The following is a 113163-nucleotide window of genomic DNA, read 5'->3' on the forward strand; positions in this document are numbered from 1 at the left end:
CCATCCATGCGATCGGCAAGGCATCGAATGGCCGTGGCATCAAGGACGGCCCGGGCATTTCCATCAAATTATCGGCCTTGCACCCGCGCTACAGCCGCGCCCAGCATGCGCGCGTGATGGCCGAACTGCTGCCGCGCGTGCACAGCCTGGTCTTGCTGGCGAAACAGTACAACATCGGCATCAATATCGATGCGGAAGAAGCGGACCGCCTGGAAATTTCCCTCGATTTATTGGAGGCGTTGGCCTTCGATCCATCGCTGGACGGATTCGAAGGGATCGGCCTGGTGGTGCAGGCCTACCAGAAACGCTGCCCGTTCGTCATCGACTACGTGGTCGACCTGGCCGCGCGCAGCAACCGTAAATTCATGGTGCGCCTGGTCAAGGGCGCCTATTGGGACGCCGAAATCAAGCGCGCCCAGGTGGACGGCATGCCCGGCTTCCCGGTCTATACCCGCAAGGTTTATACGGACGTGTCCTATCTCACGTGCGCGCGCAAATTGTTGAACGCCGCCGGGAATATCTATCCACAATTCGCCACGCACAATGCGCACACCCTGGCCGTCATTTACAGCTGGGCCAAGCAGGACGGCATCGACAACTACGAGTTCCAGTGCCTGCACGGCATGGGCGAGACGCTGTATGACCAGGTGGTCGGCGCCGATAAACTGAACAAGCCGTGCCGCATTTACGCGCCGGTCGGCTCGCACGAAACGCTGCTGGCGTATCTGGTGCGACGCTTGCTGGAAAACGGCGCCAATTCGTCGTTCGTCAACCAGATCGTCGACGAAGCAGTCCCGATCGCGCAACTGGTGGCCGATCCGTTCGACGCCGCGCGCGCCCTGGGCGGCCAGCCGCACGCCGGCATTGCACTGCCGCTGGACTTGTTTGGTGCCGAGCGAAAAAATTCGGCCGGCATTGATCTGAGCAATGAAGATGTGCTGCGCGCCACCAGCGCCGCACTCAGCGTGCCGCGCCATTACAGCGCCGCGCCGCTGATCGAAGGCCCTCTGATGGCAGTCGAAACCATCGCCATCCGCAATCCTGCCATGCACGCGGATATCGTCGGCCAGGTTTGCGAAGCGGTCGCCGCCGATGTGCAGACGGCCCTGCTGGCGGCCGAACAAGGATTTGCCGGTTGGGAAGCGACCCCGGCCACCGTGCGCGCTGCCATGCTGGACCGGGTGGCCGATCTGTATGAAGAACACCGTGCCGAACTGATGGCGCTGGCCGTGCGTGAAGCGGGTAAATCCTTGCCGAATGCCATCGCCGAGATCCGCGAAGCCGTCGATTTCCTGCGCTATTACGCCGCGCAGGTGCAGGGCAGCAGCGGTATCAAAGCCCTTGGTCCGGTGGCCTGCATCAGCCCGTGGAATTTTCCGCTGGCGATTTTTACGGGACAAGTTGCCGCGGCGCTGGCTGCCGGCAATGTGGTGTTGGCGAAACCGGCCGAACAGACGCCCTTGATTGCGCACCGTGCGGTCGAGCTGTTTTATGCCGCGGGCATTCCCCGTTCGGCTCTGCAATTGTTGCCTGGGCGCGGCGAAGTGGTCGGCGCCGCGCTGACTGCAGATGTGCGCGTAAAAGGGGTGATCTTTACGGGCTCGACCGAAGTGGCGCAATTGATCAACCGTACCCTGGCGGCGCGCGCGCTGCGCGAAGGCGTCGATATTGCCCTGATCGCCGAAACCGGTGGCCAGAACGCGCTGATCGTCGATTCGTCCGCCTTGCCCGAGCAAGTGGTGCAAGACGTGCTCAGTTCGGCATTCGACTCGGCCGGCCAGCGCTGCTCGGCACTCCGCGTGCTGTTCCTGCAACAAGATATTGCGGACAAAACCATTCGGATGCTCAAGGGTGCACTGCAGGAGTTGCGCGTCGGTAGCCCGGACCGACTGGCGATCGATATCGGTCCTGTCATCGATGCCGAAGCACAGCGCAATTTGCAGGCGCATATCGACCGCATGAAGCCGCTGGCCAAACAACATTTCGATCTGGCCCTGTCGCCCGAGCTGATGCAGCAGGGCACCTTCATCGCACCGACCGTGCTGGAAATTGGCTCGCTCGACGAATTGACCCACGAAGTGTTCGGCCCCGTGCTGCACATCGTGCGCTATGCCCGCGCCGATTTGGGTGCGCTGGTCCATTCCATCAATGCCAGCGGCTACGGTTTGACCCTGGGCATCCACTCGCGCATCGATGAAACCATCGATTTCATCACGGCCCGTGCCCACGTCGGCAATATCTACGTGAACCGCAATATCGTCGGCGCGGTCGTCGGCGTGCAACCGTTCGGCGGCGAGGGCAAATCGGGTACCGGACCGAAAGCCGGTGGTCCCTTGTACGTCAAACGCCTGCAACAGGCAGCACCGGCACTGGTGCCACATCAACGCAAGCCCTTGCCCAACCTGGACGAGCTGCTGGTCTGGGCCCGCACCCACGGCCACACGCAACTGGTGGCGCTGGGCGAAGGCTATATGTGCAGCACCTTGACCGGTGTCAGCATGGCATTGCCCGGCCCAACGGGCGAGCGCAATACGCTGGCGTTTGTACCGCGCGGCGCCGTTCTGTGTGCCGCCACCAGCATCGATGCCTTGCTCAATCAACTGGCAGCGACACTGGCCACCGGTAATATCGCGCTGTTGCCGACTTCGTCGATAAGCCTGTTGCCAGCCGACTACCCGGCCGGCCTGCGTGACCAGATCCAGCCGGTGGCGGACGACATGGCGCAATGCCAGTTCCAGCTGGCCCTGGTCGACCGTGGCGCCGCTGCCTTGTTGCAAACCAACCTGGCAGCACGCCCGGGCGCAATCGTCGGCATGCTCGACACCGATGCCCACACGGCCATTCCCTTGTGGCGCCTGGTGGCCGAACGCGCGCTATGCGTGAATACGACCGCTGCAGGCGGTAACGCCAGCCTGATGACCCTCGCACTGTAAAACCCGTTTGAGGCGCTCCAGGGCGCCTCAGCGGCTCTCCATGCCCCCCTCGCAGTAGCGCCGTACAATGTAAAACGCATACTTTGAGGCGACCGCACTGACAAACGCCAGGAAATCGGTCGCCGCTTCTTCATTGGCATTGTCCGAAATTGTGCGTATCACCGCGCATGGAATGCCCAACTCGTAACACACCTGCGCCACTGCGGCGCCTTCCATCTCCACCGCGACCAGGCCGGGCAAGGCCGCATTCAGTGCGTCGATCGCATTTATTTCATTCATGAACTGATCTCCGCTGGCAATCAAGCCACGGTGCACGCGTGGCTGCTGCAATCCGAATGTCGCCCGTTGCTCTGCGTCGATCACATCTGCCAAATCGTGTTCCAGGAAACCGTGCGCCGCTGCCAGCAGCTGCATCGACATCGTGTGGTCGCTCGGAAAGTGCGCTAGGCCAGTGAGAGGCACTTGAAAGCGCGGAAACAAAGGACTGGCGTCCATGTCGTGCTGAACCAGGGCATCGGCCACCACGATGTCGCCCACGGCGATGCTGCGGTCGCCAGCGCCAGCCACGCCCGTGAACAGGATGTGGGTAACTCCGAACTTCTCCACAAGCAAGGTTGCTGTCACTGCGCCAGCAACCTTGCCTATACGCGACAGAACGCACACAGCGTCGATTCCCCATAGTTTCCCAAGGGTGTAGACCCTGCCGCCATGCAACGCCGTGGCGGCCCCTTGCATGGCTTCCACGAGTCCATGCTGTTCTTCGTGCAAAGCACTGATGATCCCAAGCCGCATGTTTTTCCCCGTTCTTCTCTGTTTACTGTTTTAAGTTAACTTGTATATATATATTTTGATAGTAGTAGTAAACGTCGATTTTTTTGTGGATAAGCCCGATTTTATCCACAAGATCAAGCACTTGACGACGTTAAAAGTCACTGCAAAAAGGCGGTATTCCGGCAGGAGGATTATGGGACAAGTCAGAGCGGTTTTGTAAAACAGCCTGTTTTGCACATCTCGTGCTGTGGATATCCAAGTGCTTGTCCACAGTTGGACTGCCGACAGGCATTTACGTCGGGCACTTGCCGTTGGCGTTTGCGGGCAAATTTTTTTTGAAAACCGCTGTCATTGGTTTACAACCACAAGGATATATACAAGGATAGTAGTAGTAGTTAACGCAAGGCATTTTCTGTGGATAAGCCTCTTTTTTTGAGCAAAATCATGGTCTTGGCCGCTTTATAAAGCGGTTAACGACTCTGTACTGGCATGTTGCCAATTCTGGACAAATTTTGCGGCTGTGTACAAAGATGACTTTGTGCACAATCGGTACCTGTGGATATGCAGAACGTTATCCACAGGTCGCCGTTTTTACTGCCAAAACCGGTCTTGCAGGAACTTGGCTGTTGCCTGACGCCTACTTTTGACCGCTTCCTTTTTTTTGATTTTGCAGGCAGGACCTTGCCCTTGCTTTTTTGCGTGAACAGCGTGAACAGGTTTACAGTCAAAAGGATATATACAAGGATAGTAGTAGTAGTTAACACAGGGCATTTTCTGTGGATAAGTCACTTTTTAACCATATAAACAGAGGTTTACGCGTTTTATAAAGCGGTTAACGATCCTGTACCCTGCCACTGTAAAAGTTGGATAAGATTTTGGCTTGTGCGCTGGACCCGCTTTGTTCACAATCGACACCTGTGGATATGCAGAGCGTTATCCACAGCCCTGGGGCCCAGCGTTGGCATGCCAGGATGACCATCAAGGAGGACGATATGCCCGATCTCGCAGCGTTATTGACTTACCCGATCATTCAGGGACCCATGGCTGGTGGTGCTTCCACGCCGGAATTGGCCGCTGCCGTCTCGAATGCCGGCGCGCTCGGCTCGCTGGCAGTGTCTTTGTTAGCGCCGGAGACCATCGTTGAACAGGCGGCGCGCATCCGCTCTCTCACCGACCGGCCGTTTTGCCTGAATCTGTTCGTGCAACAGACGCCGGCGCCCTCGGATGCGGACATCGACCAGGCCGCCGAGTTGTTGCGCCCGGCCTGGTCGGCGCTGGGTTGGGACAGCCTGCCGCGGCCAGCGAGCTGGTGCCAGGATTTCAACGCCCAGTTCGACGCTTTTCTCGACATCAAACCTGCCGTCGCCAGTTTTACGTTCGGGATTTTGAGCAAGGAACAAGTCGCGCGCCTGCATGAAGCGGGCATCCTGGTCATCGGCACAGTGACCACGGTGGAAGAGGGCATGGCCTGGCAGGAAGCGGGCGCCGACGCCGTGGTGGCATCCGGCATCGAGTCAGGCGGTCACCGCGGCACGTTTATCGGGCGCCAGGAAGATGCGACATTGACGGGCGAGTCGCTGTGGCCCGCCGTCGCCCACGCCCTGGCGATTCCCGTCATCGCTGCCGGCGGCATCATGGATGGTGCCGACATTCGCGCTGCGCTGGCGCTGGGCGCCGTGGCCGTGCAAATGGGCACCGCCTTCCTCGTTACGGATGAAGCGGGCATTCACTCTGCCTATCGGGCGCGCTTGCTGGACCATCAGCCCAAGCCCACGCGCTTGACGCGCGCCATTTCCGGCCGCTACGCACGCGGCATCGAGAACCGGTTTATCCGCGAGATGGCAGCCGTCGAAAGCCAGGTGCCGCCGTACCCCGTCCAAAATGCCCTGACCGGCTCGATCCGGGCCGCGGCCGGGACCAATCACGATCCGGAATGGATGTCGCTGTGGGCCGGTACCGGCGTGGATCGCGCGCGCGCCATGCCGGCGGCCACGCTGGTATACACTTTAGTTAGCGAGATGCAGGACAATTAACACCGAGGAGCACGCATTGGAATCTGCAGGTCAATACGATTACATCATCATCGGGGCCGGCAGTGCCGGCTGTGTACTGGCCAACCGTCTCTCCAACGACCGGGACATGAACGTTTTATTGCTCGAAGCAGGCGGGCGCGACAATTATGTGTGGATCCATATCCCGGTTGGCTATTTGCACTGCATCGGCAATCCCCGCACCGACTGGTTATACAAGACTGAACCGGAACCAGGCCTGGGTGGCAGGGCGCTGATGTACCCGCGTGGCAAAGTACTGGGCGGCTGTTCCTCGATCAACGGCATGATTTATATGCGCGGCCAGGCGGGCGACTACGACAACTGGGCCGATGTGACGGGCGACGTCGCGTGGCGCTGGGACCAGGTCTTGCCACTGTTTCGCAAAAGCGAACATCATCACAAAGGCGACGCTGCACACCATGGCCATGGCGGTGAATGGCGCGTCGAAAAGCAGCGCTTGTCCTGGCCCATCCTCGATGCCTTTCGCGACGCGGCCAGCGAAGTTGGTATTCCGAAAATCGACGATTTCAATCGCGGCGACAACGCTGGCAGCGCGTATTTTGAAGTCAACCAGAAACGCGGCATCCGCTGGAATACGGCGAAAGCATTCTTGAAACCGGCCACGCGGCGACCGAATTTGACGGTCATGACCGGCTGCCATGTCGAACAGCTGATCCTGGAAAAAACCGACCGGGGCGTGGTGTGCCGCGGCGTGCAATTCACGGGCGGCGGCAAGGCCTACACCGCGATGGCGGACCTGGAAACGCTGCTGTGCGCCGGTGCCATCGGTTCGCCCCAGATTTTGCAATTGTCCGGCATCGGGCCGGCCGCACTGCTGGCCGAACACGGCATTGCGCCACTGGTCGACGCGCCCGGCGTGGGCGAGAATTTGCAGGACCATTTGCAGCTGCGCATGGTCTATAAAATCAAGGGCGCCAAAACGCTCAATACCAGCGCGGCCAACTGGTACGGCAAGATGATGATAGGCCTCGAATATGCGTTGCGCCAAAGCGGGCCGATGTCGATGGCGCCGTCGCAATTGGGGGCCTTTGCCAAATCCGATCCGGGGCAAAGCACGCCAAATTTGCAGTATCACGTGCAGCCGCTGTCGCTGGAAAAATTCGGCGACCCCTTGCACGCTTTTCCCGCATTTACGGCCAGTGTGTGCAACCTGCGTCCGACCTCGCGCGGCCACGTGCGCATTGCCTCGAACGACAGTTATGCGGCGCCAAAAATCACGCCAAATTATCTGAGTACAGCCCTCGATCGCCACACAGCAGCCGATGCAATCCGAATCACGCGCGCCATCGTGGCGGCACCAGCCCTGGCCAGATATCAGCCGGAAGAATTCAAGCCAGGTGCAAGTTACCAGACCGAGGAAGAATTGACGCAGGCGGCAGGCACGATCGGCACGACGATTTTCCACCCGGTGGGCACCTGCAAAATGGGGGCCTTGCACGACCCGATGGCAGTCGTCGACAGCCAATTGAAGGTGCGCGGCGTGGCGGGATTGCGCGTGGTGGATGCGTCGATCATGCCAAATATTACGTCGGGAAATACCAATTCGCCGACCGTCATGATTGCGGAAAAAGCCGCACAGATGATCATTGCGGCGCACCGCAACACCCCGCAAACCATCGCCGTGCCGGCCTGATTTTCTAGGTAGTTATACTGTGTTGTCGCTCTGACGCCGACTCTGTATTATTAATTAAAAATTATCACGACAGCATAAAAACGACAATGGAGACACCATGTCAGACGTCATACTCGAAACGAGGAACTTGACCAAAGAGTTCAAGGGCTTCACTGCTGTCAGTGCCGTCAACCTGCAAGTCGAGCGTGGTCATATCCACGCCCTGATTGGCCCGAACGGCGCCGGCAAAACCACCTGCTTCAATTTACTTACCAAGTTCCTGGTGCCCACCAGCGGCCAGATCCTGTTCAATGGCCGCGATATAACCCGGGCTCAGCCAGCCCAGATTGCCCGCATGGGCATCATCCGCTCCTTCCAGATTTCCGCTGTTTTCCCCCATTTGACCGTCCTGCAAAATGTGCGCATCGGCCTGCAACGCGCCTTGGGGTCGAGTTTTCATTTCTGGCAAAGCGAACGCAGCTTGTCTCGCCTGGATGAACGTGCCATGCAATTGCTGGCGGAAGTCGACCTGGAAACATTTGCCGACACCGTCACCGCCGATTTGCCTTACGGTCGCAAGCGCGCGCTGGAAATTGCGACGACGCTGGCCATGGAGCCGGAATTGATGCTGCTCGATGAACCCACCCAGGGCATGGGCCACGAAGACGTGCACCGCGTCACCGCCTTGATTAAAAAAGTATCAGTGGGACGCACGATTTTGATGGTCGAACACAATATGAATGTCGTCTCCGGCATTTGCGACCGGATCTCGGTATTGCAGCGCGGCGCCATGCTGGCGGAAGGAAATTATGCGGAAGTATCAAAAAATCCGCAGGTGATGGAGGCCTACATGGGCACCGTGGAAGCCATGCTGGAAGGAGCCCATTGATGGCGGCGGCACTCGAGATTTCGAATCTGCAAGCGTGGTATGGCGAGTCGCACATCCTGCACAACGTCCATTTTTCGGTCGACCAAGGCGAAGTCATCACGCTGCTGGGCCGAAACGGCGCTGGCCGCACCACGACCTTGCGCGCCATCATGGGCCTGACCGGCACCCGCACCGGTTCCATCAAGATCAATGGCGTCGAATCGATTAACTTGCCGACCCATAAAATCGCGCATCTGGGCGTTGGTTATTGCCCGGAAGAGCGGGCGATTTTCTCCTCGCTGTCGACCGAAGAAAACCTGATGTTGCCACCCGTGCTGAAAGGGGAAGTGGGCATGGCGCTCGACGAGATCTACGCCATGTTTCCCAACTTGCTGGAACGCAGGAATAGCCAGGGCACGCGCCTGTCCGGCGGCGAACAGCAAATGCTGGCGGTTGCGCGCATCCTGCGCACGGGTGCACGCTTGCTGTTACTCGATGAAATTTCCGAAGGTCTCGCCCCGGTCATCGTGCAAAGTCTCGCGCGCATGATCACGACCCTCAAAGCGAAGGGTTACACCATCGTCATGGTGGAACAGAATTTCCGCTTCGCCGCACCCCTGGCGGACCGGTTTTACGTGGTGGAACACGGCCAGATCGTGGAAACCATTGCTTCAGCCGAATTGAACGCCAAGATGCCACTCCTGACCGAGTTGCTGGGCGTGTAGTCAGCCCCACCCCAAAACTAGAGTTGTAGATTCAACCACCATTTGGAGACAATATGAAACGTCACGCCCTCGCTCTCGCCGCCGCTGCCAGCTGCACCTTGATCACACCAGCCCACGCCCAGATATCGGGCGACATCATCAAAATCGGCATGCTCACCGATTTGTCTGGCGTGTATTCCGACGTCGACGGCAATGGCGGCGCCGAAGCCGTCAAGATGGCGATTGCCGACCTGGGTGGCCAGGTAAATGGCAAAAAAGTCCAGTTCATCGTGGCCGACCACCAGAACAAGGCGGATATTGCGTCGTCGAAAGCACGCGAGTGGTTCGACCAGCAGGGCGTCGACATGCTCATCGGGGGCACCAATTCCGGCGCCAACCTGGCCATGGCCAAGGTCGCACTGGAAAAGAAAAAAGTATTTATTTCGATCGGCGCCGGCTCGGCGCAGTTGACCAATGAACAGTGCTCGCCGTACACCGTGCATTACGCCTACGACACCGTCGCGCTGGCGCGCGGCACTGGCACGGCGATGGTCAAGCAGGGCGGTAAATCCTGGTATTTCCTGACTGCCGATTATGCATTCGGCCAGTCGCTGGAAAAAGACACGACCGATGTCGTGAAAGCCAATGGCGGCACGGTGGTGGGCAGCGTCAAGCACCCGCTGTCGGCCTCTGACTTTTCGTCCTTCCTGTTGCAGGCGCAAACCTCGAAAGCGCAGGTGCTGGGCCTGGCTAATGCCGGCGCCGATTTCATCAATGCCACCAAGGCAGCCAATGAATTCGGGATCACCAAGAACATGAAACTGGCCGGCTTGCTCGTATTCATCAACGATATCCACACGCTCGGACTGAATGCCACGCAGGGCTTGTTCCTGACCGACGGCTGGTATTGGGACGCGAATGCGGAAACGCGCGCCTGGTCGAAACGGTATTTCGCCAAGATGAAAAAAGAGCCGTCGATGCTGCAGGCGGCGGATTACTCGGCGGCGACGAATTATCTGAATGCCGTCAAGGCGGTGGGCGGTGACGATGCCGACAAGGTCATGGCGCACCTCAAAAAGACCAAGATCAATGACATGTTCGCCAAGAATGGCGAGATTCGTCCCGATGGCCGCATGGTGCACGATATGTACTTGATGCAGGTAAAAAAGCCGTCCGAATCGAAATATCCATGGGATTACTACAAGCTGGTGGCCACCATTCCCGGCAACGAGGCTTATCTGACCAAGGCTGAAACCAAGTGCGCCAGCTGGAAGTGATGGTGTAGAAAATACGGCGCCGGCGCATTCGCCGGCGTTTTTTTATTGACCTCTATTGTCTGGCGCCCATGGAAATCTTCGGCAAACCTCTCCAGGTCATGCTGCCCCAGCTGCTGCTGGGGCTGGTCAACGGTTCGTTCTATGCGATGTTGTCGCTGGGACTGGCGGTGATCTTTGGCCTGCTCAATGTCATCAACTTTTCGCACGGCGCGCTGTACATGATGGGCGCGTTTTTCGCCTACATCGGCGTGACGACGTTCGGCATGAACTACTGGGTGATGTTGCTGGTCGCCCCGCTGGCGGTCGGCATCGTCGGCATCGTCATCGAAAAAACCATGCTGCGCTGGCTTTATAAACTCGACCATTTATATGGCTTGTTGCTGACTTTCGGCATCACGCTCTTGCTCGAAGGCGTGTTCCGCTCCTTCTTCGGCGTTTCAGGCCAGACCATGGAAGTGCCCGCTGCTCTGTCGGGCGTGACCGACCTCGGCTTCATGATGCTGCCGAATTACCGCGCGTGGGTGGTGCTGGCCTCGCTTGGCGTCTGCCTGTCAACCTGGTTCGTCATCGAAAAGACGCGACTGGGCGCCTACCTGCGCGCCGGCACGGAGAACCCGAAGATGGTGGAAGCATTCGGCATCAACGTGCCGCTGATGGTGACCTTGACCTACGGCTTCGGGGTCGCGTTGGCGGGCTTTGCCGGGGTGCTGGCGGCGCCCGTGATCAATGTGACGCCACTGATGGGGTCGAACCTGATCATCGTCGTGTTCGCCGTGGTGGTGATCGGCGGCATGGGTTCGATCATGGGCTCGATCCTCACCGGCCTGGGGCTGGGCATTATCGAAGGCTTGACGCGCGTGTATTACCCGGAAGGTTCCGAGGTGGTGGTGTTCGTCGTGATGGTCATCGTGCTGCTGTTGCGTCCCGCCGGCTTGTTTGGCAAAGAAAAATAGGCCCGTCCATGAACAAGAAAATCGCTATCGCTATCGCCCTGGCCGTTGCCCTGGCAGCCCCTTTCATTGGCTATCCCGTGTTCCTGATGAAGTTGCTGTGCTTCGGGCTGTTTGCCTGTGCCTTCAATTTGCTGATTGGCTACACAGGTTTGCTGTCGTTCGGACATGCCGCTTTTTTTGGCAGCGCCGGTTATGTTGCCGGTCACGCCTTGACGGTATGGGGCTTGCCGCCCGAGCTGGCGCTGGTGCTTGGCACCGCTGCTGGCGCCCTGATCGGCCTGGTCATGGGCATGCTGGCCATTCGGCGCCAGGGTATTTATTTTTCGATGATCACGCTGGCGCTGGCGCAGATGGTGTATTTCGTCGCCTTGCGTTCTCCGGCGACGCACGGCGAAGACGGTCTACAAGGTGTTCCACGTGGCAAATTGTTTGGCGCCCTCGATTTGGCCAACGATCTGACCATGTACTTTGTCGTGCTGGCCATCGCCATTGCCGGCTTTGCATTGATCGTGCGCATTGTTCACTCGCCGTTTGGGCAAGTGCTCAGCGCCATCAAGGAAAATGAGCCGCGCGCCATTTCGCTTGGTTACGACGTCGACCGTTATAAATTGCTGGCGTTCGTGTTGTCCGCTGCGCTTGCCGGTTTGGCGGGCGCGACCAAGACACTGGTGCTGGGTTTTGAAACGCTGACCGATGTGCACTGGACGATGTCGGGCCTGGTCATCCTGATGACACTGGTTGGCGGCATGGGCACGCTGGTCGGCCCGATCATCGGCGCGTTCATCATCATTGCGCTGGAAAACAAGCTGGGCGATGTCGGGACCTTTCTCGTGAATACCACCGGGATCGAATGGTTTTCGACGCTGGGCGAATCGGTGGGCATGGTCACCGGCCTGATTTTTATCGCCTGCGTCTTGCTGTTCCGGCGTGGCATCGTCGGGGAGATTGGCGCTCTTATCGCGGCCGGCGGCAAAAAACGCAAGCTGGCATGAGCGGTGATATTACAAGGCTGCACGATAAATCGCGTGCGCATCTACGCGCGTCACCGTACGCGGGTTGTTGCCGAGTAACCGTGTCTGCAGCATGGCGTCGTCGGCCAGGCGGTCCAGGTCGTTCTCCGTGATACCCACCTGGCGCAGCGTGGTCGCGATCCCCGTCATCTTGGCGATGTGTTCCATCGCCAAGATGAGCGCCGCTGTTTTCGCTTCATCCGATCCGCTTGCATCCGGCGCCACGATACCCGCCAGCTCCGCGTACTGCGTGGCGGCGTGGGACGCGTTGAAGCGCAGGACGTGGGGCAACACCAGCGCGTTGGATAAACCATGTGGGACGTGGAACACGCCGCCGATCGGATAGGCGAGGGCATGCACGGCTGCGACTGGCGCATTCGAGAAGGCCTGGCCGGCGTAGCATGCGCCGAGCAGCATGGCCTGGCGAGCGGCGAGGTTTTGCCCGTCTGTGCATGCCGTCAGCAGATTCTTGTGCAGGAGCGTTAAGGCCTGGCGGGCCAGCATGTCCGACATGGGGTTCTTCTTATGCTTGCTCGTAAAGGCTTCGATGGCGTGGACCATGGCGTCGATGCCGGTTGCTGCTGTCACCAAGGGCGGCAAGCCGAGTGTCAAGGTGGCGTCGAGGATCGCGATGTCGGCATACAGTTGTGGCGCAACGACGCCGGACTTGGTGCTCGCACCGGTTGTCACGATCGCGATGTTGGTGACCTCAGAGCCGGTACCTGCGGTGGTGGGGACTTGCACCAGTGGCAGGCGTTGTCCTTTGACGTTGCCGATGCCATAGATCTGCGTGATCGCTTGGGCGTTGCCGGCCAGCACCGCCACCAATTTCGCGACATCCATGGAGCTGCCACCACCGAGGCCGATGACCAGGTCAATGTTGTGGGTCTTGGCGAAGTCGACAGCTTGCAGTACGACCGCTTCCGGCGGATCGGCGACGACCTTCGAATACACGTGCACAGTGATGCCATTTTCCACAAGGCTGTGCTCTGGCCGGGCGACCAGTCCGGTCCCTAAAAATCCGGCGTCGGTGATCAGCATTGCGCTGCGTACTTGTGGAAAGTGATCCGTACAGATACTGCCGAGTCGGGTGCTGCCCCCGATTTCCGAGATGATGTGGGGCACCGTGCTAAACGTGAAGTTCGTCATGGAGAGGCCTTGTCCGTGAGGTGAAGGGACAGGTTACACGAGATTGTTTCACGTGGAACGTCGAAAATGAGGGCAATGTACTGTGTTCCACGTGGAACAAAACGGCGGCGTAAACTGCGGAGAAGAAGTTACGGGAACGAAAAGACTCTATAATCGCTGCTTACACTCCTCGCTTGACACTTCCCAAAATGCTATTTTCCACTGAATTTGACGTCATTGTCGTCGGCGGCGGCCATGCCGGCACCGAAGCGGCGCTGGCTTCCGCGCGCATGGGTCAGAAGACTTTACTGCTGACGCACAATATTGAAACGCTGGGACAGATGTCCTGCAACCCCTCCATCGGCGGCATCGGCAAGGGCCATCTGGTCAAGGAAGTCGACGCCATGGGCGGCGCCATGGCCATCGCCACCGACGAATCTGGCATCCAGTTCCGCATCCTGAACTCGTCCAAGGGACCGGCTGTGCGCGCCACCCGCGCCCAGGCCGACCGCATCCTGTACAAGCAGGCGATCCGTTCGCGCCTGGAAAACCAGCCGAACCTGTGGCTGTTCCAGCAAGCGGTCGATGACTTGCTGGTGGAAGGCGAGCGCGTCGTCGGCGCCGTCACCCAGATGGGCGTGACCTTCCGTGCCAAGGCCGTCGTGCTGACAGCGGGCACCTTCCTGGACGGCAAAATCCACGTCGGCCTGCAGAATTACTCGGCAGGCCGCGCCGGCGATCCACCGGCACTGTCCTTGTCTGCGCGCCTGAAAGAATTGAAATTGCCGCAGGGCCGCCTGAAAACCGGCACGCCGCCACGCATCGATGGGCGCAGCATCGACTTTTCGCAGCTGGCCGAGCAGGGTGGCGACCTCGATCCGGTACCGGTGTTTTCGGTCATGGGCAATGCCGCCATGCACCCGAGACAGGTGCCATGCTGGGTCACGCACACGAATTCGCAAACGCACGACATCATCCGCGCCGGGCTCGATCGCAGTCCGATGTACACGGGTGTGATTGAAGGTGTGGGTCCGCGTTACTGCCCGTCGATCGAAGACAAGATTCACCGTTTTGCGTCGAAAGATTCGCACCAGATTTTCCTCGAGCCGGAAGGTCTCACCACCAATGAATACTATCCAAACGGCATCTCGACCAGCCTGCCGTTCGACGTGCAAATCGCCTTGGTGCGTTCGATGAAGGGCATGGAGAACGCCTTTATTTTGCGTCCCGGCTATGCCATCGAATACGATTATTTCGACCCGCGCGGTTTAAAGGCGTCGCTGGAAACGCGCGCGATTGCCGGCCTGTATTTCGCCGGCCAGATCAACGGCACCACCGGCTATGAAGAAGCGGCCGCGCAAGGGATGCTGGCCGGTATCAATGCGGCACTGCAAACCCAGGGCAAGGATGCCTGGACGCCGGGCCGCGCCGAAGCATATCTCGGCGTGATGGTCGATGACCTGACCACGCAAGGTGTGATGGAACCGTACCGCATGTTCACCAGCCGCGCCGAGTATCGCCTCAGCCTGCGCGAAGACAATGCCGACATGCGCCTGACCGAAATTGGCCGCAAGCTCGGCTGCGTTGGCGAGGCCCAGTGGGCCGCCTTCGAGACCAAGCGCGAAGCGGTCGCGCGCGAGTTGGAGCGCCTGCGTTCGACGTGGGTCAATCCACGCATCCTGGCCGCCGCCGAGTCGGAACGCGTGGTCGGTCAGCCGATCGAGCGTGAGTATTCGCTGGCCGATTTGCTGCGCCGTCCGGGCGTTGCCTATGACACCTTGATGAGCATGCAGGGAATCGAAGGCGCGGCATTGGCCGGCCCCGGTGTCGAGGATGCCGCGGTCAAAGAGCAGGTCGAAATCCAGCTGAAATACGCGGGTTATATCGACCGCCAGGCCAAGGAAGTCGAGCGCCACGACCATTTTGAAAATCTCAAATTGCCGGACGCGTTTAACTACCTGGACATTGCGGCCCTCTCCGTGGAAGTGCGCCAGAAGCTGGATAAACAGCGGCCCGAAACGCTGGGCCAGGCCTCGCGCATTTCCGGTGTCACGCCGGCCGCGATCTCGCTGCTGCTGGTGCACCTGAAAAAACGGGGCGCCAAGGGTTTTACGACACTCAATGAGGAACTGGCGCAATGAAGCATTTTGACCGCGCCGTACTGGCGCAAGTGCTGGTCGACGGCATCGAAGAGATGCAACTCGACCTGAGCGGCGACAAGATCGCCAAGCTGATGGATTACCTGGGGCTGCTGTTCAAGTGGAATGCCGTCTACAACCTGACCTCCCTGCGCGACCCGATGCAGATGGTCACGCACCATTTGCTCGATTCGCTGGCCGCTGTGCCAGCCTTCGCAGACGCCAAAAACGTGCTCGACGTCGGCGCCGGCGGCGGCTTGCCCGGCATGGTGCTGGCAATCTGCCGGCCCGACAGGAAAGTGGCCATGATCGACACGGTCCACAAGAAAACCGCGTTTTTGACGCAGGTGAAAGCGGAACTGGGGCTGACCAACGTGACGGTCTACACGAAACGGGTCGAGCAGCTGGAAGTGAAGGAACCGTTCGACGTGATCACCTCGCGCGCTTTCGCCGACCTGTCCGATTTCGTCAACTGGTCCGGGCATCTGCTGGCCGAGGGCGGGCAATTTATCGCCCTGAAAGGGGTGGCGGCAACCGACGAGCAGCAGCGGGTGCCAGCTCCATGGTACATCACAGAATTGAGACCATTAAAAGTGCCGAAACTCGACGCCGAGCGTCACCTGGTATTGATCGCCAAATCAAACTAAATGGTATAAATCAAATAAACCATACATATAGTTTATTCGATTAAAACAGTAGTGTTGATATTTATGAAATAAACGGTATGATCCGTTGTCGTTGAATTTTTAAACAGAGCATACATGGCGAAAATATTTTGCGTAGCAAACCAGAAGGGTGGCGTAGGCAAGACCACGACCAGCGTCAACCTGTCGGCAGGGTTGGCCAAACTGAACCAGCGGGTGCTGCTGGTCGACCTGGATCCGCAGGGCAATGCGACGATGGGCGCGGGTATCGACAAGGCGGCACTGAAGGGATCGACCTACGAAGTGCTGCTTGGTGAATCCGATGTTGCCAGTGCACGCATGCGCTCGGAAGCAGGGCGCTTCGATGTGCTGCCATCGAACCGCGAACTGGCCGGTGCGGAAGTGGAGATGGTCGAACTCGACAAGCGCGAACGCCGCCTCAAGGATGCATTGGAACTGGTCGCAGGAGATTACGATTTCATTCTGATCGATTGCCCGCCCGCGCTGTCGATGCTCACGCTTAATGGCCTGTGTGCCGCGAACGGCGTGATTATTCCGATGCAGTGCGAGTACTACGCACTCGAAGGTTTGTCGGACCTGGTCAACACGATCAAGAAGGTGCATGCCAATCTGAACACGGACCTGAAAATCATTGGCCTGTTGCGCGTGATGTTCGATCCGCGCATGACGCTGTCGCAGCAGGTGTCCGGCCAGCTCGAGCAGCACTTCGGCGACAAGGTTTTCAAGACCATCATCCCGCGCAACGTGCGGCTGGCCGAAGCGCCGTCGTACGGCATTCCGGGCGTGGTGTTCGATCCGACGTCGAAAGGTGCGCAGGCCTACATCGCCTTTGGCGCCGAGATGGTTGAACGTATCAAGACAATGTAATCAAGAGAACGCACAATCATGGCAACCAAAAAACTCAAGGGACTGGGCCGCGGCCTCGATGCACTCCTAGGCGGCAGCGACATGGAGCCGGCCGTGCCAGACTTGCCGACCTCGCTGGCATTAACTCAGCTGCAGGCCGGTAAATACCAGCCACGCACGCGCATGGACGAAGGCGCACTGAACGAACTGGCCGCGTCGATCAAAACCCAGGGCATCATGCAGCCGGTGCTGGTGCGGCCGATCGACACCGACGGAAAAACCCAACGCTACGAGATCATCGCCGGCGAACGCCGTTTCCGCGCGGCGCAGATCGCCGGCCTGGAAGTGATCCCGGTGCTGGTGCGCGAAGTGGACGACCAGTCGGCCGCCGCGATGGCCCTGATCGAAAACATCCAGCGCGAAGACTTGAATCCGCTGGAAGAGGCGCAGGGCATCGCGCGCTTGATCTCGGACTTCAGTTTTACGCATGAGCAGGCGGCCAACGCCGTCGGCCGATCGCGCAGCGCGGTGTCGAACCTGTTGCGCCTGATTAACCTGGCAGCGCCGGTGCAAACCATGCTGATGGCCGGCGACATCGACATGGGCCACGCGCGCGCGCTGCTGGCCGTCGACAGCGCCAGCCAGATCAATCTGGCCAACCAGGTTGTCGCGAAACGCTTGTCGGTGCGCGATACCGAAAAGCTGGTCACGCGTTCGCAGGAAGAAGACCAGCAGACGCCAGGCTCGCGCCTAAAAGAAAAGGCCGGCGATATCGTACGACTGGAAGAGGAGTTGTCTGACAAGTTGGCCACGCCGGTCGCTTTTAAAATGGGCGCGAAGGGCAGGGGCCAAATGATTATCGACTTTGCCGATTTGGACATTCTCGATGGGGTACTGGCCAGGTTACGCGCGTAATTTGGCCGCCGGCACTATCCAAGTGCGTGGCGGGCACCTGCCACGCACTATGAAGAAGCAAGCGCGGCACCACCACAGCCCACCCCCCGCGCGCCAGATATGCATAAAACTTTCTGTCAAGCCAACATTGGTAACGTATCATTCATGCCGCATCAGGCCGATACACGCAGCCGAAGCGTTTGACTCGCGTCAGTGATAACACTTATAATCCCGCTGATTCATGTAATTACCACACCGTAAACCTGTACCAATCTGGCTGGCGCGAAGAAGAAAAAATGTTGCGCATAGTCTCCCTGCAATTGATCGCGACAGCAGTCGCCGGCGTGATCGCCGCACTGTTGGGGGGCTTGCCTGCGGCGCTGTCGGCGGTGCTGGGCGGTTTATGTTGTGTCGTCCCGAACAGTCTGTTTGCCTTGCGCCTGTTTGCCAGCGCGCGGCGCGGCCAGGCCAATCCGGGCACGTTCTTCATCGGTGAATTTATAAAGATTGCAATGACCGTGGCGCTGCTTGGCGCCGTGGCCTGGCTGTACCACGATCTGAACTGGCTCGCGCTGCTGTGCGGCTTCATCGTGGCACTCAAAAGTTACATCATCTTATTGTTTAGGCACTGACCATGGCAACTGAAACCGTCGCACATGTGGCACCTGAGGCTGGCGAGCACGTCGTCACCTCGAGCAGCTATATTACTCACCACCTGGGGCACTGGCGCTCGAGTCCGCAGACGTCGATCGTCGACTTCCACGTAATTAACTATGACACGATTTTCTGGTCGGTGCTGTTGGCGCTGGTGACGTTCTTGCTGTTGCGTGCCGCCGCCAAAGGCGCGACCGCAGGTGTGCCGGGCCGTTTCCAGAACGCGTTCGAGTCGCTCGTCGAGCTGGTCGAAGACCAATCCAAATCGATCGTGCACGGCAACCGTACGTTTATTGCGCCACTGGCACTGACCGTGCTGGTCTGGGTCGTGCTGATGAACTCGATGGACTTTTTGCCAGTCGACCTGTTCGCTACCGCTTTCCGCTGGGCTGGCTTGCACACGGCTGAAGGCCATGAACCGTTCTTCCGCGTCGTGCCTACGGCCGACCTGAACGGCACCTTCGGCATGGGTCTGGTGGTGTTCTTCTTCATGATTTACTACGGCATCAAGATCCACAGCTTCGGCGGCTTCATCAAGGGTTTGTTCACCGCGCCGTTTGGTCACCATCCTGCCCTGTGGCTGCCGAATCTGTTCATCAACATCATTGAATACGCTGCACGCACTGTTTCGTTGTCCATGCGACTTTTCGGCAATATGTTTGCCGGCGAATTGCTGTTCCTGTTGATCGCTCTGCTGGGCGCTACCTGGGTTGGTTTTACCACCCAAAGCGTCGCGCTGGCCGGTTTGCAGGTATTGCTGGGAACTGGATGGGCATTGTTCCACCTTTTGATCGTCCCTCTGCAAGCCTTCATTTTCATGATGCTGACGCTGGTGTACATCGGCCAGGCTCACGAAGGTCACTAAGTTTTGCAGGTAGTTGATCGCCGTTTTATCTTTTAATGTTTTAACCTTTTTTTAATTTTTAGGAGTTTTTGATGACTAACGTCGCTTTCATTGCGCTGGCTTGCGGTTTGATTATTGGTTTGGGTGCGGTTGGTGCATGTATCGGTATCGGCATCATGGGCGGTAAATTCATCGAAGCGTCGGCGCGTCAGCCTGAACTGATGAACACCCTGCAAACCAAAATGTTCCTGCTGGCTGGTCTGATCGACGCTGCATTCCTGATCGGTGTTGGTATCGCGATGATGTTCGCTTTCGCCGCGCCACCGTTCTAAACGCTGATTTCTCATAAGCCGGGCTCGCGATTCTGCCGGCCCGGCGTACGTCTATCTGAGAAGGAAAAAGCTGTGAATTTAAATTCGACAATGTTCGTGCAAGCGATCGTGTTCCTGATCCTCGCGATGGCCATCGCAAAATATGTGTGGCCACCGATTATCGGTTCGCTCGACGCGCGCGCAAAAAAAATTGCTGAAGGTCTGGCCGCGGCCGACCAGGGCAAGCAAGCCATGGCTGCTGCCCAAAAAACCGTGCAAGCCGAACTGGCAACTGCACGTGACGAAGGCCAGAAACGCATCGCCGACGCTGAGAAGCGCGCGACGATGGTGGCTGACGAAATCAAGGCCAACGCAACGGCTGAAGCTGCCCGCATCATGGCGCAAGCCCGTGCCGACGCTGACCAGCAAGTGAACAAAGCACGCGAAGAACTGCGCGCCCAGGTCGCCGGTCTGGCTGTCAAAGGCGCCGAGCAGATCCTCAAGCGTGAAGTCAACGCATCGGCTCACGCTGATCTGCTGGCCCAACTGTCGACCGAGCTGTAATCATGGCTGAAATCGCAACCGTCGCCCGTCCGTATGCCGAAGCGCTGTTCCGCGTTGCCCAGTCCGGCGACATGGCAGTCTGGTCCGAAGTGGTTTCCGAGCTGACCCAGCTCGGCGAACACCCGGATCTCCAGGCGTTTGCCAGCAACCCGAGCGTGACGCAAGCCCAGCTGGCGGACACGATTGCGGCGCTGGTCAAGACACCTTTGAGCGCTGAAGCGAAAAACTTCATCGCGATGCTGATCGAAAATCGCCGCATGACCTTGCTGCCAGAAATTGGCGCCCAGTTCATGGTGCTGAAAAACGCCCAGGAAGGCGCCGCGGATGCTGACATCCAGAGTGCTTTCGAGATGTCGCAGGCGCAAGTCGCCGAGCTGCTCGCCTCGCTGGAAAAGAAATTTGGCCGCAAGCTGAACCCATCGGTCACCGTGGATCCATCCCTGATCGGTGGTGTGCGCGTGGTCGTTGGCGACGAAGTGCTCGATACCTCGGTACGCGCCCGCCTGCAACAGATGCATGTTGCGCTGGCGTCGTAAAGAACATTCGCACAGTCGCCAGGGTCCAACGCCCTTGCCCTACGCATCAAGAAACTATTAGGAGTTAGCATGCAACTTAATTCATCAGAAATCAGCGAACTGATCAAAAGCCGCATCCAGGGCATTGAAGGTTCCGCTGAAGTGCGCAATCAAGGCACGGTTATCTCCGTAGCCGACGGTATCTGCCGTATTCACGGTCTGTCGGACGTGATGCAGGGCGAGATGCTGGAATTCCCAGGCAACACGTTTGGCCTGGCAATGAACCTCGAGCGTGACTCGGTCGGTTCCGTCATTCTGGGTGCTTACGAGCACATCTCGGAAGGCGACATCGTCAAAACCACCGGCCGCATCCTGGAAGTGCCGATCGGTCCTGAACTGCGTGGCCGTGTGGTCAACGCACTGGGCCTGCCGATCGACGGGAAGGGTCCAATCAACACCACGCTGACCGCCGCGATCGAAAAGATTGCCCCAGGCGTGATCGCCCGTGAATCCGTGTCGCAGCCTATGCAGACCGGTATCAAGGCTATCGACGCGATGGTGCCAATTGGCCGTGGCCAGCGCGAGCTGATCATTGGTGACCGCCAGACGGGTAAATCGGCTGTCGCGATCGACGCCATCATCAACCAGAAGGGTCAGAACGTGACCTGCGTGTATGTCGCGATCGGTCAGAAAGCATCGACCATCAAGAACATCGTGCGCGCGCTGGAAACCCACGGCGCGATGGAATACACCATCGTCGTGGCCGCATCGGCTTCCGAGTCCGCTGCAATGCAGTACATCTCCCCGTACTCCGGTTGCGCCATGGGCGAATACTTCCGTGACCGCGGCGAAGATGCACTGATCGTCTACGATGACCTGTCCAAGCAAGCTGTCGCTTATCGCCAGATTTCGCTGCTGCTGCGCCGTCCACCAGGTCGCGAAGCGTACCCTGGCGACGTGTTCTACCTCCACAGCCGCCTGCTCGAGCGCGCAGCCCGCGTGAACGCCGACTACGTGTCGAAATTCACCAACGGCGCCGTGACCGGCAAAACCGGTTCGCTGACGGCACTGCCGATCATCGAAACCCAAGCGGGTGACGTGTCGGCCTTCGTGCCAACCAACGTGATTTCGATTACCGACGGCCAGATCTTCCTGGAAACGTCGCTGTTCAACGCCGGTGTGCGTCCAGCGATTAACGCCGGTATCTCGGTGTCGCGCGTTGGTGGTGCAGCCCAGACCAAGGTCATCAAAAACCTGTCCGGCGGCATTCGTAATGACTTGGCCCAGTACCGTGAACTGGCTGCGTTCGCGCAGTTCGCTTCCGACCTGGATGAGTCGACCCGCAAACAGCTCGACCGCGGCGCCCGTGTGACGGAACTGCTCAAGCAGCCGCAATACGCGCCACTGTCGATCTCGCTGATGGCGGCGTCGCTGTTCGCTGTGAACAAGGGCTTCTTCGATGACCTGCCAGTGAAACAAGTGCTGCCATTCGAAGCCGGCCTGCACGCGTACCTGAAGACCAAGCAAGCGGACCTGCTGGCCAAGATCGAATCGACCAAGCAACTGGACAAAGACGGCGAAGCCGCCATGTCCGCAGCTGTCGCAGACTTCAAGAAATCGTTCGTCTAAATAGTCAGGCGGACGGCGCGGGCCTTGGGTCAGCGCTGTCCGCCCCAAACTAGTACGAATTGAAATATTGAAGTCAACAAGGAGTAAGGACTCATGGCATCAGGCAAAGAGATACGTGGCAAGATCAAGAGCGTAGAAAATACGAAGAAGATCACGAAGGCGATGGAAATGGTCGCCGCGTCCAAAATGCGCAAGGCGCAGGACCGGATGCGGGCCGCTCGTCCCTACAGTGACAAGATTCGGAATATCACCTCCAATCTGGCTACAGCGAATCCAGAGTACACGCACCCGTTCATGGCGAAAGCCAAGGGCACGGCAGCGAAGCGGATTGGTTTCATCGTCGTCACGACCGATAAAGGTCTGTGCGGCGGTATGAACACCAACATCCTGCGCCTGGTGACGCAACAGTCGCGCGAGCTGGAAGCAGCTGGCAACAAGATTCAAGCAGTCGCCATTGGCAACAAGGGCCTGGGTTTCCTGAACCGGGTCGGCGTCAAGGTGGTATCGAGCGTGACGCAAATCGGCGATACGCCGCACCTGGACAAACTGATCGGACCCGTCAAGGTCATGTTGGATGAATTCCAGGACGGCAAGCTGGACGCGGTTTACCTGTGCTACACCAAGTTCATCAACACGATGAAGCAGGAACCGATGGTCGAGCAGTTGCTGCCGCTGCCTGCCAACAAGCTCGAAGCCGACCGTGGTAGCCACGGCTGGGATTACATCTACGAGCCGGATGCGCAGACCGTGATCGATGAGCTGCTGGTGCGTTACGTGGAAGCGCTGGTGTACCAGGCTGTCGCAGAAAACCTGGCGTCCGAGCAATCGGCGCGCATGGTGGCGATGAAGTCGGCCAGCGACAACGCAGGGAACGTCATCGGTGAGCTGAAGCTGGTCTATAACAAGGCCCGCCAGGCAGCGATCACCAAGGAACTGTCCGAGATCGTGGCTGGCGCAGCTGCTGTCTAATTTTGTTGCAGAGGGCGCCGCCCTCGCGATTGATCAAGAATTTAAACATATCTGAAGGAACGAACATGGCTGATGGCAAAATCGTTCAGTGTATCGGCGCAGTGGTTGACGTGGAATTTCCACGTAATGCAATGCCGAAGGTTTTCGACGCACTGAAAATGGCAGGCTCCGAGCTGACCCTGGAAGTACAACAACAGCTGGGCGACGGCGTGGTGCGTACCATTGCGCTGGGTAGCTCCGAAGGCCTGCGTCGCGGCATGATGATTCAAAACACCGGCGGCCCGATCATGGTGCCAGTTGGCGTCGCGACCCTGGGTCGTATCATGGACGTGCTGGGTAACCCGATCGACGAATGCGGTCCGGTCAGCCACGAGCGCATGGCCTCGATCCACCGCACGGCCCCTGCGTACGACGAATTGTCGCCATCGCAAGACCTGCTGGAAACCGGCATCAAGGTGATCGACCTGGTTTGCCCGTTCGCAAAAGGCGGTAAAGTCGGCCTGTTCGGCGGCGCTGGTGTTGGTAAAACCGTCAACATGATGGAACTGATCAACAACATCGCAAAAGCACACTCGGGCGTGTCCGTGTTTGCCGGCGTCGGTGAGCGTACCCGTGAAGGTAACGACTTCTACCACGAGATGGCTGATGCCAAAGTGGTCGACCTGGAAAACCCTGAGAACTCCAAGGTTGCCATGGTCTACGGTCAGATGAATGAGCCGCCTGGTAACCGTCTGCGCGTGGCGCTGACCGGCCTGACCATGGCTGAAGCGTTCCGTGATGAAGGCAAGGACGTTCTGTTCTTCGTCGACAACATCTACCGCTTCACGCTGGCCGGTACCGAAGTGTCCGCACTGCTGGGCCGTATGCCATCGGCTGTGGGTTACCAGCCAACGCTGGCCGAAGAGATGGGCCGTCTGCAAGAGCGCATCACCTCGACCAAGACCGGTTCGATCACCTCGATCCAGGCCGTGTACGTGCCTGCCGATGATTACACCGATCCATCGCCAGCAACCACGTTTGCTCACTTGGACTCGACCGTCGCACTGTCGCGTGACATCGCATCGCAGGGTATCTACCCAGCGGTCGATCCACTCGATTCGACCTCGCGCCAGCTCGATCCATTGATCGTTGGCCAGGAACACTACGACACCGCGCGCGCTGTCCAGGGTACCTTGCAGCGCTACAAAGAATTGCGCGACATTATCGCGATTCTGGGCATGGACGAATTGGCTCCGGACGACAAACTGCTGGTCGCGCGCGCACGTAAAATGCAGCGTTTCCTGTCGCAGCCGTTCCACGTCGCTGAAGTGTTTACCGGCGCACCAGGTAAATACGTTTCTCTGAAAGACACGATCAAGGGTTTTAAAATGATCGCATCGGGCGAACTGGATCACCTGCCGGAACAAGCGTTCTACATGGTTGGCACGATCGACGAAGCCATCGAAAAAGCCAAGAAACTGGCCTAAGAAGCTTTCACTTAAGACGGGACACGCATGGCACATACTATTCACGTAGACGTGGTATCGGCAGAACACCTGATTTTTTCAGGCGAAGCCGAATTCGTCGCGTTGCCAGGTGAAGCGGGTGAGCTGGGGATTTATCCTCGCCATACCCCGCTGATCACGCGCATCAAGGCGGGTGCGGTACGCATCAAGGTTGTCGGCAAAGCCGAAGAAGAGTTTGTCTTCGTCGCTGGCGGTATCCTGGAAGTGCAGCCGAACACCGTGACGGTCCTGGCCGACACCGCAATCCGCGGCGCCGACCTGGACGAAGCAAAAGCAACTGCGGCCAAAAAAGCGGCCGAAGAGCTGATGCTCAACAACGATTCGAAAATCGACTACGCCCAGGCGCAAGCCGAGCTGGCAACGGCGATTGCCCAACTGGCAGCCATTGCCCGTTTGCGCAAGACACGTTAAGTTCAGCGGTAATCGACAGGAAAGGCAGCTTCGGCTGCCTTTTTTTTCGTTTGCGCAGCGGTTCGATGTCCAGCAGACTGAATCGACCGCCTGTGTGCCCGTTTTGCCTGTTCGTCGCAGAACGCGAGTCAATGTGCCAACCCTGCAATATAGTCAACACTCGACCCACACCGAGGAGTGCATCGCCATGCCGCACATGTTGAAGATCTGTCTTGTTCTTGCCGTCGCCATCCATGCCTTCTCCGCCAGCGCACAGACAGCGTCGGCACCAGTCACCGTACCGGCCTTGAGCAGCGCGCAGATCGATGCGGCCATCGGCCAGTACTACAAGCCGAACGAGCCGGGCGCGGTGGTGCTGGTGGCCAAAGACGGCAAGACTATCTTCCGCAAAGCCTACGGCCTGGCTGACGCTGCCAAGGGGACGCCCATGACGCCGGACATGCAGCTGCGCCTCGGGTCGATCACCAAGCAGTTCACGTCGACTGCCATCCTGCTGCTGGTCGATGAAGGAAAAATCAAGCTCGATGACGACATCACACGCTTCCTGCCCGACTATCCGGCCAGGGGAAAACGCATCACGGTAGAAAATCTGCTGAACCATACCTCGGGCATCGCCAGCTATACGTCGCAGCCCGATTTTGAGGCGCGCATGACGGAAGATGTCAGCGTCGCGGCGATGATCGACCGCTTCAAGAACCTCCCGCTCGATTTTGATCCCGGGTCGGCTTACCGCTACAGTAATTCGGGTTATTTTCTGCTCGGTGCGATCATTGAAAAAGTCTCGGGTCAGTCGTATGCCGACTTCCTCGAACAGCGCATCTTCAAGCCGCTTGGCATGAACGACACGGCCTATGAAGGCAAGCAGCATGGCAAGGCGACGTTCGCGGCCGGCCATACCAAGGCCGACAAGGGCTTCGAGCCGAGCGCACCGCTGAGCATGACGCAGCCGTATGCGGCCGGCGCACTGGTCTCGACGGTGGACGATCTGGCGCGCTGGGATGTTGCCGTCGCGTCGGGCAAACTGCTCAAGCCGGCCACCTGGCAGCGCGCCTTTGCCAAGACGACGCTCACGGACGGCAAGGTGTCCGGCTATGCCTACGGCTGGGGCAACGGCACCGTACGCGGCGTGCCCACCATCGGACACGACGGCGGCATCAACGGCTTTAGCACCTCGGCAATCCGGGTACCGTCGGCGCACGTGTACGTCGTCGTGCTGCACAATACCGACAGCGGCATAGCCAAGCCGGACACCGTCGCCAAAAAGCTGGTGGCGCTGGCGGTGGGCAAGCCCTATGCGGAACATGCCCCGGTCACGCTCGACGCCAAAGCGCTCGATGCCTATGTCGGGACCTACAAAATAGACGACAAGACCCAGCGCATCGTGCGCCGCGAGGGCGCCACGCTGAGCATGCAGCGCACCGGGCGGCCGCCGGTCCTGTTGTCCGCGTTTTCCCCGACGGGTTTTTCCATACCTGGCCAGCTTGACTGGTTTGAATATTCCCGCAACAGCGAGGGCGCCGTCGTGTCGATGACCTTGCTGAGCGACGGCGAGCCGCAAGTCAGTCCGCGCGTGGGTGGCTTGCCGCCCGAGCGCGCCGTTGTCAAGCTGGCGCCGGCCACCTTCGACAAGCTGGTGGGGCGCTACCAGATGCACCCGACCATGGTGCTGGAACTGACGCGCGAAGGCGACCGTTATTTCGCGACGCCGACGCGCGAGCCGAAACTCGAAATTTTCCCGGCCAGCGAGACGGTATTCTTTGCTAAAGTCGTGGCGGCGGAACTGCATGCCGAGAATGATGCCGCGACCGGCGCACCGGTGCTGGTCCTGCATCAGGATGGCGTCCAGCTGCGCGGCACCAGGCTGCCGTAACCGCGCCGTCTTTCAATCATTTTATCGGAGAATCCATGTCCTTGTTGCGCCGCTTGATCGTCACCGCTTTTGCTGCGGCCCCTTTGCTCTCGACCGCTGCGGCGCTGGATCCGGCGACCGCGCCGCTGCTCGAACGTATCTCCGCCAGCTCCATGCGCGGCAACCTGTCCTTCCTCGCGTCCGATGCGCTGGAAGGACGCGGCACGCCGTCGCGTGGCCTCGACATCGCCGCCGAGTACATCGCCGCCCAGTTTCGCCGCGCCGGCCTCGAGCCGCTCGGCGACGACGGCTACTTTCAGACCGCCGACTGGACCCAGATCGACCCGCGCCGTTCCAAGACCGCGCCAGCCGTGGCGCCTGATCCAGTCAAGGTGCGCAATGTGGTGGGCATCCTGCGCGGTTCCGACCCGGTTCTGAAGGACAGCTACATCCTCGTCACCGCCCATTACGACCATCTCGGCAAGAAGGACGGCGCGGGCGACCAGATTTACAACGGCGCCAATGACGACGGCAGCGGCACCGTGTCGGTCATCGAACTGGCGAATGCGTTCGCAGCCCATGGGGTGCGGCCGAAGCGCTCGATCGTCTTCATGACGGTCTTTGGCGAAGAGCACGGCCTGGTCGGCTCGCGCTACTACGGCGCGCATCCGCTGGTGCCGATCGCAAAAACCGTCGCCGGCATCAACCTGGAACAGGTCGGACGGACCGACGACAGCGAAGGTCCGCAAAAAATGGCGTTCGCCGTCACTGGCTTCGACTTTTCCGATGTCGGCGCCACGCTGCGCCAGGCGGGGGAGGCCACCGGCGTCGCCGTCACCAAGCACGCGGTCAACAGCGACAAATACTTTGCCTACAGCGACAACCAGGCGCTGGCCGACCAGGGCATCCCTGCGCACACCGTCAGCGTGGCGTACGCCTTCCCCGATTATCACAAGGCCACCGACAGCTGGGACAAGATCGACTACGAGAACATGGCAGCGGTCGACCGCACCGTCGCGCTGGCGCTCTGGCAGATCGCCAACAATCCGCAGACACCGAAGTGGAACGCGGTCAATCCGAAGGCGGCGGCGTACCTGAAAACCTTCACCGAGCGCGGCATGCAGTAAACATCTGCTACGCTGGCGCGATCTCTTTCCATGTTGGAGCACCATGAAAACGATCGCGCAGATTGTGCAGCACGCTAAAACCATCGCCGTGGTCGGCCTGTCCGACAAGCCGGACCGCGCCAGCCACGAGGTGGCCGCCTATTTGCAGGACCACGGTTACCGGATTTTGCCGGTCAACCCAGCCTGCGCCGGCCAGCAGATCCTGGGCGAACCCGTCTTCGCCACGCTGCAGGATGCGGCCGCGTCGCTGGATGCCGGCGTCACCATCGACATCGTCGACTGCTTCCGCAAACCGGACGCGATCGTCCCCATCGCAGGCGATGCGATCGCCGTCGGCGCGCGCTGCCTGTGGATGCAGCTGGCGATCGAAAACGACGAAGCGGCCCGGCTGGCGCGCGATGCCGGCCTGGATGTGATTATGAACCGCTGCCTGAAAATCGAGCATCGGATGCTGGGCGCGTAAGCCCAAACCCTGGGCTACAATGACGGCAAAACAACCCTACCGGATCGAGACCATCATGAAACTGCCTGCCCTGCTGCTGTCCCTGTTTGCCGTCGCTGCGTCGCTGCCCGCTTACGCTGCAGGCCAGGCCGCCGCGCCCGCCGCGCCGGCCGCGATGCCGACGTCCTGTCCCGCCGTGCTGCACCAGAGTTTCAAGCGCCTGCAGGACGATGTACCGCAGGACCTGTGCCAGTACGCCGGCAAGGTTGTGTTGGTGGTGAACACGGCCAGCTACTGCGGCTTCACGACCCAGTACCAGGGCCTGGAAGCGCTGTACGCCAAGTATGGCAAGCGCGGCCTGGTGGTACTCGGGTTCCCGTCGAACGACTTCGGCAAGCAGGAGCCGGGCAGCGCGAAAGAAATCGCCGACTTCTGCTTCAACACCTACGGCGTCAAGTTCCCGATGTTCGCCAAGAGCTCAGTCAAAGGTCCACAGGCCAATCCGCTGCACGCAAGCCTGATCAAGGCCACTGGTGAAGAGCCGAAATGGAATTTCACGAAGTACCTGATCGACCGCAATGGCAAGGTGCTGGAATACTTCCCGAGCAAAGTCACGCCGGATGACAAGGTACTGGTGGCGAAGATCGAAAAAGCGCTGGCAATGTAATGTAAATTAGTGCGGCCAGGCGGCCAGCGCGGCCGCCGCGATGCGCAGCAGCTTTTCGCGCGGCGCGCCATCGCGCGCCGCCGTGGACATGCCCTGGACGACGGCCATCGTCATCCCCGCGAGGGCGTCGGCGTCGGCCTGCGCCGGCAGTTCCTCACGTTCTATCCCCAACACGATCCGGTCGCGCAGCTGCGCTTCCATTCCCTGGCGAATTGCGCCCAGCGTTTGGCGGACGTCGGCCGCACTCTCCGAGCAGCTCAGGGCGGCGCTGGCCAGCAGGCAGCCCGATGGCGTGGTCTCGCCCGTAAAGCCGATCGCGGCGCCCTCGAGTATGGTCTGCACCGCCGCGCGTGCGCTGGGCGCCTGCGCCAGCATGCTCTCCAGCGTGACGGGCCCGGACAGGTATAAACCCACCGCATCGAAGAACAGTCCCTTCTTGTCGCCGAACGCGGAATAAATGCTCGACGGGGTGACGCCCAGCGCCGACGTCAGGTCGTTCAGCGATGTCGCTTCGTAGCCGTGTTCCCAGAACAGCAGCATGGCTTTGTGCAGGGCCGCGTCGCGGTCGAACGAGAGCGGACGGCCCTTCTTGCGTGGCGCGATGACCTGTATATTTGGAGCGTTCACTAGGAAATGTCTTGTGCAGCTTGATGGATCGGGCTATGATTTTCCTATCAATCACTCGGAAAGTAAAGCCATGTCCCTGTACAACTACCGCACTCTGGGCCGTTCCGGCCTCGCCGTCAGCCCATTTGGCCTGGGCACCATGACCTTTGGCATGGCGCGCTGGGGTTCCGACGACGCCGGTTCGCGCGCGGTGTTCAACGCATACGTCGAGGCGGGCGGCAATTTTATCGACACCGCCGATGTCTATTCCAGCGGCCGCAGCGAGGAAATGATTGGTGCCTTTGTGGCCGAGGGCAAACTGCGCGAGCAGCTTGTGCTGGCCACCAAGTCGGGCTTTGCGGCCGGGACCGGGCCGCATGCGGGCGGGAATGGCGCCAAGCACGTGCACGCCGCGCTGGAAGGCTCGCTGCGACGCCTGCGCACCGATTACATCGACCTGTACTGGATCCACGTCTGGGATGGCGTGACGCCGGCCGAGGAGCTGCTCGAGACCATGTCTGCGCTGGTCCGCGCCGGCAAGATGCGCTACTGGGGCATGTCGAATGCGCCGGCCTGGTATATCGCCAGGCTGGCCACGCTGGCGCAGGTGCGCGCTCTGCCCGGCCCCATCGCGCTGCAGTATTTTTATGCGCTGGCCAACCGCGGCATCGAGGACGAATATGTGCCGCTGGCGGCCGAATTCGGGATGGGCATCGTGCCATGGAGCCCGCTCGCGTTTGGCCTGTTGACTGGCAAATACGATCGCGCCACGGTGGAAGCGGCGGGACCACGTGCCGGCGGCTTGCCGCGCGAGGCTGCCGCAGCGGGCGAGCAGCGGCCCGCCGGCGACAAGCGCCTCGACGGCGCCAATCCGTTCGGCGATACGCTGTTCACGGAGCGCAACTGGCAACTGGTCGATGCACTCAAGGCGGTGGCGCGCGAAGCGGGACACAGCCCGGCCAGCATCGCCTACGCGTGGCTGAACGGGCGTCCGGGCGTGGCGTCGATGCTGCTGGGTGTGAGCCGGGTCGAACAGTTGCATGAAAATGTGGCAGCGCTTGATATCGTGCTGTCGCCCGCCCAGCGTGCCGCTCTGGACGACGCCAGCGCGCCTGAGCAGCAGGCCTTGTATAGCCTGTTCAAGCCGGGGATGCGCCAGCACGCCGTGTTCGGTGGCAGTACGGTGCGCGGGTGGGGCGAATAATTAGAGGAACGCGCGCAGCGGTCCGCGCAGCGCATTGCAGACGACGATGTCCTCGACCTCATCAAACATCTCCAGCGTGATGACTTTTTCGCGCGCGCGCCACGCGGGGGCGTCCAGCAGCACGGCGCGCATCACGCCGGGCAACACGCCGCACGCCAGCGGCGGCGTGTACCAGTTCTCCTCCACGCGCACGAACACATTGCTGCGCCCACCCTCCGTCAACTCGCCGCGCTCGTTGAAGAACAGCGCGTCGAACGCGCCCTGCGCCTCGGCGTCGCGCCAGGCGGTGTCGTACACGCTGCGCACACTGGTTTTATGTCGCAAGAACAGGTCGCTGGAATCGGTGGTTTCACGCGCGAGCACCACGCGCACCGGTTCGTGCAGGGGCTTGATGGGCGCCGACTGCACCGTCCAGGCGCCGTGCGCACCAAGCGCCAGACGCACGCGGTGGCGCTGGCCCGGGGCGAGGCCCAGGCGTGTTTGTTCGAGCAAGGCGCGCGCCTGGTCGATATCGCAGGGGAAGCCGAAATAATCGCTGGATGCGGTCAGGCGCGCCAGGTGCAGGGCAAGGTGGCGGTAGCCATCCTCGCTGTCGGCGCGCAGGGTTTCAAAAATCTCGAAGGTGTTGGGCAGGCTGGTTAAAAAGCGCGCCTTCAGTTTGCACTCTTCAAATTCGGACGCCGCTGCGCTGTCGTAGACGATGCCGGCGCCCACGCCGAGTTCACCGCGGCGCACGCCATGTTCGAGCGGCCGCAGCGCCAGCGTGCGAATTGGCACGGACAAACAAAAGTCGCCGATTGCCTGGTCGGGTCGGGCTGGATCGAACCAGCCGATGGCGCCCGTATAAATGCCGCGCGGCGCCGATTCGAGCGCGCTGATGATTTCCATCGTACGCTGCTTGGGCGCGCCGGTGATCGAGCCGCACGGGTACAGGGCGCCGAACAGTGCCGTCAGCGTGACGTCGGGGCGCAATTGCGCCTGCACCGTCGTCGTCATCTGCAGCACGGCGCCGAAGCGCTGCACGTCGAACAGCTTCGGGACCGTGACGCTGCCGGTTTGCGCGATGCGTCCCAGGTCATTGCGCAGCAGGTCGACGATCATCAGGTTTTCGGCGCGGTTTTTGGGATCGGTCGCGAGTGCTGCGGCACGGCGCGCATCTTCAGTCGCGTCGTCGCTGGCAGGCGCCGTGCCCTTCATCGGCCGCGCCGTCAGCGTGGCGCCATCGAGGCGCACGAACAGCTCGGGCGAAAAGGACAGGACCGCGCCGCCGTCGGGCAGGCCGATCAGCGCGCCATACGGCACCGGCTGGCGCGCACGCAGGCGGGAATACAATGCGAAGACCGAGCCGAAGGCGTCAAAACGTATACGGTATGTATAGTTTACCTGGTACGTATCGCCGGCAGCGATCAGGCTGCGGATGCGGTCGATGGCCGCCGTGAATTCGGCTTCATCGACGCTGGCGCGCAGGGCGGCGATGCCCGCTGGCGAGGTATCGGTGGTGCGCGCACTCAGCCAGGTTTGTACGGCATCGGTATCGAGCCGGTCACAGCTGGAGAACAACAGCACCTGGGCCAGTGGCGCTTGCGGTGCTTGTGCCGGAATGCCGAGTAACTGTGCCCCGAGTTCGTAGGTCAGCACCGGCACCGCGTACAGGCCGCGCTGCAGCGCCGTCTGCATGTTGGCCAGCAGCGCTGGCCAGCCATTGGCATCGTCGCAGCGCAGCGTGCCGGCGTGGCCGGTGTACAGGCGCGAGCGGGCCGAGCCAGATTCCTCCAGCAGGGCGAATACCGTGTCCATCACGCCAGCAGCAGCGCCAGTTGCAGGGCGCTGCCTTCGACCGGGTGTTGTTTGAAGCCGCTCTTGGCGTAGCGGTGCCAGCGGCCGGTAATATAACTGGCCATCAGGTTGGCGCGTTCGGCCACTTCAAGCTCGATGCCATCGCCCTGGGTCACGGCCAGCCGCAGCGATTGTTTCAACGCCAGCTCGATGCGCTCATAAAACGTGTTCATGCGCGCTTGCAGGCGTTCGTCTTCGCCGACCAGCGCATCGCCGATCAGCACGCGCGTCATGCCGGGGTTGGCGGCGGCAAAGGCGAGCAGCATCTGCAAGGTGGCGTGGGCCTGTTTTACGCCATTCTCCTCGCGTTCGGCGATCTGGTTGATCAGGCCGAACACGCTGGCCTCAATAAAATCGATGAGGCCCTCGAACATCTGCGCCTTGCTGGCGAAGTGGCGATACAGCGCCGCTTCGGACACATCGAGCCGCTTGGCCAGGGCGGCGGTGGTGATTTTTTCGCCACGTGGCTGCTCCAGCATGGCAGCTAATGCTTCGAGGATTTGCAGCTTGCGCTGGCCCGGCTTGGTGCTTGCCATGGAGTGGACTGGGTAGGTTGAGTAACAGGTTAGCGTTCGGCGCCGAGGGCACGCAGGCGCGCCCCGAGCTGGCGCACCGATTTTACTTTGACATCGACGTAGCCGGGGCGTTTTAAGGATGGCTCGCGCAGATACTGGGTCACCCAGACGGTGCGCAGGCCCAGGCGTCTGGCGCCGCGCAGGTTGTCCAGCGTGTCTTCGACCAGGATGCAGCGCGATGGCGCGGCGCGATGTTTGCGCAACAGGCGGCGCAGCATCAGCGTCGACGGCTTGGGACGCAGCTGGCGGTGCACGTGCATGTCTTCGATGGCGATGTGGTGGTCGAACCGGCGCGCCAGGCGCAGGTGCTGCAGCACATCGGTCGAATAGCGCGTCGGGGCATTGGTGAGCAAAATTTTGCGTCCCGGGAGGCTGCGCAGCAGGCGGCCCAGGCCACGCTCGGCGCGCATCATGCCGCGCAGGTCCGCCAGGCTGTGCGTCTCGTGCAGGAAGTGGGCCGGTAGCACCGCGTGGTGGCGCATCATGCCGAGCAGGGTGGCGCCGTAGCGTTTCCAGTAATCGAGCCGCGCCGCGTTGACGGCCTCGATGGTGGCCGGCACGCCGTCCTGGCCCAGCACGCGCGCGATGTAGACGTTCATGTTCGCGCTAATGGCGGGAAAAATCGCGTGCGACGCGTCGTGCAAGGTGTTGTCGAGATCGAACAGCCAGAGGGGAGGGGAGGACTTGGACACGGTAGCACCAAAGTAGGGAACGGCAGATTATAGGTGCTTTGGCACGGCACCGGTATCATGCCCTCACTACCTGCAAATGGAACCGTGATGCGCCAAAAAATCGTCTGGATGACCTGCCTGCTGTGGCTGATCGCTGTTCCCTCCTGGGCCGTCGAGCGCGGCGCGCTGTTCAAGGTCACTGGCCAGGGTCACACGCAGTACCTGTTCGGCACCATGCACGTCGGCCTGCCTGAATTTTATCCGCTCGAAGCGCGCATCGTCGATGCGGTCAAGGGCGCCTCGACGCTGGCGCTGGAAATCGATCCGGCCCAGCCGCCCGAACAGATGGCGCAGGCGATGGTGCGCCAGGGGATGATCGTGCCGGGCGGCGCCGGTTACGAGCGCATGGCGCCGGCGCGGCGCGCACAGCTGGACGTGGCCTTGAAGGCGGCCGGCGTCGAAGCAGAGGCGGCGAATGTGCTCAATCCGGCCATGGTGGCGGCGCTGATCTCGCTGTCGCAATACCAGAAGCTGGGCTACCGCCCGGAGTTCTCCGCCGATGCCTGGCTGGCGCAGCTGGCCCGGCGCGGCAAAACGCGCGTCGTGGCGCTCGAGACGGTCGACGGGCAGCTGGGCCAGTTCAACAAACTCACCAGCGCCGAGCAGTGGCATTTTCTCGATGAGAGCCTGGATAACCTGGCCTCCGGTGAAGAGCTGGCAGAAGCGCGCGGCCTGGTCGAGGCCTGGGCCCATGCCGACCGCGTCGCGCTCGATGCGCTGGTCAAGCAGGTCGAGGAAGACACCAGCGTGTCCGGCAAGTTCATGCGCGAGACGCTGCTGGACGGACGCAACGGCGCGCTGGCCGACAAGCTGGCGGCGCTGCTGCAGCGCGAAGAGAAGACGGTCGGGGCGATTGGCATGCTGCACCTGCTGGGCAAACGGGGCGTGCCGGCGTTATTGCAGGCGAAGGGATACCGGGTCGAGCGGGTGTACTGAACGGGGAGGGTGCTGCAGAAATGGTGCCCTTTACGTGGATTGAACACGTGGCCTCTCCCTTACCAAGGGAGTGCTCTACCACTGAGCTAAAAGGGCATGTGGTGGGGTTATCGCAAACCTGCTGCGCGTTGCACAGGCGGTCTGCGATGCTCGCTGTACGATTGTACAGCTGTGCTTCTCGACCGCCTGTGCTGCCGCTCGCGACGGTTTTCGATAACCCTGATACGTTTACTGCGTTAAAACTTTAGTGCGAGCGGATCATAGTGCCAAATGCTTGTTCGGTCAAGACTTCGAGCAGCAATGAGTGCTCGATGCGCCCGTCGATGATGTGCACGGTGTTCACGCCCGACTTGGCCGCGTCCAGCGCGGACGAGATCTTTGGCAGCATGCCGCCGGAGATCGTGCCGTCGGCGAACATCTCGTCGATTTCGCGGGCCGACAGGTCGGTCACCAGGTTGCCCGATTTATCCTGCACGCCGGCGATGTTGGTCATCATGATCAGCTTTTCGGCTTTCAGGATTTCCGCGATTTTACCGGCGACCACATCTGCGTTGATGTTGTAGGCCTGGCCATCCTGGCCAAAACCGATCGGCGAGATGATCGGAATGAAGGCGTCGTCCTGCAGCGCTTTCACGACTGCAGGATTGATCGCTTCGATTTCGCCCACAAAACCGATATCGACGAATTCGCCTGGTTTTTCTTTGTCCGGCATGGCCATCTTGCGGGCCCGGATCAAGCCGCCATCCTTGCCGGTCAGGCCGACTGCCTGGCCGCCGTAGTGGTTGATCAGCATGACGATGTCCTGTTGCACTTCACCGCCCAGCACCCACTCGACCACTTCCATGGTTTCTTCGTCGGTGATACGCATGCCTTGTACGAAGGAACCTTGCTTGCCGATTTTTTTCAGGGCGTTGTCGATTTGTGGACCGCCGCCGTGCACCACGACCGGGTTCATGCCGACCAGTTTCAGCAGGATCACGTCGCGTGCGAAGCCATGCTTGAGGCGTTCGTCGGTCATGGCGTTGCCACCGTATTTGATGACGATGGTTTTGCCGTGGAAGTTACGAATGTACGGCAGCGCCTCGGCCAGGATTTGCGCTTTGATCTGCGGCGACACGTTAGCCAGGTCGTCGATCTGGTCGGTTGCGCGGTTCACAGGAGAAGTCATGAATTATCCGGAAAAGAATTTTGCGAGATTTTACAGGCAACTTGGCGTAGCCTGTGCGCATTATATGGCGGTGTTGTTGAATTTTACGGTTTGTTACGTTATGGTTAGCCGATATGACCATTCCGCGTGCCTTCCCACCGCTGGCGCACCCACGCGCACAGCCCGAATTCCCGTGAGTACATGCACCCTCTGCGGCGCCGTGTTCTCCTGCGCAATGGCCGACAACACACCCGGTGCCTGCTGGTGTACGACGCTTCCCGCGGCCGTCCCGCTACCCGAGGAAGCGGGCGGCTGCTGGTGCCGCCCCTGCCTCGAATCCCGCATCGCCCAACTGTCGCGCGCGACCCCGCCCACCGAGCTTGCCAAAAATCCAGAACCCAACAATGAGGGTCAGTGTCTGACCCTCATTGTTGGGTAAGAGCTTGCGAGCATCAGATGGCCGGGTCGGGGCGGTCGCTTTGGGTGCGGAAGAAGCGCATCATTTCGCGGCTGGCGTCAGGGCCCTTGCCGTCGGTGTAGCTGCCGCGGGCGTTGCCGCCGGACCAGGCGTGGCCGGCGCCGTGGATCAGCCACTGTTCGGCATGCGGCGAACCGTCCGCGCGCTGGTGCATGGTGCGGGTGTAGGCGTGGCCTTCCGGCACGCGGCCCGGCTCGACCACGATGTCGTTGGCGCCATGCGGCACGCCGCGGGCTATCAAGGCGTCACCGTTGGCGGGATGAACTGTCGTGTCCTTGTCGCCGTGGAAGACGATGATCGGGATCGTGCGGCTTTTTTCGTTGCTGCGGCCGATGTTGCCTTTCATTGCCGCCAGCGCGGACGGTAAATCGTGCGCCGATCCATACGGCAGCCCGGAGTGAACGCCCACCGCCGCATACAGCTCGGGATACAGCGTGCCCATAATCGTGGCCATGGCGCCGCCAGCCGACAGCCCTGCCACATACACCTGGGCAGGATCGATCTGATATTGCTCCATGATTTCGCGGGTCATGCCGGCGATGATCGATGGCTCGCCCCGGTCGCGTGTCTGGTCGCTGGCGCTGAACCAGTTCCAGCAGCGCGAGGAATTGGCCTGCTGCGACTGGGCTGGATACAGCACCAGGCACTGCATCTCTTCGGCCAGCACATTCATCTGCGTGCCGCGCGCAAAATCGTCCGGGTCCTGCGTGCAGCCGTGCAGCATGACCACCAGCGGTACTGCTTCACCGGTGTAGCCGCTTGGTACGTACAGCTTGTAGTGGCGCGCGCCGGCTTCGTTGCTGAAGGTGCCGTCGCTGAATTTCCCGGGCAAGGCGTCGGCCGGCGCGGTCTGGGCTGCGCCGCCGGGCATCTGGAAATTCGGCATCGTGAAGGCACTGCGGCCCGCTTCGTTCATGCGGTCGAGATTGGCCAGCATGTCGGGCACGAAGTTGTCGAACATTTTGGTGTGATCAAACATTGGTGCTGAGGTCTTTGCTTCCAGTGGTTCAGGGGCAGGCGGTGCTGCAGGTCCGGCATGCGTCGGTGGGGGATTGATGTCGCGCATCGCTGGCGCGGCGGCAGGGGTGTTTGCGGCCGCTGTGGCAACGCTTTTGAGTACTTCCTGCAAGGCCGTGGTAGCGGCGATTGGACCTTTGCCCATCAGCGTCCGGGTGGCGGCACGCATTTGCGCGAACATTCGAGGTTGCAGTTTCATGGTGGTTCCTTTGCTTCTTGTTGGGTCAAGCGCAATGACACCGGGCTAAACAATCCTGCCCGCCAGTGCGGTCTTGACGGCGGCGCTGGCATGCAAGGCACCCAGCACGAGTATTGATTCAATGGTCGCCAGCGCCAGTTCGACGCTGACATCGGCGGCAATGCTTGCCATGCCCAATACCTGGATTTGCAAGCGCACGCCGGCGGCCTGCGCCGCTTCGAGGTCTTTGCGCGAATAATGGTGCAGGCCCAGTACCAGGCTCTTGCGGGCAACGGTCTGGCGCACCACGTCGGCATGCGTATTTAACTGATTGCGGATCGCCGTGCGGATCAGGTCAGTCCGGTTGGCATAAAAACCTTCGCTGACCAATAAATCGATTTGTCCCAGGTCGATCATGCCCAGGTTGATGGTGATTTTTTCCGAATCGGCCAGCTTCGGTTTCAGTTCTGTTGTTTCCATTTTGCCCACAATTGTCTCCTCAGTTTCGCTTACACCATCCTTACACCATCCAGGTGGATGGTTTACTGTACCCCATTTTGGTTTGGGGGCAAGCACGATTCGATTGCATCGGCTAACCTTGCGCCCATGAACTCATCTTTCCAGGCAGGCTTGCGCTTCGATTGGCGCTATACCGTACCGGCGCGCGCGACCGTGCCGCAGCTCTACCACGACACCTCGTTTTGTCACGACATGCCCGACGTGCTTGCCACCGGCTACCTGGTCGGCATGATGGAACTGGCTTGCCTGAATGGCATGCGCGACTATCTCGACTGGCCGCGCGAACAGAGCCTTGGCACCATGGTCAATTTTCAACATCTGGCGCCGACGCCGCCCGGCATGGCGCTGCACATTCAGGTGGAAGTACTGGAAGTTGATGGCCGGCGCGTGCGCTTCCAGGTCGACGCCTGGGATGCGTTGGAGAAGGTCTGCACCGGCACGCATGAGCGCCACGTGATCGATGCCGCCCGCTTCAACGACAGGCTGGCGCAAAAAATCGCCAGGGCGGCCACATGAGCCCGCATGAGGAAACCCGGCCCACGCCGGTGCCGTCGCCCTGCATCAGCCTGTGCGAGATGGCGCCCGACACGGGCCTGTGCCGCGGCTGCCTGCGCACCATCGATGAAATCGTCGCCTGGGGCAGCGCCGACGACGATTACAAACGCGCCGTCTGGCAGGAAATCCGCCGCCGCGAAGAAACGCTCGGCTTCGACTGATGGCCATGACCGTGTTCGAGCGCGGTTGGCTCTCGTCGAACAACATCCTGTTCGACGGCCCCGACGGCTCGGCCCTGGTCGATAGCGGCTATGTGTCCCACGCCCCGCAAACGCTGGCGCTGGTGCGCCACGCGCTGGGCGAGCAGCCACTCGCGCGCCTGTTCAATACGCACCTGCATTCCGACCACTGCGGCGGCAACGCCCTCCTGCAAGCGCACTACGCCTGCCACACGGCGATCCCCGCCGCCGAGGCCGACAAGGTGCGCGCCTGGGACCAGGCTGCGCTGAGCTACCGGGCCACCGGCCAGCGCTGCGACCGTTTTACGTTCGACGCCGTCCTGCATGCCGGCGACGCGCTCACGCTGGGCGGAGACACCTGGCAGGTGCTGGCCGCTCCCGGCCACGACAACCACGCCTTGTTGCTGTTTTGCCCGCACCAGCGCACCCTGATCGCCGCCGACGCGCTGTGGGAAAACGGCTTCGGGGTGATTTTCCCGGAACTGGCCGGTGAGCCGGGGTTCGACGAGCAGCCCGCCACGCTGGACCTGATTGATCAGCTGGCCCCGCGCCGCGTCATTCCCGGCCACGGCGCGCCGTTCATGGACGCCGTCGGCGCCCTGGCGCGCGCGCGCTCGCGCCTGGCCTGGTTGGCGGCCGACCCGCAGCGCAATGCCGAATATGCCGTCAAGGTGATGCTGAAATTCCTGCTGCTCGAACGGCAAACGATACCCATCGCCGCCATCCCCGCTTTGCTGGAAGCCATCCCCGTTGTGAACGATGCCTGCGTACGGCTGCTGCGCACCGGCCCGGCGGAACTGGCGCCCTGGGCGCTTGCGGCGCTGGTGCGCGCCGGTGCTGCGCACAGCGTCGACGGCTGGCTGGTCAACGCCGATTAGAATCTAAAATCTAGCACGGTCGTACTTTTTTTCACGCTATAATCGACTCGCCCGATCAATCCGTCCGAAAGTCCACCATGGCGCTGCCCCTTGCATTGCAAAACCTGTCCTTACCCGTCATCGCGTCGCCGATGTTCATTGCCAGCGGTCCCGCGCTGGTCGCGGCGCAATGCAAGGCCGGCATCGTCGGCTCCTTCCCGGCACTGAACGCCCGTCCGGCCGAACTGCTCGACACCTGGCTGGGTGATTTGAAGGCGGAGCTCGATGCCTACCGCGTCGCCAACCCGGACGCGAAAGTCGGCCCGATCGCCGTCAACCAGATCGTGCACCAGTCGAACGACCGCCTCGCGCACGACGTCGAGATGTGCGTCAAGCACCAGATCCCGATCATCATCTCGTCGCTGCGCGCGCCGCCGAAGGAGATGATGGACGCGATCCACAGCTACGGCGGCATCGTGCTGCATGACGTGATTTCGATCCGCCACGCCCATAAAGCGCTGGAAGCGGGCGTGGATGGCTTGATTCTCGTCGCCGCCGGCGCCGGCGGCCATGCGGGCGGCTTGTCGCCGTTCGCGCTGGTCGGCGAAGTGCGCAAATTTTTTAACGGTCCGGTCGCCTTGTCCGGTTCAATCGCCACCGGCGACGCGATTCTGGCCGCGCAAGCGATGGGCGCCGACTTCGCCTACATCGGCTCGCGCTGGCTGGCCACGCGCGAATCGAATATCAGCGACGCTTACCGCGACGCAATCGTCGAATCGACCGCTGCCGACGTCGTCTACACCAATCTGTTCACTGGCGTGCACGGCAACTACCTGAAAAAATCCATCGTCAATGCCGGCCTCGATCCGGATGCCCTGCCGGAGTCCGACAAGAGCAAGATGAGTTTCGGTTCGGGCAGTGCGAAAGCATGGCGCGATATCTGGGGCGCCGGCCAGGGCGTCGGCTTGATGGACGACGTGCCGACGGTCGCCGAGATGGTGGCGCGCCTGACAGCGGAATACAACGCGGCGCGCGCCCGTCTGGCGCTTTAACTAAGGCGTAGCGCGCTTCTGCGATTCCTGGTGCTGCGCCACCAGGACCTGCGCGCTGTCCACGTTCACGCTGCCGTGTCCGCGCCGCGCCAGCGTCCATAGCCCGCCGGCCTGGCGGTACTCGAGCGTTTCAACAAAGTGGGCGAAGCCGCCATGTTCGACTGCCAGCACCAGCACATCGGGCTGGCGCGCGCCGAGCACGAAGCGGCTCTGCGGCACATCCTTCTGCACCACGCAGCCGGCATTGAATGGCCCGCCGCGGTCCGACAAGCCCGTCGCCGCCGCCAGGCTGGCGCGCACCGCGGCGGGTAAATCATCTAATGAGTTCAGTTGTACCCACGACGCGGCAGGCGCGGCCTGCACCGCCAGCATGAGCAGCGGCAGCGCGAAGGCGAGGACGGTCTTCAAAGGTGACATGGCGCATCTCCAGGTTGGATACGCCGATTATGCACCCGCAGCAGTTGGCTCGTTGGCCTCCGTGATCTCGCGCTGCAGCTTGCGCGTCAGCTTCGCAAACACGAGTTCATAGGAACGGCGCAGCAGCACCGTGGCTTCGGCATCGCTCAGTTTAGCCGCCGGCTGCACCTGCACCCATTTTGCGCGCGCGAGATAAGGTGCCGGGACAATGCCGGGGCGGTCGGTCAATTCGAGGAAGCGTTCGTCCTCGACCTTGAAACTGATGGCGTCGGCCGCGGCATCCACCTGTGTGACGGCGAACATTTTGGCACCGACGCAGAACACCAGGTTCTCGTCCCATTTGACGTCTTCCACGCAGCCGGGAAAGCTGCGGCACAGCTGTTTTGCTGCTTCGATATCCATGTCACGTCTCCGATGAAAGTCGTATCATAAGCGCTGTTTCCACATACGCAATTCTCATGTCCCCACTTGATTCCCACGCCAGCCGCGCCCGGCGCCTGACTGATTTGCGCGCCGCCATGGCGCAAGCGCAGGTCGACGCCGTGATCGTGCCCTCGGCCGACCCGCACCTGTCCGAATACCTGCCCGGCCACTGGCAGGGTCGCGAATGGCTGTCCGGCTTCACCGGCTCAGTTGGCACGCTGGTCGTGACGCCTGATTTCGCCGGCGTCTGGACCGACGGCCGCTACACGACGCAGGCCGAAACCGAACTGGCCGGCACCGAGATTGCCCTGATGAAAATCCCGGGCGCCGCCAGCGTACTGCACATCGACTGGCTCGCCGCGAATCTGCAGCCTGGCCAAACGGTGGCGGTCGACGCGCGCGTGCTGGGACTGGCCACCGCGCGCCTGCTGGCCGATGCGTTGAAAGCACGCGGCATCAATCTGATGACCGAGATCGACCTGCTCGACGCCGTCTGGCTCGAGCGTCCCGCCTTGCCCGCCGCGCCCGTGTTCGAACACGCTGCGCCGCACGCCACCGCGGCGCGCAACGCGCGCCTGCTTGACACGCGCACCGCGATGGCCAAAGCCGGCGCCGACGCGCATTTCATCTCGACGCTGGACGATATTGCGTGGCTGTTCAACCTGCGCGGCGCCGACGTCAATTTCAATCCCGTGTTTTTGGCGCATGCGCTGATCGATGCCGAGCGGGCCACCCTGTTCGTTGGCGCAAACAAGGTTTCCGACGCGCTGCGCGCGATCCTGCTGGCCGATGGCGTGCACCTGGCACCCTACCTTGACGCCGCCGCCAGCCTGCAAGCGCTGGCACCCGGCAGCACCGTGCTGCTCGATCCGCGCCGCGTTACCGCCGGCATGCGCGCCGCCGTGGCCGAAGGCGTGCGCGTGGTCGAAGCCATCAACCCGAGCACGTTTGCCAAGTCGCGCAAAAGCGCCGCGGAAGCGGCGCACGTGCGCGCTGCAATGGAGCAGGATGGCGCCGCCCTGTGCGCGTTTTTTGCGGACCTGGAAGCGACTTTGAACGACGCCGCCCGCGCGCCGCTGGACGAAGTGGAAATCGACCGCCGCATCACCGCCGCACGTGCCAGCCGGCCCGGCTTTGTCAGCGCCAGCTTCGGCACCATCGCCGGGTTCAATGCCAACGGCGCCATCATGCATTACCGCGCCGCCGAGGGGACTTGCGCGACCATCGCAGGCGATGGCTTGCTGCTGATCGACTCGGGCGGCCAGTACCTGGGTGGCACCACCGACATCACCCGCGTGATCCCGGTCGGCACGCCGTCCGCGGAACAACGCCGCGACTTCACCCTGGTGCTCAAGGGCTTGATCGCGTTGTCGCACACCCAGTTCCCGCGCGGCACCCGGTCGCCGCTGCTGGACGCCATCGCGCGCGCCCCGATCTGGGCTGGTGGTGTCGATTACGGCCACGGCACCGGTCACGGCGTCGGCTACTTTTTGAATGTACATGAGGGCCCGCAATCGATCTCGCCGACCACCATGCCAGAGCCGCACACGGCCATGGAGCCGGGCATGATCACGTCGATCGAGCCAGGCATCTACAAGCCGGGCCGCCACGGCATCCGCATCGAAAACCTGGTCTACAACGTGCTTGCGGACGTCACCGAATTCGGCGAATTCCTGCAATTCGAAACACTGACCTTGTGCCCGATCGACACGCGCGTGATCGATCCGGCTCTGTTCGACCAGCGCGAGATCGACTGGCTCAACGACTACCACGCCACCGTGCGCGCGCGCCTGTCTCCTCTGGTGACGGGCGCCGCGCGCGACTGGCTCCTGTTACGTACGGAGGCAATCTAAGATGGCCAGTGCCCGCTCCACCCGCGCCAGTGCCGCGGTCGACCGCCTGAAACGCCGCACCGGCAACGCCGGCTGGTCGATGTCGATCACCGGCGAAGGCTACTTCTTCCTCAGCGAAAAACCGGGCGAACCGCCCTTATCGAGCCCGCTGGAGCTCGATGATTTTGTCGCGTTCGTCAACAAGCTCGGGCCGCAGGAAACGCGGCGCATGACCAAGAGCGACATCGCGTTCGAAAAACAGCTGGTCAAAAAAACGCCATGACAGCGCAAGAAGTCCTCGATTTCTGGTTCAGCCAGCCGCCCGCGAACTGGTTCCGCAAGAATGCCGCCTTCGATGCAGAGGTGCGTGAACGCTTCGGCGCCACCATCGACGCGGCGCTGTGCGGTGGTCTGCGCGAGTGGGACGAACAGGGCGCAGCCGGCACGCTGGCGCGCATTCTCGTGCTCGACCAGTTCACCCGCAACGCCTGGCGCGCTACGCCGGCGTCGTTTGCCGGTGACGCGCTGGCGCTGGCGGCCGCCGTCCTGCTGGTCGACAGCGGCGCCGACCTGGCGCTGACACCGGACCAGCGCGCGTTTGCGTACATGCCCTTCGAGCACGCGGAAGACCCGGCCATGCAGGCGAAGGCGATCGCGCTGTTCACCCGGCTGACGGCGCAGCACGAGCGCTTTGCCGACTCGCTCGACTTCGCGCACCGCCACAGCAAAGTGATTGCCCGCTTTGGCCGCTTCCCGCATCGCAATGCCATTCTGGGACGCGCGTCGACACCGGAAGAAGCGGCGTTCCTGACCGAGCCGGGTTCCGGGTTTTGATGGCGACCTTGAACATCGTCGGCGCCGGCCATGTCGGCCGCGTGCTGGGTCGCCTGTTGGCGGTAAGCGGCAGCTATCAGGTGCAGGACGTGTTGACCCGCTCCCACGCCAGCGCGCTGGACGCGCTCGCCTTCATCGGCGCCGGCACGGCACTGGCCGATATGGCGTCGTTGCGCCGCGCCGACGTGTGGATGCTCGCCGTCGGCGACGACCAGATCGCACCGGTGTGTGCGCAGCTTGCCGCCACCGGCCTGCTGCACGGCGCGCTGGTATTTCACTGTAGCGGCGCCAAATCGTCGGCGGAACTGCAAGCCGCGTCGCAGTTCGGCGCGCACGTCGCCAGCGTCCATCCGGTGCGCAGCTTCGCCGACCCGTCTGCAGTGGCGCAGGATTTTACCGGGACCTTTTGCGGTGTTGAGGGCGACGCTGCCGCGCTGGCACTGCTGGCGCCAGCCTTGACGGCGATCGGCGCGCGCATGGTCGTCATCGATGCCGCTGCCAAGACGGTCTACCACGCAGCGGCGGTGTTTGCGTCGAACTACCTGGTGACGGTGGTCGACGCCGCCCTGCGCGCTTATCAGGCGGCCGGCATTCCGGCGGACGTCGCGCTGGCGCTCGCGCGCCCGCTCGCGACGGAAACCCTGAACAATGTATTCCGGCTGGGACCCGAGGCGGCGCTGAGCGGGCCGATCGCGCGCGGCGACTTCCTGACAGTGGCGCGCCAGCAGCAGGCCATCGATGGCTGGCACCAACCCACCGGCACCCTGTATGCTGCGCTGGCCGACGCGACGACCGCGCTGGCCGTACGCAAGCACGCGTAATTTTATGGAGTTCCAATGCACCTGACTGCCTGGGCCACGCTGGCCATTCTCGCCGTGTACTTCTGGACCGCTTTCATGGCCGGCCGCGCGCGCAATACCTATCAGGTGAGCGCACCGTCGATGGAAGGGCCGGCGCCTTTTCTGGCGGCGCAGCGGGTGCAGGCGAATACGCTGGAACAGCTGCCGCTGGCGCTGGCGCCACTATGGTTGTGCGCGATGTTTTTGGGCGACCCGTGGGCTGCGGCCGGTGGTGCAGTGTGGTGCGTGGGAAGAGTGCTGTACGCGCTCGGGTATTACGAGGCGCCGCCGAAACGCGAGGCGGGGTTCATGATCGGGCTGCTGGCTTCCTTGTTCCTGATCGGCGGGACGGTGTGGGGGCTGGTGCTGCGTTAAAACGCTTCCAGCGCGGCCACGATGGCCACGCCGGGCGCTTTGCCGTTACTTCAGCGCGATGGCGATGTCCATCAACCCAACCGTCGCGCCGCCCACCGCCGACGTCGCCGCCGTACCGGTCAGCAGGGCCGCCGCACCGGTCGTCAAATCGATGCGATACAGCGAGCTCGGACCCGTGACCGTGGTGCGCAGCGCAGCGATCGCCAGGCCATTGGCGCCACCAGCAATATCGAACCCGACATCACCCGCCACCGCGACACCCAACGCGCCTATATTGACCAGGGTGCCGTCGTTCGGCGGATTCTGCAGCGCCAGGCTGGCGCCGTCCAGATCGATGTCATACAACATGGTGGCCGTGGTGCCGGCATAGCTGTTGGTGTACGCCGCCCCCGTTACGACCGGCAATGCGCCGGCGCGGTTGATGGCGCCATCGGTCGTGGTCGCGCCGGTGTCGACGTTGATACGCAGGCTCTGGCCCGTGTTGCCGATCACGCGCAGGCGGTCAGCCACCGGATTGAAGTCGACCGCGAAGGTCGCGCCAGCAACCGCGCTGTACGGCGCCGTGGTATCGGCGGCATCCGCAGTCAGGGTCGACTTGACGGTGGCCACACCGGTGGCCGGTACGATCGTCACGATGCGGCCATTCGACGAAATCCCGTACAACAAACCATCCTTTGGCCGCACGTCGAAGCCGAGCAGGCGCTCGCCCGCCGCCAGGCCGGTCACGGCGACATTCGTGTCGAGCGTATTCGGATTCGCGATCTTGAAGGAGACGATGCGGGCGTCGTCGGTCAGGCCGTATGCCACTGGCGCGGCCGGGGTGCGCAGCGCGAAGCCGCGTGCCTCTTCGTCCAGGCCAACCGAACCGATCAGTGTAGCGGGCGCCGTCGTCGCAGCCAGGTTCAGCGAATACAGGCCGCGCACGCCGCCGACCGTCATCACGGCATAGCCGGTATTGGTTTTCGCATCGATATCGAAGCCGCCGATACTGCTTGCGGCCACGCCCAATGCAACCGGCACCGTCAGAGTGCCGTTGTTCGGCGGGTTTTGCGTGTACACCGTGTTGTTGGCCGCATCGATCACGAACAGGGTCGTCGTGGCGGTGCCGGCAAAGCTGTTGGTGTAGGCAGCGGCGTTGATGGCAGTGTTGACGGCGCCGCCGTTGATGGCACCATCGGTCGTGGTGGCGCCCGTATCGACGTTGATGCGCAGGCTCTGGCCGGTGTTGCTGACGATGCGCAGGCGGTCGGCCACCGGGTTGAAATCGACGCCAAAGCTGGTGCCGGCCAGCGCGGTGAATGGCAGTGTCGTGTCGGTGGCGTCGGCCGCCAGCGTCGACTTCAGCGTGGCCGCGCCGGTGCTGCCGTTGAGTGTGTACACGCGACCAAGGCTGCTGACCGCATACAGCAGGCCGTCGGCCGGGCGGAAATCGATGCCGAGCAGGTTCTCGCCCCCCGCCAGGCCGCTCACTGCCAGGTTGGTGCGCGCCGTGCCCGGTGCGGCGATGTCGTACGAGACCAGGCGATTACTGGCGGTAAGGACGAACACGTCCCCAGGCAGGACGACGGGGGGCGGCGGCATGACCACCACCGCGGTATTGTCGTTATTGCCGCCGCCGCAGGCCGCGAGGGTCAGGGCAATCGTGGAAACAAGCAGGCGTGGCGTGAAATGGATGGCTGACATGTGGAACTCCTTGCATAACGTGGATGGGCGCGCCGCTCGGCATAAAAGCCGCGCATGCTGTCACTACCCGCCGCGTTTCAGATTGGATGCATGCGTTTGAAAATAAAGTGACAATTTAGTGAGAGTGTTGCGACCTAGAACTAAATTATCTGGTAGTGGTCGACAAATCAGCGGTTTATCCCTAAGCTTGACCGACGAAATGATGATAAAGCGGGAGGTAGGATGTTGTTCCTGAAATCGACCAGCGTCAGCAAGGCGCCCGGCGTCTACGAAGTGGATATCGCCGCCAAGCCACCCGGCAAGACTTTCGGCGTGTATATCGCCACCAACCCGGACAAGTCACCTGCTGCCTTGCTCGCTGCCTTGCGCACGCTTGGCTTCGAAGAGGTGCACCAGAAAGGCTATACTCACCGCGACCGCGGCCAGGTGCTCGACGTGCATTTTGAAAAGAAGGGCACCGACCTGTTCCATGGCTGGACCACGGCCGAGTCGGCCGTGAACCTGGCCGCCATCGTCGCCCTGTTCGGCGAGCACGGTGTCACGGTCACGCCCCGCGTGATGAGTTTGTCCGAGGCCTACGCCTGATGTTCGCGCGCCAGGCCGCACTGCGAGCCTGCCAATGGACCTGTTTTCTGCCCGTTCCGAACTGACCCCGATTCCCGTCGATGACGGTGAACTGGCAATGCTGCTGCAACTGCCATTGGCGGCCAGCACTGCCGCCGTGATGGCGCAATTGATTGCCGACACGCCATGGCGCTCGGAAATCGTCACCGTCTACGGCAAGCAGCACCTGCAGCCGCGCCTGACTGCCGCGTACGGCGCCGCGCCCTACACCTATTCCGGACTGACCATTCACCCTTTGCCGTGGACGCCTATGCTGCTGTCCATTAAGGAAGCGGTGGAAACCGCCAGCAGTCACCGCTTCAACAGTGTGTTGCTGAATTACTACCGCGACCAACGCGACAGCATGGGCATGCACAGCGACGACGAGCGCGAACTGGGGCGTAATCCGGTAGTGGCATCGCTCAGCTTCGGCGCCACCCGCACCTTCGTCCTGCGCCACAAGCTCACCAAACAGACCATCAAACTCGATTTGCCCGACGGCTGCCTGCTATTGATGCAAGGCGCGCTGCAGCACCATTGGCAGCACGGGATCAACAAACTGACCAAAACCGTTGGCGCGCGCCTGAATCTGACTTTCCGGTCAATTAATTTGCAGGATGGAAACGGAATGCAAAAATAACTGGCTTTTCGGTCAGTTACGTTACATTCGCTTACAGTTCTTACGAAGTGTGCACCGTTATGTCGTTTGTCGTTTGCTATCTTGGACTTTGACGCGATTCAGTGTGAACCGCGCAACAGATGAACGACAAAAGGATGTTGATATGAAAAAGCTCATTTTTGCAGTGATCGCTGGTGTAGCAATTGCAGGCGCAGCCCAGGCGCAAGAGACCTATCCAAAGACCTACGTCGGTGTCGGCGTCGCTTCGGCGGACCACGATTTCTCGGCCGCAGGTGCCACGAATACGAATGCAGACGGCTGGAAAGCTTCCGGCAAAGTCTTTGCTGGTTACGAAATCAACCAGAACTGGGGTGCTGAAGTGGGTTACACCGACTTCCGCAAATCCGATGCCAGCTACACCTTGAATGGCGTGAATGGCCGTGCCGAAGCCGATGGCCACTCGGTCTACCTGGCAGCGAAGTACGCGGTACCAATTAATGAACAGTTCTCGGCGTACGGCAAACTGGGCGCGTCTTACAACAAGGCCAGCCTGTCGAGCACCACCCCGGGCCTGAGCTATGACGACCACCGCACCACCGCGTATGGCGCGCTGGGCGTGCAGTACAAGCTGAACCAGAACGTTGCGCTGGTTGCTGAATACGAGCGTTATGGCGAGAAGCGCGATTTCGGCGCCAAACCGGATGTTGTCACAATTGGCGCCCGCTACAGCTTCTAAGCTTAACGGCGCAATAAGTTTTAACTGAAAGGCCCGGTCGATCCTGTCGACCGGGCCTTTTTCCATGCTGGGGCGCGGTATTCATCGGCCCGGATTACCGTCGCAGGGCGGTGGGATTTTGTTATAGTTGGCCGACTAATCGTTTATCACGGAGGGTGTCATGCAAGGTGCAGGCGGAACCAGCGGCGGCAGTGGCCAATTTTTACTGGGCCTGGTCATGATGTGCGGCGGCTTTTATTTACTGCTCAATAATGTGATCGTCAGTTCGACCTTCGGGCTCGGCTCGCGCCTGTTTGGCATTGGCGGCTTTGGCGTCACGGGCGGCATTATCCTGGTGCCACTGGTGATCGGCATCGGCATGATTTTCTATAACGCCCGCAGTTACCTGGGCTGGCTGATCGCCATCGCGTCCTTCTTTGCGATGGTGTTCGGCGTGATCGCATCGGTCAGCCTGGATTTGCGCACAATGTCGGCGTTTTATCTGATCACGGTGCTGGTGCTGGCGTTTGGCGGACTGGGCCTGTTTCTCGGCTCGCTGCGCAGCGCGGCCCGTTCAGAGCACGCGCGGCCTCAGTGAAGGCCAGCTTCGTCCTGCCCGCGCAGGCGTGCGCGCCAGGCGCCCAGCGCCGACAGGGCCGCGTGGAATTCGCGCTCGATCAGGTCGGCCTCGACGGCGGTGACGACGCCGTCGCGCAGGGCGTCGGACACGGCTTCGGCCACGGCGCCCACTTCGCTCATGACGCGGCACACGGTTTGCGACAGGTCGTCCTGTTGCGCCAGGTTCGGCTGCGGTACCACGAACGCCGCCATGCCGTGGCGCACCAGCAGCGCGTGCAGCGGCAAATGGGCGTCAGGCAGGCCGGCGTTGTGGCAGCATTCGACAATGCGCGAGACTTCCTCGAACGACGGGTAGTGCGAGAAAATCGTCGGTGCCAGTTTATTGCGCAGCACGTTCGGTGAAATATCCAGTTCCTTTGCCAGCGCATCGACGCCGCCAGGGTACTTGCGCGCCACCGTGTAGAGCGCATCGTGCTGGTTCATGTCGAGATATCGACGGGTCATGGTAATCCTCTGATTTTTTTACCGGTGCGTGACAAACCATCAATTGCTATCCTGATTTTACTTACTAACGGCGACCCTGACCATGAAGACCTTGATCCACGCCATCCATGCGCTGCTGGTGCTGTCACTGCTGAGCATGAACCCGCTGGCCAGCGCCGAACCGCGCCAGTCGTCGTCCTCGTCGAAATCGTTCAAGGGCGGGTTTTCGTCGCAGCGTTCATCGACCCCGCCGGCGCGCGCGCCACGCCAGGATTCGGCATCATCGCGCGGCGGCTTTGGTTCGTTCAACAGCGCCCCATCGCGCGACACGCAAAAGAGCGATTCGGCCCTGTCGCGCCGGCTCGACAAGAACGCGTCGCAAGACAATGCACTGCGCACGCTCGACGCGCGCCGTGCCCAGAAGGAGCAGGCCGAGCGCGATACGCGGCCGGTGCCCGGTTACGAAAACCGGCAGGCTAGTGGGCAGTACGGCAACCAGCCAGGCGCGCCTATGCCGGCTCCGGCACAGGCGCAACCGCAGGGTAGCGGCTGGGGCGGCGTGGCGACGGGCATGGTGCTGGGGCAGATCGCCAGTGGCGCAAACGCCCGCAACAACAATGGCTATCCGGGCCAAGCGAACGTGGGCACCAGCAGCGCCAGCGTCAACCAGGCGTCAGGTGGCAGTTCGTTTTTTGGCGGCGTGATGCGCATGTTCATGTGGTTGATCGTGCTCTCGGCAATCGGCTGGCTGGTGTATTTCGTGGTGCAAAGGAAGCGCCGCAAAACAGAAGAAAACAAGCCAAATTACACATTCGAGGGGCAATAAATGGGCTGGAAAGACGTATTTAGTTATACCAAAGCAATGGCCGCCAACAAGGGTGTGGGCGACACCGCGCGCGCCGACGACAAGCTGCCGCTGGGTGCGCGCATCGGCAGCCTGGTGCAGATGCAGGTGTCGTCGATCATCCGGGCTCAGGCAAACGGCTCGCTGATCACCATGCCGGCCGCGGGCGACACGCGCATTCTGGCTGCGTCACAAATCAAGATTGCGCCGGCGACCGGGCTGTATCGGCTGTACCTCGTCACTGGCGACACCAATGCCGACGAAAAGTTTTTGCAGGTGTTCAGCAATGACGACGGCAGCGTGGCCGAAATTTTATATTGCACCCAGCTGGCCCGGGTGATTCCCGAAACGGAAGAAGACCAGGACGCCTATACCGGCGTGGCCGGCTACGGCCTGGGCGACGCCAGTTACACGCTGTGGCGCGAGCAGCTGGCCGATACGCTCACGCCCAGCGACCTGGCTAACGCGTTTGGGGAGGATGACCAGATTACGTATTCTCGCGATGCCGGCGCAGCCGATGCGGCATTCATTCAGCCCTTCACGGGCAAGGAAATCCGCATCGACGACGCGCAAGGGATGAAGGGATTGAAGCAGCAGTTGTATTTCATGCCGTATGTGCGCGAACTGCAAGGTGGCGGGCGCGAATATTTATTGATTACCACCGAAATTATCGACAGCGTCGATGGTGACACCTCGCGCCGTGGCATCCACGTCGACTTCGTGATTGCCATCCCGATGGAGCAGGAACGAATCACCGTGCAGTAATTTTCTACAATTGAGAGGACTAAGAACATGAGCAACGCAAGTGGATGGGGACTGACCGCACGACTGGTGTCGAAGCATTTCGGCGTATTGGGCAACAAGATTTCGGAAGCCATCGCCAATTTCGATCCTGAAACCGCGACCGAAGCCGACCGCGACCGCCTGGCCGAAACGCTGCGCGAAACCGCGCAGCTGCTGGCCTCTAGCCGCGCCGCCTTCGACAAGGAACGCAACGACGTTATCAGCCTGCAAAACCTGATCGCCAACGATGAGAAGGCCACCGAGACGCTGGCCCAGCGCCTCGCTGCCGGCACCATTGCCGAAGCGACCGTGACGATGTTCTGCGACGAACTCGAGGCGAACAAAGGGCGCTTGCCGCAGGAAATCCAGGAAGAGGCCGATGCCAAGTCGTACATGGACGAGCTGCAAAAGATCGTCGATGCGCTCAGCAAGCAATTGTCCGAGTTCGACGCGCAGGCGAAAAAGGCAATGCAGGCGCTGGCCAGTGCCAAGGCGCAGAAGGAATTGCAGGAACTGCGCATGGATCGCCAGTCGCAGCTGGCCGGTTTGTCTGGCATGCAGGGTAATTCGACCGCCTTGAGCGCCTTGACCAGGCGCGCGCAGGTGGTGTCGAACGAAGCGGCCGGCATGCGCATCGTGGCCGATATCGGGCAAAAGCCGCTCGACCAGCAAGCCGAGATCGATGCCATTCGCAAGTCGGTCAGCCAGCCAGCCAGCGGCGCCGAAAGTGCACTCGATCGCCTGAAGCGCTTGTCGGGCAAGCCGACGCCGCCGCAGTTGCCGCAGTAAGCAAAATAAAAGAGGACCCGCGGGTCCTCTTTTATTTTCTACACCGTCAGCGGCTTGTAACGAATCCGCTTCGGTTTCGCACCTTCTTCACCAAGGCGCTTCTTCTTGTCGGCTTCGTATTCCTGATAGTTACCATCGAAGAACGTCACCTGCGAATTGCCTTCGAAGGCCAGGATATGGGTGGCGATCCGGTCCAGGAACCAGCGATCGTGGGAAATGACCATCACGCTGCCGGCGAACTCAAGTAAAGCGTCTTCCAGCGCGCGCAGGGTTTCCACGTCGAGGTCGTTCGACGGTTCATCGAGCAGCAGCACGTTGCCGCCTTGCAGCAGCGTTTTCGCCAGGTGCAAACGGCCGCGTTCACCGCCGGACAGGTTGCCGACGATTTTCTGCTGATCCGACCCTTTGAAATTGAAGCGGCCGAGATAGGCGCGCGACGGCATGTCGAAGCGGCCCACGGTGAGCATGTCGGCGCCGCCGGCAACGTCGTCGAACACGGTTTTGGTGTTGGCGAGGTCGTCGCGGTTCTGGTCGACGATCGAAATGCGCGCGGTCTGGCCGATGGCCACTTCACCGCTGTCCGGCTGCTCTTTGCCGGTGATCATCTTGAACAGGGTCGATTTACCGGCTCCGTTCGGGCCGATGATGCCGACGATGGCGCCCGGCGGCACGGTGAACGACAGGTTGTCGATCAGCAGGCGGTCGCCGAAAGCTTTCGAGACATTCTTGAATTCGATGACCTCATTGCCCAGGCGCTCAGCCACGGGAATGAAGATCTCGGAGGTCTCGTTACGCTTCTGGTATTCGTGCTCGGACAGCTCGTTGAAGCGGGCCAGGCGCGCTTTACTTTTGGCCTGGCGGCCCTTTGGATTCTGGCGCACCCATTCCAGTTCCTTGGCGATGGTTTTCTGGCGCGACGATTCGGTGGCTTCTTCCTGCTTGAGGCGGTTCGACTTTTGCTCCAGCCACGAGCTGTAGTTACCCTTCCACGGAATGCCGTGACCGCGGTCCAGTTCCAGGATCCATTCGGCAGCGTTGTCGAGGAAGTAGCGATCGTGGGTGATGCCGACCACGGTGCCCGGGAAGCGCAGCAAAAACTGCTCGAGCCAGTCGACCGATTCTGCATCCAGGTGGTTGGTTGGTTCGTCGAGCAGCAGCATGTCTGGCTTCGACAGCAGCAGGCGGCACAGCGCCACGCGGCGCTTTTCACCACCGGACAGCACGCCGATTTTCTGGTCCCACGGCGGCAGGCGCAATGCATCGGCTGCCATTTCCAGCTGCAGGTTCAAATTGCCACCGTCGGAGGTGGAAATGATGGCTTCCAGGCGCGCCTGCTCGGTGGCGAGCGCATCGAAATCGGCGTCTTCATCGGCATAGGCAGCGTAGACGGCTTCGAGCTTGGCTTGCGCTTCGAACACTTCGCCCAGGCCCGATTCGACGATCTGGCGCACGGTTTGTTCAGGGTCGAGCACCGGCTCCTGCGGCAGGTAGCCGATATTCAGGCCCGGCATCGGCACGGCGTCGCCCTGGATGTCGGTATCGATGCCTGCCATAATTTTCAGCAGGGTCGATTTGCCCGAGCCGTTCAGGCCCAGCACGCCGATTTTCGCGCCCGGGAAGAAGGAGAGCGAGATATCTTTCAAAATCTGGCGCTTCGGCGGGACGATCTTGCCGACGCGGTTCATGGTGTAGACGTAATTTGCCATCTGGTGTGCTTAGTGAGGTACGAAAGGTGAACAGAATACGATACTACGCCGGGTAGGGCGAGAGTTCAGTTCAATTGTTAGCCCGTCGCCCCGGCGAACGCCGGGGTCAATGCTGAGTTGAGAGCATGGCCCTGCTCATTCAGTATGGGTCCCGGCCTGCGCCGGGATGACGGTTTGGATGCGGCCGCGTTTCGTGTTGATAAGTCCTTCCGCCACGTACAGCGCCAGCGCCGTCCAGATGACCACGAAGCCGATCAGCCGTTCTTTTGAGAACGCTTCGTAAAACACCCACACGCCCAGTAAAAACTGCAAGGTCGGCGCCAGGTATTGCAGTAGCCCCAGCACCGACAAGGGAATCTTGCGCGCCCCTGATGCGAACAGCAACAGCGGAATCGCCGTCAGCGGCCCCGCGGCGATCAGCAATAAACGCGTATTGTCGGACGCTGTCGTGACAAAGTGATTCTGCCCGTGCCACGTCAGCCAGCCGACATACACGGCCGCCATCGGAAACAGCACCATGGTCTCGAGCGTTAAACCTTCCAGCGCGCCCAGGGCCGCTGTCTTGCGCATCAGGCCATACGCGCCGAAGGTGGCGGCCAGCGTCAGCGCGATCCAGGGCACCGTGCCCGCCTGCCAGGTCAGCCAGGCCACGCCGAGCGCGGCCAGGGCGATGGCGCCCCATTGCGCCGGGCGCAGGCGTTCTTTGAACAGGACGAAGCCGAACATGATATTTACCAGCGGCGTGATGAAGTAGCCGAGGCTCGCTTCAATCACGTGGCCGTTGTTAACCGACCAGATGTAGACTAGCCAGTTGGCGCTTAGTAAGAATGCACTAGCGACAAAGCTGGCAATCACGCGTGGCTTGCGTACAATCGCCAGCCAGTCCCACTGGCGCCGCACGGCCAGCACGATCAGCAAGAACAGCAGTGACCAGAGGATGCGGTGCGCCAGGATTTGCAGCGGCGGCACGGCGTGCAAGGCGTGGAAATACAGTGGAAACAGGCCCCAGAGAAAAAATGCCAGGGCGGCGGACAGGATGCCGGTACGCATGAGAACGATCGTGTGGAAGGAGACCGGTCATTATCCTTGAAAGTCGGTCTCGTTGCCGGAAGGCATTCCGTCCGAATCCGCTTGCTATTTTGTTTTTGATAACCTATGGTGCAATGCACTATAACAACATCATGGTGCAATATTGACCTCGACGCATAAGAAGAGCAGCCTGGCGGCCTTGACCCTGGCTGCCGTGGGCATCGTGTATGGCGACATCGGTACCAGCCCGCTGTACACACTGAAGACCATTTTTGATCCCGAACACGGCCTCGCGCTGAACACCCCCAACCTGCTTGGCATCGTTTCCCTGATTTTCTGGGGGCTGACGATGATCGTTTCCCTCAAATACGTCACGCTGGTGCTACGCGCCGACAACCGCGGCGAAGGCGGCATCATGGCGCTGATGGCGCTGGCCCTGAACTCGGTTACGCGCGCGTCGCGCTGGCATTATGTGCTGATGGTGATCGGCGTCTTCGGCGCCACCATGTTCTACGGCGACAGCGTGATTACCCCCGCCATCTCCGTGCTGGGCGCCATCGAAGGCCTAGAAGTGGCTGCGCCAGGCATGGAAAGCTACGTGGTGCCGCTGACCATCATCGTTCTGGTGGCCCTGTACAGCGTGCAAAAGCGCGGTACCGCCGGCATCGGTAAATGGTTTGGCCCGATCATGCTCGTCTGGTTCGCTGCGTTGGCGATCATGGGTGTCATCAATATCGTCAAGGCGCCGGTCATCCTGCAAGCCTTGAATCCGTGGCACGCGTTCCAGTTCATGTACGACAACCAGTTCATCGCTTTCGTCGCGCTGGGCGCGGTGGTGCTTTCGCTCACTGGCGCCGAGGCGCTGTACGCCGACATGGGCCACTTCGGCAAAAAGCCAATCCGCGCGGCCTGGTTCCTGATCGTGTTCCCGGCACTGGCACTTAACTACCTGGGCCAGGGCGGCTTGTTGATCACGCATCCGGAAGCCGTGTCGAATCCGTTCTTCCAGCAACTGGGTAGCTGGAGCGTGTACCCGCTGGTGGTGCTGTCGACCCTGGCTGCCGTGATCGCGTCGCAAGCCACCATTTCCGGCACCTTCTCGATGACCAAGCAGGCCATCGCGCTGGGGATGCTGCCGCGCATGCGCATTCTGCACACGTCGGAAAGCGAAATCGGCCAGATCTATATTCCGGCCGTGAATTGGCTGCAATTGATCGTGGTCTTGATCGCCGTGATCGGCTTCGGTTCATCCGACAAGCTTGCTGGGGCGTATGGCATTGCGGTCACGGCGACGATGCTGGCCACGACGATCCTCACCTTTTTCGTTATCCGCTACCGCTGGAAATTGCCGCTGGTGCTGTGCATCGGCGCAACCAGCTTTTTCATCATCATGGACATCGCGCTGTTCTCGGCGAGTACCTTGAAACTGTTCCATGGCGGCTGGTTCCCGCTGCTGCTGGGCGCGGTCCTGTTCACGGTGATGATGACGTGGAAGCGCGGCCGCGAGCTGGTCTTCGAAAACCTGCAGAAGCACGCTATTCCCCTCGACGATTTCCTGCAGTCGCTGTTCGTGGCGCCGCCGGTGCGGGTCGACGGCACGGCGATTTTCCTGCGCGGCGAGAGCGACGGCGTACCACATGCGCTGCTGCATAACCTGTCGCATAACAAGGTGCTGCACGAGCGCGTGGTGTTCCTGACGGTGCATATCCTGGAAGAGCCCTATGTGCAACGAGGCGAGCAGGCCAAGGTCACGGCGCTGGGCCACAACTGCTACCAGGTCAATGTCAGCTACGGCTTCAAGGATGAACCGAACATTCCTGCCATCCTGGAGCAGTGCAGCGAGCTGGGCCTCACGTTCGAGATGATGGAAACGTCGTTTTTCATTGCGCGCCAGACCATTATTTCGACCCCGGGCGCCGGCATGATGCCGTGGCGCGAGCACCTGTATGTGGCCATGTCGCGCAACGCGCGCGGCGCCGCCGACTACTACCAGGTGCCGCCAAACCGCGTCATCGAGCTGGGCACCCAGGTCGAGATCTGACAATGCATGACAAATAAATACATAAGATTTACAGCAATTTACATGTACCTGCGGTAAGGTCTACGGTCCATCCGGCAACATTTGCCGGATGACTCACTTAATCCTTGCCGAGGTATTCATGAAATTGTCCGCTCCCCTGATCGCCGTTTTTGTTGCCGCCTTGTCCCTGTCCGCATGCGGCGGCGGCTCCTCCGACAGCGGCTCCGTGACGGTCAGCAGCCCTGCCACCCTGACCACCACCGACAGCGTCGTCGGTAGCGGCGCCACGGCAGTCACGGGCAACAATGCCACGGTCACCTACACGGGCTGGCTCTACAGCGCCACGACCGCCGGCTTCAAGGGCAAGCAGTTCGACACCGGCAGCTTCTCGTTCAAGCTCGGCGCCGGCACCGTGATTCCCGGTTTCGACCAGGGTGTGATCGGCATGAAAGTGGGCGGCACGCGTACCATCCTGATCCCGTCGGCCCAGGGCTACGGTAGCAGCGGCACCACCGGCATTCCGGCCAACTCGGGCCTGGTGTTCGAAGTGAAGCTGACCGCCCTGCTGTAAGTGACGCAACGCGCACGCCTGATCTGGCGCAGGTACCAGGCGGGCGGCGTGGCACATCCTTGAGGTCCTGTTAACGCCTCCGGGGTGTGCCATGTTCGTGCGATTGCTGCTGTGCGCGCTGTTCTTGCTGGCAAGTGTGGCGGGCGCGGCGCCAACATTTTCAACCACTTTCCTGCCCACCAATACCTTCGCCTACAGCATCAACCAGTCGGGGCACTTTGCCGGCGAGTCCGACTTTCCCTCCGGCGTGCGCCATGCCGCGCTGTGGAACAGGCAGGGCGGGCCATTCGACCTCGGCTCGCTGGGTGAATTCAGCACCGCCCAGGCGATCAGCAATAACGGCCTGGTCGCGGGCTACTCGGTCCTGGCTGACGGCTTCACGCATGGCTTCCTCTACAGCGGCGCGGGCCTGCGCGATATCGGCACCCTGGCCGGCGGCGGCAACAGTTTTGCGTATGGCGTCAATAGCGCCGGGACGGTGGTGGGCGAGGCCGACGACGCCAGCGGCGAATTCCGCCCGGTCGCGTTCAGCAACGGCGTGTTGCGCGATTTGAGTCCTGGCGGCGTGGCATTCGGTCAGGCGCGCGCCATCAACGATGCCGGCCTGATCGCCGGTGGTGGCCGCCTCGTCGGCGCCGACTACGCGCATGCCCTGCTGTTTGACGGCGACACCGTGCGCGACCTGGGCACGCTGGGCGGGCCGGCCAGCTTCGGCTTTGCCATCAACGACCTGGGCCAGGTGGCCGGCACCAGCTTCATCAACGACGATATCGAGCACATGTTTCTGTACAGCGAAGGCGTGATGCAGGACATCGGCTCGCTGGGCGGGCCGTCCACCGGCACCCGTGCGCTGAACAACCTGGGCAATGTGGTGGGTTACTCGACCTACCCTGACGACCAGCCTGGCGTGTCCTTTTCCAAAGCCACGCTGTACCAGGATGGTGTCGTGTATGACCTGAACACGCTGGCCGACACCGACAACGGCTTTTGGATCCTGACCGATGCGGTGGCCATCAACGACGCGCAGCAGATCCTGGTGAATGCCTGCACCGAGTTTGGCGACTGCCGCACTGCGTTGCTCACAGCCGTGCCGGAACCGGGCTCGCTGGTGCTACTGCTGGCGGGTTTGCTGGCGCTGGGCGCGGGCCGCTGGGCGGTGCCACGCTCAGTGTTGTTCAGGTAGCCGCGCGCAGCATGTCGACGTGCATGATGCCGTCCTCGTCGTACGGCGCGGTGATGGTCACGTAGCCGAACTGTTGATAAAACTTTTCCAGGTAGAGTTGGGCGCCGATGCGGTTGGCGTGACCCGGATACAGGCGATCCGCACCGCGGGTCCCTTCGGTGAGCAGGGCGCGGCCGGCGCCACTGCCGCGCGCGACCGGGGTGGTCAGCACGCGGCCGATGGATGCCTCGGTATATTTGACGCCCGGCGCCAGCAGGCGCAGGTAGGCCGCCAGCTGGCGCTGGCCGTCGACCGTGCGCCAGCCGAGCAAATGCCGGGCGTCGGCATCGAGCCCGTCGATGTCGGGAAAAATACAGGTTTGCTCGACGATGAACACTTGCTGGCGCGCGCCCAGCACCGCGTACAATTCGGCGTTTGTCAGGTCGGCGAACGCGCGCCATTGCCACTCGATCATCTTCTAATTTCCATTAATAGTGCCTTAATTCGCAGTCTCAAAACCTTCGAGCACATTCACCACATTGGTTCCCAGTTCCGCCACCACGCTGCCGCCTTCGAGTACGAACACGACCGGTAAATCGAGGTGGGCGATGCGCTCGCCGATGCGCAGGAAATCTGCGCTGGCCAGGCCAAAGCGCGAGGCCGGATCGCCCGAAAACGTGTCCACGCCCAGCGACACCACGATGGCCTCAGCGCCGTACATGGCGATTTTCAGACAGGCCGTCTCCAGCGCCGCAAACCACTGCGCGCCATTTGACCCCGGCGCCAGTGGCACGTTCAAATTCAAACCGAGGCCATCGGCAATGCCGGTTTCGTCCGCGTGGCCTGCATAAAACGGGTAACTGGTGCGTGGATCAACGTGGATCGACGTGACCAGCACATCTTTGCGCGCATAAAAAATGTCCTGGGTACCGTTGCCGTGGTGGTAGCCGATATCGAGGATGGCGACGCGTTTGACACCGTCGTCGAGCAGATGCTGGGCCGCCAGCGCGGCATTGTTCAAAAAACAGGCACCGCCATAATAATCCGCACCGGCATGCTGGCCCGGTGGCCGGGTCAACGCGAAGCTGCCGCGCTCGCCCAGGCGCAGCGCGTGGGCGGCGTTGATGGCGCAGTCGGCACCTGCCTTGGCAGCCATCCAGGTGCCGGCCATGAGCGGGGTGGTGGCGTCGGTCGAAAACAGGCCGAGGCGACCCAGGATGCCTTCGGGCTCGAGGTCGACGCGCATGGCGCGCACCGGCCAGCTCGCTGCAAACGCATCGCGCCCGGCGTTGGTGGCGTCCAGCGCAAGCCACGCCTGCCAGGCGTGGCGCAGGAAATGCAGGTAGCGCGCCGTGTGAACCCGCTCCAGCGACGCCAGCGAGACGCCGTGGGGAATCACGATCTGACCGAGGCCCCGGCGCTTCAGTTCGCTGACCACCAGGTCTGCGCGCTGCGGCACCTCACGATACGCACTCTGGTTCGCGCCAACGACGCCAGAGCGCCCGTGATGCTGGGCGTGGTGTTCGTTGTAGAACGTCAGCACAGTGCAATTACGGGTTGCCGCACAGCGTGCTGCTGTTGTAAGCCGCGACGAAATCGTCGAAGTTGCCGGTGTCCTGCGCTTCGATTGCGGCCTGGTCGGCCAGCGAGGTGGCCGCCATCTCGTTGAACAGTGCTTCTTCGGCCGGCATCAGCGGTTCGGCGCGGAAAAAGGCCGCGTGCAGTTCGCTCTGGCGCAGGCCGAACGCGGCCGATGAGCCGAGTGCACGCACTTCGTCGAGCACGCGTGCCGACGGCGTCAGCGCCGGGTTGGCGATTTTCGCTTTCTGCAGGCTCAGCGACGACGCGTAGACGCCCTCTTCATTGTGCTGCGCGTCGAGCAGGACGGCGACCGGGCGGATCCGCTCGATCAGCTCGTCGGCCCAGGCTTGCAGGCCGATTTCAATGCCATCGCGCGTCAGGGTCAGGTCCGGGCGGCGGCCTTCCTTGACCGTGCGGGCAAAGTTGCGAGCGTGGATCTGGCCTTCGGCAACGGAAATGTGCGGACTTTCTTCCAGCGCGCAGAAGAGCAAAAAGGCGTCGAGGAAGCGTCCCGTGTCCAGGCTGATGCCGACTGGCTCGAACGGGTCGACGTCCAGGCAGCGCACTTCGATGTACTGCACGCCGCGGTTGCACAGCGCCTGCACCGGGCGCTCGCCGGTACGAATCACGCGCTTCGGCCGGATGGTCGAGTAGTACTCGTTCTCAATTTGCAGCACATTGGTCGACAGCTGGATCCACTCGCCGTCTTTCTTGGTGCCCAGTTGCTGGTACGGCGCGTATGGGCGATTGACCGCATCCATCAAGGTGACGACGTAACTTTCCAGGCTGTTCTCGTGCGGGCGCAGGCCGGACTGGGCATCGTTCTGGTAACCCAGGTCACTCATGCGCAGGCTGGTGGCATACGGCAGGAACAAGGTGTCGTCGGACAGTGTTTCCAGGTCGTGCGCGCGGCCGCGCAAAAAGCCGGTCGACAGGGCCGGCGATGCGCCGAACAGATACATCAGCAGCCAGCTGTAGCGGCGGAAATTGCGGATGGTGGCGATGTAGCTTTCGGACTGAAAGTCGCGCAGCGCGTGGCGGCGTTCTTCCGGGATGCCTTCGCTGGTCAACAACACCTTCCACAGTTTTTCCGGCAGCGAGTAGTTATAGTGGATCCCGGCAATGCATTGCATGGCTTTGCCGTAGCGCAGCGCCAGGCCGCGCCGGTACACATGTTTCAGCATGCCGATATGCGAGGTGCCGTACCACGCGATGGCGATGTCTGCTTCGTCCGGCAATTCGCACGGCATCGATTCGCTCCACAGCATCTCGTCGCCCAGCCTGGCGTAGGCAAAGCGGTGGATCGCGTCCAGGCGCGCCAGCGTAGTGCCGATGTCGTTGTCGGTCGGCGTGATGAATTCGAGCAGCGCCTCGGCGTAGTCGGTGGTGATTTGCGGATTGGTCAGTGCCGAACCCAGTGCCACTGGATGCGGGGTGCGCGCCAGCCGGCCCTGTGGGTCGATGCGCAGCGTTTCACGTTCGATGCCGCGCAATCCCTGGTTCAGCAGGCCGCGGTGCGCATCGTCGTCCAGCAGTGCCAGGCGGCGGGTCAGTTGGTTCGACACTGGTGTTTCCTTTTCTATACTGCTTATGTTGGTGTGGAGCAGAGATTAACCGAAAAACGCCGCGAGCGTCGGCGCTTGAAGATTCCGTAGAGCAGGAATAGCAAACGCGGGCATTGCCCGCGTTTGGTGGAATTCAGAGACATGCAAGCCGCAGGCGCCGTGCCCGCGACTTTAGCGCATTATTTCGCCAGCTTGAACTGCGACAGCTCAGCCGTCAGGTAGCCAACAGCAGCACCGAACTTGTCCTTGTAGTTCGACTTGATCAGCGGGTCGAGCGCGTCTCGCAGCTTCGTGCTGTGGAGGGTGGTCCAGTCGCCAGGGTGCTGGAAGTTGCTCATGATGTAGGTGAAGCCGTTGATGTCATCGACGGCGTGCAGCCCGGTCGACTCGGCGCCCGCCGGCGTCGACAGCACGCGCGCCAGCACCTTGGTGTCGATATTGTAGGCCCACAGGAAGTTGTTGACGTGGTTGCCGCTGTCTTCGCCGATGAACAGGGTGCGCATTTTTTCCGAGAACTTGATGTTGTCCGGGCTGGCGATCTTGTTCGGGTTGGCGGTGTTGCCAAGGGTATCGGCGGCGATGTCTTCACCCACCAGCAGCGCCTTGGTGTCCACAGGCATCCACTCGCTGTTGATCGCAGCGCCAGCCGTGTCCTTCTGGCCACCCTTCATGTTCAGCATCATGATCGCGCCGGCCGTCAGGGCTTTCGGGATCGAGATGCCGTTGCCCGGCACGTTGTACGTGTTGCCGGCGACCATGGAGGTATTGCAATTGGCCAGCGCCGAGTAAGCGATCTTGTCTGCCAGGTTGACGGTGGTGCCTTCCATTTTGCTGAAGCCCATCGAAGCGCCGACCAGTGCGGCATAGCGGTGGGTTTCCAGGAAGGCCGCAGCCTTTTCCATGCCTGTTACCAACTTGATCCACTCGATGCGACCGTTGGCGGCAACTTTGGTGTAGGTCGCGTCCGATGGATCAGCCGATTTGACGGACATGATGTCGGTGGCCTTGAGCGAGCTGGCCAAGGCGCGGATTTCGGCGCTGGTGGCCGAACCCAGCTTGATCCAGGTCAGCGGCGCGGCGGCAGCGGTTGGATCCAGCGAGAAGCCGGCGCCGACCTTGGCGACGTACAAGGTGCCGGCGGACAGGTCTTTTTCCTTGTCGGCGACGAACACGAAATAGCCGCTATTGGTGGCATCGTCGCCCATCAGCACGGTGCGGTTGTCGCCCATCACCTGCACCAGCTCGTGCGAGATGCGGCCCATGCAGTAGTGTTTCTTGATCGAGGCGGTGCCGTCGACGTTGACGGTCACTTCCGGCATGTGGCCGTAGTTGTAGGGATTGGCCGTGGTTTCATTGCCGTACACGTTCTTGCTGAAGGCCTTGAACTGGGCGTCGGTGGCGGCGGTGAACGCATTCGGCTCGTATTCTTCGCTCGACAAGTGGGTGCCCCATGGCGACAGGCTGGCGCCGCAGGTGATCCACAGGCAGTTTACGCCGGCGGTATCAACGTTGTGGTATTTCACCAGGCTCAATTTACCAGTGGTCTGGTCCTGGTCCAGCGTCAGCACGGCGATCGGCGACGGCAGTTGGCCGTAGACGCTGTCGCCCTTCTGGTTCAGGCTGGTGTATTCGAACTGCACCACCGCGAACACAGGTTTGCCCTTGACGCCTGGCACGCTGGCATTGGCGACCGTCAGCAGCGAGGTGCCGTCTGGCGAATCCGAGAAAAACTGGCGTTCCTTGCCGGCGACGGAGGCGTCGATGATCGGCTTGTTGTTGATGTCGAAATAGCCGCCCGCCAGCACGGTGCCGCTGGCGCCATTCGGGACCATGTCGCCGGTGATGAAGAACGGCTGATAGTTCAGCTTGTAGCTGAGCGTGGAGGTGTCGCTGTAGGTGGCGGTCATGGTGCCCGTGACCGTCATGGTCGACATGGCGGCGGCGCTGTCCAGCGTTGGCGCTGCCATATTGCTGAAGGTGACGTTACCGAGGGTGGCGACCGGGGCGGCCAGTACCGGAGCGGGTACAGCGTTGCTGCCGCCGCAGCCGGCCAGGAAGGCCGTGGCGGACAGGCCGGACAGCGGCAGCAAAGGCGCTGCGCTAAACATTTGCAACAGGCGGCGGCGGGAATTGTCGGTAACGTTATTCATCTTCTGGCTCCAGTGTGCGAAAGAACGCACGCGGCGACGGCCGCGTATCTGGTGCGAAGATTAACGATTGATTATGTCAGGACGATGACTTACCAACACTTTTGCTTTAACGATTGGCTGGCCAGGGCGTCAGGATTTCCACGCCATTGCTGGTCACGGCCAGCATGTGTTCCCACTGGGCCGACAGCGAACCGTCGGCCGTCAGCACGGTCCAGCCATCGGCCAGCAGTTTCACGTCGCTTTTACCGGCATTGACCATCGGCTCGATGGTGAACGTCATGCCTTCCTTGAGCAGCAGGCCGGTGTTCGGGGTGCCGTAGTGCAGCACCTGCAAGTCTTCGTGGTAGATCCGGCCAATGCCGTGGCCGCAGTATTCTTCGACAATCGAAAAGCCGGCTTTTTCCGCCACGGTCTGGATCGCGTGGCCGACGTCGCCCAGGCGTGCGCCCGGGCCCACGGCGTGGATACCGGCCATCATGGCGTCGAAGGTGACGTCGACCAGGCGCTTCGCTTCTGGCGACGGCGTGCCGACGTAGTACATGCGGCTGGTGTCGCCATGCCAGCCATCCTTGATGACGGTGACGTCGATGTTGACGATGTCGCCATCCTTCAACACTTCTTTCGTCGTCGGGATGCCGTGACAGACCACTGAATTGGTCGAGGTGCACAGCGTCTTCGGAAAGCCGTGGTAGCCCACGTTAGCCGGCGTGGCCTTTTGTACCTTGCGGATGTATTCGTTGCAGAGGCGGTCGAGTTCTTCGGTGGTCACGCCGGGCACGACGTGTTCCTGGATCATTTCGAGGACGTCGGCGGCGAGGCGGCCGGAGACGCGCATCTTGGCGATATCGCTTTTACTTTTGAGGATGATTTTCATGGTGTTTTCGTAGAGAGGCGGCCGCCCGAGACGCGCTCGATGCCGGCCAGGTCGCGCCAGCTTTGCACGTCGCTGTAGCCGTTATGGACGAGGAGAGCGCGCACTGCGGCGGCCTGGTCATAGCCGTGTTCGAGCAGCAGCCAGGCGGTGGGATGGAGGTGTTGTTCTGCGTTGTCGATGATGGTGCGCAGCGCCGCCAGGCCGTCGGCGTGGTCGGTCAGTGCGTTCACCGGTTCAAAGCGCAGGTCGCCCTGCGCCAGATGGGCGTCGCCGGACGCGATATAGGGCGGGTTCGAGGCGATCAGGTCGAAGCGTTCGGTTCCCAGCGCCGCGAACCAGTCGCTCTCTAGAAAACGCACGGTGGCGCCGTTGCTGGCGGCGTTGGCGCGCGCCACCTCAAGTGCGGCGCTACTGACGTCCAGTGCGGTGACCTGCGCGTCAGGGCGGCTGTGGGCCAGCGCCACGGCGATGGCGCCGCTGCCGGTACCCATGTCGAGCGCGCGGCCTGCCTGCGGCAGCCGTTCGATGGCCAGTTCGACAATCAGTTCAGTGTCGGGGCGCGGAATCAACACCGCATCGTTAACGGCGAAATCGAGGCCGAAGAATTCACGTTTGCCGACGATATAGGCAATTGGCTCGCCACGCTGGCGCCGTGCGATCAGGTTGTTCAGGGCAGCGGCTTCGTCGACACCGATCTCGCGCTCCGATTGCGTGATCAGGCCGACGCGGTTCAGGCCCAGTGCATGGCACAGCAGGATGCGGTTTTCCAGCGCGGCCAGCGGGAGCGCGGCCTGCAGCGCTTTCACGGTGGCGCCGGCAACAATCATCATCGTGCGCGGCGGCGCAGCAACAGCCACGCCAGCGCCAGTGTCAGCGCGACGAACCAGATGGCCGACCACTGCGGCACCGACAGGCCCAGCACCGTGTCGGTGGTCGCTTCACACCAGCCGTCGGCCTTGAACAGCCATGGCAGCATGGTCGCAGACGGGATTTTATTCAGGGTTGTGGTGAGCGGATCGATCCCGCACGAAAACCCCGGGTTGGCGATCACATATAAATGCTTGCCAACCACGCCCAGGCCGCCCAGGCCGGACAGCAAGGCCAGCGTGGTGCCGATCACGGGCTTTTTGGTGAACGCGCCAACCAGGCTGAAGAGGGCGATGCCGAGGAAGGCGTAGCGCTGCAGCACGCACAGGGGGCACGGAAGCATGTCCTTGACGTGCTGCAGGTACAGGGCGGCGCCGACCAGCGCGAGGGCGGTAAAAGCGATAGTGAGCAGGGCGGGGCGGGTGTTGGTCATGGTTTTTAGTGAGTGATCAAACTGCGCAAATTATTCATACCATTTTCCTGAAAACGTGGGGGTGATTTTCGCACAACTCAATCCCCCAGCGCTGCCAGCAGTTCTGCCTGGTGTTCCGCCGCCAGCGCATTGGTCAGTTCCAGTAAATCGCCATCCATGATGAAGTCCAGTTTATACAGCGTCAGATTGATGCGGTGATCGGTCAATCGACCCTGCGGGAAGTTGTAGGTACGAATACGTTCGCTGCGGTCGCCCGAGCCGATCAGGCTTTTGCGTGTCGCCGCTTCTTTCGATTGCTGCTCGCGCAGTTGCACGTCCTTGATCCGCGCCGCCAGCACTTTTAACGCCTGGGCCTTGTTTTTGTGCTGGCTGCGGTCATCCTGGCATTCGACCACGATCCCCGTGGGCAAGTGCGTGATCCGGACCGCCGAATCGGTCTTGTTGATGTGCTGTCCACCGGCGCCGGACGCGCGGTAGGTATCGATGCGCAGGTCGGCCGGGTTGATGTTGACGTCTTCCACGTCGTCGGCTTCCGGCATCACCGCCACCGTGCAGGCCGAGGTGTGGATACGGCCCTGGGTTTCGGTGGCCGGCACGCGCTGCACGCGGTGCCCGCCCGATTCGAATTTCAGTTTCGAGTACACGCCGTTGCCGACCAGGCGCACGATCACTTCGCGGTAGCCGCCCAGGTCCGACGCCGACTCCGACACCATCTCCACCTGCCAGCGATTGCGCTCGGCGAAGCGGGTGTACATGCGCAGCAGGTCGCCGGCAAACAAGGCCGATTCGTCGCCGCCGGTGCCGGCGCGGATCTCGAGGAAAATATTGCGTTCGTCGTTGGCGTCTTTTGGCAGCAGCATGGTCTGCAAGTCCCTTTCCAGCTGCGCCATGCGCCCCTTGCCAGCTTCGATCTCTTCCTGCGCGAAGGCCTTCATGTCCGGCTCAAGCAGCATCGCCTGCGCTTCGTCGATATCGCCCTGCGCGCCCTGGAACTGTTGGTACAGGACGACCAGCGGCTCGATGTCGGCACGTTCGCGCGTCATCTTGCGGTAGTTGTCCATATTGCTGGTCGCTTCTTCGCTCTGCAGCAGTTCGTCGACTTCGACAAGGCGGTTGGCCAGTTGATCCAGCTTGGCCAGCATCGATGGTTTCATAGGGGGTGCTCAGGTAAAGGGGGAACGACGTGCCAGGCATTTGCTGCCAACGCACGGACAAAGCAGGTAAAAGGGGCGCTAACGGCGGTTGCGGAACAGCTGCGGCAGCAGGGCCGCCAGGCGGGCGCGCTCGTCGCCCTGGGCCGAATGCAGCGCTTGCTGCGGGCCGTGCAGGAATTTGGCCGTCAAACCTTTGGACAAGGCTTCGAGAACCGTATCGATGTCGTCGCCGCGCGCCAATAAACGCCGGGCGCGCTCGAGTTCGGTCAGGCGCATGGCTTCGCTCGATTCGTGCAAATCGCGGATCACCGGCACCACGGCGCGGTCGCCCACCCAGTGCATGAACGACTGCACGCGCGTTTCGATAATCGATTCGGCCTGCGCCACGGCAGCCTGACGGCCTTCGCGGCCGGTCTGCACCACCTGGGCGAGATCGTCGACGGTGTAGAGGAACACGTCATCCAGGCGCGCCACTTCCGGCTCGATATCGCGTGGCACGGCCAGGTCGACCATGAACATTGGCTTGTGGCGGCGCGCCTTGATGGCCCGCTCCACCAGGCCCTTGCCGATCAAGGGCAGGGTGGACGCAGTGCTGGAGATGACGATGTCGAACTGGGCCAGGCGCTCGGGCAGGTCGGCCAGGCGGATGGCTTGACCATTGAAACGCGTGGCGAGCGACTCGCCGCGGTCCATGGTGCGGTTGGCGATCGTGATCGAGCGCGGGTTTTGCGCGGCGAAGTGGGTGGCACACAATTCAATCATTTCGCCGGCGCCGATGAACAGCACGTGCTGATCGGCGATGCTGTCGAAGATGCGCTGCGACAGGCGCACCGAGGCGGCAGCCATCGACACGCTGTGCGCGCCAATTTCGGTGGTGCTGCGCACTTCCTTGGCGACGGCAAAGCTGCGCTGGAACAGCTGGTGCAGATAGGTGCCCAGGCCGCCGGCGGCATCGGCCAGGCGCACGGCGTCTTTCATCTGGCCCAGGATCTGCGGTTCGCCCAGCACCATCGAGTCGAGCCCGGAGGCGACCCGGAAGGCGTGGCGTACGGCGTCGTCCTGCGGCAGCATATATAAGTGGGGCCGCAGGTCGGCCACGTTCAGACGGTGGTAGTCGGCCAGGAAGTGGGCGGAGGCGTCGAGCGAATTGGGGGCCGCGCTGGCCGCATACAGCTCCGTGCGGTTGCAGGTCGACAGGATCGCCGCCTCATCCACGTGGGCGCCGGGGTGCGGGTCGATGCGCGCGAACCAGCCACGTGCTGCCTGCACCGCCTGCCCCAGTTGCTCAGGCGCGAGCGCCAGCTGCTCGCGGAGCGAGACAGGAGCGGTGGTGTGGTTCAGGCCGACGGCGAGCAGTTGCATTTCGGATGATTAAAATCAAGGCAGGAGGTGATTATACCCCCGTTGGCGGCTGGGGTATTTCTCAGGTCCCTTTCACGCCCCCATCTGCTCCAGCCGATAGCCGTAGCTGTACACCGGCACCAGCCTGAAACCGTTCTCCGGCCGCAAACCGAGCTTGTTGCGTACGCGCGAGACGTGGGTGTCCATGGTCCGGGACGGCAATTCGGTATCGCGCACCCAGACCGTTTCGTGAATGTAGGCACGCGACAGCGGGCGCCCGAGATTGCGGAAAAACAGCAGCGCCAGATAAAACTCTTTATGGGTGACGTCGATGACGGACCCATTCATCAGCAAGCGTCCCGGGCGGGTCTCGAAGATATACGGCCCGAACTGCAATTGCTCCGCGCCGTGCTGGGAAGGATACGCGCGCCGCAGCAGGGCTTGCACGCGCGCCACCAGTTCGCCGCGGCGCAAGGGCTTGACGAGGTAATCGTCGGCGCCGGCACCGATGCCATCGACGATATCGTCTTCGGCCGAGCTATTCGCAAGGAACATGATGGGCGTGTTGGCGGCGAGCTTTTCGCGGGCGCGGCGCATGACTTCGACACCGCCCAGCTCGACGCTGTGCCAGTCGAGGATCAGCATGTCGGTGCTGTCCTTGCGGATTTGTGACAGTAAATCGCGGGCGTTGTCGAAAAATTGACAGTGATGGCTGGCAGCGCTCAGCACCTGGCAGATCGTCTCGGCCTGGGCGGGGTCATTATCGAGTACAGCTATTCTCATGATGGCAGCGACGTCAAAAGTTGCATGTAGGATTAGTCCTACAAGGTGACATCGAATATATCAGAGTTTTTACAAATTTGAACTTGTCTATAGTAAAAAAAGACACACATTAACAACAGTTTCTACTGAAAATGGCAATGTGGACTTCGACGCTACACTGAAGCCGCAGCAAACTCAATCGCTTTCTTTCCCCTCATCTGTTTGTGATCTTATGCCAACAAAAATCAAGCTTTCCAAGGACGCTGCACTGGTGCCGATCAACGAATTGGAACTCGAACGCGTGCGCGAACAATGTCGCAAGATGGTGCGCAGCAAGGCGCTGCGCTCGGCCGGCATGGCGGCGTTGCCCATTCCCGGGGTCGACCTGGTGTCCGATTTGACCATGTTTGCAAATGTGGTCGAAGAGGTGAATCTGGCCTTTGGCCTGACGCCGGCCCAGATCGAGCGCCTGCAGCCGCGCTTCAAGATCATCGCTTACCAGGCCATCGGCAGCCTCAGCGGCATGTTGGTGGGGAAACTGGTGACGCGCGAACTGGTCATGCAAATACTGAAACGTTCGGGCGCGAAAATCGCGGCCAAGTCAGCCACGAAAATTGTGCCCATTGCAGGTTCGGTGGCAGCTGCGGCCATCGGCTTCGTGCTGTTTCGCCAGATGGGCTACCAGCATGTCGAAGCCTGCGCAAAAGTGGCACGCCAGGTGCGCGCCGCTTGAGACTGCGCCTGTTTAGGCGTCCGGCAACACCACGTTGACGTCGAGGACTTCCAGGTTGCCCTGGCGGTCCAGCGAAATCTTGATGTCGTCGGCGTTCACCTTGGTGTACTTGGAGATCACTTCGATCAACTCGCGGTGCAGGGCCGGCAGGAAGTCCGGCCCGCTGCGGTTGGTGCGCTCGCGCGCGATAATGATCTGCAAGCGCTCCTTGGCAGCCGTGGCGCTTTTCGGCTTGGGCGGGAACAGGAATGAGAGCAGGGCCATATCACTTCGCTCCGAAAATACGCTGGAACAATCCTGGCTTTTCATAGCTGGTAAAGCGCAGCGGCAGTTCTTCGCCCAGGAAACGTGAGACCACGTCTTCGTAGGCTTCAGCGACATCCGTGCCCTTGAAGTGGATGGCCGGGTTGCCCTGGTTCGATGCGTGCAGCACCGATTCCGATTCCGGAATGATGCCGATCAGCGGAATGCGCAGAATTTCCTGCACGTCCTGGTACGACAGCATTTCGTCGTTCTCGACCCGTTTCGGCGAGTAACGGGTAATCAGCAAGTGCTCCTTGACCGGCTCGGCGCCGGTCTGGGCGCGGCGCGACTTGGCCTGGATGATGCCCAGGATGCGGTCTGAATCGCGCACCGACGACACTTCCGGGTTGGTCACGATGATCGCTTCGTCGGCAAACGTCAGCGCCATCAGCGCGCCATGCTCGATACCGGCCGGCGAATCGCAGATGATGTATTCGAAACCCATGTTGATCAGGTCGTTGAGCACGCGCTCGACGCCTTCTTCCGACAGGGCGTCCTTATCGCGCGTCTGCGAGGCCGGCAGAATAAACAGGTTGTCGCAGTGTTTGTCCTTGATCAGTGCCTGGTTCAGCGATGCTTCACCGTTGATGACGTTGATCAGGTCATACACCACACGCCGTTCGCAACCCATGATCAGGTCGAGATTGCGCAGGCCGACGTCAAAGTCGAGCACGGCGGTCTTGTGGCCGCGCTGGGCCAGGCCCGTGGAAAAACTGGCGCTCGAGGTGGTCTTGCCCACGCCGCCCTTGCCGGACGTTACAACAATAATTCGTGCCAAAATTAAGTCCTTTACATTAGCTGGCGCTTCAGGCGCGAGGCGCCGGGGTGAGCGGGAGTATATCGATTCGGTCGCCAACCAGGCGTACCTGGTTCGGCTGGCGTGCGAGGTCAGCGGGGAAGCCTTCGTCGAAGGTGCGGTACACGCCGGCAATCGAGACCAGTTCCGGCGCCATCGTCAGCGCAAAAATGCGCGCGCTCGGGTCGCCCGAGGCGCCGGCCAGCGCGCGCCCGTGCAGCGCGGCGTAAATGTGGATGCTGCCGTCGGCGATGACTTCGGCGCCATTGTTCACGGTGGCCGTCACGATCAAATCGCAGCCGCGCGCGTAAATACGCTGACCGGCGCGGACCGGGGTGTCGACGACCATGGTCGCCAACGGTGCGGGCGCGGCAACGGGCGCCGCCGCCGGGGCGGGCGCCGGCACGGGGGCGGGTGCCGCGACTACCACGACAGGCGCCGGTTCGGATGGGGGGCGCACGCCGCTCGAGCCATCGTCCAGTGCCAGGCCATGCGCGCGGATGGTGTCGACCAGCGTTGCCGGCGCACCGCGCACGGCCACAGCATTGAGGCGGTAGCGCCGCAGCAGATCGACCAGTGCACGCCAGTCGATCGACCCGACGTCGCCGGCGATGGCGCTGATGTCGATCACGGCGAAGTCGTCGTCGAAGAAGTCGGAGCTGCCTCCCGTCATTTGCCGCAGCGCGGCATCGATCGCCAGCGGGTCGGCAGAATGCAGGATCGCCGAAATGGCGACCACCGTGGAAATCTTGATTTCGATGGGCAGAGGAGGGCTTTTGATCATGAAGCGGTTTTGATTGGCGTTAGCCGTGCATTCTACTTTGAAATTTAGTCCAAAGGGCAACGGTTTTAAGAGTCATTCTCATAGGCAACGAATGAGATTTGCCATTGGATAATTGAGCCGTAACAAGGGTCAGATTAAATCAGAATCCGGGCAGTTGATTTCACTGGATAAGCTGATAAGATTGATTTTGATCAAACGCGCATTGACGCTGAAACCTATGATTCATCCCTTGCGGTCCCATGCAGCGGGCCGCGTGGACGCGTGCAGCGCAACCCCCTGGCCAGGCCAGGATTTTGGAGATACACATGGAAGATGTCGTAATCGTCGCCGCCGGCCGCACGGCCGTTGGCAAATTTGGTGGCACCCTGTCAAAAATTCCCGCAGCAGACCTTGGCGCGCATGTCATCAAGAACCTGCTCGCGCAAATCGGCCTCGATCCGGCCAGCATCAATGAAGTCATCATGGGGCAAGTCCTCACTGCCGGCAACGGCCAGAATCCGGCGCGCCAGGCTGTCATCAAGGCCGGCTTGCCGGACATGGTCCCGGCCTTCACTGTCGGCAAAGTCTGCGGCAGCGGCCTGAAAGCCACCCATCTGGCCGCGCAAGCCATCAAATGCGGCGATGCCGACATCATCGTCGCCGGCGGCATGGAAAACATGAGCGCATCACCGCACGTGCTCAATGGTTCGCGCGACGGTTTCCGCATGGGCGACGCCAAGCTGGTCGACACCATGATCGTCGACGGCCTGTGGGATGTGTATAACCAGTACCACATGGGTGTCACCGCCGAAAACGTTGCCAGGAAATTCGACATTTCGCGCGCGGCGCAGGACGAATTCGCACTGCACTCGCAACAGAAAGCCGAAGCTGCCCATAAAGAAGGCAAGTTCAAGGACGAAATCATTCCGCTGGAAATTCCGTCGAAGAAGGGCACTGTCGTGTTCGATACCGACGAATATCCGAAACACGGCAGCACGCTCGAAGCGCTGGCCAGCTTGCGTCCGGCGTTCAATAAGGAAGGCAGCGTCACCGCCGGCAATGCATCGGGCCTGAACGACGGCGCCGCCGCCGTCATCATGATGTCCGCCTCGAAAGCCAAGGAACTCGGCTTGAAACCGCTGGCGCGCATCAAGGCCTATGCATCGTCGGGCCTGGACCCGGCCATCATGGGCATGGGCCCGGTGTCCGCTACGCGCCTGTGCCTGCAAAAAGCCGGCTGGACGCATGAAGACGTCGACCTGATGGAAATTAACGAAGCGTTTGCCGCACAAGCGCTCGCCGTCAACAAGGAAATGGGCTGGGATACCAGCAAGATCAACGTGAATGGCGGCGCCATTGCGCTGGGCCACCCGATCGGCGCATCTGGCGCGCGCGTGCTGGTGACCTTGCTGCATGAAATGGTGCGGCGCGATGCCAAGCGTGGCTTGGCCAGCCTGTGCATTGGCGGCGGCATGGGCGTAGCGCTGGCGGTCGAGCGCGACTGATTCGAGCAGGGCGAGCAGCAACAAGGAAATCACATAAAAAGGGGAGATGACAATGGCCAGAGTTGCATTGGTTACCGGCGGGATGGGCGGATTGGGTGAGGCAGTTTGTATCAAACTGGCAGCGTTGGGTTACCGGGTCGTGACGACCTATTCGCCTGGCAACAAGAAGGTCGATGGCTGGCTGGCTTCCACCAAGGACATGGGCTTTGACTTCAAGGCCTATGAATGCGATGTGTCCGATTACGATTCAGCGCAAGCATGCGTCACCAAAATCGAGCAGGAAGTCGGTCCGGTGGACGTGCTGGTGAACAACGCCGGCATCACGCGTGACATGACCTTCAAAAAGATGGATAAAGTCAGCTGGGACGCCGTGATGGGCACCAACCTCGACTCGGTGTTCAACATGACCAAGCCGGTGTGCGACGGCATGGTCGAGCGCGGCTGGGGCCGGATCATCAACATCTCCTCCGTCAATGGCCAGAAGGGCGCCTTCGGCCAAACCAATTACTCCGCCGCCAAAGCCGGCATGCACGGTTTCACCAAGGCGCTGGCGCTGGAAGTGGCCCGCAAGGGTGTCACCGTGAACACCATTTCGCCAGGTTACATCGGCACCAAGATGGTGATGGAGATTCCAACCGACGTATTGGAAAGCAAAATCATTCCGCAAATTCCCATGGCGCGACTGGGCAAGCCGGAAGAAGTCGCAGGCCTGGTGGCTTACCTGTCGTCCGACGAAGCCGCCTTCGTCACCGGCGCAAATATCGCCATCAATGGCGGTCAGCACATGTCGTAAATAAAATTGGTCAGCCGCATACTGCTGGCGGCATCTGGAACCACCCCTCTCGCAGGGGTGTTTTTTTGCCTGCTGCCGGCCTGACTCAGTGCCTTGCAATGGCAAAAAGGCAATAGTGTTGCATTTGTGCCATAAACATCCCTTTCTTTGGACACGAGACGTTCGCAAGAATATTTTCCCCGTAAAATAATGGCGATTGTGCAAGTCTTTGCGCTTATACCCATGTCCTGAAGTGGCGGCTTTGTCCGCGCCATCCGGGCGCATTTCAGGGCCTCTGGATGTTATTTAATTCATATGTATTTTTGTTGGCGTTTTTGCCAATCACTGCGCTCGGATTTTTCCTGATCGGACGACGTAGCCAGCTGTTTGCCGCTGGCTGGCTGGCCGCGGCGTCACTGTTTTTTTATGGCTGGTGGGATGTTCGATACCTGCCGCTGCTGTTGGCGTCGATTACCTTCAACTACTGGTGCGCGATGCATCTGCGGCCAAGGCGTCATCCGCGCGCGAAGCTGCTGCTGGCCTGCGCAATTGGCGCCAACCTCGCCTTGCTGGTGTATTACAAATATGCGGGCTTTTTTGCAGCCAGTTTCAGTGAATTGACCGGCAGTCCCCGCATTCTTCTGCAGATCGTCTTGCCGATCGGCATATCGTTTTTCACGTTCACCCAAATCGCCTTTTTGGTCGATACCTATCAGGGCAAGGTCGTCGAAAGCCGCTTTGTCTATTACCTCCTGTTCGTCACGTATTTCCCCCATTTGATCGCCGGGCCGGTGCTGCACCACAAGGAGATGATGCCGCAGTTCGCCGACCGGCGTATCTATCGTTTTTCGGCGCGCGAAATGGCAGTCGGTGCCACGATTTTCTGCATCGGTCTGGCAAAAAAGGTACTTATTGCAGACAATATCGCGCCTTATGCGTCGCCCTTGTTCGAACATCCGGATGCGCCCTCGCTGCTGCTTGCCTGGAGCGGCGTGCTGGCCTATACCTTCCAGCTGTATTTCGACTTCTCCGGCTATTCCGACATGGCGATCGGCCTGTCGCGCATGTTCGGTGTAAAGCTGCCACTCAATTTCGACTCGCCGTACAAGTCGCAAAACATCGCCCAGTTCTGGCGCAAATGGCATATGACGCTGTCGCGTTTCCTACGCGACTACTTATATATTCCGCTGGGCGGAAATCGCCATGGCCCGGGGCGCCGTTATGCCAACCTGATGGCGACAATGGTGCTGGGCGGACTGTGGCACGGGGCAGGCTGGAATTTTGTCGTATGGGGTTTCCTGCATGGCTTGTACCTTTCCATCCACCAGGTGTGGGCCAATGCGGCGAAGGCGCTGCACCTGCCCGTCGATGCAAAGCCATGGAAAGTCATTGCAACCCTGCTCACGTTTATCGCCGTTTGCATCGCCTGGGTGTTTTTCCGCGCGCAGGACATGGCCACAGCATTGACGATTCTGCGCGGCATGCACGGCGGTTTTGGTGTCGCCCTCCCTGATTCGGTCATGCATGGCTTGCACGCGGTCCAACCACTGTTGGCACGCATGGGTGTGTCCAGTTACCTGGGCGGTGGTTCTGTGTTCATCGAGGCGTGGGGCTGGATCGCGTTCGCAGCCTTGATCGCGTTTCTGTTTCCCAACACGCAGGAAATTGTGCGCCGATACGAGCCTGCACTTGACTTCGTCCCTGGCGCCGGCAATCTGTCTGGCCGTCTCGGTCGCGCGCTGGTCTGGGCGCCGACGCGCAAGTGGGCGGTCGCGCTAGGTGTGCTGGCGCTGGCGAGCCTGCTGGCCTTGAATCGCCCGGCCGATTTCCTGTATTTCCAATTCTAGAATGAAGGCCAGCGTGAGCGATTCCTCTCCTGATTTTGCACGCTTCCTGGCGCGATCTGCGCTAGTGCTCCTGTGTGGCTGCGCCGCCGTGACCACGCTGGTCATCGCGGTCGACCCATATGGCTTGTATGGCGTGGTCGGACCGGGCCGCTTCAGCACGGTCAAGCCAGCGTTGAATCGTTACCAGGAACAGATCAAACAAGTGCGTGCCGTGCAGGCGCGTCCCAATTTCGTCATCCTGGGAAATTCGCGTGCGGAGATTGGCCTCGACCCCAAAGCCAGTGCTTTCCAGGCCGTGGGCGGACAGGGCTACAACCTTGCCATCGCCGGCACCGGGATTGGCACCTCGGTTCGCCAGCTGGCGCAATTGCAGGCCGCAGGCATCGAACCGAAAACAGTGATCATCGGTGTCGAGTTTCTCGATTTCCTCCCCAGTGCGACGGCGCCGCCCGTCGTGTCGGCATTACCGGAGCCGGCGCCCGCGGCGGTGCCGTCCGGCCCCGTATTCTGGCAGTTTGACGCCTTGTTTTCGCTCGCCTCGGTGAAGGAGGCCTTGCGTACCCTGCGCATCCAGCATGATGAGGAAGCGGCCACGATCGATCCGGATGGGTTCAATCCCCTGAAGGAGTATCGTGCCTATGTGCGCAACGACGGCTACGCGAAAATTTTCGCGCAGCGCGCCCAGGAAAACGCGCGTGCGTTTCAGCGTAAATCGACGACGGCGCTCAATCCTGCCGATGTGAAGCGCTTGCAGGCACTTCTGGCAACGGCCACGGCCATGCGTGCCGACGTCAAACTGGTCATTTATCCCTACCACGCACAAATCCTCGCGTTGTTTGAGGCTGCCGGGCTGTGGCCGCAGTTCGAAGCATGGAAGCACGTGGTGGTGGCGGTCGTCGCGAAGGCACAGCGCGATCATCCTGATGCAAAGATTGCCCTGTTCGATTTCAGCGGCTTTGGCGCTTACAACTGCGAGGCCGTTCCCGACGCTGGCGACGCCGGCGCGTCAACCAAGTGGTATTGGGAGGGCGGCCATTTCAAGAAGCAACTTGGCGATATCGTCCTGGCACGTGTCATGTCAGCGCAGGGACCAGCCCTCCAGCAAGCCGCTTTCGGGTTCAAACTTGACCAGGCAAGCGAGCTGGACAATGTTGCGCGTATTGCGGCAGAGCGGAACGCATGTGCCGCCGCCCATCCTGCCACGTTTGAATCGGCACGCAGGCTCATTTCCGGGTAGCGCAAGAAGGCTGAGCGCCGGGTGTTGCCGTGCCTGCGGAGCGTCCGGCTTGTCAGGTGGCGCTGCGGCGCTGCCCTTCGACGTAGCCTTTGAAATTGTCCAGGATTGCCTGCCAGCCTACACGTTGCTGCTGTTCCGAATGGGTCTGCTCGGCATCGAACGACACCGTCACATCAATGCCGTCCGGCATGGCGGCAAAGGTGATGTGGGCCTGCCGGTCGCCGAACGCGTAATCGATGCGCTCGTTGGGGATCACGCGCGTATAGGTGCCGGCGAAGTCGAAACCGATGCTGCCATCCTTCGCTTCCATGCGCGACGAGAAGGCGCCGCCTTCACGCAGGTCGACGGTGGCCGCAGTGGTGTGCCAGTCGGGTGACGCCGCATTCCATTGTTTGATGTCGTCAGGCGAGGTGTAGGCACGCCAGACCGCGTCCATCGGCGCCGCGACCGTGGTATTGACCGTGATTTTCATGTGTTCTCCCGATGGTGAGCAATGTAAAGACGATGGCAAGGCTGGGAGCTTACGACATTTTTTGATGGCTGGGCGCGCTACAGGCGCCGCGCTGTCGCACATTCTTCTGGCTGCAACTGACCGTACCGGTACGCTACAATCAGCAGCATGATCTCTGAAAGAAGCACCATGCCAGCCAGCCCGCTCTGCTTGTTCCCGCCCATCCTCCCCATCCGTCACGGGATGCTGAAAGTCGATGGACGCCATACCCTGTATTGGGAGGAAGTCGGCAATCCGAACGGCATCCCGGTGCTGTTTCTGCATGGCGGCCCGGGCGCCGGCTTGTCGCCCCAGCACCGGCGCTTTTTCGATTCGCAGGCGTATCGCATCATCCTGTTCGACCAGCGCGGCGCCGGCAAATCGACGCCGCTGGGTGAGTGGCGCGACAACACGACCGATTTGCTGATCGAGGACATCGAGCGCCTGCGCGTCAAATTCGCCATCGACCAGTGGCTGATCTTCGGCGGCTCGTGGGGCTCGACGCTGGCGCTGGCCTACGGTGAAGCGCATCCGCAGCGCTGCCTCGGCTTCGTGCTGCGCGGGATTTTTCTGTGCACGCAGGCCGAGATCGACTTTTTCCTGCACGGCGTGCGCTGGTTTTACCCTGAGCTGTACGCCGATTTCATCGCGCCCATCCCCATGGCCGAGCGCGCTGATCTGTTAAACGCGTACGCGCGCCGCCTGTTGTGCGACGACCCGGCCGTCTACTGGCCGGCCGCGCGCGCGTGGAGCCGCTTCGAAGGGCGGCGCGTGTTCCTGCTGCCGCAGCCGGAAGAGAAGTCGTCCGATACGCTCGACCTGGGCGTAGGCCGCCTCGAATCGCACTACATGGCCAATGGCGCATTTTTGTCCGAAGACCAGCTGGTACGCAATGTGGGGCGCATCGCCCACTTGCCGGCCGTGATCGTGCAGGGCCGCTACGACGTGATCTGCCCGCCGTTGTCGGCCTGGCGCCTGCATCAGGCCTGGCCCGGTTCGCACCTCGACATGGTCCCCGATGCCGGCCACGGCGCCCTCGAGGCCGGCATCGCCGCGGCACTGGTGCGCGCTACCGAACAATTCAAGCGCACGCGCAGTTTTGATTGAACGACCCCGACTGCTACACTAGCGACACAACAACGACATCACTGCCTATGAACATTCAAGTGAGCGATATCGGCCACATCATTCAGCTGGCCATCGCCCCGGTTTTCCTGTTGACCGGCGTGGCGACCAAGCTGTCCGTGCTGATCAATCGCCTGGCGCGCATCATCGACCGTACCCGAGTGCTGGAAGACCGCCTGCTGGTGGCCAACAACGACCGCTATACACAGGAACTATCCGAGATGTACAAGCGCTCGCACCTGATCAATTATGCGATCACCTGCAGCACCGCGTGCGGCTTGTTGATCTGCCTGGTCATTGCGATGCTGTTCATCGGCGACACCCTGAACCTCAAGCTGGACCGGTACATTGCGCTGTTTTTCGTGGTGGCCATGCTGGCGCTGATCAGCAGCTTTGTGCTGTTCCTGCTCGAGATCCGCATCGCCGCCCGCCACATGCGCTTGCGCCACCTGAACAGCTTGCCGAACCAGCATTAACTGCGCATTACTTTATCGAATCGAGCTGCATATGCATGACTACCAACGTCCTCCGACCCTGTATCGCTATGGCCGCCGCGCCGACCTCGAGCAGGCCTTGGCCAGCGGCCAGCTGCGCCTGATTCCGGCCAACCGCTGCCTGACGTTTTCGCTCTCGCAAGCGTGGGACAAGGATTTGTTCGAGGTGTTCGATGCCGATGCCTGCCTCGTCATCCACAACACGGAAGAATTCGGCGAGCGCCTGCACAAAGCGGTGCAGCGCACCTTGCCGAACTGGGCCGGCATCGACGGCGCCGTCGAATATGGCGTGCGCGCCGCGCTGGGCGCGGCGTTCACCAAAACCAGCGCCGAAGCGCATGAGCAGGAGTGGCAATTTGCCTGGCGCTCGCTGTCGCCGCAAGCGACCCTGAATCCCGTCACGGTGCGCATCGGCAGCCTGGAGCAGTATGCCGAACTGCGCGCGCCCGACAGTTATTCGTCTTAAAGCCTTGCGCCGTCGACCGGGCTTTTCGGGAACACCGGTCCGCCCAGGTACGAGAAATAAAACAGCATCTGGCTTTGTGACAGCAAGACGTGATGCGATTGTAAAAAGTCGCGACCCAGGATGACCTGGTGCTCCTTGCGGCCGATGTAGTCCGCCGGGCTGTCCATGACGCCGATGCGCGGATGCTGGATCACTTCGTCGCCAATCGCAAAGCTGTCGAACGTCTGGTGCCAGACGGTTCTGGTCTCGCTGCCGATGCCGCGTGCCGTGCCGTCGGCGACCACGCCAGGCGCTTCGGTCGAAAAGCCCAGTTTGCGGGCGACGTCCAGATCGATGACGGTGCTGTCCGAACCGCTATCGATCAGCGCCCACAGCGCCACGCCATTGACGTGCACCTGGACCAGCGGCTTGGTCGAGCCGCGGGAAAATTTCATCGGCACGCTCGACGCATCCTTGTCCCAGTAGGCCAGCGCCTTGTCCTGGCAATGATCGGCGCGAAAGAGTTTGATGCGTTTGTCGGAGAAATCGAGTTCCAGGTCGTATTGCAGCAGAAAGTCGTCGCCGACAATGCCGGCCATACCAGAATTCTCCAGCGAGTCGACCACCGGGAAGCGCATGTTTTTCGCATGCGCGCCACCGATCGCGAAATCTTTCACCTTGACCAGGAACAGCGACGTCCTGCCGCCCACGCCCTGTACTTGCCGGCTGGTTCGCTCCGGATTCAGGCCCTGGTTGTCGGCTTCGGCACGCAGCACGAGCGTGGCGTCGGATCCCGTGTCGAGCAGCATTCGTACAGGCCTGCCATTGATTTCACCGTCGACCGTCGGGGCGGCCGATCCGGCAGCATGGGAGATGTCGAGACTGGCTTGCTCGATGAAGCGGCAAGCGTTGTCCGCCCGCGCAAGGGGCGCGGACAACAAGAGGACCGCAAAAAAAGAAAAGTGGAGGCGTTTCTGGGTAGTGCGCGTCATGGAGAACCTGGTCATTGGTGGAAGAAAGGCAGGCATGATTATGACTACTAATTACTTTATTAATATGACAAAGTGTTGAAAAAATTTATTTAGCCGAACGGCGCGAACTGCGATTAGTGACACGCCTCCAGCCACACGCTGTAATGTCACGATTCCCTATCGATTGGCTGACCATGTCCCAGTTCCCTCACTTGCTCGCCCCGCTTGACCTGGGTTTTACCACGCTGCGCAACCGCGTCATCATGGGTTCGATGCACACCGGCCTGGAAGACAGGTTTTACAACTACGGCAAGCTGGCCGCGTTCTATCGAGAGCGCGCGAGAGGCGGTGTCGGGCTGATCGTCACCGGCGGCATTTCGCCGAATCGCCAGGGCTGGCTGCTGCCCTTTGGCGGCACGCTGAACTTCGCCGGCGATGTACTCAATCACCGCCGCGTCACCCGGGCTGTGCACGAAGAAGGCGGCAAGATCCTGCTGCAGATCCTGCACGCCGGGAGATATGGCTACCAGCCGCTGGTGGTGTCAGCGTCCAGCGCAAAGTCGCCCATTTCTCCGTTCAAGCCGCGCGCCTTGAGCGCCGCCGGCATCGAGTCGACCATCAGGGCCTACATCCGCTGCGCGAAGCTGGCGCGCCGGGCTGGCTACGACGGCATCGAAGTGATGGGCAGCGAAGGCTATTTGCTCAACCAGTTCCTGTGCGCGCGCACCAACCGCCGCACCGATAACTGGGGCGGCCCCATCGAGAATCGCATGCGTCTGCCGGTCGACATCGTGCGCCGCATCCGGGCGGCAGTGGGACGCGACTTCATCATCATGTACCGCCACTCGGTGCTCGACCTGGTCGAGGGCGGCAATACCTGGGACGAGGTGGTGCTGGTGGCGCAGGCCCTGGCGGCGGCCGGCGTGACGATTCTGAATACCGGCTACGGCTGGCATGAAGCGCGCGTGCCGACCATCGTCACCTCGGTGCCGCGCGGTGCCTTTGCCAGCATCGCCGGCAAGCTGCGTGCGGCCGTCACCATCCCCGTGGTGGCGTCGAACCGCATCAACATGCCGCGCGAGGCCGACGATATCCTGGCACGCGGCGACGCCGACCTGGTCTCGATGGCGCGCCCGTTCCTGGCCGATGCGGCCTTTGTCGCCAAGGCGGCGGCGGGACGCGCAGACGAAATCAACACGTGCATCGGCTGCAACCAGGCCTGCCTGGACCACACCTTCGCCAACCAGCGCGCCACCTGTCTGGTCAACCCGCGCGCCTGCCACGAGACCGAGTTGAACTACAAGGTGGCAGCGGTGAGGCGCAAGGTGGCGGTGGTGGGCGCGGGACCGGCTGGCCTGTCGGCGGCGACCGTGGCGGCCGAATGCGGCCACGACGTCACCTTGTTCGAATCGGGCGCGGACCTGGGCGGGCAGTTCCGCATCGCCATGCAGATTCCGGGCAAGGAGGAATTCGCCGAGACCATCCGTTATTTCAGGCGCAAGCTGGAAACCACCGGCGTGAGCGTGCGCCTGAACACGCGCGTCACGCGCGAGCAGCTGCGCGCCGGTGGCTACGACCACGTGATCGTGGCCACCGGCATTGCAGTGCGCATGCCGCGCATCGCCGGCATCGACCATCCGAAGGTGCTGTCCTACCTCGACGTCCTGCGTGACAAGGCGCCGGTGGGCAAGCGCGTGGCGATTGTCGGCGCGGGCGGTATCGGCTTCGACATGGGCGAGTTTTTGCTGCACGACGCGGCGCACCCCTTGCCGGTACCGGTGGCGGCATGGGCGGCAGAGTGGGGCGTCGATTTGCAGGTGCGCGCGGCGGGCGGCTTGATGGCGCCAACGCCGGTGGTTCCGGTGCGCGAGCTGTTCCTGCTGCAGCGGAAGACCAGCAAACCTGGCGCGGGCCTGGGTAAAACGTCAGGCTGGGTGCACCGCGCGACCTTGTTGCGCCACGGCGTGACCATGCTGGCGGGCGTCACCTATGAGCGCATCGATGACGCCGGGCTGCACATTACCGTGGGAGGCGTGGCGCGCTTGCTGGAGGTGGACAACGTCGTTATCTGTGCGGGGCAGGATAGCCTGGACGAGTTGATGCCGGACGCGGGGACGCAGGGCGGGCCGGTGTTTCACAAGATCGGCGGGGCGGCGCTGGCGGCGGAGCTGGATGCGAAGCGGGCGATTCGGGAGGGGGCGGTGCTGGGGGCGAGTTTGTAGATTAGTCGCTACCTCACATCGACACCACCGTCATGCTCGCCATTGGCGAACCTGACTCATGGCGAAAGCCGGGATCCATGCTGAGCGTCGTGTTCCGCGGCGGTTCACCTTCACCATGAACACGTGCGGGTTATGGGTCCCGGCCTGCGCCGGGATGACGACTCGTAGTGAAACTTGCTAAATAGTTTACGGCTTACAGCTTGCGCACCACCACGCAGCCAATCGAATACCCGGCGCCGAACGAACAAATCACGCCCAGCGCGCCGACCGGCAAATCGTCCTGGTACTTGTGGAACGCAATGATCGACCCGGCCGACGAGGTGTTCGCGTAGGTGTCGAGAATCACCGGCGCCTCGCCAGGCAGCGCATCGCGCCCCAGCAGCAGGCGGATGATCAGCAGGTTCATGTTCAGGTTGGCCTGGTGCAGCCAGTAGCGCGCCACGTCCGCCACGTCCAGACCTGCAGCTTCGACGGTGGCGCGAATCATCTCGGCCGCCATCGGGCACACTTCCTTGAACACCTTGCGGCCCTGCTGGCGAAACAGTTTGTCGGCGTCGCCCGCTTTGTCTTCGTCGAATCGGTTCATGAAGCCGAAGTTGTTGCGGATATTGTTCGAAAAACTCGTCTTCAGTTTCGATTCGAGGATCTCGAAGCAGTGTTTGCCGACAGCGGCGTCTTTCGCTTCGATGACGATCGCCGTGCACGCGTCGCCAAAAATGAAGTGGCTGTCGCGGTCGCGGAAGTTCAAATGGCCGCTGGTGATTTCCGGGTTCAGCACCAGTACCGCGCGGGCCTGGCCGGTTTGCACGGCTGCCATCGCGGTCTGGATGCCGAACGTGGCCGACGAGCAGGCCACGTTCATGTCGAAACCGTAGCCCTCGATGCCGAGTGCGTCCTGCACTTCGACAGCCATGGCCGGGTAGGCGCGCTGCATGTTCGAGCAGGCCACCAGCACCATGTCGATGTCGGCGGCAGTGCGGCCCGCGCGCGCGAGCGCGTCGCGCGCGGCGGCCACGCACATCTCCGCTTGCAGGGAGATCTGCTCGTCCGGACGGTCGGCGATGCGCGGCGTCATGCGCGCTGGATCGATCACGCCCGCCTTCTCCATCACGTAGCGCGACTTGATGCCGGAGGCTTTTTCGATAAAGCCCGGGCTGGACCGCTCGACCGCCGTCACGGTGCCGGTGGCGATCGCGTCCGCGTGTTCTGTATTGAAAGCGTCAGCGTGCGCGTTGAAGGCCTCGACCAGCTCTTCGTTGGAGATCGAATGCGGTGGCGTAAACAGGCCGGTACCGCTGATGACGACAGATTTCATGGTAAGTCTTTCGATTCGATTTGGCCGGTCCAGCCGGCGGTTGGCGCCGATTCTACACAATCGCAAGGCAGGGGGGAATTGTCGGACCGACCAAGCAAGCGTTTCATCAGGGCGGCGTGGCCTGCGCGGCCGACAGCAGCACCTTCTGTCCCTTCAGGTAGCGCAGCGCCTGCGCCAGCTGGAAGTCGTCGGCGCTGCCGAACTGCAGGGGTTTGCGCGCCAGTTCGCGCAGATACAGGCGGGTCTGTGCTTCGAGGTCGTCGGCGCGCATGCTCGCCTCCTTGCTGCGGTCGTTCGCCAGATGGTGCTCCAGGTCGGCCTCGCGCATGCGCAGCGAATTCATGCCGTCGCTGTCGACGTATTCGTCCACGCGCAGGTCGGGCACGATGCCGTGCGCCTGGATCGAGCGCCCGGACGGCGTGTAGTAGCGCGCCGTGGTTAGCTTGATGGCCGCATCGAGACCGACCGGGCTGATGGTCTGCACCGAACCCTTGCCGAAGGTGCGGCTGCCGATCACGGTGGCGCGCTTGTAGTCCTGCAGGGCGCCGGCGACGATTTCCGACGCCGATGCCGAACCGGTATTGACCAGCACGACCATCGGCACGGTTTTCAGGCCCGCCGGCAAACCGGCCAGCGCGTCGCCATTTTTGAGCATGTAATCCTGCGCCGTGCCATAGAAATGCTGGCGCGAGTCGGCGCGCTGGCCATGCGTCGAGACGATCTCGGCGCCTTTCGGCAAAAACGCCGCCGCCGCTCCCACCGCGCCTTGCAGCAGGCCGCCCGGATCGTTGCGCAGATCGAGCACCAGGCCCTTGAGGTCGGGGTCCTGGCGGTACAGGGCGGCCAGCTTGGCGGCAAGATCGTCGAGTGTCGGTTCCTGAAACTGGGCGATGCGCAGCCAGGCGTAGCCCGGTTCGACCAGCGCGCCCTTGACGCTTTTCTGGACGATTTGCGAACGGGTGATGGTGAATTTCAAAGGCGCGATGTGGCCGCTGCGCAGGACCGTCAGGGTCACTTGCGTGCCCGGTTCGCCGCGCATGCGGCGCACCGCGTCGTCGACCGGCGCGCCGCGCACGGCAACGCCGTCGACGTTGGTCACCAGGTCGCCCGCCTGGATGCCGGCCAGCGCCGCTGGCGCGCCTTCGATCGGTTCGACGATGCGCACATACCCATCATCGCTGCTGGAAATTTCGATGCCCAGGCCGACGAACTTGCCTGCGGTCCCCTCGCGCAGGGCGCGGTAGGAGCGGCGGTCGAGGAATGCGGAATGCGGGTCGAGGCTGGCGACCATGCCGCTGGTCGCTTCCTGCAGCAGGGCCTTGTCGTCGGTGACGGGATCGACGTAATCGGTCTTGATGACCGCGTAGACATCGGCCAGCTGGCGCAGCGCCTCGAGTGGCAATGCTGGCTCCAGCGGTTTTTGCGCGAGCGCGGAAAACTGCATCGTGATTGCCACGCCGAAGATGGCGCCGAGCGCGATCAGGCCGGCATTGTGTAGTTTGAAGGCCATGGTCGCGCCAGTATAAACCGCCTTCCGATCCTTGCGTCGGGACGAATGTAAATCCGTGTCGGGATTTGAAAGCGCCCCGTAAAGATTTGTAAGCTTCTGCTGACGCCGGCGAATTTGCCCTATTCTTGACCTCGGTTTCTCGCTTTACTTCTCGTGAAGTGGTCTTTTGCCCATGGTTCCGGCCGTGGGCTTTTTTTTGTTGAAAGTCGCTATGACCCGTATCCCCTTCAAACTGGCGCTGTCCGTGCTGCTGGTGCTAAGCGCCGCCGCGCCATCGTTCGCCGTGCCGGTGACGAGCATCCACGCCGAAGAACTCATCGCCATGGCGCCGGACCTGCGCACCGCGCTGGCGCTGAACGCCAACCAGAAAATCCTGTGGGTCCAGGTCGACGGCCGCAGCCACGCCATCCTGCGCGAGCGCGCCTCGCGCCGCGAACGCTTGCAGCGCCAGGCCAAAACCGTCGTGACGACGCCAGCGCCCGAACTGCGCACGCTGGGCGCCGCCATGGATGCGGAAGACGCCGCAATTGCGCTTGAGGACAAGCAGTTGCGTGAGCTGTGGCTGACGGTGAACGACGCCCTCGATGAAAAGCAGCGCCTGCTGGTGGCACAATTCATCGGTGAGCAGCTGGAGCGCGTCGAAGGCGGCCCGATGCGCAACGGTGAACCGAAAGAGCGCGACAGTGGAGAAAAGCGGCCGCGCGGCGGCGCCAAAGGTGGCGCGGGCGGCATGGGCAACGGTGGCATCAATATCGGCACCGGCATGGGCCAGTAACGGCTCTGTGTATCAAAAAGTAAAAATCCTTTCTCAGGCGTAGTTCGCTCTGCCGCTAACGCTAGAATGATTCACCGCCGACGCCAGCCGTCGGCGGTGGCGTTCGCGCGCACATCGTGTAGCGCTGTCTGCCGACCCCTGCAGACATATGTTACATTTTGCCGACCGGCTACAAAGCCGGACTTTTATCAGCAATGCACCTGAGGATTACCTGTGAAACGACATCTTTTGAGCACCCTTGCCCTGTCCATCATGGCAGCGTTTGCCAGCACGGGCGCGCTCGCCCAGCAAGGCACCGCATCCGGTATCGATACCCAGTTCATCGAGCCGGGCGTGCGCGCGCAGGACGACTTTTTTACTTACCTGAACGGCAAGTGGCTCAAAACGACGGAAATACCATCGGACAAAGCCAGCTGGGGCACCTTCATGCAACTGCGCGGCGACACCGAGCCGCAATTGCGTGCGCTGATCGAAAAAGACGCTGCCGACAAGAAAAAGAAAGCCGGCACCGACGAGCAGAAAATTGGCGACCTGTACACCAGCTTCATGGACGAAAAGACGCTGGAAAAGCTGGGCTACAAGCCGCTGACCGGTGAACTGAATAAAATCCGCGCGCTGAAAGACAAAAAAGGCATTCCTGCCCTGAGCGCGCACCTGGCGCAAATCGGCGTCGCCACCCCGTACGGCATCTATATCGGCCAGGACCAGCGCGCTTCTACCAAATACGCCGCCTATATCGGCCAGAGCGGCCTGGGCATGCCGGACCGCGACTACTACCTCAAGCTTGACGACAAGCGCATGGTCGACACGCGCACCAAGTACCAGGCGCACGTGGCAAAAATCCTGGCACTGGCCGGCGAGAAAAATGCCGATGCCAAGGCGAAAGACATCCTCGCCTTTGAAACCGCGCTGGCCGAAGTGCAGTGGACCAAGGTGGAAAACCGCGATCCGGTGAAACGCTACAATAAGGTCGAGGTCAACAAGCTGGGCGAGCTGACCCCGGGCTACGACTGGGCCGCCGCGCTGGCCGCAGCCGGCATCGCCGGCAAGACCGATTATGTCATCGTCGCTCAGCCAAGCTACCTGAAAGGGATGAGCGAGATCCTGGCGAAAACCGATCTCGCCACCATCAAGGCCTACCTTGAATGGCAGACGCTGCGCGCGTACTCCGACTACCTGTCGAAGGATTTCGTCGACGCCGACTTCGCGTTCTACGGCACCGTCCTGACCGGCGTGACCGAAAACCGTCCACGCTGGAAAATTGCGGTCTCGACCGTCGAAGGCTCGATCGGCGAAGCGGTAGGCCGCCAGTACGTGCAGGCCTACTTCCAGGCCGATAAAAAAGCGCGCATGCAGGAGCTGGTGAAAAACATCCTGGCCGCCTACAAGGAAAGCATCGATACGCTCGACTGGATGAGCCCGGAAACGAAGAAGGAAGCGCAGGCGAAACTGGCCAAGTTCACGCCAAAAATCGGTTATCCGGACAAATGGCGCGATTACACCTCGCTGACCGTCAAGCCGAATGACCTGGTGGGCAACGTCATGCGCGCCCGCACCTTCGCCTACAACCGCAACAAGAACAAGCTGGGCCAGCCGATCGACCGCAGCGAGTGGGGCATGACGCCGCAAACCGTCAACGCCTACTACAGCAGCACGATGAATGAAATCGTGTTCCCGGCATCGATCCTGCAAAAGCCGTTTTTTGACGCGAATGCCGACGACGCTGTCAACTATGGTGCGATCGGCGCTGTGATCGGCCACGAAATCAGCCACGGTTTCGACGACAAGGGTAGCCAGTCCGATGGCGACGGCAACCTGCGCGACTGGTGGACGGCCGAAGACAAGGCCAAGTTCAAGGCCAAGACCGACGCGCTGGTGAAACAGTACGGCAACTTCAGCCCCTTGCCTGGTTATCCGGTCAACGGCGAATTGACGCTGGGCGAAAACATCGGCGACAACTCGGGCCTGGCGATTGCCTACAAAGCCTACAAAATTTCCCTGCAAGGCAAAGCGGCGCCGGTAATCGACGGCTTGACCGGCGACCAGCGCTTCTTCATGGGCTGGGGCCAGGTATGGCGTTCCAAAATGCGCGAAGCCCAGCAGATCGTGCAAGTGAAAACCGACCCGCATTCGCCCGGCCAGTTCCGCACCAATGGTACAGTTACCAATCAGCCGGCGTTTTATGAAGCGTTTGGTGTGAAAGCAGGCGACAAGATGTACGTGGCGCCGCAAGACCGCGTCATCATCTGGTAACAGCAAGGCAATAACAACATGGCCGGCGCCACGAGCGCCGGCCGCACATTCCACCATCCACGGGAGAGCATTACATGAATCGTTATTTACTGAGCGCATTGACTCTGAGTCTGCTGGCCAGCGTCGCGCACAGCGCCGACACCACCAAGCATCCAAAAGCGGCCTCGACGCTGAGCGCCGGCATTGCCACCGAATACATCGACCCGAGCGTGCGCGCCCAGGACGATTTCTTCACTTACCTGAACGGCAAGTGGATCAAGAGCACCGAAATTCCAGCCGACAAATCGAGCTGGGGTTCGTTCGCCAAGCTGCGCGACGACACACTGCCGATCCTGCGCACCATCATCGAAACCTCCGCCGCCAACAAGGCCGCGCCCGGCACCGATGCCCAGCGCGTCGGCGATTTCTACGCCAGCTTCATGGATGAGCCGAAGCTGGAACAACTGGGCCTGTCGCCGCTGAATGCCGAGCTGGCCAAGATTGCCTCGATCAAGGACAAGTCTGAATTGCCGGCCATGCTGGCGCACCTGGGCCAGCTGGGCGTGTCGGTGCCGTTCGACTTTGGCATCCACCAGGACGCCAAGGATTCGACCAAATATGTGGCCGATATCGGCCAGGGTGGCCTGGGCATGCCCGACCGCGATTACTATCTGAAAGCGGACGACAAGAAACTTGCCGATGCGCGCGCCAAGTACCAAGTCCACGCCGAAAAAATGCTGGCGCTGGCCGGCTCGAAAAACGCCGCCGCCGAAGCGCAGGCCATCGTCGATTTCGAGACCGCCCTCGCCAAGGTGCAGTGGACCAACGTCGAAAACCGCGACCCGATCAAGACCTACAACAAGGTGATGCTGGCCGACATGGCCAAGACCGCCCCGGGTTTCAACTGGCAAGGCTGGCTGGACGCCAGCGGCATTGCGCCAAAAACGACCTATGTCATCGTCTCGCAGCCAACTTACCTGAAGGCCTTCGCCGGTGTGGCCGAGCAGACCGCGCTCGACACCTGGAAAGCGTATCTGCGCCTGCACCTCATCGAGGGTTATGCCTCGTACCTGTCGAAAGCCTACGTCGACGAGCGCTTCTCGTTCTACGGCACGACGCTGTCGGGCGTGACGCAGATGGAACCGCGCTGGAAGCGTGGCGTGGGCGCCGTCGAGCGTTCGCTGGGCGAAATCGTCGGCAAACTGTACGTGGAACAGAACTTCCCGGCCGAGCGCAAGGTGCGCATGGAAGCACTGGTCGCGAACTTGCTGGCTGCGTATAAAGACAGCATCAACAAGCTCGACTGGATGAGCCCGGCCACCAAGAAAGAGGCACAGGGCAAGCTGGCCAAGTTCACCCCAAAAATTGGCTACCCGAACAAGTGGAAAGATTACGCGGCACTGGCCGTCGCGCGTGACGACCTGGCTGGCAACGTGATGCGCTCGCGCATCGTCGAATCGAACCGTGAACTCAATAAGCTGGGTAAACCGATCGACCGCGACGAGTGGGGCATGACGCCGCAAACCGTGAACGCGTATTACAACCCTGAGCTGAACGAAATCGTGTTCCCGGCCTCGATCCTGCAGCCGCCGTTTTTTGATGCGAATGCGGACGATGCGGCCAATTACGGCGGCATCGGCGCGGTCATCGGCCACGAAATCAGCCACGGTTTCGACGACCAGGGCGCGCAATATGACGGCGACGGCAATCTGCGCGACTGGTGGAGCGCTTCCGACCACAAAAACTTTGCGGCCAAGACCAAGATGCTGGTCAAGCAGTACAGCGGCTACAGCCCGCTGCCTGGCTACAACGTCAATGGCGAGCTGACCCTGGGCGAAAACATCGCCGACAACTCGGGCCTGGCGATTGCCTATAAAGCGTACAAGATCTCGCTGAAGGGCAAAAAAGCGCCCGTGATCAATGGTTTGACCGGCGACCAGCGTTTCTACATGGGCTGGGCGCAAGTCTGGCGCGTCAAAATGCGTGAAGCGCAGCAAGTTGTGCAAGTGAAAACCGACCCGCACTCGCCGGGCCAGTTCCGCGCCAACGGCACCTTGATGAACCAGCCGGCGTTTTACTCGGCGTTTGGCGTGAAGCAGGGCGACAAGATGTATCTGGCGCCGGGCGATCGGGTGATCATCTGGTAAGACTTTCGCTGCCCCAACGGGCAGTGAGTTGCAACACGAACCGCCCGGCTAACATGCCGGGCGTTTTTTCGATTTAATTTTTTATTACTTGTTGATGCGCGCAGTGGCGTTGCAATTTGGATGGACGCGTTCGGTACCTCCGGACAGGAGGCAAAGTATGGATATCCAATCTACGAAGTCGATACCGTATCTCGACGGCTGGCGCGGCGTGGCGATTTTGCTGGTGCTGTATTCCCACTTTTTTGTCGGCGCAGGCGGCGACCTCGGTGTGGTCCTGTTTTTTGTGCTGTCTGGGTTTCTGGTCAGCGATTTGCTGTTCCAGCGCCAGACCGGGATCGGGCGTTTTTTCTGGCGCCGCGCGACCCGCATTTTGCCCACATACTGGCTGTATCTGGGAGTGATGGCCGGCTACACGGCATGGCTGCAGCCGGTGCCTTATGTCGTGCCATTCGACGAAATGGCTTCCACACTGGTTTTTTTACGCACCTATTTCCCCGCTGACCAATCGATCTGGTCCAACAGCTGGCCGATCGGCCATTTGTGGTCGCTCAACGTCGAAGAGCACGCTTACCTCGTGCTTGGATTACTCGCAGCGTTACTGCCAGTCATCGGCACCCGCATGCTGCTGCGTGCCCTGATGCTGACCTGCGTCGTTGCGATGTGCCTGGTGATTGCTTACTACGCGCGCACGCCGCCTGCCGGCGCATCGCCGTGGATCCTGCGTACCGAATGTGCCGCGCTCGGGTTGATGGCGTCGGCCTGGATCCATGCCAGCCGGCCGCTGGCGACCCGGACCTTGATCCGGCATGGACACTGGTTGATCACGCCGCTGTCTCTGGCGGCTGCCTTGCTGTGCTACTTGCCGCAAGCGCCGTATCTTGCGGCGCCTGGACTGGCCCCGCTGTTGCTGGCGGTCTCAGTCAACTATCTCGATAGTGCACCGGCGCCATTGCTGCGCCTGCTGTCTCTGCCATTGCTGCGCTGGTTCGGGCTGTGTTCGTATTCGCTGTATATCTGGCAGCAGCCGTTTTACAAGGCCATGACCCTGTACGGACTATCTCGCGTGGCGGCTCCGGCCCTGGCACTGGCGGCGGGAATCGGCGCGTTTTATTTGTTTGAGCATCCGGTGCGGCGCTACTTGAACCGGATTTGGCAACAGCACCTGGAGCGCACGGTGCAGCCTGCGTGATGCGTCGTCCTGACCACGTTCGACGCAGCCGGGGCTGGTACCGGCGCGAATGTTCGGTTTGCATCCCCCAAAAAAAACCGGCCGCATCGGCGGCCGGTTGGTCTAGACAGTACGAGGTTTAACGCGGGACGATCGAAAACTGCGACCCCTTGCTGTAGTCAGGCTTGACAGTGCGGCTCATGAACAGCGCCCAGGCGGTTTTGCCCAAATCTGCACCTGAGTCGACCGCGTAGGCCATCGCCGGCTGCATGTTGGACGGATAGCCCATGTAGCCGTTGGAAATACCGCCCATGTCGCCGATTGGCGCGTTGTAGAAGGCTGCCATGGCAGCACCGTTACATGGCATCTGCATGTAGGCGGCGCCGCGGGTGGCCAGTTGTGCCTGTGCGTAGGTGTCGTAGATCGGGCTGTTTGCCGAATCACGCACGTTCATCGCATAGACCACGGCGTCGATCCAGCAAACCCCCGGCGCTGTCATGCGTCCGATGGTTGATTTGGCTTTCCAGGCCAGCAGCGAGGCGGCTTTTTTAAAGCCCAGCTCGGACGCGTGTCCCACTGCTGAGGTGAAGAAATCATCCTGCCAAGGTGCCAAGCCCGTGTTGTTGTTGTACCCAATTGCATAGCCATTCACGATCAAGCCCAATTTATTGGCGCTGGTGTTGTTTGTATAAGTCTCGTTATACCAGTCGAGATTGCTGTCCATGTTGGACAGCAGATCGGCTTTCAGCGGGTCCGCATCTGGCGTGATGTATGCCGCTTCGGCCAAGGTCCGCAGCGCCCATGCCTGGCCGCGTACTTGATCCGATGCGAACAGCCCCTTGCCGTACTGCCGGTAGCCGGGGTTCGACGAGAATGCGTTGTACATCGCCCAGAACTGCATTTCTTCGAGATAGAAGTAGTCACCTGTTGTCAGGTAAGGCACATAGGCGAGGCCTGGTTGATGCGGCGTGTCATGGGTGAAAGGCGTGGCGCAGTCGCCTCCGCAACCCGGGAACGATTCATAGGCCTTGGTCGCCGGATTGAATGTGTCGGTAGGACGACCGACGACGGTCATATACGGGTAGTTCACGAGACTGACTGCACGATCGGTTTTTTTGTCACGGTAGTGCATGGAATAACTACCAGCCAGGTCGCCGGTGCTCAGCGTGACATCGCGTGCACGCTTGTCCATGGTCAGGACGTAGGCCGCGCTCCACGCCGGCAGCAAGCCGATGCCTTCATTCGCACCGGTGGTTGGCATATATGGCGATGCATAGACGAGCGTCATCGGCTCTGGCGCCATGGTAGTGTTGGTGCCGTAAGCGCTCAGCACGTTCTCCGAGATGCCGAAGCTCTGGTCGTAATTTGGTACGGCGCGGCTGGCAATCAGGTATTTGCTGTCGAGCATGGTATTGACAGCCGGAGCATCGCCGCCCCACCAGAACAGCTTGCGCCAGCGTGCATGGGAGTAGTGGGTCAGGTCGGTTTTGGCATACGCCGACTTGCCGCCCACGAGCACCTCGGCGTTGTACTTGAAGTTTTGTGGATTGGGCTCGTAGGCCCAGTTGTTCTCAATCGTGACATCGACGCGGGCTTTTTTCACCGCGCTGTAGTAGCGAATGGCAAAGCGGGCAACCAGATGGGGATGGGCGACACCGGTGGCAGTCGTCAGTGGCGCGGACACATGCCATTCGTTGGCAACCGGACCGGCCAGCCAGATGGCTTTAGCCCCTGCTTTGAGCAGTTGGTCAGCTGAGGCGCTGTACTTCAAGCCGCTGACAGTAGCGGAAACAGAGGCCGTAAAGCCGGTAGCGAGTAGTTCTGCTGGCAATACTGTAGCGGCACTCGATGCAGCGGCATTTTTAGCCAAGGACATCGTCCGCGTTGCATTGGCTGCGATCGTTGGAATAATGGCGGAAAAAATCGCATGCCGCACGCTGCCGTCTGCATGGGTTGCCTTGACGTCCATTTGCAGCGTGACCAAGGTATTGTCTTCCAGTCGTCCCAGCAGGACGTCGGTGGTCTTGACGTGGCCCAAAGCGAACACCTGGCCAAAGGTGATCGGAACAGACGTCTGTGCTGCGTCGCCAATGTTTTGCAAACGCACATCCGTAATGACGGTCAACGCACCGTTTGGCGTCACCGGGGGAACAGAGGTGGTTGGCGGCGGGGTAACGGCTGGAGTAAATGCGGTGACAGGACCGGTTGCAGTGTTGCTGCCCTTCGATACCACCAGGCCAGCCTGGACTGAATCAGGTGTGGCGGTTGACCCGCCGCCGCCGCCGCCGCAGGCGAGGAGGGACGTGCTGCAAAGAAGGGTCGAAAGGACCCGAAGGGCCATCGTATTAATAGGAAAGTTCATTTTAAAATCTCTTCAGGAGTGTATGGGGTGGTGCTGCAGGCTCTCTACTTTCGGCCTGTGGAGTAAATAGATCTTACGATGGGGCAACAAATGCCTCAAAGAAAAATAAGTTTCTTTACGTGGTTATTGGAAGATATGCGACACGGAATTTGTATAAATTTCATATCCGTTATTTAAATCTTCACGGATATTGTTCAATTGAAATAATATATTGGTCGTTTTTATATGCTTAACTGTTAATAGTTAGCGATATAAAAACATCAGGAGGCAGGCAGGTATAGGGCGGGAGGCGTGGCGGTCAAAACTCTGTTCAATTAAATAATGATGTTGACGACTCAATAAAAAAACCGTTCACGAGGAACGGTTTTTATCAGGCCAATACGGACTCTATTTTGCGGCACTCAGCATATAGTCTACTGCAGCTTTTACATCGGCGTCAGGAGCGGTCGATCCACCCTTCGGTGGCATCATGCCGGCCTTGCCCTGGAATCCAGCAATGGCGTGCTGGTACAGAACGGCGGTTCCCTGCGCAAGGCGCGGCGCCCAGGCAGATTTGTCGCCAAACTTGGGGGCGCCGGCAATGCCGGCGCCGTGGCAGAGGGCGCAGGCCTGGTTGTACAGAACCTTGCCGCTGTCCGCCGCGAGTGCTGGCGCCGCAGCCGCGGCAACGGGTGCGACAGTGGTCGGCACAGTTGTCGACGTGGCAGCAGGCGTTGCAACCGCAGCAACAGGTGTCGCGTCCATGGCAGGCGCACCAGCTGCAGGGGCCGCTGGTAGTGCTGGTTCCTTGAATGCGGCGCCGCTCTGGTTGGTCATGTACACCACTGCGCGTGCCACTTCTACGTCATCGAGGTCGGGATTGCCGCCCTTTGGCGGCATGGCGCGGATGCCTTCGATGGCATGTTTGAGCAAGGTATCGTAACCCTGTTGGATACGGGTACCCCAGGCCGCGGTATCGGTAATCTTAGGCGCACCGGCAAGGCCGCTTGCATGGCAGGCGGCGCAGACGGCGGTATAGACCGCTTCAGCGGTTTGCAAAACCTTGGGCGCATTCGCGTCGCGCAAGGTAAATCCTTCGGCAGCGACTGGCGCAATGCGCGCATTCACGGCAGCGGCGCTTTGGCTATCGGTTCCGGCCCCGGCAGTATGGGTATCGGTAACAAATGACACCAGCAGGATGATGCCGATAACAATAACCAGAAAGAAGCCAGCTACCGCAACGATTAACTGTTTTGGCGTGCGGATGACTGACTCGTGTTCGTTGTGTGCGTCACTCATGATTTCCTTAAACTATTTTAAAAAACCACTGTCTCTTATCTGCGTTTAGGTGCAATTTTGTAACGTCCGCCTTCGGCGATTATAGTCGCAAAGATTGTTTTTTGGTATGAATTTGCGACATGAACGCTGTGGTGATGGACGACATTGCAGAAAGACTGTATCCTTCGGCTCACTTCACGATTTCCCCCAGCGGCTGTAGCTCAGTGGATAGAGTATTGGCCTCCGAAGCCAAGGGTCGTGGGTTCGATCCCCGCCAGCCGCACCACATGACGTATCCATCACCGATGGACAAACGTATCGAATTATTTCCATCCTGGCAAGTAAAATTCAGCCAACGCTTTCGCATCAGTAGCATGTGCGACGGCCGCTGATGTTGCGGAAAAATCCGTGCTGCTGCAACGCTGCTGCTTCGGCCCGCCGCAGTTGTGCAGCACAGCGACACGCGTTGCTGCGAGCGCGAGTAATAGTTCCACGTCAACAAAAATCGTTGCAACTTGCAAACAATCATACTAGTATTTGTGCTGCGACAGTACGGACTTCGTCGTCGCCGTTTTTGGAACCGCCATGCAAATGCCTGACCCATCGCGCGAGGCCGGTAATTTTTCGGTGCGAAGCTTTCTGACCTTTGTCTTTGTTGGTGGATTTGCCACAGGCCTTCACTACGCCATCATTCTATTCACGGTGTACGCGTTGGGCTGGTCGCTTGTCTATGGATCCACTCTGGGGTTTAGCCTCAGTGCCGTCGTTAACTACCTCCTGAACGTCAAGCTTACTTTTCGTTCCACGCAGTCACACAAAAATACGGCGCCCCGGTTCTTCCTGGTCGCCGGCAGTGGACTTGTGCTCAACTACGGGATCTTGTCCATCCTGCTATCCCTAGACGCGCATGCAGTTATTGCGCAGATACTTACTACCATCGGCGTATTGATATGGAATTACATAGTCAGCGGACTCTGGACATTCAGGCAGCAAACAACCTGAGCGCAGCGCCCATCGTTAGCTTGGTGTTGCCTTGCTATAACGAAGAAGAAGTGCTGCCCGAAACGACGAGTCGACTCACCGCCTTGCTCGCGCAGTGGCAGGCGGCCGGCTTGGTTGCACCCGGCAGTGCTATCTACTACATCGACGATGGCAGCCGTGATCGTACGTGGCGGATGATCACCGAATACGCCGCCACCTCGGCCTCGGTCTGCGGCGTTAAGCTGAGCCGAAATCGCGGCCACCAGAATGCGCTGCTGTGCGGTCTGATGACCGTGCCTGGCCAGGTACTCATCAGTCTCGACGCCGACTTGCAGGATGATCTGGAAGCGATTCCACGCATGGTAGAGAAGTTTCGTGAAGGCAATGAAATTGTGCTTGGCGTGCGCAGCGCCCGCGTCACGGACTCCTTTCTGAAGCGCTTTACAGCCCAGGGTTATTACAAACTTCTGGCGGCACTGGGTGTCGAGATTGTGTATGACCATGCTGACTATCGATTGATGAGCCGACGTGCCATCGAAACGTTGCGTGAATATAAGGAATCGCATTTGTTTCTGCGCGGCCTGATACTCCAGCTTGGCTACCAGACAGCGGTCGTCGAATTCGAACGGGCGTCGCGCTTCGCGGGCGATTCCAAGTATCCCGTCAGCAAAATGTTAGGCCTTGCCTGGCAAGGCATCACCTCTTTTACGGCATATCCGCTGCGGCTCATCACCGGCGTCGGTGCCCTTGTGTCCGTCGGTAGCCTGTCGCTGGCGACGTGGGCACTTTTTGTAAGGATCTTTACCGAACAAGCACTGCCGGGTTGGGCCTCTGTTGTCATTCCGATGTATTTTCTAGGTGGCGTGCAATTGCTCAGTCTTGGCATCATCGGCGAATATCTGGCGAAGGTGTATGAGGCGTCGAAACAGCGGCCGCGGTTTCACGTAGATCGGACATGTGGCGAGAATATGCAGCACGCGGAGGTAAGATGACACGCTTGCGCCGTTACGGCGCAACATCGTTGTGCCTGGCCGCCGTCGCCACCCTGGCGCTTTATTATTTTATGTCGGCCCCCACAGACGGGAACTTTTGGTGGTTTGACGCGTCTCGTCATGCGATGAACGGCGTGTTCTTGCGCGACATGCTGTCGCAAGGTGGCTGGCTCCATCCTGTTGAGTTTGCCAAAGCCTACTACGAGAAATATCCCGCCATCAATATTGGCTTTTATCCGCCATTCTTCTACATCAGTTCGGTGCCGGTGCTGCTGCTGTTTGGCGCCAGCCATGCAGTATCGCAATCGGTTGTCGCCCTCTACACGCTTGCCAGCGGCGTCCTGGTGTTTTTCCTCTGCCGCGGTGTAATGGATCGTATTAGCGCGTTAGCGACGGCGCTATGCATCATGGCACTGGCGCCGATTGCGCTTTGGGCGCGCCAGGTGCAGCTCGATGTGCCTGCCATCGCCATGTACTTGCTCACTGCGTGGACCCTGATTCGCTATCTTGAAACAGGACGCCAAAACTGGATGTTCCTTTCCGGTATTTTGCTCGGTTTGTCGATACTGACGCGGGTCCAGGGCGTGTTTCTTGTGCCCGTCTTCTTGTTTGTGCTGTTCCTTCAGCGTCCACCCGAGCGTCCCACGCTTGTCAAAAGGATTGTCGCCACGGCGATCGCCGGCGTGGTCGCGTTGCCCGCCGTCCTGATGGTTCAATACTTCAGTTCGGTCAATCAGGCACTGGCGACCAAAATGCCCGGCATGCCTGGGCTGTGGACTTTCGATAACTGGACTTGGTACGCACAACAACTCCCCGAGCAAGTCGGCTGGCCAGTTACATGCTTGATGGGAGCAGGATTGTTGGCCACGTGCGTTGTCGTATTTCAGGGACGTGCCACGACAGGACTCACCGTCATCGGCGCATGCTGGGCCTGCGCGTGGATCTTTTTCACCGTGGTGTCCAACAAGGAGCCGCGCTTCAACCTGCCCGGAATCGTGTTCCTGTTTTTGCTTTCCGCTTACGGCCTTTACACTCTTTCTGCTGTGACAGCGCGAGTGATCCTGCCGGTCTTGGCGGCGTGGTTGTTATTTCAGGTAGGAATTGCCCCTGCCGTTCCTGTCGTAAATGGGTTCAAAGAGGCTGTCACTGCTGTCCAGGCCATTGCCCCAGTCAATTCGAACGTGATGATTTCAGCGCACCGCGATGGCACGTTCATCTTCGATCTCCGTACGCAGGGAAGCCGCCGCGATATCGGGGTACGTCGCGCCGACAAACTGATCGTCGAAATCCGCATCATGCGAAATTTAGGCGTGCGCGACAATGGTTTGGACAATGAGGCGATCCTGGCACTAATGGATAAACAGAACATCGCCTTGGTGGTCGTACAGCCAGGCTATCTTGCTGACCTGCCGAGCATGAAGAATTTTCAGGCGCTCCTCGATGATGGTATCCACTACGAAAAAATGCACACCATACCGCTAACCGGCGCAACGGCGCCCACGGAACAATCGTTGGTGATCTACCGGCGAAAACCTGCAACCTGATGTGCAGAGGCTGCGCCGGATCGTTGAAATCGACAATCATCATCACGGTGCTCCCACCAAACATGGTTGGAAAAAACGGTTGGTGGCCTACGCACGGGTCCGCTATTTTCAATAAATTAAACGTATTGCTTTTTTAGAAATATTTCTAGATTTGATAGTGAGGTTGCCTGTGCGACTTGAAGAAAATGATAATATTGCACCCCCGCCAGAATTGACTGTATTCTGATGCTTGTCAGGCTTTCTACTCCTGACAGACGCGTTAGTCTGGTCGATATAGGTGTTTTTTGCCGCGACAAATGCTTCCTTACTGAGGATAAATAACAAAAGCGTTGTTTTTTTTGGACAATCAAAGTTTCCAAAAAACAAGCAAAATGCGCGAATTCGTTGCATTATAGTAATTTCGGGTGTTAAGCTTGAATGCGAGAATGGAAGCCGGTTATGAAAGCAGACGATGTCGTTGCAGTGGTTGGATTAGGCTATGTCGGCTTGCCGCTTGCTGTCGAGTTCGGAAAAGCACGCACGACCATCGGTTTCGACCTGTCGTCCACCAAGGTTGAAAGTTATCAGAGATATATCGATCCTTCTGGCGAAACGTCGAGCTCGGCACTGCGGGCAGCACGCCATCTGACCGTCTCAACCGACCCTGCTGTTTTGGCACGCGCCGACTACATCGTGGTCGCGGTCCCCACGCCGGTCGATATCGCACACAATCCCGACTTTGGACCGCTCGCAAAAGCCACGATCGCCGTTGGTCGTCATATGCAGCGTGGCTGCACGGTGATTTTCGAATCGACTGTGTATCCCGGGGCAACTGAAGAAATCTGCATCCCTCTGCTCGAGCAGCACTCGGGCATGATCTGGCAGGAGGATTTCCACGTTGGTTTTTCGCCGGAGCGCATCAATCCCGGCGACAAGGAACATACGCTGACCAATACGCGCAAGGTGGTCTCGGGTGACGATGCCGCCACCCTGGAAAAAATCGCCGCGTTTTATGAAACCATCGTGACCGCCGGCGTGCACCGCGCGTCCAGCATCAAGGTTGCCGAGGCTGCCAAAGTCATCGAAAATACCCAGCGCGATCTGAACATCGCGCTAATGAATGAACTAGCCATCATCTTCGACAAAATCGGCATCGACACGCTTGAGGTGCTGAAAGCGGCCGGCACCAAGTGGAATTTCTTGCCGTTTCGCCCTGGACTGGTCGGGGGCCATTGCATCGGCGTCGATCCTTACTATTTGACCCATAAAGCGGAAATGGTCGGTTATCACCCGCAAGTGATTCTGGCAGGGCGCCGCATCAATGACGGTATGGCCAAGTTCGTCGCCGAAAAAACCGTCAAGTCGATGATTGCTGCCGGTTTTCACATCAAGGGTGGCCTGGTGAATGTACTGGGGCTGACGTTCAAGGAAAATTGCAGCGACCTGCGCAACTCGAAGGTCGCCGACATCGTGCTCGAGCTGGAATCGTATGGGCTGGAAGTGCATGTTCACGATCCAATTGCATCTGATACCGAGGCTGAACACGAATATGGTATTGCACTGAAAAGTTGGGACCACCTGCGCCGAGCGGACGCGCTGGTGATGGCAGTGAGCCACCAGGAGCTGTTAGCCCGGCCGCTGTCCGACATCACCGCTAAATTGAATGACGGCGGCTGTTTTATCGACGTTAAATCGCAATTCGACATGTCCGCCATTGAGGCACTTGGGTTCTCGGTGTGGCGTTTATGACTGCTACCAGCCCAAAACAAGAAGGTAATATCGTGAATAACTGTTACGTCGTTGACCGCGGCACCATCTTTGCGCAGCACAGCACCGGTCGTTCTGCACCCGCGCGCTGGACACATTTACTTCCTGCAAATTTCGGAGGCTGAAGTGCTGCGCATTTCCAACCACTACGTATCCAAGATCGTCTTTGTCCTGTTGTTCATTGAAGTGCTGATTCTCCTCGGCGCCGCGTACGCAGGGGCAGCGGTACGCTTCCTCGATCCCGCGGCACTGGCCAACAAACGCGATCTCGACCATTTTTTCACCTCCGCGCTCGCCTTTGCCAGCGCCATCATCTTCAGCATGAGTGCGATGGGCATGTACCAGCTCAATTTCAGCGAAGGTTTGCGCAATCCGTTCTTCACCAAGCTGTTGCCGTCATTTTTGCTCGGCTTTATCATCCTGACCCTGGTTTTCTATGTGGCACCGGACCTGTATTTCGGGCGCGGCGTGCTGGTGCTGGTGTTTGCGCTGGCTGCCGTCGGCATCCTGGCTGCGCGCGTCATCTTCTTCAAGACATCTGAATTGCAATTTTTGCAGTCCCGCATCCTGTTTCTCGGCGGTGGTCCGTTGGCCAAGGAATGTGCCGATTTGGCGGTTGGAAAAGACACCTATCACAAGTATGAAATCGCCGGCTTCCTGGTCAATCCGAACGAAGAGCTGTGCGTCGACCCAACCAAACTGTTGAAAGTGCGCGACGGCGATTCGCTGGTATCGCTGGCCAACCAGTACAACGTCGAGGAAATCGTGGTGTCGGTGCAAAACCGCCGCGGCGGCTTCCCGATCAAGGAACTGCTCGAATGCAAACTGCAGGGCGTCAGGGTCACCGATGCCGCCACCTTTTTTGAGCGCGAAACCTGCCAGATTCGGGTCGACTCCCTGCAGCCGAGCTGGCTGGTGTTCGGCGGCGGCTTCGACCAGAGTTTCGCGCGCACGTTCATGAAGCGCAGTTTCGATTTGATCTGCAGCACCATCATCCTGGTGGCTACCTTTCCGATCATGCTGGCCGCCGCCGCCCTGGTCTACCTGGAAGACCGCGGCGCTGTGTTCTATTCGCAGGAGCGGGTGGGCCTCGATGGCAAGCCGTTCCGCGTGCACAAATTCCGCAGCATGGGCACCGATGCCGAAAAAGGCGGCAAGCCCCAGTGGGCCGCGCAGAACGACCCGCGTGTCACGCGCATCGGCAATATCATGCGCAAGACCCGGATCGATGAATTGCCGCAGATTCTGAACGTGTTCAAGGGCCAGATGTCGTTCGTCGGCCCCCGTCCGGAACGGCCGTATTTTGTTGAACAGCTCATTGAAGTTGTCCCGTACTACAATGTTCGCCACAGTATCAAGCCAGGTATTACCGGCTGGGCCCAGGTGCGCTACGGTTACGGCGCATCGGCCGAAGATGCCTTGCAAAAACTGCAATATGACTTGTATTATGTGAAAAACAACAGTCTGTTCCTGGACGTGCTGGTGCTGATCGATACGCTCAAGGTGGTGCTGTTTCGCAGCGGGCGTTAATCACGCCGCAGCACGCTGCCACGCCAGTCTTTCCTGCCACGTTGGCAATCGATCCCGATGGTGACCTTTGAACAGTATCGCTTCCTTTAGCTATGGCTTGGCCGGCGCCGCCTTCATCGTGCTGGCAGTGCTGCTGCTGACGCGCTGGCGCGGCCGTCACGGCCCCATGCTGGCGATTGCCATCGTGCTCACCGCCTTGTGGGCGGGGACAATTTCCTGGGAAAACGGCTACGGCCGGCCCTGGTCGGTCTGGACCGATACCCTCGAAATCCTGCGCAACGCTGCATGGTCCATCTTTATGGTGCTGATGCTGGGCAATTACCGCGATCCTGATTCGCGCCTGCCATTCCGCCTGCGTCCCGCGCTGCTCGCCGCCGCTGTGTTTTACCTGGTGATGCTGGTCGCGACCGTCGTGGGCCGCTGGGACCTGATGCTCGACAACGGCGCCGGCTTCATGCCGAATGTCGGCGCACGCGTCTGCATGGCCGTGTTCGGCATGTTGCTGGTCGAGCAGGTCTACCGCAACAAGACGGCGCAGGAGCGCTGGGGCATCAAGTTTGTCTGCCTCGGCATCTGCGCCATGTTTGCGTACGACTTTTACATGTACAGCCACACCATGCTGTTCCATGAAGTGAGCGCTGACATCTGGGCCGCGCGCGGCGTGATCAATGCGCTGACGGTGCCCTTGATCGGCATCTCGGTGGCGCGCAGCAAATCGTGGACGTCGCCGCTGGCGCTGTCGCGCAATGTCATGTTTCATTCGGCCGCCCTGTTCGGCTCGGCCATCTACCTGCTGGCGATGGGCTCGGCCGGCTACTACCTGAAATTCTTCGGCGGCAGCTGGGGCGCGGTGATGCAGGTAACGTTCCTGTTCGGCGCCTTGTTGCTGCTCGCCGGCGTGCTGTTTTCGGGCACCTTCCGCTCCTGGCTGAAAGTATTCATCAGCAAGCATTTTTATACCTATAACTACGATTACCGCGAAGAGTGGATGCGCTTTACCCGCATCCTGTCCGAACACGGCCCGGGCCTGGGCGACCGTGCCATCCAGGCCGTGGCGGCGCTGGTGGAAAGCCCGGGCGGCGTGTTGTGGCAGCGCGGCGAAAGCGGCCAGTTCGAGCCAGTGGCGCAGTGGCAGGCGAGCCCGCCCAGCGCCACCGAGGCGCCCGACTCCGCGTTTTGCCAGTTCCTCGAGTCGACCCGGTGGGTGGTCGACCTGCACGAGTTTGCCGCGGATCCCGACAAGTACGAAGGCCTGGTGCTGCCCGGCTGGCTGAAGGTGAAGGCGGGACGCGACTGGCTGGTCGTACCGTTCATGATGCATGGAAAATTGTTCGGCTTCCTGGTGCTGCAGAAATCGCGCAGCCCGGTCACGCTGAACTGGGAAGTGTTCGATTTGCTGGAAATTGCCGGCAGTCAGGCCGCCAGTTATTTGTCGCAGCAGGACGCGGCTAATGCACTGATGGTGGCGCGCCAGTTCGAGTCCTTCAACCGCATGTCGACCTTTGTCGTGCACGACCTGAAAAACCTGGTGTCACAGTTGTCGCTGATGAATGCGAACGCCGTCAAGCACCGCGACAACCCGGAGTTTCAGGCCGATATGATGGAGACGGTGAGTTATTCGGTGCAGAAAATGCGCCTGATGCTGCAAAAACTCAGCCGCAGCGATGCGACTGAGACGCCGCGTGCACTGACCGTCGACCAGGTCGTGCGCCAGGCGGTGGCATTGAAGGCGGCCTTCGAGCCGCGCCCGGAATTGCGCGTCGAAACGGCCGGGCTGGCGATCGTGGCCGACAGCGAACGGCTCGAGCGCGTGGTGGGCCACCTGATTCAAAATGCGATTGAGGCCACGCCGAAAGAGGGCAGCGTGATCATCACCGTGGGCCAGAGAAATGACGCGGTGCGCATCGAAATTGCCGATACTGGCGAGGGCATGACCGAAGAATTCATCCGCGAGCGCTTGTATAAACCGTTCGAGTCGACCAAGTCGGCCGGGATGGGCATCGGCGTGTTCGAGAGCCGCGAATATATTACGGAGCTGGGCGGAACACTGGACGTATTTTCCACCCCCACGCTCGGGACCACCTTTACAGTCATCCTGCCGCTGCAACAGCGTGCGGCGATGCCGGTCGAACAGGCCGCGTAGTTGCAACCAATTGAGGACCATCGTGACGCACGCCAAACAAAAACTGTTGATCATCGAGGACGACCCGGGACTGCAAAAGCAGCTCAAATGGAGTCTCGACAATTATGACGTCGTGATCGCGGGCGACCGCGAAGCCGCGCTGGCCCATATCCGCCGCCATGAGCCGGCCGTGGTCACCATGGACCTGGGCTTGCCGCCCGATCCGGACGGCTCCACCGAAGGCCTGGCCACGCTGCAGGGCATCCTGGCGCTGGCGCCGGATACGCGCGTCATCGTGTTGACCGGTAACCAGGACCATGCGAACGCGGTCAAAGCGATTGGCCTGGGCGCCTACGATTTCCACCAGAAGCCGTGTGATCCCGAAGTGCTGAACCTGGTCATCCAGCGCGCCTTCTTCCTGCACAAGCTGCAGGCGGAAAACCGCCGCATCCTGGCGGCCCAGGATTCGCCGCTATCGGGCCTCATCACGCGCGACCCCGGCATGCTCAAAATCGGCCGGAATATCGAGAAAGTCGCACCGACGTCGGCCTCCGTCATGCTGCTGGGCGCTTCCGGCACCGGCAAGGAAGTGTTGGCGCGCGCCTTGCACCAACTCAGTCCACGCGCGAACAACCGCTTCATGGCGATTAACTGCGCCGCCATTCCCGAGAACCTGCTGGAAAGCGAATTGTTCGGCTACGAAAAAGGCGCCTTTACGGGCGCGGCCAAGCAGACCAAGGGCAAAGTCGAACTGGCCCACGGCGGCACCTTCTTCCTTGACGAGGTGGGCGATTTGCCGATGTCGCTGCAAGCGAAGCTGCTGCGCTTCTTGCAGGAGCGCGTCATCGAGCGCGTCGGCGGGCATGAGGAAATTGCGGTGGACGTGCGCATCGTCTGCGCGACCCACCAGAAACTGAAGGAAATGGCGACCACCGGGCGCTTCCGCGAAGACTTGTATTACCGCCTGTCCGAAATTGTCATCACGATTCCGCCACTGGCCGAGCGCAGTGGCGACGCTGCGCTGCTGGCGCACCATTTCAAGAATAAATTCTGCGCGCAGGAGTCGCGCGCCGCGCTGCACTTCGCGCCTGACGCGATTGCCGCCATCGAGGCGTATGCCTGGCCCGGCAATGTGCGCGAAATGGAAAACTGCATCAAGCGCGCGGTCATCATGGCCGACGGCACCAGCATCGTCGCCGACGACCTGGGCCTGCCCGACGCCGGCGCCGAGGAAGAACCGATCAACCTGCGCCAGATTCGCGACGAAGCCGAAGGGCGCGCCATCGTCAAGGCGCTGGCGCGGGTCGACGGCAATATCGTCAAGGCGTCCGAGCTGCTGGGTATCAGCCGGCCCACCCTGTATGACCTGATGAGCCGACACGCCATCAAGTCGTCGACCTGATGGCGGCGCGCAAGCTCGACAAACGCAAGCTGTTCATGCTGCTGGCGCTGGCCCTGCTCGCAGCGGGCGTGGTGCTGGCGGTTTCCTTCATCGAGAAAAGCGGTATTGCGCCGCGCACGCTGGCGCCCTACATCGCCAAGCGCACCAGCGGACATAACCCGGCCATCGTCGGCGCCGGCACCTTTGTCGCTACCCAACTGACCAGTTTTGATCGCGGCGACAGCTTGCCAGCGCCGACGCTACGCCTGAACCTGGGCGCGCAGCCAGGCGGCGTGGCCACGCGCCCGGCACCGGGTGCGCGCGAAATCATGGTCGGCAGCGCCGACGAGGCGCGCCAGGCGCTGGGCGACGCACACGCCGGCGACATCATCACCTTCCTGCCGGGACGCTATCGGTTCACCGGCAAGGGCGTGCCTGCGCGTGGCACCGGGCGCGCCGATGCGCCCATCCTGGTGCGCGCGCTGGCGCCGGGCAGCGTCACGCTGGAACTCGAGACGGTCGAAGGCATCCTCGTCACCGGTCCCTGGTGGCGTTTCGAAAACCTCACCATCGAAGGCGTGGGTGGCGATGACAATTACTGCGAACACGCTTTCCACGTGGTGGGCCGCGCCTTTCATTTCGCGGCGCTCAACAACACCATCACCAACTTCAATGCCCACTTTAAAATCAACGGCGACAACGGTCACTTCCCCGACGGCGGCCTGATCGAATCGAACACGCTGAGCAACACGCGCGGCCGTCGCACCGCCAATCCGGTCACGCCAATCGACCTGGTCGCGGCCAGCGGCTGGATGGTTCGCCACAACATCATCAGCGATTTCATCAAGGAGCAGGGCGACCAGGTCAGCTACGGCGGCTTCTTCAAGGGCGCCGGCAAGCAGAACATTTTTGAGTCGAACCTGGTCTGGTGCGAGCACAAGCTGCAGGGCCGGCCGGGCCAGCGGGTCGGCCTGTCGCTTGGCGGCGGCGGTACCGGCAAGCCATACTGCCGCGACCAGCGCTGCATCGCCGAGCAGGAGCGCGGCGAACTGCGCGCCAACCTGATCGTCGCCTGTTCGGACGTCGGCATTTATTTGAACAGCGCGGCGGCCAGCGTCGTCAACGACAATACCCTGATCGATACCTCCGGCATCGACGTGCGCTTCGCCAGCACCAGTGCCAACGTCGACGGCAACCTGGTCGACGGCGGCATCCGCACCCGGAATGGCGCTTTGCTGCGCGAAGGCGATAACCGCACGTCGTTTGTATCGTATGCCTACCTCGGCATGCACCCGCAACGCGGCCTGCTGCGTGATCCTCTCGCGGCAGATTTTACGTGGCAAGGTACGCCGCCCGCGCGCAACGTCGATCGCATGACCCGGCGCACCGGCGTGCGCTTGTGCGGCCCGGCGTCCAGCCTGAACGCCTACGGCGCCTTTGACGATTTTGCGGCCTGCCGCGTTTCCGCCACCACCGCGTCCAGCAGCGCCGCCAACTGAACCGTGCGCGCGCTGCGCGCATGGCTGCGCCGCACGGCGTCGGGCGCCAGCGGTGCGCTGCCCGCCTCGGCCAACGCAATAAAGGTCATCAGTGCGGCGCCGATTTTTTCGGCATCGTCGAGCGGCGCCAGCGTATCGATGCCGGCCGCGCGAACCGCCGCCCAGGTGTCGCCTTGCGGATCGGTCAGCGCCAGCAGCGGCTTGTTTGCACGCAGGTATTCATACAGCTTGGCCGGGACCTGGTCGTTGCAGTTGGCTGCCTGTAGCAACAGCAGGGCATCCGCACCCAGCATCTCGGCCAGTGCCGCGCGGTAGGGCAGCGGCGGGGCGATCGTCACCAGCGTAGCGATGCCGTATTGCTCGATCAGGCCCTGTAAAAAGGCGGTGTGGACCGGTGCGCGCAGCACCAGCTGGAAACGCGCAGGTGTCAGGCTGCCGTCGCGCAGCAAGCCGGCCAGTGCGGCAAACAAGGGTTTCGGGTCGCGCTCGAGCGGGTAGACGATCCCGCTGTGCAGCATCGTCAGCGCTGCGCCGGCCTGTTTCACGAGCTTGCATGCGTCCGCTTCGGCGGCGTCAAAATCTTCATCGTCGTAACCGTTCTCGATCAGGCAAAATCGTTCGGGCGGCACGTCCTGGAACAGCTGGCGATAGTGGCGCACGGCGCCCGGTGTGGTGCAGACCACGCGCGCTGCGGCGCGGATGGTCTTCGCTTCGATCCAGCCAGCCACGCGGCGCGACAAGGGATCGGCCGGATAGACGGCATCTAACATCGGATCGCGCAGGTCGGCCACCCACGGCAGTCCCGTGAGTCGATGCAGTGCCAGGCCGATCAGGTGCGCGCTGGCGATCGGGTAGGTGGACCACAATACCTGCGGACGATACCTGCGAATCATGGCAAGACCGGCCGGCACCGCACCGAGGCACCAGCTCACCCAGCGGTCCGGCAGCGCCAGCAGGCGCGTGTAGCGGCCCCTGACGGCCAGGTGGCGCGCCGTATCGAGCGCAAAGGCGCGCCGCACCACCAGGCTATCCGGCACGCCGTCGGGGCCGGACGTGGTGTCGGCGTGCGCGCGCGGGTGCGCGGTCAGGATCAGCGGCTGCCAGCCCGACAGCGGCAAATATTGGGCAAACTTCAGGGTGCGCTGGATGCCGCTGCTGCCGCGCTGGGGTGGAAAGTGAAACGCCACCATCAGCGCACGCTTTACCACGCGCGCAGCCAGTCCGCCGTCCAGGCGGCGACCTGGTCATGCCAGTCGCGCCGCGAACACGTGTGGTCGGCGCCGTCGAGCACGTGACGCGTGACGCGCGGCTGCGCCATCAGCTTGCGCCAGGCATCGGTGGCAGCGCTGGCGTCGGCAAATTCCTGCGCCGTCAGGTCGGCGCCGGACAGCATCACCAGCAGCTTGCCGTTAAACGTATTCAAGCCATGGTAGACCTGGTCGGGCAGGGAGGATGCGTCGGCTGGCGCAGTGGCCAAAGCGCTTTTGGCCAGGCCAAAGGCCGAGCGCACGGCAGCGCCGGCATCGAACTTGCCGCTGGCGAGCTTGTGCCAGAATGCCTTGTCGAACAGGCGCGCGCGGTAGTAATGTTTGATGGTGGCCGTGGCGGCACCGGCCTCGGTGCGCACCCACGGATTCAACAAGGCCAGGCCGGAGATGCGGGGGTCGCGGTGCGCGTACAGGCTTGCCGCCGATGCGCCGTCGCACAGGCCCCACAGCACCACCTCGCGTACGGCCGGCACCGAGGCCATGAACGCATCGATCGCGGCGTGCAAGTCGGCGCCGATATCGTCGAACGGGCGCACTGCGCCCTCGCTGTCGCCCATGCCGCGCACGTCGAAGCGCAGCGTGGCGATGCCTTGCGCGGCCAGGGCGCGCGCCAGCAAGGTGAACTGGCGATGGCTGCCGGCGCGGTACTGCGGCCCGCCGACGACGATCACGACGCCACGCGCGGCCGGCGCGGTGGGCACGCTGGCGATGCCGAACAGGGTGTCGCTTTCGCAGGTAAAACGCAGCGCAAGCTCAGTCATGATGCGCAATCATGGGTCGGCGCCTGGAACAGTGCCGTGGTGGCGTCCACCAGGGACGGGCAATCGGTGATTTCCTGCGTCGCCCAGAACGGCAAACCGTGTACCGCGTGCAGGCGCACGGTGACACCCTGAATGCGCCAGTCGGTAACCTGCTTGACCGCAGCCGCACCTGGCGGGCGTCCGGGCGCGGGCAACACGTCGAACCAGTCGACCGGAATGTTGACTGGCGGGACGCTTGAGGCGTCGGCGCGGTCGATGGCGGCGCCCAGTTCGGGCGCCACCAGGTAGCCGCCGATTTCGGTCGGCTCGCCAGCGAGCAGGGCCTCACGCAACTGGCTGGTACCGGTGCGCCCGGCGGTTTCGCCGTCGAGCAGGGCACCGGCCAGGCGCAGGCGCAGCAACTGGGTCAGGAAAGCGGAACCGCGCACCACCGGTTGCCACAGCAGCAGGCGCTCCACTGGCAGCGCGGCCTTGAATGCATAGTCGAGCGCCAGCAAGGCGCCCAGGCGCAAGCCCCACAGGCCCACCGGGCAGCCGAGTTTTTCAAGCAGCCAGGCATGGCCCAGTGCCAGGTCGTCCTGCCACAATTCCCAGCGCGCGTCGCTGAATTCGCCGGCGCTGTCGCCGCAGCCATACAGGTCGATCTGCAGCACGCCGATCCCGGCACTTGCCAGTGTGCGCGCCTGGCGCGCGGCGAGGTGGCGCGTGCGGTTCATCTCGTCGCCGAACGGCGCGACGTACAGCAGCGCGCCGCGGCAGATGCCGACCGGCGCGTGGTACAAGCAATAGCGCGCGCCCCCGGCGGCGTCGAGATAGAACGGCGCAGCCGGTGTCATGACACGGAAGGTGCAACCCGTGCTTCGACGAACGCCGCCAGGCTGCCGACGGTTTCGAACGTGGACGCGCCGATATCGTCGTCGTCGATGACGATGCCGAACTGGTCTTCCAGCGCCGCCATTACGTTCACGACCGCCATCGAATCGAGTTCGGGCAGTGAGCCCAGTAGTGGCGTATCGGCGTTCATGGCGGCGCCGGCGTCGCCCAGGCTCAGCACATCGGTCAGCAGGGTCTTGATTTTGTCTACGTACATGGTCTTGCTCCGTTTTATTTCGAAAGCGCGTGCAGGCGCCGCAGCGCCGCCCAGCGGTATTGATTGAGATGGTACAGAGTGCGCACCTGTTCCGTCCAGCGCGTGTGCCACTCCATCACCTTGCCATAAAATTCGATGCGGGCCGTACCGCCCTCGTCGAACAGGGCGCGCACGGCGTCTTCGCGCATGAGCAGGGCGGGCGAAAACGTCTTCGGCACGCTTTCATCGTACGTTGTTTTCAGCACCACGATGCAGTCGCCCTGGCGGATGCACAGGTCCATCGCCACGAGCTGATCTCCGAACCAGTAGCGATACACGCTGGCCGCGCCGCGCGCAGCGAATGCGGCCAGCATGCGGCTGTAGAAGCGGCCCTGGGCGTTGTCCAGGTGGACCGCGGTGCCGGCCTGTGCCTTCCAGCCGGCGCTTTCGAGGCGGCCGAAATCGCGCACAGCCTCCAGCATCTGGTCGGCCCGCGTGCTCGTTTGCAGGCGCAAATCGACGCCGTCTGCCGTCAGTTTCGCGCGCTGCTTTTTGAGGTTGCTGCGCAGGTTCTTGCCGCGCGCGGCCCAATAGTCGACAAAACTGCCAGCGACCGTGATGCGCGCGGTCTGGATGTATTCCATCGCATCGTCAGGTGCGGGCGCCAGCAGCGGGTCGAGCTGTGTCAGGCCCAGCACCAGCCCCACGCCGGGGAGGGCGCGCAGCAGGCTGGCCAGCGCGCCGGCGCGGTCCAGGCCCGGACGCTCGATCCACATGCCGAGCGGCGCCTGGGCCGGTTGAAATGTCGCCCAGCTGCCGCGGCCGTGCGGGCGCACGATGGCCATGGCGTCGTTGGAGATCGCCAGCAGTTCGTCGCCGTTGCTGAACGCGTCCAGCAGCGCGGCGACGAAATCGGCCTGCAGCATGGGTGAGGCGACGGTCTGCGCCTGCAGAGCATCCCACTGCCGCGCGTGCGCGCCAAATCCTGCGGCCGGCATCAAGGTCCACGTCATGACTGCAGCGCCGCGCGGATGCGATCGACCAGCCACGCCAGTTCATCGGCACGCAGTTCCTGGTGGCAGGGGAAGGCCAGCACGTGGCGCGACAGGTACACGCTGTTGGCGCACACCGACGCGTCGACGCCATCCCACAGCGTTTCGGCAAAGCGGGTCAGCGCCACGCCTTCGCGCTGCAGGCGCGCGAACACGGTGTCGGCGGCGTCGACGACCAGCGGGAACATCCAGGGGCAGGCGCCGTCGGGAAGTACCGCGTGCAAGGGACGCGCGCCGGCCAGGTCGCTGCAGGCGTTTTGCAGGGCGGCGTAGTTGGCGCGCCGCCGCCCGACGATGCGGGCATGCCCGACGCGGCGCAGCAGCAGGCGCGCGAACCAGGACGAGCGCTTGTCCAGCCAGGCCGGATCGAAGCCGGCTTCGCTGTCGGACGATGCCGGCGCCAGGGCAGGCGCGCGCGCGCTGCCCGCCTTGCGCAGTCGCCACAGCAGATCCTTGGCGCGCAGCGGAACTGCCAGCAACAGGCGCAA

At 61.2% G+C, this 113163-nt stretch carries 108 protein-coding genes and 2 tRNA genes (2 of these 110 only partly in view); 69 read left to right on the forward strand and 41 right to left on the reverse strand.

The window, feature by feature from the left end; translation table 11 throughout:
* Positions 1-2933, forward strand: the 3' portion of a protein-coding gene (gene putA, locus V6M87_RS07040) for a trifunctional transcriptional regulator/proline dehydrogenase/L-glutamate gamma-semialdehyde dehydrogenase (protein WP_332875888.1). 712 nt of this gene lie to the left of the window's left edge; only the last 2933 of its 3645 coding nucleotides appear in the window; its start codon lies off the left edge, out of view; it ends in the stop codon at positions 2931-2933.
* Between the two features lie 27 nt (positions 2934-2960).
* On the opposite strand, the gene V6M87_RS07045 is transcribed toward putA, so the two are convergent.
* Positions 2961-3725: a 5'-methylthioadenosine/adenosylhomocysteine nucleosidase gene (locus V6M87_RS07045; protein ID WP_332875889.1), complete on the reverse strand. Its 765-nt coding sequence runs from the start codon at positions 3723-3725 to the stop codon at positions 2961-2963.
* Between the two features lie 971 nt (positions 3726-4696).
* Here V6M87_RS07045 and V6M87_RS07050 point away from each other — a divergent pair.
* The 7 genes from V6M87_RS07050 to V6M87_RS07080 all read left to right on the forward strand — a co-directional run bounded on the left by V6M87_RS07050 (position 4697) and on the right by V6M87_RS07080 (position 12182).
* Positions 4697-5737 (forward strand): NAD(P)H-dependent flavin oxidoreductase, encoded by a 1041-nt coding sequence (locus V6M87_RS07050; RefSeq protein WP_332875890.1) that lies wholly within the window; start codon positions 4697-4699, stop codon positions 5735-5737.
* Positions 5738-5753: 16 nt separating this feature from the next.
* Positions 5754-7409 carry a GMC family oxidoreductase gene (locus V6M87_RS07055; RefSeq protein ID WP_332875891.1) on the forward strand — a complete coding sequence of 552 codons (1656 nt, stop codon included), beginning with the start codon at positions 5754-5756 and terminating at the stop codon, positions 7407-7409.
* Between the two features lie 97 nt (positions 7410-7506).
* Positions 7507-8277 (forward strand): ABC transporter ATP-binding protein, encoded by a 771-nt coding sequence (locus V6M87_RS07060; protein WP_332875892.1) that lies wholly within the window; start codon positions 7507-7509, stop codon positions 8275-8277.
* Entirely contained in the window at positions 8277-8981 is a 705-nt protein-coding gene (locus V6M87_RS07065) for an ABC transporter ATP-binding protein (RefSeq protein ID WP_332875893.1), read from the forward strand. The genes V6M87_RS07060 and V6M87_RS07065 overlap by 1 nt, the downstream gene beginning before the upstream one ends.
* Before the next feature lie 53 nt (positions 8982-9034).
* On the forward strand, positions 9035-10237 hold the full coding sequence (locus V6M87_RS07070) for an ABC transporter substrate-binding protein (protein ID WP_332875894.1): 1203 nt from the start codon (positions 9035-9037) through the stop codon (positions 10235-10237).
* Positions 10238-10305: 68 nt separating this feature from the next.
* A complete protein-coding gene (locus V6M87_RS07075; RefSeq protein WP_332875895.1) occupies positions 10306-11190 on the forward strand; it encodes a branched-chain amino acid ABC transporter permease in 885 nt (294 codons plus the stop codon).
* Between the two features lie 8 nt (positions 11191-11198).
* Positions 11199-12182, forward strand: coding sequence for a branched-chain amino acid ABC transporter permease (locus V6M87_RS07080; protein WP_332875896.1), 984 nt, complete (start codon positions 11199-11201; stop codon positions 12180-12182).
* Between the two features lie 9 nt (positions 12183-12191).
* Here V6M87_RS07080 and V6M87_RS07085 read toward each other — a convergent pair whose 3' ends face one another.
* Complete coding sequence (locus V6M87_RS07085; RefSeq protein WP_332875897.1) at positions 12192-13349, reverse strand: iron-containing alcohol dehydrogenase; 1158 nt, start codon at positions 13347-13349, stop codon at positions 12192-12194.
* Between the two features lie 188 nt (positions 13350-13537).
* Between V6M87_RS07085 and mnmG the strand changes: the two genes are divergently transcribed.
* From mnmG to V6M87_RS07170, 17 genes are all read left to right on the forward strand, one after another.
* On the forward strand, positions 13538-15469 hold the full coding sequence (gene mnmG, locus V6M87_RS07090; RefSeq protein ID WP_332875898.1) for a tRNA uridine-5-carboxymethylaminomethyl(34) synthesis enzyme MnmG: 1932 nt from the start codon (positions 13538-13540) through the stop codon (positions 15467-15469).
* Positions 15466-16113 (forward strand): 16S rRNA (guanine(527)-N(7))-methyltransferase RsmG, encoded by a 648-nt coding sequence (gene rsmG, locus V6M87_RS07095; RefSeq protein WP_332875899.1) that lies wholly within the window; start codon positions 15466-15468, stop codon positions 16111-16113. Before mnmG ends, rsmG begins: the two co-directional genes overlap by 4 nt.
* Positions 16114-16227: 114 nt before the next feature.
* A complete protein-coding gene (locus V6M87_RS07100) occupies positions 16228-16998 on the forward strand; it encodes a ParA family protein (RefSeq protein ID WP_332875900.1) in 771 nt (256 codons plus the stop codon).
* 18 nt (positions 16999-17016) lie between these two features.
* Positions 17017-17892: a ParB/RepB/Spo0J family partition protein gene (locus tag V6M87_RS07105; RefSeq protein ID WP_332875901.1), complete on the forward strand. Its 876-nt coding sequence runs from the start codon at positions 17017-17019 to the stop codon at positions 17890-17892.
* A gap of 275 nt (positions 17893-18167) precedes the next feature.
* On the forward strand, positions 18168-18503 hold the full coding sequence (locus V6M87_RS07110; protein WP_332875902.1) for an ATP synthase subunit I: 336 nt from the start codon (positions 18168-18170) through the stop codon (positions 18501-18503).
* A gap of 26 nt (positions 18504-18529) precedes the next feature.
* Positions 18530-19390: a F0F1 ATP synthase subunit A gene (gene atpB / locus V6M87_RS07115; protein ID WP_442920562.1), complete on the forward strand. Its 861-nt coding sequence runs from the start codon at positions 18530-18532 to the stop codon at positions 19388-19390.
* A 71-nt stretch (positions 19391-19461) separates the two neighbouring features.
* Positions 19462-19701 carry a F0F1 ATP synthase subunit C gene (gene atpE, locus V6M87_RS07120; protein ID WP_332875904.1) on the forward strand — a complete coding sequence of 80 codons (240 nt, stop codon included), beginning with the start codon at positions 19462-19464 and terminating at the stop codon, positions 19699-19701.
* A gap of 72 nt (positions 19702-19773) precedes the next feature.
* Positions 19774-20244: a F0F1 ATP synthase subunit B gene (locus V6M87_RS07125; protein ID WP_332875905.1), complete on the forward strand. Its 471-nt coding sequence runs from the start codon at positions 19774-19776 to the stop codon at positions 20242-20244.
* A 2-nt stretch (positions 20245-20246) separates the two neighbouring features.
* Positions 20247-20780 carry a F0F1 ATP synthase subunit delta gene (locus V6M87_RS07130; RefSeq protein ID WP_332875906.1) on the forward strand — a complete coding sequence of 178 codons (534 nt, stop codon included), beginning with the start codon at positions 20247-20249 and terminating at the stop codon, positions 20778-20780.
* Between the two features lie 69 nt (positions 20781-20849).
* The gene (atpA, locus tag V6M87_RS07135; RefSeq protein WP_332875907.1) at positions 20850-22388 is read left to right on the forward strand and encodes a F0F1 ATP synthase subunit alpha; all 1539 of its coding nucleotides are present in this window, start codon (positions 20850-20852) and stop codon (positions 22386-22388) included.
* A 93-nt stretch (positions 22389-22481) separates the two neighbouring features.
* Complete coding sequence (gene atpG, locus V6M87_RS07140; RefSeq protein ID WP_332875908.1) at positions 22482-23357, forward strand: F0F1 ATP synthase subunit gamma; 876 nt, start codon at positions 22482-22484, stop codon at positions 23355-23357.
* Between the two features lie 65 nt (positions 23358-23422).
* Positions 23423-24823, forward strand: a complete 1401-nt coding sequence (atpD, locus tag V6M87_RS07145; protein WP_332875909.1) for a F0F1 ATP synthase subunit beta — start codon at positions 23423-23425, stop codon at positions 24821-24823.
* 27 nt (positions 24824-24850) lie between these two features.
* Positions 24851-25273: a F0F1 ATP synthase subunit epsilon gene (locus tag V6M87_RS07150; RefSeq protein ID WP_332875910.1), complete on the forward strand. Its 423-nt coding sequence runs from the start codon at positions 24851-24853 to the stop codon at positions 25271-25273.
* 187 nt (positions 25274-25460) lie between these two features.
* Positions 25461-27143, forward strand: a complete 1683-nt coding sequence (locus tag V6M87_RS07155; RefSeq protein ID WP_332875911.1) for a serine hydrolase — start codon at positions 25461-25463, stop codon at positions 27141-27143.
* A 35-nt stretch (positions 27144-27178) separates the two neighbouring features.
* Positions 27179-28249, forward strand: coding sequence for a M28 family peptidase (locus V6M87_RS07160; protein ID WP_332875912.1), 1071 nt, complete (start codon positions 27179-27181; stop codon positions 28247-28249).
* 43 nt (positions 28250-28292) lie between these two features.
* The gene (locus tag V6M87_RS07165; RefSeq protein ID WP_332875913.1) at positions 28293-28712 is read left to right on the forward strand and encodes a CoA-binding protein; all 420 of its coding nucleotides are present in this window, start codon (positions 28293-28295) and stop codon (positions 28710-28712) included.
* A 55-nt stretch (positions 28713-28767) separates the two neighbouring features.
* Positions 28768-29358 (forward strand): glutathione peroxidase, encoded by a 591-nt coding sequence (locus tag V6M87_RS07170; RefSeq protein WP_332875914.1) that lies wholly within the window; start codon positions 28768-28770, stop codon positions 29356-29358.
* A gap of 6 nt (positions 29359-29364) precedes the next feature.
* Here the strand turns inward: V6M87_RS07170 and V6M87_RS07175 are convergent, their stop codons facing one another.
* Positions 29365-29985: a TetR/AcrR family transcriptional regulator gene (locus V6M87_RS07175; RefSeq protein ID WP_332875915.1), complete on the reverse strand. Its 621-nt coding sequence runs from the start codon at positions 29983-29985 to the stop codon at positions 29365-29367.
* A 70-nt stretch (positions 29986-30055) separates the two neighbouring features.
* Here V6M87_RS07175 and V6M87_RS07180 point away from each other — a divergent pair, with 70 nt between their 5' ends.
* Positions 30056-31168 carry an aldo/keto reductase gene (locus V6M87_RS07180; RefSeq protein WP_332875916.1) on the forward strand — a complete coding sequence of 371 codons (1113 nt, stop codon included), beginning with the start codon at positions 30056-30058 and terminating at the stop codon, positions 31166-31168.
* Here V6M87_RS07180 and pabB read toward each other — a convergent pair whose 3' ends face one another.
* The 3 genes from pabB to V6M87_RS07195 are packed head-to-tail and all read right to left on the reverse strand — an operon-like array spanning position 31169 to position 34271.
* Positions 31169-32965, reverse strand: a complete 1797-nt coding sequence (pabB, locus tag V6M87_RS07185; protein WP_332875917.1) for an aminodeoxychorismate synthase component I — start codon at positions 32963-32965, stop codon at positions 31169-31171. It lies immediately after the preceding gene.
* On the reverse strand, positions 32965-33540 hold the full coding sequence (gene slmA, locus V6M87_RS07190; RefSeq protein WP_332875918.1) for a nucleoid occlusion factor SlmA: 576 nt from the start codon (positions 33538-33540) through the stop codon (positions 32965-32967). Before slmA ends, pabB begins: the two co-directional genes overlap by 1 nt.
* 29 nt (positions 33541-33569) lie before the next feature.
* Positions 33570-34271 carry an HAD-IA family hydrolase gene (locus V6M87_RS07195; protein ID WP_332875919.1) on the reverse strand — a complete coding sequence of 234 codons (702 nt, stop codon included), beginning with the start codon at positions 34269-34271 and terminating at the stop codon, positions 33570-33572.
* 87 nt (positions 34272-34358) lie between these two features.
* Here V6M87_RS07195 and V6M87_RS07200 point away from each other — a divergent pair, with 87 nt between their 5' ends.
* Positions 34359-35246 (forward strand): TraB/GumN family protein, encoded by an 888-nt coding sequence (locus V6M87_RS07200; RefSeq protein ID WP_332875920.1) that lies wholly within the window; start codon positions 34359-34361, stop codon positions 35244-35246.
* Positions 35247-35267: 21 nt separating this feature from the next.
* Here the strand turns inward: V6M87_RS07200 and V6M87_RS07205 are convergent.
* Positions 35268-35342, reverse strand: a tRNA-Thr gene (locus V6M87_RS07205).
* A gap of 148 nt (positions 35343-35490) precedes the next feature.
* Positions 35491-36414, reverse strand: coding sequence for an acetylglutamate kinase (argB, locus tag V6M87_RS07210; RefSeq protein ID WP_332875921.1), 924 nt, complete (start codon positions 36412-36414; stop codon positions 35491-35493).
* A 100-nt stretch (positions 36415-36514) separates the two neighbouring features.
* Here argB and V6M87_RS07215 point away from each other — a divergent pair, with 100 nt between their 5' ends.
* The gene (locus V6M87_RS07215) at positions 36515-36832 is read left to right on the forward strand and encodes a cysteine-rich CWC family protein (protein ID WP_332876069.1); all 318 of its coding nucleotides are present in this window, start codon (positions 36515-36517) and stop codon (positions 36830-36832) included.
* A gap of 13 nt (positions 36833-36845) precedes the next feature.
* On the opposite strand, the gene V6M87_RS07220 is transcribed toward V6M87_RS07215, so the two are convergent.
* Entirely contained in the window at positions 36846-38087 is a 1242-nt protein-coding gene (locus V6M87_RS07220; protein WP_332875922.1) for an extracellular catalytic domain type 1 short-chain-length polyhydroxyalkanoate depolymerase, read from the reverse strand.
* A gap of 45 nt (positions 38088-38132) precedes the next feature.
* A complete protein-coding gene (locus V6M87_RS07225) occupies positions 38133-38546 on the reverse strand; it encodes a CopG family transcriptional regulator (protein WP_332875923.1) in 414 nt (137 codons plus the stop codon).
* A 126-nt stretch (positions 38547-38672) separates the two neighbouring features.
* Between V6M87_RS07225 and V6M87_RS07230 the strand changes: the two genes are divergently transcribed.
* The 4 genes from V6M87_RS07230 to V6M87_RS07245 all read left to right on the forward strand — a co-directional run bounded on the left by V6M87_RS07230 (position 38673) and on the right by V6M87_RS07245 (position 41228).
* Positions 38673-39101 carry a thioesterase family protein gene (locus V6M87_RS07230; protein WP_332875924.1) on the forward strand — a complete coding sequence of 143 codons (429 nt, stop codon included), beginning with the start codon at positions 38673-38675 and terminating at the stop codon, positions 39099-39101.
* On the forward strand, positions 39098-39301 hold the full coding sequence (locus V6M87_RS07235) for a DUF1289 domain-containing protein (RefSeq protein WP_332875925.1): 204 nt from the start codon (positions 39098-39100) through the stop codon (positions 39299-39301). The genes V6M87_RS07230 and V6M87_RS07235 overlap by 4 nt, the downstream gene beginning before the upstream one ends.
* Positions 39302-39306: 5 nt before the next feature.
* Entirely contained in the window at positions 39307-40197 is an 891-nt protein-coding gene (locus V6M87_RS07240) for an MBL fold metallo-hydrolase (protein WP_332876070.1), read from the forward strand.
* A 77-nt stretch (positions 40198-40274) separates the two neighbouring features.
* On the forward strand, positions 40275-41228 hold the full coding sequence (locus tag V6M87_RS07245; protein WP_332875926.1) for an NAD(P)H-dependent flavin oxidoreductase: 954 nt from the start codon (positions 40275-40277) through the stop codon (positions 41226-41228).
* Here the strand turns inward: V6M87_RS07245 and V6M87_RS07250 are convergent, their stop codons facing one another.
* Positions 41229-41645 carry a hypothetical protein gene (locus V6M87_RS07250; protein WP_332875927.1) on the reverse strand — a complete coding sequence of 139 codons (417 nt, stop codon included), beginning with the start codon at positions 41643-41645 and terminating at the stop codon, positions 41229-41231.
* Positions 41646-41672: 27 nt separating this feature from the next.
* A complete protein-coding gene (locus tag V6M87_RS07255) occupies positions 41673-42047 on the reverse strand; it encodes an MmcQ/YjbR family DNA-binding protein (RefSeq protein ID WP_332875928.1) in 375 nt (124 codons plus the stop codon).
* Positions 42048-42103: 56 nt separating this feature from the next.
* On the opposite strand from V6M87_RS07255, the gene V6M87_RS07260 reads away from it, so the two are divergent.
* The 5 genes from V6M87_RS07260 to V6M87_RS07280 are packed head-to-tail and all read left to right on the forward strand — an operon-like array spanning position 42104 to position 45948.
* A complete protein-coding gene (locus V6M87_RS07260) occupies positions 42104-43921 on the forward strand; it encodes an aminopeptidase P family protein (protein ID WP_332875929.1) in 1818 nt (605 codons plus the stop codon).
* A 1-nt stretch (position 43922) separates the two neighbouring features.
* Entirely contained in the window at positions 43923-44183 is a 261-nt protein-coding gene (locus V6M87_RS07265) for a hypothetical protein (protein WP_332875930.1), read from the forward strand.
* Positions 44180-44734 (forward strand): DUF924 family protein, encoded by a 555-nt coding sequence (locus V6M87_RS07270; protein ID WP_332875931.1) that lies wholly within the window; start codon positions 44180-44182, stop codon positions 44732-44734. Before V6M87_RS07265 ends, V6M87_RS07270 begins: the two co-directional genes overlap by 4 nt.
* The gene (locus V6M87_RS07275) at positions 44734-45555 is read left to right on the forward strand and encodes a Rossmann-like and DUF2520 domain-containing protein (RefSeq protein ID WP_332875932.1); all 822 of its coding nucleotides are present in this window, start codon (positions 44734-44736) and stop codon (positions 45553-45555) included. Before V6M87_RS07270 ends, V6M87_RS07275 begins: the two co-directional genes overlap by 1 nt.
* A 15-nt stretch (positions 45556-45570) precedes the next feature.
* Entirely contained in the window at positions 45571-45948 is a 378-nt protein-coding gene (locus tag V6M87_RS07280) for an MAPEG family protein (protein ID WP_332875933.1), read from the forward strand.
* Positions 45949-45993: 45 nt separating this feature from the next.
* Here V6M87_RS07280 and V6M87_RS07285 read toward each other — a convergent pair whose 3' ends face one another.
* A complete protein-coding gene (locus tag V6M87_RS07285) occupies positions 45994-47631 on the reverse strand; it encodes a DUF4394 domain-containing protein (RefSeq protein ID WP_332875934.1) in 1638 nt (545 codons plus the stop codon).
* Positions 47632-47853: 222 nt separating this feature from the next.
* Here V6M87_RS07285 and V6M87_RS07290 point away from each other — a divergent pair, with 222 nt between their 5' ends.
* The 4 genes from V6M87_RS07290 (at position 47854) to V6M87_RS07305 (ending at position 50166) form a co-directional block, all read left to right on the forward strand.
* Positions 47854-48216, forward strand: a complete 363-nt coding sequence (locus V6M87_RS07290; protein ID WP_332875935.1) for a hypothetical protein — start codon at positions 47854-47856, stop codon at positions 48214-48216.
* A 34-nt stretch (positions 48217-48250) separates the two neighbouring features.
* Complete coding sequence (locus tag V6M87_RS07295) at positions 48251-48874, forward strand: alpha-ketoglutarate-dependent dioxygenase AlkB family protein (protein WP_332875936.1); 624 nt, start codon at positions 48251-48253, stop codon at positions 48872-48874.
* A gap of 142 nt (positions 48875-49016) precedes the next feature.
* Complete coding sequence (locus V6M87_RS07300) at positions 49017-49589, forward strand: outer membrane beta-barrel protein (RefSeq protein ID WP_332875937.1); 573 nt, start codon at positions 49017-49019, stop codon at positions 49587-49589.
* 160 nt (positions 49590-49749) lie between these two features.
* Entirely contained in the window at positions 49750-50166 is a 417-nt protein-coding gene (locus V6M87_RS07305; RefSeq protein ID WP_332875938.1) for a hypothetical protein, read from the forward strand.
* On the opposite strand, the gene V6M87_RS07310 is transcribed toward V6M87_RS07305, so the two are convergent.
* Positions 50160-50651, reverse strand: a complete 492-nt coding sequence (locus tag V6M87_RS07310) for a phage regulatory CII family protein (RefSeq protein ID WP_332875939.1) — start codon at positions 50649-50651, stop codon at positions 50160-50162. The genes V6M87_RS07305 and V6M87_RS07310 overlap by 7 nt on opposite strands.
* A gap of 82 nt (positions 50652-50733) precedes the next feature.
* On the opposite strand from V6M87_RS07310, the gene V6M87_RS07315 reads away from it, so the two are divergent.
* From V6M87_RS07315 to V6M87_RS07325, 3 genes are read left to right on the forward strand one after another with little or no spacing between them, the layout of a single operon-like run.
* Entirely contained in the window at positions 50734-51456 is a 723-nt protein-coding gene (locus V6M87_RS07315; RefSeq protein ID WP_332875940.1) for a hypothetical protein, read from the forward strand.
* Positions 51457-52239, forward strand: a complete 783-nt coding sequence (locus tag V6M87_RS07320; RefSeq protein WP_332875941.1) for a hypothetical protein — start codon at positions 51457-51459, stop codon at positions 52237-52239. It begins immediately after the preceding gene.
* 27 nt (positions 52240-52266) lie between these two features.
* Entirely contained in the window at positions 52267-53046 is a 780-nt protein-coding gene (locus tag V6M87_RS07325) for a hypothetical protein (RefSeq protein ID WP_332875942.1), read from the forward strand.
* A gap of 38 nt (positions 53047-53084) precedes the next feature.
* Here V6M87_RS07325 and ettA read toward each other — a convergent pair whose 3' ends face one another.
* Both ettA and rarD read right to left on the reverse strand, forming a co-directional pair.
* Positions 53085-54752, reverse strand: coding sequence for an energy-dependent translational throttle protein EttA (gene ettA, locus V6M87_RS07330; RefSeq protein ID WP_332875943.1), 1668 nt, complete (start codon positions 54750-54752; stop codon positions 53085-53087).
* Positions 54753-54887: 135 nt separating this feature from the next.
* Positions 54888-55802, reverse strand: a complete 915-nt coding sequence (gene rarD, locus V6M87_RS07335; RefSeq protein WP_332875944.1) for an EamA family transporter RarD — start codon at positions 55800-55802, stop codon at positions 54888-54890.
* A 142-nt stretch (positions 55803-55944) separates the two neighbouring features.
* On the opposite strand from rarD, the gene V6M87_RS07340 reads away from it, so the two are divergent.
* From V6M87_RS07340 to V6M87_RS07350, 3 genes are all read left to right on the forward strand, one after another.
* The gene (locus V6M87_RS07340; protein ID WP_332875945.1) at positions 55945-57822 is read left to right on the forward strand and encodes a potassium transporter Kup; all 1878 of its coding nucleotides are present in this window, start codon (positions 55945-55947) and stop codon (positions 57820-57822) included.
* Between the two features lie 118 nt (positions 57823-57940).
* A complete protein-coding gene (locus tag V6M87_RS07345; RefSeq protein ID WP_332875946.1) occupies positions 57941-58372 on the forward strand; it encodes an FKBP-type peptidyl-prolyl cis-trans isomerase in 432 nt (143 codons plus the stop codon).
* 91 nt (positions 58373-58463) lie between these two features.
* Entirely contained in the window at positions 58464-59555 is a 1092-nt protein-coding gene (locus tag V6M87_RS07350) for a PEP-CTERM sorting domain-containing protein (protein ID WP_332875947.1), read from the forward strand.
* Here the strand turns inward: V6M87_RS07350 and V6M87_RS07355 are convergent.
* The 10 genes from V6M87_RS07355 to V6M87_RS07400 all read right to left on the reverse strand — a co-directional run bounded on the left by V6M87_RS07355 (position 59548) and on the right by V6M87_RS07400 (position 70282).
* On the reverse strand, positions 59548-60009 hold the full coding sequence (locus V6M87_RS07355; protein WP_332875948.1) for a GNAT family N-acetyltransferase: 462 nt from the start codon (positions 60007-60009) through the stop codon (positions 59548-59550). The genes V6M87_RS07350 and V6M87_RS07355 overlap by 8 nt on opposite strands.
* 24 nt (positions 60010-60033) lie before the next feature.
* Positions 60034-61077 (reverse strand): histone deacetylase family protein, encoded by a 1044-nt coding sequence (locus tag V6M87_RS07360; protein ID WP_332875949.1) that lies wholly within the window; start codon positions 61075-61077, stop codon positions 60034-60036.
* Between the two features lie 7 nt (positions 61078-61084).
* A complete protein-coding gene (gshA, locus tag V6M87_RS07365) occupies positions 61085-62680 on the reverse strand; it encodes a glutamate--cysteine ligase (RefSeq protein WP_332875950.1) in 1596 nt (531 codons plus the stop codon).
* Positions 62681-62859: 179 nt separating this feature from the next.
* A complete protein-coding gene (locus V6M87_RS07370; protein WP_332875951.1) occupies positions 62860-64830 on the reverse strand; it encodes a PhoX family protein in 1971 nt (656 codons plus the stop codon).
* 106 nt (positions 64831-64936) lie between these two features.
* Positions 64937-65704 (reverse strand): type I methionyl aminopeptidase, encoded by a 768-nt coding sequence (map, locus tag V6M87_RS07375; protein ID WP_332875952.1) that lies wholly within the window; start codon positions 65702-65704, stop codon positions 64937-64939.
* Positions 65701-66531 carry a peptide chain release factor N(5)-glutamine methyltransferase gene (prmC, locus tag V6M87_RS07380; RefSeq protein WP_332876071.1) on the reverse strand — a complete coding sequence of 277 codons (831 nt, stop codon included), beginning with the start codon at positions 66529-66531 and terminating at the stop codon, positions 65701-65703. The genes map and prmC overlap by 4 nt, the downstream gene beginning before the upstream one ends.
* On the reverse strand, positions 66531-67004 hold the full coding sequence (locus V6M87_RS07385) for a disulfide bond formation protein B (RefSeq protein ID WP_332875953.1): 474 nt from the start codon (positions 67002-67004) through the stop codon (positions 66531-66533). Before V6M87_RS07385 ends, prmC begins: the two co-directional genes overlap by 1 nt.
* 77 nt (positions 67005-67081) lie before the next feature.
* The gene (prfA, locus tag V6M87_RS07390; RefSeq protein ID WP_332875954.1) at positions 67082-68158 is read right to left on the reverse strand and encodes a peptide chain release factor 1; all 1077 of its coding nucleotides are present in this window, start codon (positions 68156-68158) and stop codon (positions 67082-67084) included.
* A 78-nt stretch (positions 68159-68236) separates the two neighbouring features.
* Positions 68237-69520, reverse strand: a complete 1284-nt coding sequence (gene hemA / locus V6M87_RS07395; RefSeq protein ID WP_332875955.1) for a glutamyl-tRNA reductase — start codon at positions 69518-69520, stop codon at positions 68237-68239.
* Positions 69521-69592: 72 nt separating this feature from the next.
* A complete protein-coding gene (locus tag V6M87_RS07400) occupies positions 69593-70282 on the reverse strand; it encodes a response regulator transcription factor (RefSeq protein WP_332875956.1) in 690 nt (229 codons plus the stop codon).
* Positions 70283-70493: 211 nt separating this feature from the next.
* On the opposite strand from V6M87_RS07400, the gene V6M87_RS07405 reads away from it, so the two are divergent.
* Positions 70494-70994 (forward strand): hypothetical protein, encoded by a 501-nt coding sequence (locus V6M87_RS07405; protein WP_332875957.1) that lies wholly within the window; start codon positions 70494-70496, stop codon positions 70992-70994.
* Positions 70995-71006: 12 nt separating this feature from the next.
* Here V6M87_RS07405 and minE read toward each other — a convergent pair whose 3' ends face one another.
* The 3 genes from minE to minC are packed head-to-tail and all read right to left on the reverse strand — an operon-like array spanning position 71007 to position 72877.
* Positions 71007-71258: a cell division topological specificity factor MinE gene (gene minE / locus V6M87_RS07410; protein WP_332875958.1), complete on the reverse strand. Its 252-nt coding sequence runs from the start codon at positions 71256-71258 to the stop codon at positions 71007-71009.
* A 1-nt stretch (position 71259) separates the two neighbouring features.
* Complete coding sequence (gene minD, locus V6M87_RS07415) at positions 71260-72075, reverse strand: septum site-determining protein MinD (RefSeq protein WP_332875959.1); 816 nt, start codon at positions 72073-72075, stop codon at positions 71260-71262.
* Between the two features lie 28 nt (positions 72076-72103).
* On the reverse strand, positions 72104-72877 hold the full coding sequence (gene minC / locus V6M87_RS07420; RefSeq protein WP_332875960.1) for a septum site-determining protein MinC: 774 nt from the start codon (positions 72875-72877) through the stop codon (positions 72104-72106).
* A gap of 305 nt (positions 72878-73182) precedes the next feature.
* Here minC and V6M87_RS07425 point away from each other — a divergent pair, with 305 nt between their 5' ends.
* From V6M87_RS07425 to V6M87_RS07440, 4 genes are all read left to right on the forward strand, one after another.
* Positions 73183-74361 (forward strand): acetyl-CoA C-acetyltransferase, encoded by a 1179-nt coding sequence (locus tag V6M87_RS07425; protein WP_332875961.1) that lies wholly within the window; start codon positions 73183-73185, stop codon positions 74359-74361.
* 52 nt (positions 74362-74413) lie between these two features.
* Complete coding sequence (gene phbB / locus V6M87_RS07430) at positions 74414-75154, forward strand: acetoacetyl-CoA reductase (protein ID WP_332875962.1); 741 nt, start codon at positions 74414-74416, stop codon at positions 75152-75154.
* A 278-nt stretch (positions 75155-75432) separates the two neighbouring features.
* Positions 75433-76980 (forward strand): MBOAT family O-acyltransferase, encoded by a 1548-nt coding sequence (locus tag V6M87_RS07435; protein WP_442920560.1) that lies wholly within the window; start codon positions 75433-75435, stop codon positions 76978-76980.
* A gap of 13 nt (positions 76981-76993) precedes the next feature.
* On the forward strand, positions 76994-78217 hold the full coding sequence (locus V6M87_RS07440; protein WP_332875964.1) for a hypothetical protein: 1224 nt from the start codon (positions 76994-76996) through the stop codon (positions 78215-78217).
* A gap of 52 nt (positions 78218-78269) precedes the next feature.
* On the opposite strand, the gene V6M87_RS07445 is transcribed toward V6M87_RS07440, so the two are convergent.
* Positions 78270-78689, reverse strand: a complete 420-nt coding sequence (locus tag V6M87_RS07445; RefSeq protein WP_332875965.1) for an SRPBCC family protein — start codon at positions 78687-78689, stop codon at positions 78270-78272.
* A gap of 168 nt (positions 78690-78857) precedes the next feature.
* Here V6M87_RS07445 and pip point away from each other — a divergent pair, with 168 nt between their 5' ends.
* The 3 genes from pip to V6M87_RS07460 are packed head-to-tail and all read left to right on the forward strand — an operon-like array spanning position 78858 to position 80792.
* Positions 78858-79814: a prolyl aminopeptidase gene (gene pip / locus V6M87_RS07450; RefSeq protein ID WP_332875966.1), complete on the forward strand. Its 957-nt coding sequence runs from the start codon at positions 78858-78860 to the stop codon at positions 79812-79814.
* 47 nt (positions 79815-79861) lie between these two features.
* Positions 79862-80308: a DUF2721 domain-containing protein gene (locus V6M87_RS07455; protein ID WP_332875967.1), complete on the forward strand. Its 447-nt coding sequence runs from the start codon at positions 79862-79864 to the stop codon at positions 80306-80308.
* A 31-nt stretch (positions 80309-80339) separates the two neighbouring features.
* Positions 80340-80792, forward strand: coding sequence for a hypothetical protein (locus V6M87_RS07460; RefSeq protein ID WP_332875968.1), 453 nt, complete (start codon positions 80340-80342; stop codon positions 80790-80792).
* On the opposite strand, the gene V6M87_RS07465 is transcribed toward V6M87_RS07460, so the two are convergent.
* Positions 80789-81709, reverse strand: a complete 921-nt coding sequence (locus tag V6M87_RS07465) for an aspartyl protease family protein (RefSeq protein WP_332875969.1) — start codon at positions 81707-81709, stop codon at positions 80789-80791. The genes V6M87_RS07460 and V6M87_RS07465 overlap by 4 nt on opposite strands.
* Positions 81710-81936: 227 nt before the next feature.
* On the opposite strand from V6M87_RS07465, the gene V6M87_RS07470 reads away from it, so the two are divergent.
* Positions 81937-83964: an NADPH-dependent 2,4-dienoyl-CoA reductase gene (locus V6M87_RS07470; protein ID WP_332875970.1), complete on the forward strand. Its 2028-nt coding sequence runs from the start codon at positions 81937-81939 to the stop codon at positions 83962-83964.
* A gap of 193 nt (positions 83965-84157) precedes the next feature.
* Here the strand turns inward: V6M87_RS07470 and V6M87_RS07475 are convergent, their stop codons facing one another.
* Together V6M87_RS07475 and V6M87_RS07480 are read right to left on the reverse strand one after the other, a co-directional pair.
* Complete coding sequence (locus tag V6M87_RS07475; RefSeq protein ID WP_332875971.1) at positions 84158-85279, reverse strand: beta-ketoacyl-ACP synthase III; 1122 nt, start codon at positions 85277-85279, stop codon at positions 84158-84160.
* A 106-nt stretch (positions 85280-85385) separates the two neighbouring features.
* Positions 85386-86789, reverse strand: a complete 1404-nt coding sequence (locus V6M87_RS07480) for a S41 family peptidase (RefSeq protein WP_332875972.1) — start codon at positions 86787-86789, stop codon at positions 85386-85388.
* A gap of 211 nt (positions 86790-87000) precedes the next feature.
* Here V6M87_RS07480 and V6M87_RS07485 point away from each other — a divergent pair, with 211 nt between their 5' ends.
* The 4 genes from V6M87_RS07485 to V6M87_RS07500 all read left to right on the forward strand — a co-directional run bounded on the left by V6M87_RS07485 (position 87001) and on the right by V6M87_RS07500 (position 93132).
* A complete protein-coding gene (locus V6M87_RS07485; protein ID WP_332875973.1) occupies positions 87001-87564 on the forward strand; it encodes a hypothetical protein in 564 nt (187 codons plus the stop codon).
* 252 nt (positions 87565-87816) lie between these two features.
* Positions 87817-89817: a M13 family metallopeptidase gene (locus tag V6M87_RS07490; RefSeq protein WP_332876072.1), complete on the forward strand. Its 2001-nt coding sequence runs from the start codon at positions 87817-87819 to the stop codon at positions 89815-89817.
* 74 nt (positions 89818-89891) lie between these two features.
* The gene (locus V6M87_RS07495) at positions 89892-91943 is read left to right on the forward strand and encodes a M13 family metallopeptidase (protein ID WP_332875974.1); all 2052 of its coding nucleotides are present in this window, start codon (positions 89892-89894) and stop codon (positions 91941-91943) included.
* A 157-nt stretch (positions 91944-92100) separates the two neighbouring features.
* On the forward strand, positions 92101-93132 hold the full coding sequence (locus V6M87_RS07500) for an acyltransferase family protein (protein WP_332875975.1): 1032 nt from the start codon (positions 92101-92103) through the stop codon (positions 93130-93132).
* A 118-nt stretch (positions 93133-93250) separates the two neighbouring features.
* Here the strand turns inward: V6M87_RS07500 and V6M87_RS07505 are convergent, their stop codons facing one another.
* Entirely contained in the window at positions 93251-95473 is a 2223-nt protein-coding gene (locus V6M87_RS07505; protein WP_332875976.1) for a hypothetical protein, read from the reverse strand.
* Positions 95474-95860: 387 nt separating this feature from the next.
* Positions 95861-96751, reverse strand: coding sequence for a c-type cytochrome (locus V6M87_RS07510; RefSeq protein WP_332875977.1), 891 nt, complete (start codon positions 96749-96751; stop codon positions 95861-95863).
* Between the two features lie 189 nt (positions 96752-96940).
* Between V6M87_RS07510 and V6M87_RS07515 the strand changes: the two genes are divergently transcribed.
* The 9 genes from V6M87_RS07515 (at position 96941) to V6M87_RS07555 (ending at position 108525) form a co-directional block, all read left to right on the forward strand.
* Positions 96941-97016: transfer RNA gene (locus tag V6M87_RS07515), tRNA-Arg, on the forward strand.
* Positions 97017-97315: 299 nt separating this feature from the next.
* Positions 97316-97732, forward strand: coding sequence for a GtrA family protein (locus tag V6M87_RS07520; RefSeq protein WP_332875978.1), 417 nt, complete (start codon positions 97316-97318; stop codon positions 97730-97732).
* A complete protein-coding gene (locus V6M87_RS07525) occupies positions 97681-98703 on the forward strand; it encodes a glycosyltransferase family 2 protein (protein ID WP_332875979.1) in 1023 nt (340 codons plus the stop codon). Before V6M87_RS07520 ends, V6M87_RS07525 begins: the two co-directional genes overlap by 52 nt.
* The gene (locus V6M87_RS07530) at positions 98700-100247 is read left to right on the forward strand and encodes an ArnT family glycosyltransferase (RefSeq protein ID WP_332875980.1); all 1548 of its coding nucleotides are present in this window, start codon (positions 98700-98702) and stop codon (positions 100245-100247) included. The genes V6M87_RS07525 and V6M87_RS07530 overlap by 4 nt, the downstream gene beginning before the upstream one ends.
* 438 nt (positions 100248-100685) lie before the next feature.
* Positions 100686-101975, forward strand: coding sequence for a nucleotide sugar dehydrogenase (locus tag V6M87_RS07535; protein WP_332875981.1), 1290 nt, complete (start codon positions 100686-100688; stop codon positions 101973-101975).
* A 144-nt stretch (positions 101976-102119) separates the two neighbouring features.
* Entirely contained in the window at positions 102120-103523 is a 1404-nt protein-coding gene (locus V6M87_RS07540) for a TIGR03013 family XrtA/PEP-CTERM system glycosyltransferase (protein ID WP_332875982.1), read from the forward strand.
* A gap of 67 nt (positions 103524-103590) precedes the next feature.
* Positions 103591-105666 (forward strand): XrtA/PEP-CTERM system histidine kinase PrsK, encoded by a 2076-nt coding sequence (prsK, locus tag V6M87_RS07545; protein WP_332875983.1) that lies wholly within the window; start codon positions 103591-103593, stop codon positions 105664-105666.
* Between the two features lie 22 nt (positions 105667-105688).
* Positions 105689-107047, forward strand: a complete 1359-nt coding sequence (gene prsR, locus V6M87_RS07550; RefSeq protein ID WP_332875984.1) for a PEP-CTERM-box response regulator transcription factor — start codon at positions 105689-105691, stop codon at positions 107045-107047.
* Positions 107047-108525 carry a right-handed parallel beta-helix repeat-containing protein gene (locus V6M87_RS07555; protein ID WP_332875985.1) on the forward strand — a complete coding sequence of 493 codons (1479 nt, stop codon included), beginning with the start codon at positions 107047-107049 and terminating at the stop codon, positions 108523-108525. The genes prsR and V6M87_RS07555 overlap by 1 nt, the downstream gene beginning before the upstream one ends.
* Here V6M87_RS07555 and V6M87_RS07560 read toward each other — a convergent pair.
* The 6 genes in view from V6M87_RS07560 to V6M87_RS07585 are tightly spaced (at most 14 nt apart) and all read right to left on the reverse strand, a layout consistent with a single transcriptional unit that may run on beyond the window.
* Positions 108453-109733, reverse strand: coding sequence for a glycosyltransferase (locus tag V6M87_RS07560; RefSeq protein WP_332875986.1), 1281 nt, complete (start codon positions 109731-109733; stop codon positions 108453-108455). The genes V6M87_RS07555 and V6M87_RS07560 overlap by 73 nt on opposite strands.
* Complete coding sequence (locus tag V6M87_RS07565) at positions 109727-110554, reverse strand: hydrolase 1, exosortase A system-associated (RefSeq protein ID WP_332875987.1); 828 nt, start codon at positions 110552-110554, stop codon at positions 109727-109729. Before V6M87_RS07565 ends, V6M87_RS07560 begins: the two co-directional genes overlap by 7 nt.
* Positions 110551-111390 carry a hydrolase 2, exosortase A system-associated gene (locus tag V6M87_RS07570; RefSeq protein WP_332875988.1) on the reverse strand — a complete coding sequence of 280 codons (840 nt, stop codon included), beginning with the start codon at positions 111388-111390 and terminating at the stop codon, positions 110551-110553. The genes V6M87_RS07565 and V6M87_RS07570 overlap by 4 nt, the downstream gene beginning before the upstream one ends.
* Positions 111387-111644 carry an acyl carrier protein gene (locus V6M87_RS07575; RefSeq protein WP_332875989.1) on the reverse strand — a complete coding sequence of 86 codons (258 nt, stop codon included), beginning with the start codon at positions 111642-111644 and terminating at the stop codon, positions 111387-111389. Before V6M87_RS07575 ends, V6M87_RS07570 begins: the two co-directional genes overlap by 4 nt.
* Before the next feature lie 14 nt (positions 111645-111658).
* Positions 111659-112636, reverse strand: a complete 978-nt coding sequence (locus V6M87_RS07580; RefSeq protein WP_332875990.1) for a GNAT family N-acetyltransferase — start codon at positions 112634-112636, stop codon at positions 111659-111661.
* On the reverse strand, positions 112633-113163 hold the 3' end of the coding sequence (locus V6M87_RS07585; protein WP_332875991.1) for a DegT/DnrJ/EryC1/StrS family aminotransferase. The gene runs 663 nt beyond the window's last position; only the last 531 of its 1194 coding nucleotides appear in the window; its start codon lies off the right edge, out of view; the stop codon is at positions 112633-112635. Before V6M87_RS07585 ends, V6M87_RS07580 begins: the two co-directional genes overlap by 4 nt.

This window comes from Massilia sp. S19_KUP03_FR1 (genome assembly GCF_036688685.1).
Lineage (GTDB): Bacteria > Pseudomonadota > Gammaproteobacteria > Burkholderiales > Burkholderiaceae_D > JALYUM01.

What these genes read in the sequence shown, in the direction of transcription:
- V6M87_RS07165 (WP_332875913.1), top strand. Translation starts at nt 28,293, where the DNA reads ATGAAAACGATCGCGCAGATTGTGCAGCACGCTAAAACCATCGCCGTG.
- atpA (WP_332875907.1), top strand. Translation starts at nt 20,850, where the DNA reads ATGCAACTTAATTCATCAGAAATCAGCGAACTGATCAAAAGCCGCATC.
- V6M87_RS07075 (WP_332875895.1), top strand. Translation starts at nt 10,306, where the DNA reads ATGGAAATCTTCGGCAAACCTCTCCAGGTCATGCTGCCCCAGCTGCTG.
- V6M87_RS07320 (WP_332875941.1), top strand. Translation starts at nt 51,457, where the DNA reads ATGGGCTGGAAAGACGTATTTAGTTATACCAAAGCAATGGCCGCCAAC.
- V6M87_RS07180 (WP_332875916.1), top strand. Translation starts at nt 30,056, where the DNA reads ATGTCCCTGTACAACTACCGCACTCTGGGCCGTTCCGGCCTCGCCGTC.
- V6M87_RS07105 (WP_332875901.1), top strand. Translation starts at nt 17,017, where the DNA reads ATGGCAACCAAAAAACTCAAGGGACTGGGCCGCGGCCTCGATGCACTC.
- V6M87_RS07580 (WP_332875990.1), bottom strand. Translation starts at nt 112,636, where the DNA reads ATGACGTGGACCTTGATGCCGGCCGCAGGATTTGGCGCGCACGCGCGG.
- V6M87_RS07065 (WP_332875893.1), top strand. Translation starts at nt 8,277, where the DNA reads ATGGCGGCGGCACTCGAGATTTCGAATCTGCAAGCGTGGTATGGCGAG.
- V6M87_RS07130 (WP_332875906.1), top strand. Translation starts at nt 20,247, where the DNA reads ATGGCTGAAATCGCAACCGTCGCCCGTCCGTATGCCGAAGCGCTGTTC.
- V6M87_RS07495 (WP_332875974.1), top strand. Translation starts at nt 89,892, where the DNA reads ATGAATCGTTATTTACTGAGCGCATTGACTCTGAGTCTGCTGGCCAGC.
- V6M87_RS07310 (WP_332875939.1), bottom strand. Translation starts at nt 50,651, where the DNA reads ATGACCCGTCGATATCTCGACATGAACCAGCACGATGCGCTCTACACG.
- phbB (WP_332875962.1), top strand. Translation starts at nt 74,414, where the DNA reads ATGGCCAGAGTTGCATTGGTTACCGGCGGGATGGGCGGATTGGGTGAG.
- V6M87_RS07050 (WP_332875890.1), top strand. Translation starts at nt 4,697, where the DNA reads ATGCCCGATCTCGCAGCGTTATTGACTTACCCGATCATTCAGGGACCC.
- V6M87_RS07100 (WP_332875900.1), top strand. Translation starts at nt 16,228, where the DNA reads ATGGCGAAAATATTTTGCGTAGCAAACCAGAAGGGTGGCGTAGGCAAG.
- ettA (WP_332875943.1), bottom strand. Translation starts at nt 54,752, where the DNA reads ATGGCAAATTACGTCTACACCATGAACCGCGTCGGCAAGATCGTCCCG.
- V6M87_RS07070 (WP_332875894.1), top strand. Translation starts at nt 9,035, where the DNA reads ATGAAACGTCACGCCCTCGCTCTCGCCGCCGCTGCCAGCTGCACCTTG.
- V6M87_RS07445 (WP_332875965.1), bottom strand. Translation starts at nt 78,689, where the DNA reads ATGAAAATCACGGTCAATACCACGGTCGCGGCGCCGATGGACGCGGTC.
- V6M87_RS07345 (WP_332875946.1), top strand. Translation starts at nt 57,941, where the DNA reads ATGAAATTGTCCGCTCCCCTGATCGCCGTTTTTGTTGCCGCCTTGTCC.
- argB (WP_332875921.1), bottom strand. Translation starts at nt 36,414, where the DNA reads ATGACTTCTCCTGTGAACCGCGCAACCGACCAGATCGACGACCTGGCT.
- minE (WP_332875958.1), bottom strand. Translation starts at nt 71,258, where the DNA reads ATGGCCCTGCTCTCATTCCTGTTCCCGCCCAAGCCGAAAAGCGCCACG.
- hemA (WP_332875955.1), bottom strand. Translation starts at nt 69,520, where the DNA reads ATGCAACTGCTCGCCGTCGGCCTGAACCACACCACCGCTCCTGTCTCG.
- V6M87_RS07400 (WP_332875956.1), bottom strand. Translation starts at nt 70,282, where the DNA reads ATGAGAATAGCTGTACTCGATAATGACCCCGCCCAGGCCGAGACGATC.
- V6M87_RS07480 (WP_332875972.1), bottom strand. Translation starts at nt 86,789, where the DNA reads ATGGCCTTCAAACTACACAATGCCGGCCTGATCGCGCTCGGCGCCATC.
- V6M87_RS07350 (WP_332875947.1), top strand. Translation starts at nt 58,464, where the DNA reads ATGTTCGTGCGATTGCTGCTGTGCGCGCTGTTCTTGCTGGCAAGTGTG.
- V6M87_RS07245 (WP_332875926.1), top strand. Translation starts at nt 40,275, where the DNA reads ATGGCGCTGCCCCTTGCATTGCAAAACCTGTCCTTACCCGTCATCGCG.
- V6M87_RS07250 (WP_332875927.1), bottom strand. Translation starts at nt 41,645, where the DNA reads ATGTCACCTTTGAAGACCGTCCTCGCCTTCGCGCTGCCGCTGCTCATG.
- V6M87_RS07355 (WP_332875948.1), bottom strand. Translation starts at nt 60,009, where the DNA reads ATGATCGAGTGGCAATGGCGCGCGTTCGCCGACCTGACAAACGCCGAA.
- V6M87_RS07085 (WP_332875897.1), bottom strand. Translation starts at nt 13,349, where the DNA reads ATGACGAACTTCACGTTTAGCACGGTGCCCCACATCATCTCGGAAATC.
- map (WP_332875952.1), bottom strand. Translation starts at nt 65,704, where the DNA reads ATGAAAATCATCCTCAAAAGTAAAAGCGATATCGCCAAGATGCGCGTC.
- V6M87_RS07170 (WP_332875914.1), top strand. Translation starts at nt 28,768, where the DNA reads ATGAAACTGCCTGCCCTGCTGCTGTCCCTGTTTGCCGTCGCTGCGTCG.
- V6M87_RS07315 (WP_332875940.1), top strand. Translation starts at nt 50,734, where the DNA reads ATGAAGACCTTGATCCACGCCATCCATGCGCTGCTGGTGCTGTCACTG.
- V6M87_RS07425 (WP_332875961.1), top strand. Translation starts at nt 73,183, where the DNA reads ATGGAAGATGTCGTAATCGTCGCCGCCGGCCGCACGGCCGTTGGCAAA.
- V6M87_RS07280 (WP_332875933.1), top strand. Translation starts at nt 45,571, where the DNA reads ATGCACCTGACTGCCTGGGCCACGCTGGCCATTCTCGCCGTGTACTTC.
- V6M87_RS07225 (WP_332875923.1), bottom strand. Translation starts at nt 38,546, where the DNA reads ATGGAAACAACAGAACTGAAACCGAAGCTGGCCGATTCGGAAAAAATC.
- V6M87_RS07525 (WP_332875979.1), top strand. Translation starts at nt 97,681, where the DNA reads ATGGAATTACATAGTCAGCGGACTCTGGACATTCAGGCAGCAAACAAC.
- V6M87_RS07200 (WP_332875920.1), top strand. Translation starts at nt 34,359, where the DNA reads ATGCGCCAAAAAATCGTCTGGATGACCTGCCTGCTGTGGCTGATCGCT.
- V6M87_RS07325 (WP_332875942.1), top strand. Translation starts at nt 52,267, where the DNA reads ATGAGCAACGCAAGTGGATGGGGACTGACCGCACGACTGGTGTCGAAG.
- V6M87_RS07045 (WP_332875889.1), bottom strand. Translation starts at nt 3,725, where the DNA reads ATGCGGCTTGGGATCATCAGTGCTTTGCACGAAGAACAGCATGGACTC.
- atpE (WP_332875904.1), top strand. Translation starts at nt 19,462, where the DNA reads ATGACTAACGTCGCTTTCATTGCGCTGGCTTGCGGTTTGATTATTGGT.
- rarD (WP_332875944.1), bottom strand. Translation starts at nt 55,802, where the DNA reads ATGCGTACCGGCATCCTGTCCGCCGCCCTGGCATTTTTTCTCTGGGGC.
- V6M87_RS07300 (WP_332875937.1), top strand. Translation starts at nt 49,017, where the DNA reads ATGAAAAAGCTCATTTTTGCAGTGATCGCTGGTGTAGCAATTGCAGGC.
- V6M87_RS07160 (WP_332875912.1), top strand. Translation starts at nt 27,179, where the DNA reads ATGTCCTTGTTGCGCCGCTTGATCGTCACCGCTTTTGCTGCGGCCCCT.
- mnmG (WP_332875898.1), top strand. Translation starts at nt 13,538, where the DNA reads ATGCTATTTTCCACTGAATTTGACGTCATTGTCGTCGGCGGCGGCCAT.
- V6M87_RS07460 (WP_332875968.1), top strand. Translation starts at nt 80,340, where the DNA reads ATGCATGACTACCAACGTCCTCCGACCCTGTATCGCTATGGCCGCCGC.
- V6M87_RS07505 (WP_332875976.1), bottom strand. Translation starts at nt 95,473, where the DNA reads ATGAACTTTCCTATTAATACGATGGCCCTTCGGGTCCTTTCGACCCTT.
- V6M87_RS07530 (WP_332875980.1), top strand. Translation starts at nt 98,700, where the DNA reads ATGACACGCTTGCGCCGTTACGGCGCAACATCGTTGTGCCTGGCCGCC.
- V6M87_RS07485 (WP_332875973.1), top strand. Translation starts at nt 87,001, where the DNA reads ATGACCCGTATCCCCTTCAAACTGGCGCTGTCCGTGCTGCTGGTGCTA.
- V6M87_RS07305 (WP_332875938.1), top strand. Translation starts at nt 49,750, where the DNA reads ATGCAAGGTGCAGGCGGAACCAGCGGCGGCAGTGGCCAATTTTTACTG.
- slmA (WP_332875918.1), bottom strand. Translation starts at nt 33,540, where the DNA reads ATGGCAAGCACCAAGCCGGGCCAGCGCAAGCTGCAAATCCTCGAAGCA.
- V6M87_RS07110 (WP_332875902.1), top strand. Translation starts at nt 18,168, where the DNA reads ATGTTGCGCATAGTCTCCCTGCAATTGATCGCGACAGCAGTCGCCGGC.
- V6M87_RS07255 (WP_332875928.1), bottom strand. Translation starts at nt 42,047, where the DNA reads ATGGATATCGAAGCAGCAAAACAGCTGTGCCGCAGCTTTCCCGGCTGC.
- atpG (WP_332875908.1), top strand. Translation starts at nt 22,482, where the DNA reads ATGGCATCAGGCAAAGAGATACGTGGCAAGATCAAGAGCGTAGAAAAT.
- V6M87_RS07500 (WP_332875975.1), top strand. Translation starts at nt 92,101, where the DNA reads ATGGATATCCAATCTACGAAGTCGATACCGTATCTCGACGGCTGGCGC.
- V6M87_RS07385 (WP_332875953.1), bottom strand. Translation starts at nt 67,004, where the DNA reads ATGACCAACACCCGCCCCGCCCTGCTCACTATCGCTTTTACCGCCCTC.
- V6M87_RS07285 (WP_332875934.1), bottom strand. Translation starts at nt 47,631, where the DNA reads ATGTCAGCCATCCATTTCACGCCACGCCTGCTTGTTTCCACGATTGCC.
- V6M87_RS07520 (WP_332875978.1), top strand. Translation starts at nt 97,316, where the DNA reads ATGCAAATGCCTGACCCATCGCGCGAGGCCGGTAATTTTTCGGTGCGA.
- V6M87_RS07555 (WP_332875985.1), top strand. Translation starts at nt 107,047, where the DNA reads ATGGCGGCGCGCAAGCTCGACAAACGCAAGCTGTTCATGCTGCTGGCG.
- V6M87_RS07260 (WP_332875929.1), top strand. Translation starts at nt 42,104, where the DNA reads ATGTCCCCACTTGATTCCCACGCCAGCCGCGCCCGGCGCCTGACTGAT.
- V6M87_RS07435 (WP_442920560.1), top strand. Translation starts at nt 75,433, where the DNA reads ATGTTATTTAATTCATATGTATTTTTGTTGGCGTTTTTGCCAATCACT.
- V6M87_RS07240 (WP_332876070.1), top strand. Translation starts at nt 39,307, where the DNA reads ATGACCGTGTTCGAGCGCGGTTGGCTCTCGTCGAACAACATCCTGTTC.
- atpD (WP_332875909.1), top strand. Translation starts at nt 23,423, where the DNA reads ATGGCTGATGGCAAAATCGTTCAGTGTATCGGCGCAGTGGTTGACGTG.
- minC (WP_332875960.1), bottom strand. Translation starts at nt 72,877, where the DNA reads ATGATCAAAAGCCCTCCTCTGCCCATCGAAATCAAGATTTCCACGGTG.
- V6M87_RS07295 (WP_332875936.1), top strand. Translation starts at nt 48,251, where the DNA reads ATGGACCTGTTTTCTGCCCGTTCCGAACTGACCCCGATTCCCGTCGAT.
- V6M87_RS07370 (WP_332875951.1), bottom strand. Translation starts at nt 64,830, where the DNA reads ATGAATAACGTTACCGACAATTCCCGCCGCCGCCTGTTGCAAATGTTT.
- V6M87_RS07080 (WP_332875896.1), top strand. Translation starts at nt 11,199, where the DNA reads ATGAACAAGAAAATCGCTATCGCTATCGCCCTGGCCGTTGCCCTGGCA.
- V6M87_RS07270 (WP_332875931.1), top strand. Translation starts at nt 44,180, where the DNA reads ATGACAGCGCAAGAAGTCCTCGATTTCTGGTTCAGCCAGCCGCCCGCG.
- V6M87_RS07455 (WP_332875967.1), top strand. Translation starts at nt 79,862, where the DNA reads ATGAACATTCAAGTGAGCGATATCGGCCACATCATTCAGCTGGCCATC.
- prmC (WP_332876071.1), bottom strand. Translation starts at nt 66,531, where the DNA reads ATGATTGTTGCCGGCGCCACCGTGAAAGCGCTGCAGGCCGCGCTCCCG.
- V6M87_RS07570 (WP_332875988.1), bottom strand. Translation starts at nt 111,390, where the DNA reads ATGACACCGGCTGCGCCGTTCTATCTCGACGCCGCCGGGGGCGCGCGC.
- V6M87_RS07150 (WP_332875910.1), top strand. Translation starts at nt 24,851, where the DNA reads ATGGCACATACTATTCACGTAGACGTGGTATCGGCAGAACACCTGATT.
- V6M87_RS07220 (WP_332875922.1), bottom strand. Translation starts at nt 38,087, where the DNA reads ATGAAACTGCAACCTCGAATGTTCGCGCAAATGCGTGCCGCCACCCGG.
- V6M87_RS07155 (WP_332875911.1), top strand. Translation starts at nt 25,461, where the DNA reads ATGCCGCACATGTTGAAGATCTGTCTTGTTCTTGCCGTCGCCATCCAT.
- V6M87_RS07470 (WP_332875970.1), top strand. Translation starts at nt 81,937, where the DNA reads ATGTCCCAGTTCCCTCACTTGCTCGCCCCGCTTGACCTGGGTTTTACC.
- V6M87_RS07475 (WP_332875971.1), bottom strand. Translation starts at nt 85,279, where the DNA reads ATGAAATCTGTCGTCATCAGCGGTACCGGCCTGTTTACGCCACCGCAT.
- V6M87_RS07275 (WP_332875932.1), top strand. Translation starts at nt 44,734, where the DNA reads ATGGCGACCTTGAACATCGTCGGCGCCGGCCATGTCGGCCGCGTGCTG.
- V6M87_RS07230 (WP_332875924.1), top strand. Translation starts at nt 38,673, where the DNA reads ATGAACTCATCTTTCCAGGCAGGCTTGCGCTTCGATTGGCGCTATACC.
- pabB (WP_332875917.1), bottom strand. Translation starts at nt 32,965, where the DNA reads ATGGACACGGTATTCGCCCTGCTGGAGGAATCTGGCTCGGCCCGCTCG.
- V6M87_RS07405 (WP_332875957.1), top strand. Translation starts at nt 70,494, where the DNA reads ATGCCAACAAAAATCAAGCTTTCCAAGGACGCTGCACTGGTGCCGATC.
- V6M87_RS07490 (WP_332876072.1), top strand. Translation starts at nt 87,817, where the DNA reads ATGGCAGCGTTTGCCAGCACGGGCGCGCTCGCCCAGCAAGGCACCGCA.
- V6M87_RS07060 (WP_332875892.1), top strand. Translation starts at nt 7,507, where the DNA reads ATGTCAGACGTCATACTCGAAACGAGGAACTTGACCAAAGAGTTCAAG.
- V6M87_RS07215 (WP_332876069.1), top strand. Translation starts at nt 36,515, where the DNA reads ATGGTTAGCCGATATGACCATTCCGCGTGCCTTCCCACCGCTGGCGCA.
- V6M87_RS07235 (WP_332875925.1), top strand. Translation starts at nt 39,098, where the DNA reads ATGAGCCCGCATGAGGAAACCCGGCCCACGCCGGTGCCGTCGCCCTGC.
- V6M87_RS07290 (WP_332875935.1), top strand. Translation starts at nt 47,854, where the DNA reads ATGTTGTTCCTGAAATCGACCAGCGTCAGCAAGGCGCCCGGCGTCTAC.
- rsmG (WP_332875899.1), top strand. Translation starts at nt 15,466, where the DNA reads ATGAAGCATTTTGACCGCGCCGTACTGGCGCAAGTGCTGGTCGACGGC.
- V6M87_RS07575 (WP_332875989.1), bottom strand. Translation starts at nt 111,644, where the DNA reads ATGTACGTAGACAAAATCAAGACCCTGCTGACCGATGTGCTGAGCCTG.
- pip (WP_332875966.1), top strand. Translation starts at nt 78,858, where the DNA reads ATGCCAGCCAGCCCGCTCTGCTTGTTCCCGCCCATCCTCCCCATCCGT.
- prfA (WP_332875954.1), bottom strand. Translation starts at nt 68,158, where the DNA reads ATGAAACCATCGATGCTGGCCAAGCTGGATCAACTGGCCAACCGCCTT.
- V6M87_RS07265 (WP_332875930.1), top strand. Translation starts at nt 43,923, where the DNA reads ATGGCCAGTGCCCGCTCCACCCGCGCCAGTGCCGCGGTCGACCGCCTG.
- V6M87_RS07535 (WP_332875981.1), top strand. Translation starts at nt 100,686, where the DNA reads ATGAAAGCAGACGATGTCGTTGCAGTGGTTGGATTAGGCTATGTCGGC.
- V6M87_RS07510 (WP_332875977.1), bottom strand. Translation starts at nt 96,751, where the DNA reads ATGAGTGACGCACACAACGAACACGAGTCAGTCATCCGCACGCCAAAA.
- V6M87_RS07565 (WP_332875987.1), bottom strand. Translation starts at nt 110,554, where the DNA reads ATGACTGAGCTTGCGCTGCGTTTTACCTGCGAAAGCGACACCCTGTTC.